The 115343-nt window shown below is 50.1% G+C and carries 103 protein-coding genes and 1 pseudogene (1 of these 104 running past the window's edge); 43 read left to right on the plus strand and 61 right to left on the minus strand.

Going from position 1 to position 115343, the window contains the following annotated elements:
* Positions 1-218 carry the start of an RNA-binding S4 domain-containing protein gene (locus L6J37_RS04615; RefSeq protein ID WP_442957001.1) on the minus strand. Its footprint begins 247 nt before the window's first position, so 218 of the gene's 465 nt are visible here — the first part of the coding sequence; it begins with the start codon at positions 216-218; its stop codon lies beyond the left edge, outside the window.
* Positions 219-431: 213 nt separating this feature from the next.
* On the opposite strand from L6J37_RS04615, the gene L6J37_RS04620 reads away from it, so the two are divergent.
* The 3 genes from L6J37_RS04620 (at position 432) to L6J37_RS04630 (ending at position 3053) form a co-directional block, all read left to right on the plus strand.
* The gene (locus L6J37_RS04620) at positions 432-1292 is read left to right on the plus strand and encodes a TPR end-of-group domain-containing protein (protein ID WP_192014867.1); all 861 of its coding nucleotides are present in this window, start codon (positions 432-434) and stop codon (positions 1290-1292) included.
* Positions 1293-1398: 106 nt separating this feature from the next.
* Entirely contained in the window at positions 1399-1857 is a 459-nt protein-coding gene (locus L6J37_RS04625) for a methylglyoxal synthase (protein WP_192014866.1), read from the plus strand.
* Between the two features lie 215 nt (positions 1858-2072).
* Complete coding sequence (locus L6J37_RS04630) at positions 2073-3053, plus strand: alcohol dehydrogenase catalytic domain-containing protein (protein ID WP_192014865.1); 981 nt, start codon at positions 2073-2075, stop codon at positions 3051-3053.
* Between the two features lie 20 nt (positions 3054-3073).
* Here the strand turns inward: L6J37_RS04630 and helD are convergent, their stop codons facing one another.
* Positions 3074-5158: a DNA helicase IV gene (helD, locus tag L6J37_RS04635; RefSeq protein WP_237794314.1), complete on the minus strand. Its 2085-nt coding sequence runs from the start codon at positions 5156-5158 to the stop codon at positions 3074-3076.
* A gap of 157 nt (positions 5159-5315) precedes the next feature.
* Between helD and yccS the strand changes: the two genes are divergently transcribed.
* Both yccS and L6J37_RS04645 read left to right on the plus strand, forming a co-directional pair.
* Positions 5316-7511 carry a YccS family putative transporter gene (gene yccS / locus L6J37_RS04640; RefSeq protein ID WP_237794316.1) on the plus strand — a complete coding sequence of 732 codons (2196 nt, stop codon included), beginning with the start codon at positions 5316-5318 and terminating at the stop codon, positions 7509-7511.
* Between the two features lie 124 nt (positions 7512-7635).
* Positions 7636-8274 (plus strand): LysE family translocator, encoded by a 639-nt coding sequence (locus L6J37_RS04645; protein ID WP_237794318.1) that lies wholly within the window; start codon positions 7636-7638, stop codon positions 8272-8274.
* A 92-nt stretch (positions 8275-8366) separates the two neighbouring features.
* Here L6J37_RS04645 and treC read toward each other — a convergent pair whose 3' ends face one another.
* The 3 genes from treC to treR all read right to left on the minus strand — a co-directional run bounded on the left by treC (position 8367) and on the right by treR (position 12717).
* Positions 8367-10049, minus strand: a complete 1683-nt coding sequence (gene treC, locus L6J37_RS04650; protein WP_237794320.1) for an alpha,alpha-phosphotrehalase — start codon at positions 10047-10049, stop codon at positions 8367-8369.
* Between the two features lie 60 nt (positions 10050-10109).
* A complete protein-coding gene (treB, locus tag L6J37_RS04655; protein ID WP_237794323.1) occupies positions 10110-11540 on the minus strand; it encodes a PTS trehalose transporter subunit IIBC in 1431 nt (476 codons plus the stop codon).
* Positions 11541-11754: 214 nt separating this feature from the next.
* Positions 11755-12717, minus strand: a complete 963-nt coding sequence (treR, locus tag L6J37_RS04660; RefSeq protein ID WP_192014859.1) for a trehalose operon repressor TreR — start codon at positions 12715-12717, stop codon at positions 11755-11757.
* Positions 12718-13021: 304 nt separating this feature from the next.
* Here treR and L6J37_RS04665 point away from each other — a divergent pair, with 304 nt between their 5' ends.
* Entirely contained in the window at positions 13022-14188 is a 1167-nt protein-coding gene (locus tag L6J37_RS04665; protein ID WP_237794325.1) for a Card1-like endonuclease domain-containing protein, read from the plus strand.
* A gap of 65 nt (positions 14189-14253) precedes the next feature.
* Here L6J37_RS04665 and udp read toward each other — a convergent pair whose 3' ends face one another.
* The 4 genes from udp to L6J37_RS04685 form a co-directional block, all read right to left on the minus strand.
* The gene (gene udp / locus L6J37_RS04670) at positions 14254-15021 is read right to left on the minus strand and encodes a uridine phosphorylase (protein WP_218384107.1); all 768 of its coding nucleotides are present in this window, start codon (positions 15019-15021) and stop codon (positions 14254-14256) included.
* Positions 15022-15390: 369 nt separating this feature from the next.
* Positions 15391-17868, minus strand: a complete 2478-nt coding sequence (locus L6J37_RS04675; protein WP_237794327.1) for a zinc/cadmium/mercury/lead-transporting ATPase — start codon at positions 17866-17868, stop codon at positions 15391-15393.
* 157 nt (positions 17869-18025) lie between these two features.
* Positions 18026-18442, minus strand: coding sequence for a CBS domain-containing protein (locus tag L6J37_RS04680; protein ID WP_192014856.1), 417 nt, complete (start codon positions 18440-18442; stop codon positions 18026-18028).
* Positions 18443-18602: 160 nt separating this feature from the next.
* Positions 18603-19922: a DUF945 family protein gene (locus L6J37_RS04685; RefSeq protein WP_237794328.1), complete on the minus strand. Its 1320-nt coding sequence runs from the start codon at positions 19920-19922 to the stop codon at positions 18603-18605.
* A gap of 169 nt (positions 19923-20091) precedes the next feature.
* On the opposite strand from L6J37_RS04685, the gene L6J37_RS04690 reads away from it, so the two are divergent.
* Positions 20092-21084 carry a 2-hydroxyacid dehydrogenase gene (locus tag L6J37_RS04690; RefSeq protein ID WP_218384114.1) on the plus strand — a complete coding sequence of 331 codons (993 nt, stop codon included), beginning with the start codon at positions 20092-20094 and terminating at the stop codon, positions 21082-21084.
* A gap of 191 nt (positions 21085-21275) precedes the next feature.
* The gene (locus tag L6J37_RS04695; RefSeq protein WP_192014853.1) at positions 21276-21824 is read left to right on the plus strand and encodes a hypothetical protein; all 549 of its coding nucleotides are present in this window, start codon (positions 21276-21278) and stop codon (positions 21822-21824) included.
* A gap of 181 nt (positions 21825-22005) precedes the next feature.
* Here the strand turns inward: L6J37_RS04695 and sucD are convergent, their stop codons facing one another.
* From sucD to sdhC, 8 genes are all read right to left on the minus strand, one after another.
* Complete coding sequence (gene sucD, locus L6J37_RS04700) at positions 22006-22878, minus strand: succinate--CoA ligase subunit alpha (protein WP_218384116.1); 873 nt, start codon at positions 22876-22878, stop codon at positions 22006-22008.
* Between the two features lie 2 nt (positions 22879-22880).
* Complete coding sequence (gene sucC / locus L6J37_RS04705) at positions 22881-24047, minus strand: ADP-forming succinate--CoA ligase subunit beta (protein ID WP_218384119.1); 1167 nt, start codon at positions 24045-24047, stop codon at positions 22881-22883.
* Positions 24048-24178: 131 nt separating this feature from the next.
* Positions 24179-25390, minus strand: a complete 1212-nt coding sequence (odhB, locus tag L6J37_RS04710) for a 2-oxoglutarate dehydrogenase complex dihydrolipoyllysine-residue succinyltransferase (protein ID WP_192014850.1) — start codon at positions 25388-25390, stop codon at positions 24179-24181.
* A 32-nt stretch (positions 25391-25422) separates the two neighbouring features.
* A complete protein-coding gene (gene sucA, locus L6J37_RS04715; protein ID WP_192014849.1) occupies positions 25423-28236 on the minus strand; it encodes a 2-oxoglutarate dehydrogenase E1 component in 2814 nt (937 codons plus the stop codon).
* A gap of 101 nt (positions 28237-28337) precedes the next feature.
* The gene (locus tag L6J37_RS04720; RefSeq protein WP_027252631.1) at positions 28338-29051 is read right to left on the minus strand and encodes a succinate dehydrogenase iron-sulfur subunit; all 714 of its coding nucleotides are present in this window, start codon (positions 29049-29051) and stop codon (positions 28338-28340) included.
* A 13-nt stretch (positions 29052-29064) separates the two neighbouring features.
* Positions 29065-30831, minus strand: a complete 1767-nt coding sequence (sdhA, locus tag L6J37_RS04725; RefSeq protein ID WP_192014848.1) for a succinate dehydrogenase flavoprotein subunit — start codon at positions 30829-30831, stop codon at positions 29065-29067.
* Positions 30832-31179, minus strand: a complete 348-nt coding sequence (gene sdhD / locus L6J37_RS04730; protein ID WP_046219395.1) for a succinate dehydrogenase, hydrophobic membrane anchor protein — start codon at positions 31177-31179, stop codon at positions 30832-30834.
* The gene (gene sdhC, locus L6J37_RS04735) at positions 31173-31553 is read right to left on the minus strand and encodes a succinate dehydrogenase cytochrome b556 subunit (protein WP_027252634.1); all 381 of its coding nucleotides are present in this window, start codon (positions 31551-31553) and stop codon (positions 31173-31175) included. Before sdhC ends, sdhD begins: the two co-directional genes overlap by 7 nt.
* A 417-nt stretch (positions 31554-31970) precedes the next feature.
* On the opposite strand from sdhC, the gene L6J37_RS04740 reads away from it, so the two are divergent.
* Positions 31971-33260 carry a citrate synthase gene (locus L6J37_RS04740; RefSeq protein WP_192014846.1) on the plus strand — a complete coding sequence of 430 codons (1290 nt, stop codon included), beginning with the start codon at positions 31971-31973 and terminating at the stop codon, positions 33258-33260.
* An 81-nt stretch (positions 33261-33341) separates the two neighbouring features.
* On the opposite strand, the gene L6J37_RS04745 is transcribed toward L6J37_RS04740, so the two are convergent.
* Complete coding sequence (locus L6J37_RS04745; RefSeq protein ID WP_237794329.1) at positions 33342-34100, minus strand: Nif3-like dinuclear metal center hexameric protein; 759 nt, start codon at positions 34098-34100, stop codon at positions 33342-33344.
* A gap of 165 nt (positions 34101-34265) precedes the next feature.
* Positions 34266-34472 (minus strand): DUF2517 family protein, encoded by a 207-nt coding sequence (locus L6J37_RS04750; RefSeq protein WP_218384123.1) that lies wholly within the window; start codon positions 34470-34472, stop codon positions 34266-34268.
* A gap of 124 nt (positions 34473-34596) precedes the next feature.
* On the opposite strand from L6J37_RS04750, the gene L6J37_RS04755 reads away from it, so the two are divergent.
* A complete protein-coding gene (locus L6J37_RS04755; RefSeq protein WP_237794330.1) occupies positions 34597-35430 on the plus strand; it encodes a DUF1853 family protein in 834 nt (277 codons plus the stop codon).
* Between the two features lie 71 nt (positions 35431-35501).
* Here L6J37_RS04755 and pgm read toward each other — a convergent pair whose 3' ends face one another.
* Complete coding sequence (gene pgm, locus L6J37_RS04760) at positions 35502-37148, minus strand: phosphoglucomutase (alpha-D-glucose-1,6-bisphosphate-dependent) (RefSeq protein ID WP_237794331.1); 1647 nt, start codon at positions 37146-37148, stop codon at positions 35502-35504.
* 41 nt (positions 37149-37189) lie between these two features.
* The gene (seqA, locus tag L6J37_RS04765; RefSeq protein WP_192014841.1) at positions 37190-37732 is read right to left on the minus strand and encodes a replication initiation negative regulator SeqA; all 543 of its coding nucleotides are present in this window, start codon (positions 37730-37732) and stop codon (positions 37190-37192) included.
* Between the two features lie 101 nt (positions 37733-37833).
* Here seqA and L6J37_RS04770 point away from each other — a divergent pair, with 101 nt between their 5' ends.
* The 3 genes from L6J37_RS04770 to fldA all read left to right on the plus strand — a co-directional run bounded on the left by L6J37_RS04770 (position 37834) and on the right by fldA (position 39638).
* Positions 37834-38613: an alpha/beta fold hydrolase gene (locus L6J37_RS04770; protein WP_237794332.1), complete on the plus strand. Its 780-nt coding sequence runs from the start codon at positions 37834-37836 to the stop codon at positions 38611-38613.
* Positions 38614-38678: 65 nt separating this feature from the next.
* A complete protein-coding gene (locus L6J37_RS04775; RefSeq protein WP_027252641.1) occupies positions 38679-38900 on the plus strand; it encodes a DUF2788 domain-containing protein in 222 nt (73 codons plus the stop codon).
* A gap of 210 nt (positions 38901-39110) precedes the next feature.
* Positions 39111-39638: a flavodoxin FldA gene (fldA, locus tag L6J37_RS04780; protein WP_192014839.1), complete on the plus strand. Its 528-nt coding sequence runs from the start codon at positions 39111-39113 to the stop codon at positions 39636-39638.
* Between the two features lie 41 nt (positions 39639-39679).
* Here fldA and L6J37_RS04785 read toward each other — a convergent pair whose 3' ends face one another.
* Complete coding sequence (locus L6J37_RS04785) at positions 39680-40198, minus strand: DUF4442 domain-containing protein (RefSeq protein ID WP_237794333.1); 519 nt, start codon at positions 40196-40198, stop codon at positions 39680-39682.
* Between the two features lie 202 nt (positions 40199-40400).
* Between L6J37_RS04785 and fur the strand changes: the two genes are divergently transcribed.
* Positions 40401-40850, plus strand: coding sequence for a ferric iron uptake transcriptional regulator (fur, locus tag L6J37_RS04790; protein ID WP_192014837.1), 450 nt, complete (start codon positions 40401-40403; stop codon positions 40848-40850).
* A gap of 81 nt (positions 40851-40931) precedes the next feature.
* Here the strand turns inward: fur and glnS are convergent, their stop codons facing one another.
* Together glnS and nagE are read right to left on the minus strand one after the other, a co-directional pair.
* Complete coding sequence (glnS, locus tag L6J37_RS04795; protein WP_237794334.1) at positions 40932-42593, minus strand: glutamine--tRNA ligase; 1662 nt, start codon at positions 42591-42593, stop codon at positions 40932-40934.
* Between the two features lie 168 nt (positions 42594-42761).
* A complete protein-coding gene (gene nagE / locus L6J37_RS04800) occupies positions 42762-44252 on the minus strand; it encodes an N-acetylglucosamine-specific PTS transporter subunit IIBC (protein WP_218384125.1) in 1491 nt (496 codons plus the stop codon).
* Positions 44253-44507: 255 nt separating this feature from the next.
* Here nagE and nagB point away from each other — a divergent pair, with 255 nt between their 5' ends.
* From nagB to asnB, 5 genes are all read left to right on the plus strand, one after another.
* Positions 44508-45308: a glucosamine-6-phosphate deaminase gene (nagB, locus tag L6J37_RS04805; RefSeq protein WP_237794336.1), complete on the plus strand. Its 801-nt coding sequence runs from the start codon at positions 44508-44510 to the stop codon at positions 45306-45308.
* A gap of 16 nt (positions 45309-45324) precedes the next feature.
* On the plus strand, positions 45325-46461 hold the full coding sequence (gene nagA, locus L6J37_RS04810) for an N-acetylglucosamine-6-phosphate deacetylase (RefSeq protein WP_218384126.1): 1137 nt from the start codon (positions 45325-45327) through the stop codon (positions 46459-46461).
* Positions 46462-46463: 2 nt separating this feature from the next.
* On the plus strand, positions 46464-47678 hold the full coding sequence (gene nagC, locus L6J37_RS04815) for a DNA-binding transcriptional regulator NagC (protein ID WP_218384128.1): 1215 nt from the start codon (positions 46464-46466) through the stop codon (positions 47676-47678).
* Positions 47679-47833: 155 nt separating this feature from the next.
* Complete coding sequence (locus L6J37_RS04820; RefSeq protein ID WP_192015054.1) at positions 47834-49420, plus strand: cation:proton antiporter family protein; 1587 nt, start codon at positions 47834-47836, stop codon at positions 49418-49420.
* A gap of 275 nt (positions 49421-49695) precedes the next feature.
* Positions 49696-51381 (plus strand): asparagine synthase B, encoded by a 1686-nt coding sequence (gene asnB, locus L6J37_RS04825; protein ID WP_192014831.1) that lies wholly within the window; start codon positions 49696-49698, stop codon positions 51379-51381.
* Positions 51382-51675: 294 nt separating this feature from the next.
* Here the strand turns inward: asnB and gnd are convergent, their stop codons facing one another.
* From gnd to htpG, 7 genes are all read right to left on the minus strand, one after another.
* Positions 51676-53124 carry a decarboxylating NADP(+)-dependent phosphogluconate dehydrogenase gene (gene gnd / locus L6J37_RS04830; RefSeq protein WP_192014830.1) on the minus strand — a complete coding sequence of 483 codons (1449 nt, stop codon included), beginning with the start codon at positions 53122-53124 and terminating at the stop codon, positions 51676-51678.
* 4 nt (positions 53125-53128) lie between these two features.
* Entirely contained in the window at positions 53129-53854 is a 726-nt protein-coding gene (pgl, locus tag L6J37_RS04835; RefSeq protein WP_192014829.1) for a 6-phosphogluconolactonase, read from the minus strand.
* A 2-nt stretch (positions 53855-53856) separates the two neighbouring features.
* Positions 53857-55356, minus strand: a complete 1500-nt coding sequence (gene zwf, locus L6J37_RS04840; protein WP_192014828.1) for a glucose-6-phosphate dehydrogenase — start codon at positions 55354-55356, stop codon at positions 53857-53859.
* Positions 55357-56009: 653 nt separating this feature from the next.
* Entirely contained in the window at positions 56010-57311 is a 1302-nt protein-coding gene (locus L6J37_RS04845; protein WP_192014827.1) for an inosine/guanosine kinase, read from the minus strand.
* Between the two features lie 121 nt (positions 57312-57432).
* Positions 57433-58401 (minus strand): ferrochelatase, encoded by a 969-nt coding sequence (hemH, locus tag L6J37_RS04850; RefSeq protein ID WP_192015053.1) that lies wholly within the window; start codon positions 58399-58401, stop codon positions 57433-57435.
* Positions 58402-58590: 189 nt separating this feature from the next.
* Positions 58591-59235: an adenylate kinase gene (gene adk, locus L6J37_RS04855; protein WP_027252658.1), complete on the minus strand. Its 645-nt coding sequence runs from the start codon at positions 59233-59235 to the stop codon at positions 58591-58593.
* A 168-nt stretch (positions 59236-59403) separates the two neighbouring features.
* Positions 59404-61302, minus strand: coding sequence for a molecular chaperone HtpG (gene htpG / locus L6J37_RS04860; protein WP_192014826.1), 1899 nt, complete (start codon positions 61300-61302; stop codon positions 59404-59406).
* 175 nt (positions 61303-61477) lie between these two features.
* Here htpG and L6J37_RS04865 point away from each other — a divergent pair, with 175 nt between their 5' ends.
* Both L6J37_RS04865 and L6J37_RS04870 read left to right on the plus strand, forming a co-directional pair.
* Positions 61478-62380, plus strand: a complete 903-nt coding sequence (locus L6J37_RS04865) for a transcriptional regulator (RefSeq protein WP_237794338.1) — start codon at positions 61478-61480, stop codon at positions 62378-62380.
* Complete coding sequence (locus L6J37_RS04870) at positions 62365-62916, plus strand: regulatory protein ToxS (protein ID WP_237794340.1); 552 nt, start codon at positions 62365-62367, stop codon at positions 62914-62916. Before L6J37_RS04865 ends, L6J37_RS04870 begins: the two co-directional genes overlap by 16 nt.
* A gap of 62 nt (positions 62917-62978) precedes the next feature.
* Here L6J37_RS04870 and recR read toward each other — a convergent pair whose 3' ends face one another.
* From recR to L6J37_RS04895, 5 genes are all read right to left on the minus strand, one after another.
* The gene (gene recR, locus L6J37_RS04875; RefSeq protein WP_027252661.1) at positions 62979-63581 is read right to left on the minus strand and encodes a recombination mediator RecR; all 603 of its coding nucleotides are present in this window, start codon (positions 63579-63581) and stop codon (positions 62979-62981) included.
* A gap of 3 nt (positions 63582-63584) precedes the next feature.
* On the minus strand, positions 63585-63914 hold the full coding sequence (locus L6J37_RS04880; protein WP_192014823.1) for a YbaB/EbfC family nucleoid-associated protein: 330 nt from the start codon (positions 63912-63914) through the stop codon (positions 63585-63587).
* 28 nt (positions 63915-63942) lie between these two features.
* On the minus strand, positions 63943-66120 hold the full coding sequence (gene dnaX / locus L6J37_RS04885) for a DNA polymerase III subunit gamma/tau (protein ID WP_237794341.1): 2178 nt from the start codon (positions 66118-66120) through the stop codon (positions 63943-63945).
* Positions 66121-66308: 188 nt separating this feature from the next.
* Entirely contained in the window at positions 66309-66869 is a 561-nt protein-coding gene (gene apt / locus L6J37_RS04890) for an adenine phosphoribosyltransferase (protein WP_218384143.1), read from the minus strand.
* A gap of 138 nt (positions 66870-67007) precedes the next feature.
* Entirely contained in the window at positions 67008-67409 is a 402-nt protein-coding gene (locus L6J37_RS04895; RefSeq protein WP_237794343.1) for a YbaN family protein, read from the minus strand.
* Positions 67410-67785: 376 nt separating this feature from the next.
* Here L6J37_RS04895 and L6J37_RS04900 point away from each other — a divergent pair, with 376 nt between their 5' ends.
* On the plus strand, positions 67786-68148 hold the full coding sequence (locus L6J37_RS04900) for a conjugal transfer protein TraR (protein ID WP_237794345.1): 363 nt from the start codon (positions 67786-67788) through the stop codon (positions 68146-68148).
* A gap of 43 nt (positions 68149-68191) precedes the next feature.
* Here the strand turns inward: L6J37_RS04900 and L6J37_RS04905 are convergent, their stop codons facing one another.
* A complete protein-coding gene (locus L6J37_RS04905; RefSeq protein WP_237794347.1) occupies positions 68192-68821 on the minus strand; it encodes a YccT family protein in 630 nt (209 codons plus the stop codon).
* Between the two features lie 92 nt (positions 68822-68913).
* Complete coding sequence (locus L6J37_RS04910) at positions 68914-69879, minus strand: porin (protein ID WP_237794348.1); 966 nt, start codon at positions 69877-69879, stop codon at positions 68914-68916.
* Between the two features lie 549 nt (positions 69880-70428).
* Between L6J37_RS04910 and dinG the strand changes: the two genes are divergently transcribed.
* From dinG to L6J37_RS04940, 6 genes are all read left to right on the plus strand, one after another.
* Entirely contained in the window at positions 70429-72519 is a 2091-nt protein-coding gene (gene dinG, locus L6J37_RS04915; protein WP_237794349.1) for an ATP-dependent DNA helicase DinG, read from the plus strand.
* Positions 72520-72526: 7 nt separating this feature from the next.
* Positions 72527-73300 carry a sulfite exporter TauE/SafE family protein gene (locus L6J37_RS04920; protein ID WP_192014816.1) on the plus strand — a complete coding sequence of 258 codons (774 nt, stop codon included), beginning with the start codon at positions 72527-72529 and terminating at the stop codon, positions 73298-73300.
* 22 nt (positions 73301-73322) lie between these two features.
* Positions 73323-73877 (plus strand): primosomal replication protein, encoded by a 555-nt coding sequence (locus L6J37_RS04925; RefSeq protein ID WP_237794350.1) that lies wholly within the window; start codon positions 73323-73325, stop codon positions 73875-73877.
* A 2-nt stretch (positions 73878-73879) separates the two neighbouring features.
* Positions 73880-74845, plus strand: a complete 966-nt coding sequence (locus L6J37_RS04930) for a histone deacetylase family protein (protein WP_237794351.1) — start codon at positions 73880-73882, stop codon at positions 74843-74845.
* Entirely contained in the window at positions 74842-75048 is a 207-nt protein-coding gene (rsmS, locus tag L6J37_RS04935; RefSeq protein WP_237794352.1) for a pleiotropic regulatory protein RsmS, read from the plus strand. The genes L6J37_RS04930 and rsmS overlap by 4 nt, the downstream gene beginning before the upstream one ends.
* 205 nt (positions 75049-75253) lie before the next feature.
* Positions 75254-76618 carry a hypothetical protein gene (locus tag L6J37_RS04940; RefSeq protein WP_237794355.1) on the plus strand — a complete coding sequence of 455 codons (1365 nt, stop codon included), beginning with the start codon at positions 75254-75256 and terminating at the stop codon, positions 76616-76618.
* A gap of 62 nt (positions 76619-76680) precedes the next feature.
* On the opposite strand, the gene L6J37_RS04945 is transcribed toward L6J37_RS04940, so the two are convergent.
* The 6 genes from L6J37_RS04945 to L6J37_RS04970 all read right to left on the minus strand — a co-directional run bounded on the left by L6J37_RS04945 (position 76681) and on the right by L6J37_RS04970 (position 84642).
* Positions 76681-76932 (minus strand): GlsB/YeaQ/YmgE family stress response membrane protein, encoded by a 252-nt coding sequence (locus L6J37_RS04945; protein ID WP_046219430.1) that lies wholly within the window; start codon positions 76930-76932, stop codon positions 76681-76683.
* Positions 76933-77117: 185 nt separating this feature from the next.
* Positions 77118-79304, minus strand: a complete 2187-nt coding sequence (locus L6J37_RS04950; RefSeq protein ID WP_237794357.1) for a carbohydrate-binding protein — start codon at positions 79302-79304, stop codon at positions 77118-77120.
* Between the two features lie 134 nt (positions 79305-79438).
* A complete protein-coding gene (locus tag L6J37_RS04955; RefSeq protein WP_192014810.1) occupies positions 79439-81049 on the minus strand; it encodes a glycoside hydrolase family 3 N-terminal domain-containing protein in 1611 nt (536 codons plus the stop codon).
* Between the two features lie 37 nt (positions 81050-81086).
* Positions 81087-82064: an ABC transporter permease gene (locus tag L6J37_RS04960; RefSeq protein ID WP_192014809.1), complete on the minus strand. Its 978-nt coding sequence runs from the start codon at positions 82062-82064 to the stop codon at positions 81087-81089.
* 16 nt (positions 82065-82080) lie between these two features.
* On the minus strand, positions 82081-83568 hold the full coding sequence (locus L6J37_RS04965) for a sugar ABC transporter ATP-binding protein (RefSeq protein ID WP_237794359.1): 1488 nt from the start codon (positions 83566-83568) through the stop codon (positions 82081-82083).
* Positions 83569-83625: 57 nt separating this feature from the next.
* The gene (locus tag L6J37_RS04970) at positions 83626-84642 is read right to left on the minus strand and encodes a substrate-binding domain-containing protein (RefSeq protein WP_192015051.1); all 1017 of its coding nucleotides are present in this window, start codon (positions 84640-84642) and stop codon (positions 83626-83628) included.
* 376 nt (positions 84643-85018) lie between these two features.
* On the opposite strand from L6J37_RS04970, the gene L6J37_RS04975 reads away from it, so the two are divergent.
* Positions 85019-85819 carry a response regulator transcription factor gene (locus tag L6J37_RS04975; RefSeq protein WP_192014807.1) on the plus strand — a complete coding sequence of 267 codons (801 nt, stop codon included), beginning with the start codon at positions 85019-85021 and terminating at the stop codon, positions 85817-85819.
* A gap of 39 nt (positions 85820-85858) precedes the next feature.
* Here L6J37_RS04975 and L6J37_RS04980 read toward each other — a convergent pair whose 3' ends face one another.
* Complete coding sequence (locus L6J37_RS04980) at positions 85859-86083, minus strand: hypothetical protein (protein ID WP_192014806.1); 225 nt, start codon at positions 86081-86083, stop codon at positions 85859-85861.
* Between the two features lie 313 nt (positions 86084-86396).
* Here L6J37_RS04980 and L6J37_RS04985 point away from each other — a divergent pair, with 313 nt between their 5' ends.
* The 6 genes from L6J37_RS04985 (at position 86397) to L6J37_RS05010 (ending at position 91902) form a co-directional block, all read left to right on the plus strand.
* Complete coding sequence (locus L6J37_RS04985) at positions 86397-86660, plus strand: hypothetical protein (RefSeq protein WP_237794361.1); 264 nt, start codon at positions 86397-86399, stop codon at positions 86658-86660.
* A gap of 206 nt (positions 86661-86866) precedes the next feature.
* Positions 86867-88057, plus strand: coding sequence for a glycine betaine/L-proline ABC transporter ATP-binding protein ProV (proV, locus tag L6J37_RS04990; protein WP_192014804.1), 1191 nt, complete (start codon positions 86867-86869; stop codon positions 88055-88057).
* Position 88058: 1 nt separating this feature from the next.
* Positions 88059-89201 (plus strand): glycine betaine/L-proline ABC transporter permease ProW, encoded by a 1143-nt coding sequence (gene proW / locus L6J37_RS04995; protein WP_192014803.1) that lies wholly within the window; start codon positions 88059-88061, stop codon positions 89199-89201.
* A gap of 10 nt (positions 89202-89211) precedes the next feature.
* Positions 89212-90228, plus strand: a complete 1017-nt coding sequence (gene proX / locus L6J37_RS05000; RefSeq protein ID WP_192014802.1) for a glycine betaine/L-proline ABC transporter substrate-binding protein ProX — start codon at positions 89212-89214, stop codon at positions 90226-90228.
* A 163-nt stretch (positions 90229-90391) separates the two neighbouring features.
* Complete coding sequence (locus L6J37_RS05005; protein WP_192014801.1) at positions 90392-90772, plus strand: DUF3302 domain-containing protein; 381 nt, start codon at positions 90392-90394, stop codon at positions 90770-90772.
* Entirely contained in the window at positions 90772-91902 is a 1131-nt protein-coding gene (locus L6J37_RS05010) for an HlyD family secretion protein (protein ID WP_192014800.1), read from the plus strand. Before L6J37_RS05005 ends, L6J37_RS05010 begins: the two co-directional genes overlap by 1 nt.
* A 36-nt stretch (positions 91903-91938) precedes the next feature.
* Here L6J37_RS05010 and rarD read toward each other — a convergent pair whose 3' ends face one another.
* The 4 genes from rarD to L6J37_RS05030 all read right to left on the minus strand — a co-directional run bounded on the left by rarD (position 91939) and on the right by L6J37_RS05030 (position 95962).
* Complete coding sequence (gene rarD, locus L6J37_RS05015; protein ID WP_237794363.1) at positions 91939-92868, minus strand: EamA family transporter RarD; 930 nt, start codon at positions 92866-92868, stop codon at positions 91939-91941.
* A gap of 103 nt (positions 92869-92971) precedes the next feature.
* Complete coding sequence (locus tag L6J37_RS05020) at positions 92972-94093, minus strand: ABC transporter permease (RefSeq protein WP_192014799.1); 1122 nt, start codon at positions 94091-94093, stop codon at positions 92972-92974.
* Positions 94093-95013: an ABC transporter ATP-binding protein gene (locus L6J37_RS05025; RefSeq protein ID WP_237794365.1), complete on the minus strand. Its 921-nt coding sequence runs from the start codon at positions 95011-95013 to the stop codon at positions 94093-94095. Before L6J37_RS05025 ends, L6J37_RS05020 begins: the two co-directional genes overlap by 1 nt.
* Complete coding sequence (locus L6J37_RS05030; RefSeq protein ID WP_442957000.1) at positions 95006-95962, minus strand: HlyD family secretion protein; 957 nt, start codon at positions 95960-95962, stop codon at positions 95006-95008. The genes L6J37_RS05025 and L6J37_RS05030 overlap by 8 nt, the downstream gene beginning before the upstream one ends.
* Positions 95963-96249: 287 nt before the next feature.
* Between L6J37_RS05030 and L6J37_RS05035 the strand changes: the two genes are divergently transcribed.
* Positions 96250-97215 (plus strand): ABC transporter substrate-binding protein, encoded by a 966-nt coding sequence (locus tag L6J37_RS05035; RefSeq protein WP_192014797.1) that lies wholly within the window; start codon positions 96250-96252, stop codon positions 97213-97215.
* Here the strand turns inward: L6J37_RS05035 and L6J37_RS05040 are convergent.
* Positions 97177-98037 carry a hypothetical protein gene (locus L6J37_RS05040; RefSeq protein ID WP_237794367.1) on the minus strand — a complete coding sequence of 287 codons (861 nt, stop codon included), beginning with the start codon at positions 98035-98037 and terminating at the stop codon, positions 97177-97179. The two genes, L6J37_RS05035 and L6J37_RS05040, sit on opposite strands and share 39 nt — an antisense overlap.
* 370 nt (positions 98038-98407) lie before the next feature.
* Between L6J37_RS05040 and L6J37_RS05045 the strand changes: the two are divergent.
* Positions 98408-98617, plus strand: a pseudogene (locus L6J37_RS05045) (IS1595 family transposase); the annotation flags it as partial.
* 22 nt (positions 98618-98639) lie between these two features.
* Here the strand turns inward: L6J37_RS05045 and ycaC are convergent.
* The gene (ycaC, locus tag L6J37_RS05050; protein ID WP_192014795.1) at positions 98640-99269 is read right to left on the minus strand and encodes an isochorismate family cysteine hydrolase YcaC; all 630 of its coding nucleotides are present in this window, start codon (positions 99267-99269) and stop codon (positions 98640-98642) included.
* Between the two features lie 158 nt (positions 99270-99427).
* Between ycaC and L6J37_RS05055 the strand changes: the two genes are divergently transcribed.
* The 3 genes from L6J37_RS05055 to L6J37_RS05065 all read left to right on the plus strand — a co-directional run bounded on the left by L6J37_RS05055 (position 99428) and on the right by L6J37_RS05065 (position 103861).
* Positions 99428-100333 carry a LysR family transcriptional regulator gene (locus L6J37_RS05055; protein WP_192014794.1) on the plus strand — a complete coding sequence of 302 codons (906 nt, stop codon included), beginning with the start codon at positions 99428-99430 and terminating at the stop codon, positions 100331-100333.
* A gap of 606 nt (positions 100334-100939) precedes the next feature.
* Positions 100940-101806 carry a hypothetical protein gene (locus tag L6J37_RS05060; RefSeq protein ID WP_218383619.1) on the plus strand — a complete coding sequence of 289 codons (867 nt, stop codon included), beginning with the start codon at positions 100940-100942 and terminating at the stop codon, positions 101804-101806.
* Between the two features lie 51 nt (positions 101807-101857).
* Positions 101858-103861 (plus strand): hypothetical protein, encoded by a 2004-nt coding sequence (locus L6J37_RS05065; RefSeq protein WP_192014792.1) that lies wholly within the window; start codon positions 101858-101860, stop codon positions 103859-103861.
* Between the two features lie 155 nt (positions 103862-104016).
* Here the strand turns inward: L6J37_RS05065 and arsB are convergent, their stop codons facing one another.
* The 4 genes from arsB to L6J37_RS05085 form a co-directional block, all read right to left on the minus strand.
* The gene (gene arsB, locus L6J37_RS05070) at positions 104017-105084 is read right to left on the minus strand and encodes an ACR3 family arsenite efflux transporter (protein ID WP_218383623.1); all 1068 of its coding nucleotides are present in this window, start codon (positions 105082-105084) and stop codon (positions 104017-104019) included.
* A gap of 19 nt (positions 105085-105103) precedes the next feature.
* Positions 105104-105823, minus strand: coding sequence for an arsenical resistance protein ArsH (arsH, locus tag L6J37_RS05075; protein WP_218383625.1), 720 nt, complete (start codon positions 105821-105823; stop codon positions 105104-105106).
* A gap of 9 nt (positions 105824-105832) precedes the next feature.
* Entirely contained in the window at positions 105833-106159 is a 327-nt protein-coding gene (locus L6J37_RS05080) for a metalloregulator ArsR/SmtB family transcription factor (RefSeq protein WP_192014789.1), read from the minus strand.
* Positions 106160-106344: 185 nt separating this feature from the next.
* Complete coding sequence (locus L6J37_RS05085; RefSeq protein ID WP_192014788.1) at positions 106345-107262, minus strand: LysR family transcriptional regulator; 918 nt, start codon at positions 107260-107262, stop codon at positions 106345-106347.
* A gap of 95 nt (positions 107263-107357) precedes the next feature.
* On the opposite strand from L6J37_RS05085, the gene L6J37_RS05090 reads away from it, so the two are divergent.
* Both L6J37_RS05090 and L6J37_RS05095 read left to right on the plus strand, forming a co-directional pair.
* A complete protein-coding gene (locus L6J37_RS05090; protein ID WP_237794368.1) occupies positions 107358-108224 on the plus strand; it encodes a pirin family protein in 867 nt (288 codons plus the stop codon).
* A 26-nt stretch (positions 108225-108250) separates the two neighbouring features.
* Positions 108251-108928, plus strand: a complete 678-nt coding sequence (locus tag L6J37_RS05095; RefSeq protein WP_192014787.1) for a hydrolase — start codon at positions 108251-108253, stop codon at positions 108926-108928.
* Positions 108929-109072: 144 nt separating this feature from the next.
* Here the strand turns inward: L6J37_RS05095 and L6J37_RS05100 are convergent, their stop codons facing one another.
* Positions 109073-109756, minus strand: a complete 684-nt coding sequence (locus L6J37_RS05100) for a glutathione S-transferase family protein (RefSeq protein ID WP_192014786.1) — start codon at positions 109754-109756, stop codon at positions 109073-109075.
* A 121-nt stretch (positions 109757-109877) separates the two neighbouring features.
* Between L6J37_RS05100 and L6J37_RS05105 the strand changes: the two genes are divergently transcribed.
* On the plus strand, positions 109878-110852 hold the full coding sequence (locus L6J37_RS05105) for a helix-turn-helix transcriptional regulator (RefSeq protein WP_237794369.1): 975 nt from the start codon (positions 109878-109880) through the stop codon (positions 110850-110852).
* 46 nt (positions 110853-110898) lie between these two features.
* Here the strand turns inward: L6J37_RS05105 and L6J37_RS05110 are convergent, their stop codons facing one another.
* The 5 genes from L6J37_RS05110 to L6J37_RS05130 form a co-directional block, all read right to left on the minus strand.
* Positions 110899-111558 carry a potassium channel family protein gene (locus L6J37_RS05110; protein ID WP_192014784.1) on the minus strand — a complete coding sequence of 220 codons (660 nt, stop codon included), beginning with the start codon at positions 111556-111558 and terminating at the stop codon, positions 110899-110901.
* Complete coding sequence (locus L6J37_RS05115) at positions 111555-112733, minus strand: low temperature requirement protein A (RefSeq protein ID WP_237794370.1); 1179 nt, start codon at positions 112731-112733, stop codon at positions 111555-111557. Before L6J37_RS05115 ends, L6J37_RS05110 begins: the two co-directional genes overlap by 4 nt.
* A gap of 68 nt (positions 112734-112801) precedes the next feature.
* On the minus strand, positions 112802-113056 hold the full coding sequence (locus L6J37_RS05120) for a hypothetical protein (RefSeq protein WP_192014783.1): 255 nt from the start codon (positions 113054-113056) through the stop codon (positions 112802-112804).
* A 27-nt stretch (positions 113057-113083) separates the two neighbouring features.
* A complete protein-coding gene (locus L6J37_RS05125; RefSeq protein WP_237794371.1) occupies positions 113084-114460 on the minus strand; it encodes an aldehyde dehydrogenase family protein in 1377 nt (458 codons plus the stop codon).
* Between the two features lie 78 nt (positions 114461-114538).
* Positions 114539-115312, minus strand: coding sequence for an SDR family oxidoreductase (locus tag L6J37_RS05130; protein WP_237794372.1), 774 nt, complete (start codon positions 115310-115312; stop codon positions 114539-114541).
* Positions 115313-115343: the final 31 nt, after the last annotated feature.

The raw sequence follows: 115343 nt of genomic DNA on the forward strand, positions 1-115343 counted from the left end.
TCACTGTTAAACTCTATGACGTCGCCGTCATAAATCTTACAGCGTTTACGCAGTTCAATTTCACCATTCACGGCGACATAGCCTTCAGAGATCGCCATTTTGGCCTCGCCACCACCTCCGACGGCATTGGCAATTTTCAGCACTTTATATAACTCGATGGGTTGAACAGAAACTTCTATCCCAAGTGCTTCAACTTCTATTTCCTGATCCTGACTCACGGTGCTCGACCTGTTATTACTGAGAATGCTGTGAGTATACCACTTTGCCTTCCCTCTCTGCGCATCATTCCTGCTTTCAATTGAGCCAGCTCTCTGAAGACACCTGCAAGTGTACCGACCACAAGGTTTTGGCCCGTTACATAGAGATAGTGAACTCAATCGGTTATGCTTGTTACAACTTTCACGTACATTCCCATTAACAAGGAAAACATTATGCTGAAACTGCTGTATGCCGCTGTCTTCTGCCTGCTCTTCGCCATACCCGCCGTGGCGCAGGGCACAGAAGAAGCGCCCCCCTACTCGGAGCAGCCAGTGTTAGATAAGCCTCTAATGGAAAGGTATATTCTTGATGAAATGAAATCGCTTCGTCAGGATCAGCAAGATCTGGAACGTCGCTTAACCCTCTCTTTTACCGATCGCGAACTGGCCGTGGCCGACAAGTCGCTCAATTATGCCAATGTGACAGTCACCTATTTTTTCTATCTGATCGCCGGTGCTGCCTCGCTCATCGCGCTGGTGGGCTGGCAATCGCTGAAAGAAATCAAGGTCAATACCAAGAAAATGGCCGAACAGCAGTTAAAAGAAATCACGGATCAGTACGAGAAGAAATTCCAGATGCTGGAGCGGGATTTAAAACGTAAAACCCGGATCATCGCGCAGAACAACAAAGAGATTGAGATTATCAATGAAGTGCATAATCTCTGGCTCAGAGCACAAAGCTCGCAAACCGCCGAGCAGCAAATGGAAGTGTACGATGAGATCCTCAAACTGCGACCGGGCGATCTGGAAGCGCTGACTCACAAAGCGGATGCGGCGATGGAAATCCGTGAGTTCCACTGGGCACTGAGTATCTGTAACCGGGTGCTGGAAGTGGATAATACCAATGCCAATGCTCTATACCAGCGAGCCTGTGCGTACGCTTGCCTGGGGGCAGAAGATCAGGCCGTGTCTGATCTTGAACGGGCCATTCAGGGCAGTGCTTTCTTACGTGAACTGGCGAAAGAAGAGAATGATTTTGAAACACTGCACGGTCACGAGCGATTTGAACAACTGATCACTCACCATAACGAGTAACTTTCTCTGCGTATTATTCTTACATGGGATATTCACTGGACAAGCGAATAACAGCAAGCTTAGTATCTGGTTATACGGAGATTATGCCGACTTAACGGAGTAACACATGCACGCCACTACCCGACAGATGCAAGCCCAAAAACACATTGCCCTGGTGGCTCACGATAACTGTAAAAGCCACTTACAGCGCTGGGTCAATGAGCATAAAAGTAAACTGGAAAATCATACCCTGTATGCCACAGGCACTACCGGGCATCTGCTTTCCAAACAAACCGGCCTGCCGATCAATTGTTTACTGAGCGGCCCTATGGGGGGCGATCAGCAGTTGGGTGCGTTGATTTGCGAAGGCAAAATCGACATGATGATTTTCTTCTGGGATCCGCTGAATGCCGTGCCCCATGACCCGGACGTAAAAGCCCTGCTCCGGATAGCCGCGGTCTGGAATATCCCGGTTGCCACCAACCGTGCCAGTGCCAATTTCATGATAGCGTCCACTATGATGGAAGAAGCGGTGTCGATAGAAATTCCGGACTATGAAGCTTACCTGGCCGAGCGCCTGTCTTAAGAAGCCCTGTATCAGCTCTCGAACTGTCGTAAAAACAACACTCAGGCAGCTCACACCCCGCTTCAACCTATCGTCCCCGCACAGACGGGGACCTCCTGCCAGACTGCGACTCAGATTTCCACATTCTTTCCCGCTTTTCCCGCCAGCAAAGCCATGCGTTTAGGTATATGCTTTAAATCAATACCAAAAACAATCTGTTACCCTCATGGTGGCTTATGAAAGCATGGACTCTGACTGAACCCAACGGACTGGACAGCCTGCAGCTGACACGTACCACCCGCCCCAAACCCGGAGCGGAAGAAATCTGTATCAAAGTGGCCGCGATGGGCCTTAACCCGATTGATTACAAGCTGGCCGACTGGGGATACGCCACCTGGCATTACCCGCAAATTGTAGGTATGGACATAGCAGGCACCGTTGAATCTGTCGGGGGGAAAGTGCGGCAGTTTAAGCCGGGGGACAGAGTGTTTACCTTTCTCGACCCGCGTCATTGCGGAGGCTTTGCTGAGTATGTCTGCTGCAAAACGGGCGCCGTCAGCCGGCTGCCTGAAAGAGTCAGTGTTGAACAGGCGGCGGCTTTACCTTCTGCCGGTTACAGTGCCTGGCTGGCTGTGTACGATAAACTCAGGCTCAAGCCGGGGCAGCGAGTTGCGATTACAGGCGCTGGCGGGGGTGTAGGCGGTTTTGCAGCCCAGTTAGCCAAACTGGCCGGGGCCACTGTGTATGCCATTGCTGCTGAAAGGCATCACGCCAGATTACTCAGCTATGGCGTCGATGCCGTCATTGATTCGGATAATGACAATGTCGCCATGAAAATCATTGAATTCACCGAAGATAAGCTGCTGCATGCTGTCATTGACTGCGTTTCTGCCCGTTCAGGCAGCATCATGAGTGCGCTGATCCGCTTCAACGGCCAGATAGTGATGGTGGCTGATCAATTCAATCAGGTCCCCTTACTGGCGACGACAAAAGCACTCAGCATGCATGAAGTGGCGCTGCATGGCACCTATGCTCACGGTGCACCCGAGGATATCCACCATCTGTCTGATATGGGGAACAGTATGAGCAACCTGATTGCCGAAGGAAAACTGGATCCCATGATAGATAAGCTGTTCTCTTTTGAGCAATTGAAGGAAGGGCTGGTGCTGCTGCACAGGCAGCAGCACAGCGGTAAACTGGTGGTGGTACTGGATTAAAATATGAGTGAAGAGCCGTATCAGCTTTTCATTTTTTTAATCTTATTATTGACCTGATACCTGTCTTCAATCAGTTCATTCACAAATGGTGAGAGGGTTTCCGGGTTGGCGCAGATCCAGACATGCTCTTTCGCCCTTGTCATCGCAACATAAAACAAACGGCGTTCTTCTGCATCGGCAATGCCTTCATTACCGCCTGACTGCAGACAAGCCAGCAGCCCCCTGTCCCGATCCTGAGCCGGAAACACACCGCGGTTCACATTGAGCACAAACACGAAATCAGCTTCGCGTCCTTTACTGGCATGGCAGGTCATGAACTGCAGGTTAAGCTGAGGCCACCGGCTCTGCCAGTCGGCCAGCTTTTCAGGTCGCTGATCATGATTGCGTCCCAGCAGTAACACGCTGGCTTCTTTTTTCACTTTAGAAGCCAGCTGTACCAGCTCCTGTTCCAGCAGATCCTGCGCCAGTAATGTCACCGCTTTTCGCTTCTGCTTTTTCACACTGGTCAGCGACTTTTTCAGTTGCTGCGGATTTTGCTGAATAAACATATTAGCCACTTCACCAATCATGTTGTTGAAACGATAGGTGGTGTCGAGTTCCATGACATGACTGGCGCCAAAACGCTGCTCAAACCCAGTGGTCAGATTGACATCGGCACCGGCAAAGCGGTATATCGCCTGCCAGTCATCCCCAACGGCATACAAACTTGGCGCTAAGTTATCTGTCACCGGTGTCTGGCAGATGGCATCGATCAGTGCCAGCCGGTGAGGCGAAATATCCTGATACTCATCCACCATGACAAAACGCCACTGCGGAATGAATTTGCCTTGTCTGACATACTCAGTGGCCGTCTGAATCATGGTGTTAAAATCAATCTGGCGATTGGCTTTCAGGTACTGGCTATACACTTTGTAACACGGCCACAGCAAGGCCAGCTCGCTTTTCATCTGAGCTTTATCACCCGTGCCCATGGCACTGTCGACCAAGGCTGACAATACGGCTTTGTTACCGCCCTGCTGGCCCATCAGTTCAATATGACGCCACACCCAGTTCAGCAAAGGTTCACTGCGTGCCTGCTCTTCAATGGAATTGTCGCCACGAAAACCCGGTATACGCCACTGGGTCAGGTGTTTCTGCCAGCGCTTGGCCGCCGTGTCGTTTTGCCACTGATCTTTAAGCAGGGCAGACAGCCACTCATTGCGGGCATGCTCATCCTGCACTAACGGCGACACACCCGGTAATTCACCTTCAACTGCCTGAATAATCTGGCAGCCCAGGCTGTGGAAAGTCGCAACCCGGATCTCCCTGCCGACTTTGTCTTTCAGGCGCTCGCTCATTTCATCCGCCGCTTTGCGGCCAAAGGCTAACATCAGAATATCGTCCGGCTGGGCTTGCTGGCTCGCCAGCAGATAACCGGCCCGGGCCACCAGCACACTGGTTTTGCCTGATCCGGCCCCGGCCAGTATCAGGTTATGGTCCTGATTCAGCAGTACGGCCTGCCGCTGAGAGTCATTAAGCGGTGACGATTCAATCCGGTCGAACCAAGACGACCACTTCTCGGTTTCTTCCTGCATCCAGGCGGCATTGGTGTCTGTCACCCATTGCGCATTATCGTCGAGCCAGGGGGATATCTGCTCAAAAGCCATGGGACGAAAAGAAGCGGCCAGCTCATCCGTCAAACCGGCCTCTGACAGCGCGTTATGCAGGGAAGATTGCAGATTCAGGTGAGCCGAGCGGCGTTTATAGCCAGGCTGGGTAATAAAGGCGTCGATGCGTGACAGCATCTGCGGCAGATGGGCATCGAGCTTTTCCACCCGCCCTTTCGCCCATTGGCGGTAAGTGTCCACCAGATGGCTGGCGAAAGCTTTACACTCCGCCCAGGGCAAGCCATGCACAGTCCAGCTTGCCGTCTGATCTGCCGAGGTCAGTTCCATCGCGCCCCACAACACCCCGCGGTGTAGCGTCACTGAACCGTCCCAGTCATCAAATGACAGGACTTCACTGTTTTGCAGGCTTTCCAGAACAACCTGTTCTTCATCCAGCTCAATACTGCAATAATCGCCCTGCACTAACCATTGTGCGAGCCAATTGGCCGTTAATCGCATTGTGTTACCTGACACCTTGATTCACTCAGCGAGAAGATTATCAAGAACTGCGCACAGACCATAGCGGTAAGCGCTTTATTTACGTAAAATTTGAGACAAAAATGCCCGCTGCTTCAATGAACAACCCTGTTTATGATCAGCTCCGACCGGATACCCGATGACAAAATTTTCTCTGCAGACCACTTTCCGACGTTACTGGGCAAAAGACCGCCTTCACCTCAGTGCCCGCGTCGCATTAGCTTTGATAGGCGCTGTCGTACCCTGCTGGTATCTGAATGCAACCACGGCTGTCACACCACTGGTGCTGGGGATCATCGCAGCCGCACTGGCGGAAACCGATGACAACCTGACAGGCAGGCTGAAAGCCCTGACAATGACCTTGCTGTGTTTCCTGATAGCCTCGCTATCGGTTGAGCTACTGTTCGATTACCCGGCGCTTTTTGCCATCGGGCTGTTCTCATCCAGCTTTGGCTTCATAATGCTGGGCGCAATGGGCACCCGGTATGCCAGCATCGCCTTTGCTTCTCTGCTGCTGGCTATCTACACCATGCTGGGTGCCGAGAGCAGCCAGAATTTATGGTTTCAGCCCGCCTTGTTGCTGAGCGGTGCCATTGGCTATGGCTTGCTATCGCTATTGTGGCAGATGCTTTGGCCGAATCAGGCAGTACAACACAGCCTGGCCAGTGTCTTTACTGCCCTGGCCGATTATCTGGATGATAAAAGCCGCTGGTTCCGCCCGGTCGACAGCCTTGATCCGCAGCAACTGCGTATTCAGGCTGCAGCCAGCAATGCCAGAGTGGTGTCGGCACTCAATCAGGCCAAACAGACGCTGCTGAACCGGGTTAAACGGGTACAACACAACCAGCGAGGCCATCGCTTTCTCAGCCTGTATTTCCATGCGCAGGATATTCACGAACGTATCAGCTCCTCTCACCAGCGCTATCAGGATCTGGCAGCGACATTTCGCCGCAGTGACATATTGTTTCGTTTTCAGGATCTGATGCAGCAGCAGGCAACGGCATGCCGTAATATCAGCAGCAGCCTGGCAATGGGCAATTACTACCGGCACAGCCTGAATAACAGTCTGGCGCTGGACGAGCTGAAAGAGTCCCTCAGCTTTCTTAAATCACAGAATAATCCCGAATGGCGCGCCTTCCTGACACAACTGGACTATCTGTTCAACAACCTTGCGACTATTGAACGTCAGCTCGCCAACCTGAATAATCCTGACGTGGCTGAAGCGCAGGAAGATACTGAACTGGCCGATTCAGAAGCCCATACTGTCTCCGGTTTATGGCTACGGGTGAAAAGCCAGCTGCATACCGACAGCCAGCTGTTTCGCCATGCGGTACGTATCGCCACGGCTTTGACGATAGGCTACGGCGTGATTCATGTGCTGGACTTACAGCACGGATACTGGATTCTGCTCACCACACTGTTTGTCTGTCAGCCTAATTTCAGCGCCACACGCCAGAAACTGACGCAGAGGATCATCGGCACGCTTGGTGGCCTGCTCGTCGGTCTGCCGCTGCTGTACCTGTTTCCCGGTCAGGAAGGCCAACTGGTCTTGATGGTACTGGCGGGGGTGGCCTTTTTCGTGCTCCGTAACCACAAATACACCCTGGCGACAGGGTTTATCACGCTGCTGGTGCTGTTTTGTTTTAATCAGCTAGGGGCCGGTTTTGCAGTGGTGCTGCCCCGTTTGGGTGATACCTTACTGGGCTGTCTGCTGGCCGTACTGGCTGTGGTCTTTATTCTGCCGGACTGGCAGTCGCGCCGTTTACATAAAATCATGGCGGCCGCGGTCACCACCAACCGCGATTATCTGGCACAGATCATCGGGCAATACCGGATCGGCAAAAAGGACAGCCTGAGCTACCGTGTTGCCCGCCGCGAAGCCCACAATACCGACGCTCAGCTCAGTACCGCCATCAGCAATATGCTGGCAGAGCCGGGCCGTTACCGGCTGGCTATTGAAGAGTGCTTTCGTTTTCTTACCTTAAATCATGCGATGCTGAACTACATCTCGACCTTAGGTGCCCACCGCACGCAGATCGATGAGCACAAAACGCACAAGTTAATTGCGCAGGCTCACAGTCAGATCCATATTCAGCTCGATACGCTGGCCCAGCAACTGGCCGACAAACAATGTGCGCCGCCGCCGGAATCAGACAGCAGCCTAGAGCAAGCACTGACAACCTGGCGGGAAGGGGATGATCAGTCAGTACGCCTGATCCTGCAGCAGTTGTTTCTTATTCAGCGCATGATGCCGGAGCTGTATTCACTGGCCAATAAACTGGCCGCCAGAACGCAGCAGGCCAGCGACATTGCGGTAGCACAGAAAACCAGATAATCAGCCCTTTTCACTGATAAAAAATCAGTCAATCACACCATCTCAGGCGTATATTTTCTTCATTTACGTCTGAGATGGTATAGAATCCCGTCCTTCTTACTTTCCTGATTCACATTCACAGACAATGATTGATTTCACTACACTGCCCTTATACCTCACCGCGGTGGTTGCCCTGTTGCTGGTACCCGGTCCGGATATGCTGCTTATCGCCAGCTCCAGCCTGAGTTATGGCAAACGCGTCGGCCTGTTTGCCAGCCTGGGCAATGCCACGTCCGGACTGGTACTGACCGTACTGGCTGCGATGGGGGTCTCTGCGCTCATCGCCATGAATCCCCTGGCACTGGAGGCACTGCGTTTTCTGGGCGGTGCGTACCTGTTAAAGATGGGCTGGGACTGTCTGCGCAGCACACCGGCTGACTCCCCCACCGTTGGCAGGCAAAATGGACTGGCCCGGGCGCTGTATCGCCGCGCTGTCGTCAGCAATCTGCTTAACCCGAAGGCCTTGATTTTCTTTGTGCTGTTTCTGCCTCAGTTTGTCTCCGGCCAGATTGAAGCCAGCTCAGGTGAGCAGATGCTGGCGCTGGGTTTACTGCTGAACATTATGGGGCTGACGTTTAATCTGCTGCTGGTCGTGCTGGCGGGCACCCTTGGACGGCCATTACTGAATAACCCGGCCTTCCGGGCTAACCAGAATAAGTTCATGGGTTGCATCTTCATCGTACTGGCCATCTGGCTGCTGCTTTCTCAGTTGCCGCAGATGTAACAAGCACCACCGCCAGAGGCGCTGGTTTAGCAATACAATGAAAAATGGCCTCCTGTTCCCAGTGAGGCCATTCCTTTATGGTGACTGCGGATTCAGGTAAATAACCAGATCCGGCTTTCAAAAGGCCGCAGCCTTCCGGTCAGGCTGATCTCACCGGCTTGCTCATCGTTATAGTTCGCCAGCAAGGTTTCCCCCCGGCTGACAGGCAGATCAGACAAACAGCTCAAATCAAACGCTACTCTGTCTGCACTGTAGTTATTCAGGCAGATCAGTACCTGACCATCGCACTGCCTGCGATACACATGCAGAGCCTGATCGTCCGGTAATAAATCCGTGTAATCGCCGTCTGCTATCACAGCGATTTTCTTACGCAATGCAATCAGCTGCCGGTAATAGTGGAACACGGAATCCGGATCGGCTACCGCCTGCTCCGCATTGATAGCCGGGAAGTTCGCAGCAACGTCAATCCAGGGGGGCCCTTGGGTAAAACCGGCATGAGGATGGCTGTCCCACTGCATCGGGGTGCGGGAATTGTCCCGCGAGCGCTCGGCCAGAATCGCCAGCGCATCCCGCTCGCTGATCCCCTGCTCCTGAGTCAGAATCCGGTACATATTGATGCTTTCCACATCACGATACTGAGCGATATCCGAGAACCCGGGATTGGTCATACCCAGCTCCTCGCCCTGATACACATAAGGGGTGCCCTGCATCATATGCAGTGACGTGGCGAGCATTTTGGCTGACAGTTCACGGTATACACCATCATCGCCGAACCGGCTCACCACCCTTGGCTGATCATGGTTACACCAGAACAAGGCGCCCCAGCCTTTGTCATGCAAACCCTGCTGCCAGTGGCTGAACAGCTGTTTCAGTGCCAGAAAATCCATCGGCGCCAGTTTCCATTTTTCGCCATTCGGATAGTCGACTTTCAGGTGATGAAAGTTAAACACCATCGACAGCTCTTTGCCGTCCTTGGCTGAATACTGTTGGCAATGTTCCAGTGTGGTCGAGGACATTTCCCCCACAGTGACCGAACCATACTGCTGAAACACATCCGCACTGATCTCCTGAAGGTATTGGTGCACTTTCGGCCCGTCGGTATAAAAACGCCGGCCGTCGCCTGAGTCGTCGTTCGGGAAGTCCTGCTGTTTGGAAATCAGATTGATGACATCCAGACGGAAACCGTCCACCCCTTTCCCGGCCCAGAAACGGATAACCTGTTTCACTTCCTCACGCACTTGCGGGTTTTCCCAGTTCAGGTCGGCCTGCTCTTTGGCAAACAGGTGCAGGTAATACTGCTGTGTCGGTTCGTGCCACTGCCAGGCATTGCCGCCAAATTTTGACTGCCAGTTATTCGGTTCGCCGCCATCCACGGCATCGTGCCAGATATAGTAATCACGATACGGGCTGTGCTTATCCGCCAGTGCCTGCTGAAACCAGATATGCTCAGTCGAGGTATGGTTCACCACTATGTCCATAATGATGCGGATTCCCCGCTGGCGGGCGGCATCCAGCAGACGGTCGAAATCTTCCATGGTGCCGAAATCCGGATTGATACTGTAGTAGTCGGAAATATCGTAACCATTATCAATCATGGGCGAGGCGTAGACAGGGGTCAGCCAGATTGCATCCACTCCCAGCGTCTGAAGGTAATCCAGACGTTGCGTAATGCCTTTAATATCGCCCGTGCCTTTGTTGCCGCTGTCGGCAAAGCTCTTGGGGTAAATTTGATAAACCGTCGCTGTTCGCCACCAGGGCTGAGCTATCTTCGTCATGTTGCTTAACCTGTACAGAAAAAACGGCAGCCGGAACACTGCCGTTGAAAGTGATTGCCGTTACGCGGCTTGTGGTTGCTGATCGAGCTTGCCTTTCGCAGCGGCACGCTTGTACATCACAATGGTCAGCACCAGCGGCACCACAATTGCCACCAGCATCGCCAGCAGATAGATCAGCCAGTACTGGGGCTGAATAGACAGAATACCCGGCAAACCACCGACCCCAATGCCGTTGGCCATCACACCGGCGGCACCGCAAATTGCTGCAGCCAGTGCTGAACCTGTCATGGCACTCAGCATAGGGAATTTATATTTGAGGTTAATCCCGTACATGGCCGGCTCTGTCACCCCCAGGTAAGCTGAAATCGCGGCGGGTACGGAAATCTCACGCTCATTTTCTTTCTTGCTGATGATGATAATGCCGACCACGGCAGATGCCTGAGCAATATTAGACAGCGCAATCAAAGGCCAGATAGGCGTTCCGCCCATGTCCTGCATCAGCTGCAAATCCACGGCGTTGGTAGTGTGGTGAATACCGGTAATTACCAGCGGGGCGTATAGGAAGCCAAATAACACGGCCCCGAGAATCGCAAAATCCCCTGTCATGGCCGCTTTCGCGACATACGCCACACCATCGCCCAGCATACGTCCGAACGGACCTATCAGGGCATGAGCCAGGACAACCGCCGTTACCAGCGAAATGAAAGGAACGATAACCAGGTACAAATAATCCGGGATAATGCGTCTGAGATTGGTTTCAATAAAGGCTAACGCAATACCGGCCAGCATGGCGGGGATCACCTGAGCCTGATAGCCCACTTTCTCAATCACAAACCAGCCGAAATCCCACACTTCCGGCACTTGCTTACCGATCAGATAAGCATTCATCAATTGTGGTGAGACCAGGGTTATCCCCAGTACTATGCCCAAAATAGGTGTGCCGCCCAGTTTTTTCACGGTTGACCAGCACACACCTACAGGCAGGAAGAAGAAAATTGCTTCACCAATCAGCCATAAAAAGGCATGCACCTGCGCCCAGAACGGGCTGATCTGGGTGAGAGTTTGGCCATCAAACATCGCAATATCGCCGATGACATTTCTGAAACCGAGGATCAGACCGCCGGTGATAATGGCAGGTAACAGGGGAACAAAGATTTCGGCCAGGTGAGAGATACCGCGCTCAAGCAAGCTCATATTCTGCCGGGCGGCGACTTTTGCCTCATCTTTACTGACCGCTTTGTCACCTAACATTGCATTGAGCTGCTTATACACCTGGTCAACTTCGGTGCCAATCACCACCTGAAATTGCCCGGCGTTAGTAAAACAACCTTTCACCATAGCAATGGCTTCCAGATCAGGCACACTCGCCGCTTTCGGGTCTTTCAATACAAAACGCAACCGGGTCAGGCAGTGGCTGACACTGACGATGTTTGCCTCGCCGCCTATTCTGGCGACCAGCTGCTCTATCTGCTGCTTATCTATTTTACTCATGCCAATATCCGTCTAAGTCGTAAGGTACACAGGGTATTGTTATTGTTTTTACATTTTTGGGAATGTTCCCAACCAACAACCCCAATGATGAACCCGATAGAAAACATTGCAAATGGGAATGTTCCCATTTTGTGTTTCAGCTCACGAAGCGTGTCATTTTATTCAGAATAGACGGTAAACGGAGGAGTATGTGCCTGAACGCTCAGGCACACAATCAGAATGGCAGACAGGAACGCTGCACCAGATGGGTGACATCCGCACTCTGGCGAAGGTGCTGTAACAGCAGATCGGCGGCGCGCTGACCCGCGTCAAAATATCCGGGATCGACACTGAAGGTGTTGGGAAACATAAACTGCAGCAAATCTGTCGCCCCGACACCAGACACCAGAACGTCGGTCCGGTTTAACTCCTGCAGTCTTTTTGCCACCCCCATCGCCAGAGTATCACTGGCACAGACAATGGCCTGGGTCTGCGTGGAAAGCACAGCGTCTGTTAATGTGTAAGCACTGTCATAACTGAGCTCGCCGGTTTGATAACAAGGCTCAATGTGCTGTTGCGCACAGGCTTCCAGATAAGCGTCCAGACGCAATTGCCCTGTTGTCCGGTCGGCAGGATCAACCCCCATATAGCTGATATGTTTGAGGCCCTTGCCAGTGAACTGAGCCATCGCCAGGGAAATCATGCCCTTGTTGTCGTAACTGACAGATGAGACAGAATCGGTATCAACAGCAATCACAACGGCACGTTGTGTAAAGCTGTCTAAAATAGCGCAATCAAACCCGGAGAAACCAAATACGATGACCCCGTCGACATTACGCTTTTCCAGCACCGCGATGTGCTCGCGGGTTTTATCGGTACAGAACTGGCTTTCCATGATAACGGCGTCATAATCAGCCGCGTAGATGACTTCCAGAATACCGCGCACCGCTTTATTTTCTGACGGCGAATCCAGCCGCGAAACAAGAATACCAATGACCCTGCTGTTACCACCACGCATTGATTGGGCTGACTTAGACGGCACATAGCCGGATTCCCGGATCACCTGCTCCACTTTTTCTCGTGTCGCCGGTTTCACTCGCGGATCGTGTGTCAGCACTCTGGAGACGGTTGATTTACCCACCCCGGCCAGTTTAGCGATATCAAGAATAGTCAGTTTTTGTGCCTGTTTTGGTGTCATAGCGCCCTCAGTTCAATACGTCCCCGGGGAAGGGCTTCAGGTTCACAGCCTGCATAAATGCTGTATTGTCACAGTCTTAGAGACAAATGCAATGCCTTTATACCGCAACATCCCCTCACACAAAAAATGCACCAAATTGACAATCCCCCAACAAAAACGGCGGAGATATCCGATACTTTCTTTAAGTGCTTGAAATAAGTTTTCCATGCACCCATATAAAATAAATACTTACTCACTTTCTGGTGTCGGCCGTTTCTGGCTTTCTGTTCTTTGCCGGTATCAGCCGAAGTACAAAAGGATAATTATGATTACTCATGTTGGCATTATCGATCAGGACCCGGTCAGGCTGATCACTTCCCTTTTAGACCACGGTGTCCCAGCCGGAAAGATGATTTTTATCGGTACAGAAGCGCAGCAAGAAACCTATGGCCGCCTGAGTTCTATACTGATACCCCGCGATATTGAGACTGAATTTTTCACCATTCCCGACTCCATCAATATTACAACCCTTCGCCAGCGACTGAATGAACTGGCAACCCGTTTGAAAGAGTCAAACAGTGAAGTTTGGTTCAATGCCAGTTGCGGCCTTCGCCACCGCCTGCTGTCTGCCTATGAGGTGTTCAGGAGCTACCAATGGCCGATTTATGTCATTGAGCCCTACAGTGATGAGATGTGCTGGCTGTATCCCGCCGGCCGGGAGCAACAGCAGGTTGAAGACCGCATCCAGCTCACCGATTACCTGACTATCTTCGGCGCGCGTGCCGAGTTGCCCGAAACAAGTGTACCGGAAGCCCTCAATCAGCAGCTCTGGGATCTGGGGCAACGCTGGGCAAGCTCAGCGCTGGAACTTGGCCCCGGGCTGGCCACTCTGAATTATCTGGCGACAACGTGTCGCAAAGAACAGAAACTGGATGTCGAGTTGAGTGACAAACAGCAGGGATACAAAGAACTGGCTCTGCTGATCAACGATCTGCAGGAAACTGGCCTGGCACACTATAACAATGGCATTCTGACGTTCAAACACGAAGAAGCCCGACGCTTTGCCAACGGTGAATGGCTGGAGAACCTGGTTCACAGTACCGTAAGAGCTATTCAAAGCAAGCTGCCTACCATACAGGATCATTCACTGGGCGTTCAGGTGTATCGTCAGATTGGCGATCGGGAAGTACGCAATGAGCTTGATGTGGCGACTGTCGTTAATAACAAGCTGCATATCATTGAGTGTAAAACCAAAGGCATGCGGGATGATGGCGACGATACCCTGTACAAACTGGAATCCCTGCGAGATTTGTTAGGTGGCCTGCAGGCACGTGCCATGCTGGTGAGTTTCCGCCCTCTTCGTCACCATGATCTGATACGGGCTGAAGATTTAGGGCTGGCGATTATCGGCCCTGAACAGCTGGGTGAGCTGGAGCAACACCTGCATACCTGGTTCAAAGCTGCCGGCGGCCAGGCCAACCGACTGCTGTGACCACTTTGGTGCGGCGAAAAAAAACCGATGCATCTGGCATCGGTTTTTTTATGTCCGGTAACTGATTACTTGTTCAGCATACGACGAGCTGCGTCAACAACAACACGGATAGCACGTGCTTCTGTTTCTTTCAGCGTCGTGTGATCAGGCGTCTCTTTTTGAGTACGGTTGATAATCACACCCGCCACACAGCCGGCACGCAGACCCGAGCTTGCACACATGGTCAGTAAGGTGGCCGATTCCATTTCAAAATTCAGCACACCCATGTCCTGCCATTCTTTCATCGAACCCTGGAAACGACGGACAACGCGGCCAGAGAACGTGTCGTAGCGCTCCTGTCCCGGATAGAAAGTATCACTGGAAGCCGTCACACCTGTGTGCACTCCTGTGTCTTCCGCATCGCACGCTTCTTTCATCGCAGTCGCCACGTCGAAATCAGCCACTGCCGGGAATTCCATTGGCGCAAAGTGCAGGCTGGCACCGTCCAGGCGCACAGAGCCAGTGGTCACTATCATGTCACCCACGTTGATATGCGGCTGAATTGCACCTGTCGTACCAACACGCAGGAAAGTACGTACACCCAGTTGAGCCAGCTCTTCAACAGCAATTGAGGTGGATGGGCCGCCGATACCGGTCGAACATACTACAACGGATTTACCATCCAGCTTTGCACGATACAGCGTGTACTCACGGGCACTGTTCAAAAACTCAGGCTCATCCATCAGGTTGGCAATTTTTTCAACGCGTGCCGGGTCACCGGGAATAATAGCAATTTCAGCGCCCTGAAGATCAGCTTTAGTAACACCCAGATGGAATACCGCGGTCTCAGACATAATTCTATCCTTCATTGTGTGGCCTGCTTTGTGGCGGCCTATTATGGGATCTTATTCAACAACTTGAACTCTCGAATACCCGCTAACCATAGCTCATCACTGCCACCATATTGGTGATTAACATCACATTAAAGGCACATGTAAATGCAACAGATTCACCAAAACAGATCATATGTCACACTATTATGCAATCTGGTTTCTTTTCCTGAAGCCATGCACTTTCACCAGACAGAAGGCATCCGTTTTGGTTTTAGCTTGAGCAATCAATGTTATATGTTGCCTTATTAAGGCTCTGCATAAAGAAAAGGCTCGAGCCAGTGCTCAAGCCTTCTGATTGTAGCTCAGCCTGAGCGCTGAACCAGCATCACATTACTTACCTGGCTTAAACCGCAGCAATCTCAGCGCATTCACAGTCACCAGCGCTGTGGCACCGCTGTCTGCCAGTACGGCAACCCAAAGCCCTGTCCAGCCCAGCAAAGTGGTGAACAGGAAGATCAACTTGAGGCCCAGGGCCAGACTGATGTTCTGACGGATATTGGCCAGCGTCATTCGCGATAAAGCAATCATGTCCGGTAATTCGTTAAGACGGTTATGGGTCAGTGCCGCATCGGCGGTTTCCAGTGCCACGTCCGTGCCGCTTCCCATTGCGATACCGACACTGGCCATTTTCATCGCCGGCGCATCATTAATGCCGTCGCCCACCATAGCCACTTTATAGTCACGGCTCCACTGAGCGACTTCAGTGACTTTATCTTCGGGCAACAGGCTGGCCCGAAAATCGACACCGACCTCAGAAGCGATTGCCTTGGCAGCCCGCAAGTTATCACCGGTTAACATCACACTGCGAATGCCTAACGTTTTGAGCCTGTCGACCGCCACCAGGGCATCCTCACGCAGATTATCCCGCCAGGCGATCAGTCCGACCGGCACGTTATCGCGTAGCACCACTACCAGGGTTTTGCCTTCATCGCTCAGGTTGTCGATGTCAGCCTGCTGGGATTGGGTTATCCGGCCGGGATCATCAAGACGATCTGTGGCGAGAAGGTGGATGACAGTACCAGCAACCACACCCTGTATCCCGCGGCCAGGCAGCGCTTTGCGGTTTTCAGCATGCGGCACCGCCAAACCCTGCTGGCGGGCTTTTTCGATCACAGCCTGCGCCAGCGGATGCAGCGATCCGGTTTCTATTGCGGCGGCTTCGCTAAGCAGCTTTGTTTCATCGCCTTGCCAGACGAGCACATCCGTTACCCGCGGTTTACCCTGGGTTAAGGTGCCTGTCTTATCGAACGCGACCACCTGCGTCTGGCCCAATTGCTCCAGTGCCGCACCGCCTTTAATCAGGGCTCCGCGACGTGCCGCTGCCGCCAGTCCCGAGGTAATAGCCGCCGGGGTTGAGATCACCAGAGCACATGGGCAGGCAATCAGCAGTAATGTCAGTCCTTTATACAGCCATTCATCCCAGGACAGGCCAAACAACACAGTCGGAACCAACACAATCAGCGTCGCCAGAGCAATCATCGCAGGGGTGTACCAGCGGCTGAAACGATCAATAAAACGTTCTATCGGTGCTTTACTGGCTTCTGCGTTTTCAATCAGGTGCAGTATACGGTCGATGGCATTTTCACCCTGTTCAGACTCGACTTTGACCCGCACCAGATGATCGGCCGACAGTGAGCCGGCAAGAATTCGCTCTCCCGCAAAGCGCTCTACAGGCACTGATTCACCGGTTAAGGCACTTTCATCAAAGCTGGCTGCCTTATCAAGCAATATGGCATCAGCGGGCAGCCGGGCACCCGGTGCCACTTCAATAACATCGCCGGGACGGAGCTGATCGGCGGCCACTTCGCGTACCTGGCCGTTGGTGTCGACACGCATCGCTGTCTCCGGCACCAACGCCATAAGGGCTTTTACCCCGCTGCGGGCACGGGCAGACGCATAGCCTTCCAGTTGTTCACCAATGAGAAACAGCAATAACACCATCGCCGCTTCAGCCGTTTCGCCCAGATAGAGCGCGCCAACAGCAGCCACACTCATCAGGGTTTCAATTGAAAACGGCGAACCGTTTTTAGCCAGTTTGATGGCTTTACCAATAATCGGGGTCAAGCCCACCAGCGTGGTGGCTGAAAAAGCAATCAACCCCAACGTGTCAGACTGAGTGGATATTAAATAAGACACTAAAACCAGGGCGGCTGTCAGCGCGAGCATGCCATAAGTCTGCATGAACCCCGGAGCAGGGACATCTTTACTCTGCTGCGGCCGACGCAATGGGAAGCCCGTTGCTTTGGCGGTGGCCTCCACCTCAGACATCATGCGCGATGACGTTCCGGCGACCACCAACTTCTCTGTGGAAAAGATCACCGATGCCTGCTCGACACCGTCGATAGCCAGAATAGCTTTTTCCAGCTTTGCAGCACAGCTCGGACAATCCATGCCCTGCACTTGCCAGCTAAAACGCGCAACGGCAGTTGGTTCAGTACTTTGCTGAGGGGCTGCACCCTTTGCCGGCGATGCCTGATGAAAGCTGTTTGGATTATCCGATTCATAGGAATGAGTAGCAGCGGAGCCTGACGGCGTCTTATGGGGGGTAATTTGCCGGATACCGGACAGGGCAGCAGCCTTATCGCCATGGGGCTGTGTTGACAATAAAACTCGCCGCCTGGCGGGGTCGCTCTCTTCACTGCCTCCTGAGTCGCACGATCCTTCACAGCAACCTGCCGTCACAGAAGCGGACACACCACCGGCAGCAGAGACAGCCATTGCACCCTGTTCGACACATACACTGCTGCCGGTACTGGCAGGCTTGATGGTATGGATGTGCGGTTTTTTATTATGGCATTGATGACACATACTGTTATTCCTTATTCAGTCAAAGTAAGCTTCTGGATAAATATAAACCTTGGAGTTACCTCCAAGGTCAAGCGATAAATACAGATCTCAATCATTGAGTGAATGGATGAATACAGAGCTCAAAAATACAGGCGCAGCAGCGCCTGTACAAACAGCATTAAACCGGGTGCTTAAAGCAATCACCAATTTGATCACTGATAGCGGAAAGCACATTGCGGCGGGTAATAATACCAACCAGTCTCCCGCCTTCCACAACCGGATACAGCTTAGGTTTTTGCCCGGACATGGTTTCAGCAAGAGTAATAATGCTGGTCTCCGGGTTGACTGTCAGCACATCCGTACGCATGACATCACCCACTGTGTGGGTATCCTGGCAGTGATAACCGACTTTCAGTAACTTCTGAATAAAATCCTGTTCAGACACAAAGCCCACCACTCTGCGGTACTCATCAACAACAGGCCCGCCAATCTGCTTGGATGACAGCATCTTGTCCAACGCTTTAGACAACGACATACCTGCTTCAAAGGTTACCGGTCGGGTATTCATATAATCTCTGACTTTAATCGACTCCATGTATCCCCCTGAAATTTTTCTTATATAACCGCAGGCAGATTCAGAGTGTGTCAATCTGAGTGCTTATCCCTGCGCCGATACCTTAAGTGTCGTCGATTTCAGCAAAATGTCTAAATTGATAGGTTCTATTTTATTCATTGCCGTTACCTATGATGCGTGCTTAAGAAAGGAGCAACATCATAAACATAGCCAGGGGTAATTGATCGCCATTACCCAGAATTACCTTATCGCCCACCAGTTTCAGAGCAATAAATGCCCTGTCTTCTTTAATCGTCAGCACACCGCTTTTAACCAGCCTGTCGGTCTGAGGTTCCAGCCCTTCAGTCCATGTCAGCAACTCGGACGGGAACTCAAAATACATATCACCATCAAGTTTGCTGGTAATTTGTGCCAGATTCTGCGACGCGCGCGCCAAGCCAGGCTGCACAGTAAGACGAACATTGCCTTTTATTGGCCCTTCCGGTGCTGCCACACTGATATCTTTCAGGTTCACGGTCAGCCCTTTGGCAACCAGCAGATCCAGCGCTAACGCCATATCCTGAACCTGAGCCGGGGATAATTCGCCGTCCAGCTGATCACCCAGCGCACTGAGCCGGGTTACCGCGTCATAATCGAGATCAGACAACAGTAAATCGACATTGAATCTCTGGTATTGCTTGCCGTCCAGACTGGTCAGAGACGCGATGCTGAACTGGTTGCTGTTTGTTAACTGGGCACTGACTGCCGGGCTATCCTCTGTCGCCGCTTTACCTTCTGACAGACTATTGAGTGACGCTACCTTAATGGTATCCAGATCCACAGACTCTTGAGTCTGATGATTGGCAAACGCCAGTTTGCTTATCTGCAGTTGCTGGTTACCAATCCAGAAACGTCCGTCCCAGCGGCCATCCCCGCCACCTGTCACACCAGATACCTGCATGCTTTCATCTGCCACAGTCTGTAATAACGCGTCTTTCAGCGCATAACTGAAAGTGCCGTTTCCATCAGCAGAGACAGTGCCGGTAAACGTCAGCGGCTCAGACTGAAAGGCATTGCCATCCTGATCGTTATAGACAAAAGGATTCAGGGTTAAATCAAGATCTGTTTTTCTTGTCAGTGCAGTGTGCGTAGTTAAGGTTAATGGCACCGCATCACTGCCCCACCAGGCTTCAACCTGAGAGGCGACCTTATCATCAACCACCAGCGTACTGTTGGAAGTAACCCCAAATACTCCATGATGAATCTCATGTGCAATATGCCATTCAGTCGGCCAGTCCTGCTCTGCGAAAATCTCTTTCCAACTGGACTTCAGCGCAATTTTCGACACAGCATGAGAGGTCAGATATCCACGATCATAGCGCTCAGTGGTGACAGAAACATAAGGGCTGTTGTATTCCCCCACAGTGTCCTGATAAATACGTTCGCCAATCTGACCGACTGCCAGAGGCCAGCACAACACCACTGCTACCGCACCTGCAACAGCTCCTATTTTTCCTAACATGTTTCTTTCCAATGATTATTTCGTAATGAATGCAATGAGTGTATTACAAACACCATCTTTGCTCTATGGATCAATGACTTTTATCACTGAGCACGGGTGATTAATCTGCTTGTCAGCCGGTGCGCACTGTGGGAAAGTGATCGCAATTTCAGATTCAAGGAGTGCAGTGATGAAAGTTGCCGTGTTCAGCGCCAAAAAATACGATCAAATTTCTTTCAATAAAAGCAATCAGCTTTTTGGCCACCAACTGAGTTTCTTCGATATTCAACTCAACCTGCAAACCGCGAAACTGGCCCACGGCTATGATGTTGTCTGCGCATTTGTGAACGACGACCTGAGCAAACCCGTGATTGAAGCTTTATCTATTCTGGGAGTGCGTGCCATTGCCATGCGCTGTGCCGGATTTGATAAAGTGGATGTGGATGCCGCCAAAATGTACGGTCTGCAAATTGTTCGGGTTCCCGCTTACTCTCCGCAAGCCATTGCAGAACATACTGTTGGGTTAATGCTGAGTCTTAACCGTAAAATTCACCGTGCATACCAACGCACACGGGATGCCAACTTTTCATTGGACGGCCTGACGGGTTTTAACTTTTATGGCAAAACCGTCGGGGTTATCGGCACCGGCCGGATAGGTATCGCCACCATGCACATCCTGAAAGGCCTGGGCATGACCATTCTGGCCCACGATCCTTATGAAAACCCGGAAGCGATAAATCTGGGGGCGACTTACACTTCGCTGGACGAGATTTACCGCCAATCGGATGTCATTACCCTGCACTGCCCGATGAGCAAAGAGAATTACCACATGTTGGACGCGCGTTCTTTTAGCAAGATGCGCGACGGTGTCATGATCATTAATACCAGCCGTGGTGAACTACTTAACTCGAAAGATGCGATTGAAGCACTCAAAAGCCAGAAAATCGGCTCACTCGGAGTGGATGTCTACGAAAATGAAAAAGATTTATTCTTTGAGGATAAGTCCAACGACATTATTCAGGATGACGTTTTTCGTCGTTTATCTTCCTGCCACAATGTGCTGTTCACCGGTCATCAGGCCTTCTTAACGGAAGAAGCGCTGGCCAACATCGCCGACACCACGCTCTCGAATCTCAATCATTTTGCGCAAGGGACAAAATCTGGCAACGAATTAATACAATAAAAATGTTCTATCCATTATTGTGATAAAATAGCTTATTAAAAATTTGTCAATGATCACAATTATGTGATTTTTGCTGCATTTTTACTCTATTGTTCCCGTAATACGGCACTTAATCTAAGGCCAACCTGTTATTGCAGGGACGAGTTGATTAAAATGCTCCAATTCATTTTTTGTTCTTTGGATGAAGATTCATGCGTAAATCGTTTATCGCTGGTGCCCTGCTTCTATCATTGGCTTCAGCAGCTCAAGCTAATTCAGCTAATACTATGAGCAACTTCAGCTACGACTATACAGAAGTGCGAATTGGCCTGAGCCCATTAACCTATGGTGCAGGTTTCAGCAAATCTATCCACCCGAATGCACATTTAACCGGTAGCATCGATTCTGAATTCGAAAGCGACTGGGATCTTGCCTTAGGTGTTGGCTTCCATGCACCTATTAACAACTGGGCTGATCTGACGGGTGAGCTTAAAGCGCGCAACATCAAGAACAAAGACGAGTTTAACGACAGCACAGGCAAAACAGGTATGGAAATCAACCTGGGTGTTCGTCAATGGTTAGGCCCGCAACTTGAAGTAGGTGCCAAGCTCGGCCACATTAACGTCCATAAAATCGAAGAAACATTCGGTTCTGTTTATGGCCGTTTCCACGCCACTGAGCTGTTTTCAATCGGCGCTGAAGGTCGTTTTAACGATGTTTACGGCGATCAACTGTTACTGACTACCCGCTTCAAATACTAAGCGGATACGTGTAATGCATTAACAAAAGCCCGGCGCAATCACGCCGGGCTTTTTTTGTTTGATGCGCCTCACTCAACAGCCAAGTAAGGCTTTACGCCTGGTAAAACTAATACACGAGCTGAGATCAAAAAAAGCCCGTCAATAACGGGCTTCTTGTTGCAGTCGTAGTCTGACTTGTCTATTACCAGCCAGTAACTTCTCTCAGTGCTTTACCGATCTCTGCCAGGCTTTTAACGGTTTTAACGCCCGCAGATTCCAGTGCTGCGAACTTATCTTCCGCAGTACCTTTACCACCAGAAATAATTGCACCGGCATGGCCCATACGCTTACCTGGAGGAGCAGTCACACCCGCAATATAAGAAACAACCGGTTTAGTGACATTCTCTTTGATAAATGCTGCTGCTTCTTCTTCCGCAGTACCACCGATTTCACCAATCATCACGATTGCTTCAGTCTCAGGGTCTTCCTGGAACAATTTCAGGATATCAATGAAGTTTGACCCTGGAATCGGGTCACCGCCAATACCTACACAAGTAGACTGGCCGAAGCCTTCATCTGTGGTTTGTTTTACTGCTTCATAAGTCAGGGTTCCTGAACGAGAAACAATACCCACTTTACCTTTCTTGTGAATATGACCAGGCATGATGCCGATCTTACATTCATCAGGCGTGATCACACCCGGGCAGTTAGGACCAATCATGCGAACACCGGTTTCTTCCAGCTTCACTTTCACGTCGATCATATCTGTTGTCGGGATACCCTCAGTGATGGTAACGATCAGTTTGATACCCGCATCAATCGCTTCCAGAATGGCATCTTTACAAAATGGTGCCGGAACGTAGATAACAGAAGCTGTTGCACCTGTTGCTTCTACGGCTTCGCGCACAGTGTTGAACACTGGCAAATCCAGGTGTGTTGTACCGCCTTTACCTGGTGACACACCGCCAACCATTTGCGTACCGTATGCTATTGCCTGCTCAGAGTGGAAAGTACCCTGACCGCCAGTGAAACCCTGGCAGATAACTTTAGTGTCTTTATTAATTAGTACAGACATTCTTATTTGCCCTCCGCAGCAGCAACAACTTTCTGAGCTGCGTCGGTTAGCGACTCAGCTGCAATGATATCCAGACCTGACTTGGCCAGTACTTCGCGACCCAGGTCAGCGTTAGTACCTTCCAGACGAACCACAACCGGTACAGTCACGCCAACTTCTTTAACCGCGCCGATGATACCTTCTGCAATCATGTCGCAACGAACGATACCACCGAAGATGTTAACCAGTACGGCTTTAACATTATCGTCAGACAGGATGATCTTGAATGCTTCTGCAACGCGCTCTTTGGTCGCACCGCCACCAACATCCAGGAAGTTTGCCGGCTTGCCGCCGTGCAGGTTTACAATGTCCATGGTACCCATGGCCAGACCCGCACCGTTCACCATACAGCCAACGTTACCGTCCAGAGCAACATAGTTCAGCTCCCATTGTGCTGCGTGTGCTTCACGTGCATCTTCCTGAGAAGCATCGTGCATATCACGCAGTTTGGGCTGGCGGTACATGGCGTTTGAATCGATGTTGATTTTACCGTCCAGGCACAGCAGGTTACCTTCACCGGTAATCACAAGCGGGTTAATCTCCAGCAGAGCCAGGTCATACTGAGCAAACATCTGGCCCAGACCCATGAAGATTTTCACAAACTGCTTGATCTGATCGCCTTTCAGGCCCAGTTTAAATGCCAGTTCACGACCCTGATAGGCCTGTGGGCCAACCAGTGGATCGATAGCCGCTTTGTGGATCAGCTCAGGGGTTTCTTCGGCAACTTTCTCAATTTCCACACCACCTTCAGTTGATGCCATGAAAACGATACGGCGAGTACCACGGTCTACAACAGCACCCAGATACAGTTCGTTTGCAATGTTAGAGGCTTCTTCAACCAGGATTTTGGTTACCGGCTGACCGTTTGCATCAGTCTGATAAGTCACCAGGTTTTTACCCAGCCACTTTTGTGCAAATTCTTTAAGGCCTTCTTTGGTGTCATGCAGTTCTACGCCGCCCGCTTTACCGCGGCCACCAGCGTGAACCTGACATTTGATGACCCACTTATCACCGCCGATTTTACCTGCTGCTTCAGCAGCCTCTTGTGGGGTATCACAAGCATAGCCTTCAGGAACTGGCAGGCCATACTCAGCAAAAAGTTGTTTTGCCTGATATTCGTGCAGATTCATTATGTTCTATCCGTTCTCTAATCCCTGTGGGACGTGTTATATCCATTGAAATACTCTTGGGTATTCCTTCGTCAATCAATCTGGCTCAACAACCGCCACCTCAGAACAGTGGCGGGTCGTTATGCGCAGTGTTACACGTCCAGAAGCAGACGTGTTGGGTCTTCAAGTAATTCTTTAACGGTTACCAGGTAGCCTACCGACTCTTTACCGTCAATCAGACGGTGGTCATAAGACAGCGCCAGGTACATCATAGGCAGGATTTCAACCTTGCCATCAACGGCCATTGGACGGTCCTGGATCTTATGCATACCCAGAATAGCGCCCTGAGGTGGGTTGATAATTGGCGTAGACATCAGCGAGCCGAATACACCACCGTTGGTGATAGTGAAGTTACCGCCAGTCAGTTCATCAACTGTCAGCTTGCCGTCACGGCCCTTGATTGCCAGTTCACGGATACCTTTTTCGATCTCAGCCAGGCTCAGTTTGTCACAATCACGCAGTACCGGGGTAACCAGACCACGAGGGGTTGATACGGCAATGCTGACATCGAAGAAGTTGTGGTAAACAACATCATCACCGTCAATAGACGCATTCACTTCCGGGAAACGCTTCAGCGCTTCAACAACCGCTTTGACATAGAAAGACATAAAGCCCAGACGAATACCATGACGCTCTTCAAAGATGCCTTGGTACTGCTTACGCAAGTCCATGATTGGCTTCATGTTCACTTCATTGAAGGTCGTCAGCATCGCTGTGCTGTTCTTCGCTTCCAGCAGACGCTCCGCAATACGCTTACGCAGACGGGTCATAGGGACACGCTTTTCACTGCGATGAGCCAGAGGAGCTTCCACTTTCGCTTCAGCAACCGGAGCTGCAGATGCAGACTTGCCATTTTTCACGAAGGCTTCTACGTCTTCACGAGTGATACGGCCACCCACACCACTACCTTTCACAGCCGATGCATCGATACCGTGCTCGCTGATAAGACGGCGTACAGCCGGGCTCAGCGCATCATTGGTCTCTTCAGCCAAAGAAGCAGTAGTACGTTTTGTTGGTGACGCTTCCGCACTGGCAGTCGTATCTTTAGTTGGTTCGCCGGCAACCGCGCCTGCTTTGATTTTACCCAGCAGCTGCTTGGTCAGCACTGTGGTACCTTCTTCCTCGAAAATAGCTTCAAGAATGCCATCTTCAGGTGCAGGTACTTCCAGCACTACTTTATCCGTTTCGATATCTACCAGAACTTCATCACGGCTTACTGCATCACCTGGTTTCTTGTGCCAGGTGGCTACGGTTGCGTCTGCTACTGATTCAGGTAAATCGGGAACCAGAATTTCGATTGTCATCTCAGTTTGTCCTTTTTGTTCCAGCTCTGGGTTTATTGTTCTGTATTCAGTGCGTCATCAATCAACGCTTTCTGTTGTTTCAAGTGTACTGACATATAACCAACGGCAGGTGAAGCTGACGCTGGGCGGCCGGCATAAGCTAGTTGCGAGCCTGCAGGCAGGGCAGCACGGAAATTATGCTGGCTGCTGTACCAGGCACCCTGGTTTTGCGGCTCTTCCTGACACCATGCGAAGTCAGTCACATGCTGATAATCAGCCAGTGCAGCTTCCACATCCTCTTTCGGGAATGGGTACAGCTGTTCAATTCGGATAATGGCGACATCCGTCTGCTCACGCTTGCGACGTTGTTCCAGCAGATCGTAATACACCTTACCTGAACACAGTACAACACGTTTCACTTGTTTCGGATCCAGCGCATCAATCTCACCGATGGCAGGCAGGAAATTACCTTCAGCCAGGTCATCCATAGTTGAAGTACACAGCGGATGACGCAGTAGTGATTTAGGCGACATGACAATCAGAGGACGACGCATCGGGCGCAGCACCTGACGACGAATCATGTGGTAAACCTGAGCCGGCGTTGAAGGAATCACAACCTGCATGTTTTGTTCAGCACACAGCTGCAGGTAACGTTCCAGACGCGCAGAGGAGTGCTCCGGGCCCTGGCCTTCATAGCCATGCGGCAGCAACATAGTCAGACCGCACATACGGCCCCACTTCTGCTCACCAGAACTGATGAACTGATCGATGACAACCTGAGCACCGTTCGCAAAATCACCGAACTGAGCTTCCCAGATTGTCAGGCCACCCGGCTCTGCCGTGGCATAGCCATATTCAAAGGCCAATACAGCTTCTTCTGACAGCACAGAGTCGAAAACCTGGAACGGACCTTGTTTGTCATGAAGGTTCGCCAAAGGCATGTATGTGCTGGCATCACCTTGATTATGCAGCACCGCATGACGATGGAAGAAAGTACCACGTCCGGAATCCTGGCCCGTAATACGGATGCGATGACCATCATCAACCAGAGTTGCATACGCCAGCGTTTCGGCCATACCCCAGTCGACACCTTTCTCACCCGCTACCATAGACTGGCGATCGTTATACAGTTTCTGTACACGGCTTTGCAGTTTGTGGCTTTCAGGATACTGACAAACACGCTGACCCAGTTCATGCAGTCGCTGACGACCAACTTTATGATCCCATTCTTTGGTCCAGTCGTGGCCCAGGTACGGAGCCCAATCCACTGAGTGCAGTTTCATCGGACGCCACTCTTTCACCACGCATTCGCCGCGGTCAAGTGCATCACGGTATTCATTGACAAGTACAGTCGCTGTTTCAGCGTCTATGCTCTTCTCGTCAACCAGAATATCTGCGTAAATCTTGCGTGGAGTTGGGTGTTTTTTGATCTTTTGGTACATCAGTGGCTGAGTCGCGCTCGGCTCATCCGCTTCGTTGTGACCATGGCGGCGGTAACAGACCAGATCAATAACCACATCACGCTTAAATTCATTGCGGTAATCCAGCGCAAGACGAGTCACAAAAGCAACCGCTTCAGGATCATCAGCATTAACGTGGAATATCGGCGACTGCACCATCTTAGCGATATCAGTACAGTACTGCGTTGAACGGGTATCCATCGGATTAGACGTAGTGAAACCAATCTGGTTGTTCACCACAATGCGTACCGTACCACCAACACGGTAACCCCGGGACTGGGACATGTTGAAGGTTTCAGCCACTACACCCTGACCCGCGATTGCTGAGTCACCGTGAATAGTGATTGGCAGTACCATGGAACCGTCTTTGTCACCCAAGCGGTCCTGACGTGCGCGAACAGAGCCGACAACAACCGGGTTAACGATTTCAAGGTGAGAGGGGTTAAAGGCAAGGGCCAGATGCACATCGCCGCCTGGTGTCGCGAAATCAGCAGAGAAGCCCTGGTGGTATTTCACATCACCGGTTCCCCATGATTCGCCATGCTTACCGGCAAATTCATCGAACAAGTCCTGAGGCTTTTTACCCAGAACGTTCACCAGCATGTTCAGTCGACCACGGTGGGCCATTCCCACCACTACTTCCCGAACACCGCTTTTTCCGGCTGCACGAATCAGCTCTTTCATCATAGGGATAAGCGCATCACCGCCTTCCAGTGAGAAACGTTTTGCCCCTGGGAATTTCGCCCCCAGATAACGCTCCAGACCTTCGGCCGCAGTCAGCTCATCCAAAAATGTCTGCTTTTCTTCCTGAGTAAACGCGCCTTTACCGACGACTGATTCCAGACGCTGCTGAATCCAGCGTTTTTCTTCGGTATCAGTAATGTGCATGTACTCAGCACCAATTGAGCCACAATAGGTGTTTTTCAATGCCTCATAGATCTCAGAAAGCTTCATTGTCTCTTTGCCTACGGCAAATGAACCGACATTGAAGCTTTGGTCAAAATCTTCCGCAGTGAGATTATGAAACGCAGGATCCAGGTCCGAAACACGTTCCTGCTGCCATAATCCCAGCGGATCCAGGTTTGCATGCTGATGACCACGGAAACGGTATGCGTTGATAAGCTGCAGTACCTTAACCTGTTTGACATCAACATCAGGATCGCTGACGTTAGCACTTAAAAAGGTCGTCTCTTTCGCTAAACGCCGGAAGTAATCACGAACACGCGAATGCGGCTGCTCAACGACAACACCATTCACAACAGGCAGTTCACTAAAAACGTGACGCCATTCTTCGTCAACTAATTCTGGGTCGCTTAGATACAACTCGTAGAGGTCTTCTACATAAGTTGCGTTGGCGCCAGCCAGATGTGAAGACTCAAGCCAAGCCTTCATAACGCCGTTCTGCATTTTTTTCCCTTAACCACTTGTTATCGCCACTTGCACCGGTTGTTACGCCGGGCTAAAAAGCCAGCAAATTGCTCTGCTGGCATATCGATAATTCTATAGATTTACACCGAACGTTTAAGCAACATAGATCGGATATTGCCGATTGCTTTCGTCGGGTTGAGTCCTTTTGGACACACGCTGACACAGTTCATGATGCTGTGGCAGCGGAACACGCTAAATGCATCATCAAGATCGGATAAGCGCTCTTCAGTTGCCGTATCACGACTGTCGATTAACCAACGGTACGCCGCCAGCAAGCCTGCAGGACCGATAAACTTGTCCGGGTTCCACCAGAATGACGGACATGAGGTCGAGCAACAGGCACACATAATGCACTCGTACAGGCCATCAAGATGCGCACGCTCTTCCGGAGACTGCAGGTTTTCCCGCGCAGGCGGGTGCTCGCTGTCATTAATCAGGAACGGCTTCACCTTGGCATAGTTGGTGTAGAACTGCTCCATATCAATGATAAGGTCACGAATGACAGGCAAACCCGGCAACGGACGAATCACGATCGTTTTCTGATTCATCAACGCCGACAGCGGGGTAATACAGGCCAGGCCGTTCTTGCCATTCATGTTGATACCATCAGAACCGCAAACACCCTCACGGCATGAACGACGGAAAGACAGCGATGGATCCTGCTCTTTCAACAGAATCAGGGCATCCAGAACCATCATGTCAGAGCCTTCAGGCACTTCCAGCGTATACCCTTTCATGTGCGGCGCGTTATCTACATCAGGGTTATAACGGTAAATCGAAAAATTCAGTTTCATGTTGTTACCTCCCTTAGTAAGTCCGCGCTTTAGGCGGGAATGCGTCACGATGTACTGGTGTCATATTTACATCACGCTTGGACATCTGCTCTGTCTCTGGGTTGTAAATAGAGTGACACAGCCAGTTAGCATCATCACGCTCTGGGAAGTCAAAACGGGCGTGAGCACCACGGCTTTCTGTACGGTAGTTAGCCGCTACTGCCGTCGCATAGGCGGTTTCCATCAGGTTATCCAGTTCCAGACACTCGATACGCTGTGTGTTGAATTCGCTGGATGTGTCATCCAAGCGTGCTTCTTTCAAACGCTCGCGGATTTCTTTCAGCTGACTCAGGCCTTCAGCCATGGCTTCGCCTTCACGGAATACTGAGAAGTTGTTTTGCATGCAAGATTGCAGATCTTTACGGATTTGTACCGGATCTTCGCCTTTTTGCGTGCTGTTCCAACGGTTCAGACGAGTCAGAGAGGCTTCAATGTCTGATTCTGTGGCCGGACGTGCTTCTGCCTGAGCCGCTAGGGTCTCACCCAGATGCAAGCCGGTCGCGCGACCAAATACAACAAGGTCAAGCAGGGAGTTACCGCCCAGGCGGTTTGCACCATGTACAGACACAGAGGCAATTTCACCACAGGCAAACAGACCCTGAACTTCTTCGTCCTGACCATTTGCGTTTTGCTTAATGGCTTGTCCGGAAACCTGAGTCGGTACACCACCCATCATATAGTGACAGGTTGGAATCACCGGAATGGGCTCTTTCACTGGATCGACGTGCGCAAAGGTACGCGACAGTTCAAGAATGCCTGGCAAACGAGATTCCAGAACATCTTTACCCAGATGATCCAGTTTCAGTTTGATGTGCGGTCCCCATGGGCCATCGCAACCGCGGCCTTCACGGATTTCCACCATCATTGAACGGGCAACAACGTCGCGGCCCGCCAGATCTTTCGCGTTGGGTGCATAGCGTTCCATGAAACGCTCACCGTCTTTGTTCAGCAGGTAGCCACCTTCACCACGACAACCTTCGGTTACCAGTACACCGGCGCCGGCAATACCGGTTGGGTGGAACTGCCACATTTCGATATCCTGCATGGGTACACCCGCACGCAATGCCATACCGACACCGTCACCGGTATTAATGTGTGCGTTAGTGGTTGACTGATAGATACGGCCTGCACCACCTGTTGCCAGGATTGTGGCCTTGGATTTGAAGTAACAGACTTCACCGGTTTCCATACACAGCGCGGTACAGCCCAAAATGGCACCGTCCTGGTTTTTCACCAGATCCAGCGCATACCACTCAGAGAAAATCGTGGTCTTATGCTTAACATTTTGCTGATACAGCGTGTGCAGTAAAGCGTGACCGGTACGGTCTGCTGCTGCGGCTGTACGCGCGGCCTGCTCGCCACCGAACTCTTTTGACTGGCCACCAAACGGGCGCTGATAAATACGACCATTATCAAAACGGGAGAAAGGCAGACCCATTTTTTCTAGTTCAATGACTGACTGCGGGCCATTTTTACACATGTATTCGATGGCATTCTGATCGCCAATATAGTCCGACCCTTTTACCGTGTCGTACATGTGCCATTCCCAGTTATCCGGATGCGAGTTACCTAACGCAACTGTGATACCGCCCTGCGCAGATACGGTGTGAGAACGGGTAGGAAACACTTTAGACAGCAAGGCACATTTCAGGCCCTGCTCAGAAATTTGTAGTGCAGCACGCATACCTGCACCACCAGCGCCGATTACTACGGCATCAAACTCTCGAACTGCAATGCTCACTTACGCACCCCACACAATAAAGAAACCAGATAACAGATAAACAAAAAGCACAGCGACAATTGCAAACATCAGACCAGCGCGTAAAAAGGCAGGTTTAATGTAGTCAGTCAGTACTTGCCACATTCCAATCCAACCGTGAATCAGAACGGAGGCCAACGCCAGCATAGTAAAGACTTTTGTGCTTAGTTTTGAAAAGAACGCTGTCCAGGTTTCAAAATTCAGCTCAGGGCCAAAAGCGAAAAAGCACACCATATAAATGGTATAAAGAGTGAGGATAATTGCGGTTGCACGAATCAGAATAAAGTCGTGAACACCATTACGTCCAATAGTTGAAACGTTGCTTACCATACCAGGCCTCCTGCAAACACAGACAGAACCGCCACAATTGCAAAACTGATTTTCGCACTTGTGGTGCCAGATTCCAGCTCTTCAAAATATCCCATATCCATGATCAGGTGACGGATACCCAAAACAATGTGATAGAAGAGTGCTGTCAGCACACCCCAGAGGATAAATTTGACAAAGAAGCTGTCAACGATGTCAGCGGCTTCAGCAAATCCTTGGGGAGAGGAAAGAGACAGGTTCAGTAGCCACAGCAGGATGGCAAGGGAAACAAATGTGATCACGCCCGATACACGGTGCAGGATTGACGAAATCGCAGTCAGCGGAAAGCGTATCGTCTGTAGGTCGAGGTTGACAGGTCTTGGCTTGTTAACTTTCACGGTCTTTGCCCACTCAGCTCCATAGAAGCGTTTTATTTTTATAAAACCTCCGGTATGCGTACGCCAAAACAAGCGCAACAAAGGCACAACAACTGTGCTACATTTACATAGCACAAGTGTATGTACAGCAAAGCAAAAGTCGTTTCAGCTAAGTAGCTAATATTACTAATAACTTTATCATTGTTTCTGGCGATGGCAGAACCAGAGACCTGCGGCCGAGTATACGCCTCGCAACAATCAATTACAAACCCCGTTACATGACCTCTAACACGGTTTGAGATATTGACCCGCTTTTACTTAAAGTTATTAACAAGCGCACACTCCCGAGAAGAGGAATTGACAACAACATGACCGAGCTGTACAAAGACGGCACATCCGATTTCGGATTAGGATTATAAAATAACAAAGGAGATTGTTATGGCAGACAAGAAAGCTACTCTTCATATTGAAGGGAAAGCACCGGTCGAACTGCCGATTCTCGGGGGCTCACTAGGTCCAGAAGTACTGGATGTTCGTAAACTCGGCGCATCTGGCTATTTCACTTTCGACCCAGGTTTCTTAGCTACTGCATCATGTGAATCTCAAATTACTTTCATTGATGGTGCGAAAGGTGTGCTGCTTCACCGTGGCTATCCAATCGACCAATTAGCTAATAACGCTGATTATTTAGAAGTCTGTTACATTCTGCTATACGGCGAAGTTCCTACCCGCGCCCAGTATGAGCAATTCCGCAAAACTGTAACCCGCCATACTATGGTGCATGAGCAAATCGCAAGCTTTTTCCACGGTTTCCGTCGCGATGCTCACCCAATGGCAGTAATGTGTGGTGTTGTCGGTGCGCTGGCAGCCTTCTACCATGATTCACTGGACATCAATAACGACGAGCACCGCGAAATCACTGCATTCCGCCTGCTGTCAAAAATGCCGACTCTGGCTTCAATGTGCTACAAGTACTCTATTGGTCAGCCGTTTATCTACCCTCGTAACGATCTGGATTACGCTGAAAACTTCCTGCACATGATGTTTGCAACACCATGTGAAGAATATGAAGTCAGCCCGGTAGTTGCTCGCGCTATGGATAAAATCTTTACCCTGCACGCCGATCATGAGCAGAATGCGTCTACCTCTACCGTACGTCTGGCAGGTTCTTCAGGTGCTAACCCGTTTGCGTGTATTGCAGCTGGTATCGCTTCGCTTTGGGGCCCAGCTCACGGTGGTGCCAATGAAGCCTGTCTGCGCATGCTTGAAGAGATTGGCAGCGTGGAGAATATCCCAGAGTTCATCGAACGCGCCAAAGACAAAGATGATCCATTCCGTCTGATGGGCTTCGGTCACCGTGTGTATAAGAACTATGACCCACGTGCAACCGTAATGCGTGAAGCTTGTCACGAAGTGCTGCAAGAGCTGAAAATCCAGGATCCACTGCTGGATGTCGCGATGGAGCTGGAACGTATTGCCCTGTCTGATGAGTACTTTGTTGAGAAGAAACTGTACCCGAACGTGGACTTCTACTCAGGTATCATTCTGAAAGCTATCGGTATCCCAATTTCTATGTTTACCGTTATCTTTGCAATGTCTCGTACTATCGGCTGGATCGCACACTGGAATGAAATGCACAGTGATCCAAACAACCGTATCGGTCGTCCGCGTCAGCTGTATACCGGTCATCAGCAACGCGATTTCCAACCGCTTCACGAGCGTGAGTGATTGATTAATAACTTGCTAACATAAAACAAAAAGGTTGAGCTGATGCTCAACCTTTTTTAATTGTTTCATCCGTTTGTTGGGTTACACCGGATTATCAATATCCACAAAGGAGACATCAAAATGATGCTCATCAGCCAGCCATTCACCCAAAGCTTCAACACCGTACCTCTCGGTCGCATGATGTCCCGCACTGAAGAAATGAATTCCCTGCTCCCGCGCCGTATGTACCGTCCGCTCTGACACCTCACCCGTAATATAGGCATCCAGACCCTGTGCAACAGCGAGATCGATAAAATCCTGACCACCGCCGGTACACCAACCCACAGTTTTGATCAGAGCAGGACCACTTTCGCCAATATGTAAGGGTTTGCGATTAAGCACCTTCTCAATACGCGCAGCGAGTTGTTCACCAGTAAGCACCGTTGGAAATTCTCCGTAAACTGCAACAGGATGCGGATTGCCAGACTCCAGGCCCCCCAGATGCTTTATGCCTAGTTGATCGGCGAGCTGAGCATTATTTCCCAGTTCCGGATGGACATCCAAAGGCAGATGATAAGCATAAAGATTAATGCCATTCTCGATCAATGCTTTAATTCGTCGGTATTTCATCCCGCGAATTTCCGAAGGTTCATTTTTCCAAAAGTAACCATGATGAACCAGCAAAGCATCGGCTTTCATTTCAATGGCTTGATCGATTAATGCCTGACAAGCAGTCACACCGGTTACAATTTTTTGTACCTCGCAGCGGCCTTCGACTTGCAGTCCATTCGGACAGTAATCTCTGATTAAGTGCGGACTCAGTAATGTATTTAACAATGATTCGAGTTTGAGGTTGTTCATGCTTGCTTCCTTTTGAGCTGTTACTGGTATTTTAACCAACTCGGGAGCAACAGAACCAGCAGGAACGAAAAAGCGGGGGCATAAAGCGAGTAAATAGCGACAAAAAATGCTGCCAAAGGCAGCATTTCATCTGTGATACCAGTAAGCTAGTCATTGACGACAGATTCAATATAGCTCTTGTGCACCTTGTTCAGAGTGCTGCAGCCAAACCGGCTTGGTACTGGTTTTCAACCAGACTTTATGCAGATAACTATAAGCACGTGATTTTACAGACGCAGGCATAAATACCATAACCGGAAAACTCAGCACGCCTGCCATCACAACGCAGGTACGGCGCACAATGATTTGTTGAGTAGATAAAGGAGTGAACATGATAGCCTCCTGAGCAACCAACTGGTCATACCTCTACACTTTAGCGTATTTTTGAAATTTTACTACTTTTTATTTTGTATTTTGTTGTTAAAAGCAAGTTAAATCCAGATTAAGACTTAATTTAATGAATAATATCAACGGAAATGTAACAAAAGAACACAGAGATAACATCAGGCATTTTCGCAATGTGCTGAACATGCCGGTGTTGACACAAGGCGTAGACTACCAGGTCAATGATGCGTGGCTGGGCAGGTTCAGAGACAGAGCAATCATCCCGGCGAAAGCGCAGTACGAAGGTAACCAAAGACTCGGTTTTTATTACCAGTGGCTGTGGCAGCAACTCATCAGTCACCACCCCGATTTTGACCTTGTAGGAGAAGAGATACAGTTGCACGAAGCAAAGCGCACGCTGGGGGCCATTGATTTTCTGGTGTTTAATAAACAATCTAAGCAATTAGAACACTGGGAAGTGGCCATTAAGTTTTATCTGGCTTATCAACAGCAATGGCTGGGGCCAAACTCAGCGGATAACCTGGATAATAAAATCAATAAAATGGTTCAGCACCAATTAGCAATGACTCAGCATCAGGCTTACAAAGATCAGTATGCCAGATCGCTGGGTCAGCCTTCCTGTCAGCGACTGATTGTACAGGGGAGACTTTTCGATCACTTCCGGAATGAAGAGTCAGGTTCCGCCTTGCCCATCAATCCTGATGTTAATAAAGGGCTTTGGTGTTTCCAGAGTCAGGCAGAAGAATTATCGTTAAAAATCCTCACCAAGAGAGACTGGCTAACCCCCCCCTGCTATTCATCAATGTCAGCTCTGATGGCATCTTCGGCTATCACGGTTCCGACTCAGGGTATTGCTGATGACAATCAGGTCTGGTTCATTGTTCCTGACCACTGGCCACTACACAACCGAGACAAGCACAAGCATTATCGGCAGCCGGTTTCGTGACCGTTCAGAAGCCAATCAATGGGCAATAAAAAACCCGCAGCAAAGGCTACGGGTTGTCAAACGGAGATGGCTTACAGACCCGCGTTCGAAAAGACATTACTGACAATCTTCTGCGCTTCATCTTCTATCTGGCGAAGATGCGCTTCGCCTTTGAAGCTTTCACAGTAGATCTTGTAAATCTCTTCAGTACCTGAGGGCCGCGCCGTGAACCAGCCATTCTCAGTGGTAATTTTCAACCCACCGATTGCAGCACCATTACCTGGCGCATGGGTCAGACGGGCCGTAATGGTATCACCAGCTAAGGTGTCAGCCTTCACCATTTCAGGAGACAGTTTGGTCAACACGGCTTTTTGCGCGCTGTTTGCTACGGCCTGCAATCGGCTGTAACAGCACTCACCATGCTTTTCGGTTAAGGTCTGATAATACTGTTGCGGATTCATACCTGTCACCGCAGTGATTTCTGCCGCTAACAGGCAGAGTAAAATACCGTCTTTATCGGTTGACCAGGGTGTACCATCCTTGCGCAAAAAGGATGCACCCGCACTTTCTTCACCGCCAAAGCCAAGCTCACCACTGTACAGGCCATCAACAAACCATTTGAAACCCACTGGTACTTCACACAGTTCACGTCCCAGATCAGCCACAACGCGGTCAATGATCGCACTGGAAACCAGTGTTTTGCCCACGGCCACCTTGTCATTCCAGTCAGGACGATGACGGTACAAATAGTCGATGCAGACCGCAAGGAAATGGTTAGGATTCATCAGACCGTCCGGCGTCACAATCCCGTGACGGTCAAAATCAGGGTCATTACCAAAGGCCAGATCATAACTGTCTTTATGCGCCAGCAAGCCAGCCATCGCATAAGGTGACGAGCAATCCATCCGCACCACGCCATCTTTATCCAGGCTCATAAAGCGGAACGTCGGATCCACAGACTCATCAACCAGTGTTAGATCCAGGTTATAGTGACGCCCTATCTCGCGCCAGTATTCGATCCCGGATCCACCCAGAGGATCGACCGCCAGCTTCAGCTTAGCTTTTTGAATCGCGGCTATGTCGATGACATTAACAAGATCAGCCACATATGGCTTAACTAAATCCTGCTCCGTCACACATTGGCTGGACAAAGCCTCAGAAACGCTCACCCGCTTCACTGACGCTAAGCCTTCGGCAATCAACTGGTTAGCCCGGTTTTCAATAGCTGTAGTAATTGCCCCTTCAGCCGGCCCACCATGAGGCGGGTTATATTTAATGCCGCCATCCTGCGGAGGATTGTGTGAAGGCGTGATCACTATGCCGTCGGCCTTCTCAGCATGACAGAGGTTAAATGTCAGAATGGCATGAGAAATACCCGGCGTGGGTGTGTAACCCTGCTCCGCCTGCAGTACCACATTTACGCCATTGGCCACCAACACTTGCAGGGCAGAAAGCAGCGCCGGTTCAGATAAGGCGTGCGTATCCTTCCCTAAAAACAGCGGTCCGGTAACACCTTGCTCACGGCGAACATCGGCAACAGCCTGAGCGATTGCCCAGATATGATGTTGATTGAAGGTTCCCTTATCGGCACAGCCACGATGGCCTGAGGTACCGAACGCTACACGCTGGGCAACATTAGAATGATCGGGGTCAATCAAAAAATAATTGGCCACAAGAGCCGGAATGTTATGCATGTCTTCTTGCCGGGCTTGCAGCCCGGCACGAGGATGGATCGCCATCAACATATCCTTGTACGTCAATAAAGCCGCATCAGCGACAATTAAATTTCACCGCAAACTTTTTCTACAATATCTTGTGTGAACTGCATTTTTTGCATCAGCTGTTCAATCATCTGACGTTTACGGTCGGTATTTGTATTGGTGATCACCCAAAAAGGCGTTTCAGGAATGGCTTTCGGTTTAGTCGTCTTGCCGCTGTTCAACAGTTTTTCTTCACTGTCAGCGAAATAAATGCGGGTTCGACCTTTAATCGCCGTCGCATCGGTGAAAGCCTGAGGATCGATACGATAGAGCGTAGACAGCACCAGCATAAAACGGCCAATGGCCCTTTCCTGACCAGCAAACTCATCAGAAATCAGCAGCGAGCGCATGGCTTTGACCCTGTCTTCCGACTGTGGCAAGTTGCCTGCATCTTTGCTAACCACAATGCCTTGCGCAGCTTTAGGGCGTGCTGGCATGACAGGTTGACTATTGGAGTCCTCCAGCAATAAACGACGCAGAATATCTGACGCGCTTTCACCAATGTGCCGGGTCTGGCTGGCAATATAACGATATAGCTCTTCGTCTACCTCAATAGTTTTCATCGTAGTGTTCATTATCGTTCCGTTAAAAAATCACCGTGAGATTATAACGTGAAGCGAAGGTATACTCTACGGCAAAGCGTTAACAACAAGAGAAATAGTCTGTGAATCTTCATTATCAAATACAGGGTCAAGGCCAGACGGTCGTTCTTATTCATGGCTTATTTGGCAGTGCGGACAACCTCGGCCTGCTCGCCAGAGTGCTCAAAGAACAGTATCAAGTCATTAGTCTTGATCTGCGCAACCATGGCCGTTCTCCGCATAGTGAGCACTTCACTTATTCAGAAATGGCACAAGATGTGGTTGATGTGATCAATCAACTCGAGATCCAAGATTTCAGTGTGATTGGTCATTCCATGGGCGGCAAAGTGGCAATGGCAATGACCGAACTGGCTGGAGAGCGGATCGAAAATCTGATTGTGCTCGACATGGCACCAGTGGCTTATCAGGTCCACCGCCACCAAAATGTGTTCGCCGGTCTTAAAGCTGTCAACCAACAAACAGTCACCAGCCGGAAAGAGGCTGAGCAGCTTTTATCGCAGCATGTTATGGAGCCCGGTGTACGCCAGTTCCTGCTCAAGTCTCTGTATAAAGAGCAAGAATCTTTTCATTGGCGGTTCAATGTCAATGCTCTCATCAATAACTACAGCACCATCATGGGCTGGTCAGCTGTATCGCCCTTCTCTGGCCGAACATTATTCATTAAAGGTCAGGATTCAGAATACATTCTGGCAGAGCACCGCGAACACATTGCCAGCCAGTTCCCGCACGCCAAGGCCCATATGGTAGCGAATACCGGCCACTGGCTTCATGCCGAGAAACCTGACACGGTAAACCGTATCATTCTCAGTTTTTTAGAGAAGGATACACAGCCTAACAATTAACACGCACTGCTCACTGTGCTATAGTGCGCGCCGGATGCAAGTCTGCTCTTGCGAAGGAGAAACAGATGTTATACGAGCACATGGACCTGCTGGAGTCAGTCGGACTTGATTTATTGTTCGCGGCCATCTTCTTTTTCATTGGTATGGCGATCAAAGATGTCCTCAAGCAAGGCAATGTGCCTCCATTTGGTCGAAAAATCGTCTGGCTGGTCTTGTTTTTAGGGTGCTTTGGATTCATATCGAAAGGTGTGATTCAGATGACAATGGAAGGCGTAGGGATAGGATAATATCCGCTAACGCCTGCTAGCTGGCTCAGAAAGCGTAATGAGAAGACTAATTATAAAGGTTTTTCTCCCTTAACTGACGCCAGAGTCATCGACAAATGTTATTATCAGGCATTCAGTCAGCGCTAGAATTAACTGGCAGCCTGTTCAATTTATGTAAATCGCCAGCCTGTCTGTTGGCGGTCAACAACTAAAACACGGGTAATCTCTACTATGGCGAGTGTAGGACTCTTCTTTGGTAGCGACACTGGTAACACAGAAGCCGTCGCTAAAATGATCCAAAAGCAACTGGGTAAAAATCTGGTTGAAGTCAAAGACATTGCTAAAAGCAGCAAAGAAGACATTGAAAATTTCGACCTGTTACTACTGGGTATCCCGACCTGGTATTACGGCGAAGCACAGTGCGATTGGGACGATTTCTTCCCTGAACTGGAAGGCATTGATTTCGAAAACAAGCTGGTCGCTATTTTTGGCTGTGGTGATCAGGAAGATTACGCTGAGTATTTCTGCGACGCCATGGGCACAGTGCGTGACATCGTTGAAGGCCGCGGCGCCATCATCGTCGGCCACTTTCCAACAGAAAGCTATGAGTTTGAAGCATCAAAAGCATTGGTAGACGACGGACATTTTGTTGGGCTGTGTATCGATGAAGACCGTCAGCCTGAGCTGACTGACGAGCGCGTCGAGAAATGGGTTAAGCAAATTTACGAAGAAATGTGTCTGGCCGAGCTGGCTGACTGATCTTACCGCTAGGTTGTTAAAAACGCGCCGAGGCGCGTTTTTTATTGCTCACTGACACACTCACTCGAACAGTTTTCACCTTCTTCAAGCTCTGCATTCCGGTACTGTGGTTTCTTACGTACATAAAGCACGCGCTTCACTTGGGCAACTACCTCACCTTTGCTATCAGCAACATTGACGACAAATTCAGGAAAATATTTATCTCCGCCGGCAGTGGATCGCTTTATATCCTCAATACACTGATCTGAGATAGTGAACACCGCTTTCAAATCTGTCTGGCCAGGCTTAAGAAAGTTCACTTCGGCCTGTTTATCCCAGACAAAATACTCTTTCCCGAGGATACCCATCAGCATCAAGGCATAAACAGGGTCGGTCAGTGAAAAAATACTGCCACCATACTGGGTCCTGTTGGCATTCTTATTCCACCATCTCAACTTCAGGCAAATTTCCACATGCCGGAAATCTTCACTGATGTGCAGGATTCGAATGCCAGCCCCCCAGAAAGGTGGCCAGATATTGAGCGCAAATTTTACGATACCGGGCTTATAGAACTTATTCACACCAACGCGTCCTTATGATCTGGTACGATGAGTATAGTATGCCTTTTTAACATTTATATCAGGCGAATAAAAGTCACAACTTTCCTAGACCCATTAAGCATTAAGGTTTATTGTTGTGCTGTCGTCACTTATAATGAACAGATATGAGAAAGACTACCGTAACCTTCCATTTTCCTGTTACGGCTAGCCAAAGGAAACTCGAATGTCAGATAACAACCAAGCACTTAAACAAGCAGGATTAAAAGTCACACTTCCGCGTCTGAAAATTTTGGAAGTACTTCAGAATCCTGAGTGCCAACATATCAGTGCCGAAGATTTATACAAAAAGTTGATCGATATTGGTGAAGAGATTGGCCTGGCCACTGTTTACCGAGTGCTGAACCAATTTGATGATGCAGGAATTGTCACCCGTCACCATTTTGAAGGTGGCAAGTCGGTATTCGAACTGTCTACCCAGCACCACCACGATCATCTGGTTTGCCTGGACTGTGGTAAAGTCATTGAATTCTCTGACGATATCATTGAAGATCGTCAGAAGCAGGTCGCCGAACGCTATAACATACGTCTGACCAACCACAGCCTTTATCTGTATGGTCACTGCACTGCCGGTGATTGTAATAAAGATGAAAGCCTGCACAACGAAAATAAATAATCACGCTTACATCGATAAAAAAACCAGCCATATGGCTGGTTTTTTTAGATCAGGCAACAATCAAATCACAATCTGAGTCCATCAGTCTGCAATTTTTGCCCATGAATCACGCAGACCCACAGTTCGGTTGAACACTAAGTGCTCAGCCGATGAATCTTTGTTATCCGCACAGAAATAGCCCATACGTTCAAACTGGAATGCATGCTCAGGCGCAGCTGCTGCCAGGCTCGGCTCGACAAAACCATTCATCACGATCAGTGAATCCGGGTTAATCGTCGAAGCAAAGTCCTCTGCTGCACCCGGGTTAGGTACAGTGAACAAACGATCATACAGGCGAATTTCAGCAGGCAGTGCCTTTTCTGCTGACACCCAGTGAATCACGCCTTTCACTTTGCGGCCATCTTCAGGATTTTTACCCAGCGTATCAACATCATAGGTACAGAAAATAGTGGTAATCTTACCGTCGGCATCTTTCTCAACCCGCTCAGCTTTAATGACATACGCACCACGTAAGCGTACTTCTTTACCCAAGACTAAACGCTTGTACTTCTTATTGCCTTCTTCACGGAAATCTTCACGTTCAATGTACAGATCACGGCTGAATGGCACTTCACGCTCACCCATTTCGGGTTTATTAGGATGATTACCCACGGTGAGAATTTCTGTATCACCAAAGTTTTCGATCACTAACTTCACCGGATCCAACACGGCCATGGCCCGAGGTGCGTTCTCGTTCAAATCGTCACGGATACACGATTCAAGAGAGCTCATCTCAATGGTATTGTCCTGCTTGGTGACACCAATACGCTGACAAAACTCACGAATAGAAGCAGCCGTAAAGCCACGTCGACGTAAGCCCGAAATTGTCGGCATGCGAGGATCATCCCAGCCTGAAACCAGCTGTTCAGTCACCAGCTGGTTCAGCTTGCGCTTGGACATGACTGTATATTCCAGGTTCAGGCGGCTGAATTCATACTGACGAGGTTGAGACTCAATAGTAATGTTATCCAGCACCCAATCGTACAGACGACGGTTGTCCTGGAATTCCAGGGTACACAGCGAGTGCGTAATACCTTCCAGCGCATCAGAGATACAGTGGGTGAAATCGTACATCGGATAGATGCACCACTTATCACCTGTCTGATGGTGAGTTGCGAAGCGTACGCGGTACAGCACAGGATCACGCATAACCATAAACGGCGATGCCATATCAATCTTGGCCCGAAGCGACATTTTGCCTTCTTCGACTTCGCCATTTTTCATTTTCTCGAACTGCGCCAGATTCTCGGCCACAGGACGGTCACGATAGGGGCTTGGTTTACCCGGCTCAGTCAGCGTGCCGCGATACTCACGCATTTCTTCTGGTGTGAGTTCATCAACATACGCCAGGCCTTTGCTGATCAGTTCCAAAGCGTAGCCATACAGCTGATCGAAGTAGTTAGATGAGTAGCAAATCTCACCGCTCCACTCAAAGCCCAGCCAGTTTACGTCTTTCTTAATCGACTCTACGTATTCGATGTCTTCTTTTTCTGGGTTTGTGTCATCAAAACGCAGATTACATTGTCCCTGGTAATCCTGAGCAATACCAAAGTTCAGGCAGATAGACTTCGCATGGCCGATATGCAGGTAACCATTCGGCTCAGGCGGAAAACGTGTGTGGACGCTGGTGTGCTTACCACTGGCTAAATCCGCATCAATAATCTGGCGGATAAAATTGCTTGGACGAGCTTCAGATTCACTCATCAATTACACCTCGTGCGCTAAAAGGATCTTCGAACCTGTTATGATCCACAAATACAGGTCATGACTCAACAATTAGTGTGCATTGAATCATGATTAGGGCAAAAAAAAGCCGACCCTGACGGGCCGGCCTCACTTTCAGTTATCTTTCGCTATCAGATTAACTGTCTATTATGGCAGTTTGACTGCAGACAGGTCTTCTGACGCCGGGATTTTCTTCATCTCACCGGCAACGATCTCAGCCAGTGGGCCAAGAATAACTTGCAGGTTATTTGAACCTAATTTCACAACACCCATAGCACCCAGTGCTTTCAGTGTTTTCTCGTCAGCCAGACTGCTGTCTTTCAGTGTCAGGCGCAGACGAGTGATACAGGCATCAATATTTTCCAGGTTGCCGTGACCACCCAGGGCTTTCAGATATTGTTTTGCCAGCTCACCAGTTTCCTGAGAACCAGAAGCCAGCACTTCATCTGAATCAGTATCTTCACGACCCGGTGTTTTAAGATTGAACTTCACGATAGCGAAACGGAAGATCGCATAGTAAATCGCAAAGAATACCAGGCCCTGAACAATCAGCATGTACCATTGAGTTGCCAGCGGGTTTTTCGATTGCAGTACCATATCAACCATACCGGCAGAGAAACCGAAGCCGGAAATCCACTGCATGCTGGCTGCGATATATACAGAGATACCGGTCAGAACGGCGTGAACCACATACAGTGCTGGCGCCAGGAACATGAAGGCAAATTCCAGAGGCTCAGTAACACCTGTGAAGAATGAAGCGAAGGCAGCGGCAATCATGATAGACGCGACTTTCTCTTTGTTCTCAGGTTTAGCTGTGTGATACATAGCCAGTGCCGCACCAGGCAGACCGAACATCATAATAGGGAAGAAGCCACCCATGTAGATACCTGTCTGACCAGGTACAGCTACACCGTCAGCAATAGACTTAGCGCCACCAAGGAAGTTCGGCAAGTCATTAATACCCGCAACATCGAACCAGAATACTGAGTTCAGTGCATGGTGCAGACCAACAGGGATCAGCAGGCGGTTGAAGAAGGCGTACAGACCCGCACCTACATCACCCAGGCCCTGGATACCTTCACCGAAGTGAACCAGACCGCCGTAGACGTGAGGCCATACGTACATCAGGACAAAGGCCAGGAAGATACCGGCAATGGATGTCAGGATAGGCACCAGACGTTTGCCACTGAAGAAAGCCAGTGCCTTGTGCAGTTCAACCGTTGAGTAACGGTTATACAGCTCAGCCGAGACGATACCTACCAGAATACCGACGAACTGGTTTTCAATTTTACCGAATGCCGCAGGAACAGCACTTGGGTCGATACCCTGAATTTGAGCAACGGCCGCTGGAGAACAAAGAGTGGTGACAACAAGATAGCCAACGAAACCGGAAAGTGCTGCTGCACCATCTTTATCTTTTGACATACCGTATGCGACACCGACAGCAAACAGTACAGACATGTTGTCGATAATCGCGCCACCGGCTTTGATCAGGAAAGCTGCCAGTGCACTGTTGGCACCCCAGCCGTTCGGATCAATCCAGTAACCTATACCCATGAGTATTGCGGCGGCAGGCAACGTGGCGACCGGCACCATCAAAGCCTTACCTACTTTCTGAAAATATCCAAGAATATTCACCCTTAGTTCCCCCTATGGTTTTCTTAGATGCGGTTGAGATAACTTATTTTAGCTACCCGATTAAGTAAGTTGCAGTGTATGCCTTTAATTTCGCCCCGCAAATTAAAACCTTATCATTTGTGATCCTAATCACCAGCATTTGGCGGGTTTGAGCGATTTTGCTAGCCCGGTCATAAAACTTATTTTATTATTCGAAAGAAAGGCGATATACCGCTAAAATTCTCAAGTATTCTTTTCTAGCAACGAGGTGTTACCGTGAGACTTATCCCACTGAACAACGCGAACGAAGTTGGTTTGTGGTCAGCACGCTATATTGTTGATCGTATTAACAAATTTAAACCAACCGCAGACCGTCCATTCGTACTAGGTCTGCCCACAGGCGGTACTCCTCTGACCACCTACAAACGTCTGATTGAGCTTTATAATGCAGGCGAAGTAAGTTTCAGACATGTGGTGACATTCAACATGGATGAGTACGTTGGCCTATCCTCAGACCATCCGGAGTCCTACCGCAGCTTCATGTTTAACCACTTCTTTAACCACATTGATATTCAGGAAGAAAATATCAATCTGCTGAACGGTAACACGGACGATCACCAGGCAGAATGTAAGCGTTATGAAGATAAGATTAAATCATTCGGCAAGATCCATCTATTCATGGGTGGTGTTGGCAACGACGGGCACATTGCGTTTAATGAGCCGGCTTCTTCACTGGCCTCCCGTACACGTATCAAAACCCTGACCGAAGATACCCGCATCGCCAATTCCCGATTCTTTGATGGTGATATCACACAAGTGCCTAAATACGCACTGACTATCGGGGTTGGCACACTGCTGGACGCGGAAGAAGTGATGATACTGGTGACAGGCCATAACAAAGCCCAGGCACTTGAAGCTGCTGTAGAGGGTTGTGTGAACCATTTGTGGACTGTCTCTGCGCTGCAATTGCATCCGAAATCACTGATTGTGTGCGATGCCCCTGCCACACAGGAACTGAAAGTGAAAACCGTTCGCTATTTCCAGGAACTGGAAGCAGAAAACATCAAACACCTTTAACTGATAGGAAGTGTTCATGTACGCGCTGACCAACTGCCGCATTTTTACAGGTAGCGATGTGCTGGATAACCACGCTGTTATTATTGACGGAGTGAACATTCACGCTGTATGTCCTGAGGCAGAGCTACCTGCCGATATGCCCACTCAGGATCTTGACGGAGCAAACCTGTCTCCAGGCTTCATCGACCTTCAGCTTAATGGCTGTGGTGGAGTGATGTTTAATGACGAAATCACTGCAGACACCATACAGACCATGCATCTGGCAAACCTGAAATCAGGTTGTACGAGTTTTTTGCCCACGCTCATCACCTCTTCTGATGAGGATATGAAAGCTGCGATCGCTGCAGCGCGTGATTACGAAAAGCACTACCAACACCAGTCTCTGGGTTTGCATCTGGAAGGCCCCTATCTCAATGTCATGAAGAAAGGCATCCACAGTGTCGAGCATATCCGGCGCTCAGATGAGGCCATGATCGCTACACTTTGCGAGAACGCTGACATCATCACCAAGGTGACACTGGCACCGGAGCAAACCCCGGCAGAGCACATTGAGCGACTCGCAGAGGCTGGCATTGTCGTGTCCGCAGGACACACCAATGCGACCTATGCAGAGGCACGAAAAGGGTTTGCCGCCGGCGTTACTTTTGCCACCCATCTGTTCAATGCCATGACACCCATTGCTGGCCGCGAGCCTGGTATGGTGGGTGCCATCTATGATACGCCTGAGGTATACACAGGTATCATCGCCGATGGCTTTCATGTCGACTACGCCAATATTCGCATAGCCCACAGAATTAAAAAGGAAAAATTAATTCTGGTTACAGATGCAACAGCACCGGCAGGAGCAGACATAGATCACTTTATTTTTGTCGGTAAGAAAGTATATTACCGCGATGGCAAGTGTGTTGATGAAAATGGCACACTCGGCGGTTCAGCCCTGACAATGATTGAAGCTGTTCAAAACAGTGTTGAACATGTAGGTATTGCCCTGGACGAAGCGATTCGCATGGCCACCCTTTACCCTGCCCGTGCCATAGGTATGGATAAGACACTGGGGGCTATCAAAAAAGGCATGGTGGCTAACCTGGCAGTTTTTGATCGTGATTTCCGTGTCCGGGCGACAGTGGTTAACGGAAAATACGAGCAAACATAACTATGAATGGCGGACAAATCGGTAATGTCGACCTGGTAAAACAGCTGAATAGTGCAGCGGTTTACCGACTCATTGACTTGCAAGGCCCAATTTCTCGCATACAAGTGGCAGACGTAAGTCAATTAGCCCCGGCCAGCGTGACCAAAATAACCCGCCAATTGCTGGAACGCGGCCTCATTAAAGAGGTCGCACAGCAGGCTTCAACCGGTGGCCGACGAGCCATCTCGCTGACAACAGAAGCAGCTCCCTTTCACTCTGTCGCTGTCCGTCTGGGCCGCGATTATATCGAACTGACCCTGTACGATTTAGGTGGTAAGAGTCTGGCTGGCACAGCTCATCACTTTCCCTACTCAAATCAACAAGAACTGGTTGATGGCTTACTTGAGCATATCAGGCAGTTTATCGGTGCCAATCAGACCATTCTGAGAGAGCTGATTGCTTTTGGCATTACCCTTCCAGGCCTGATTGACCCGGAAAAAGGCATTGTCGAGTACATGCCCAACATCTCGGTCGACTCTCTGGCTCTTGCAGATATCATTACTGATAAATATGGCGTTTCCTGCTTTGTCGGTAACGATATCCGCGGGCTGGCATTAGCTGAGCATTATTTTGGCGCCAGCCAGGACTGCCGCGACTCCATTCTGGTCAGTGTCCACCGTGGGACAGGAGCAGGCATTATCGTCAATGGCCAGGTATTTCTTGGTTATAACCGCAACGTCGGTGAAATCGGCCATATTCAGATTGACCCACTCGGTGATAAATGCCAGTGCGGTAACTTTGGCTGTCTGGAAACTGTTGCCGCCGATCCGGCGATTATTCGCCATGTTAAAGCGCTCCTGGCACAAGGTTACCCAAGCAGCCTGCAAAAACTCGAAGATGTCACTATGCCTGCTATCTGCGAGGCAGCCAATCAGGGTGATGAGCTGGCAACCCAGGCCTTAGTCAAAGTGGGCTACCAGCTAGGTAAAGCCCTGGCGATGACAATTAACCTGTTCAACCCACAGAAAATCGTTGTGGCAGGGAATATCACCTTAGCCAAGGACATTATCTTTCCCGCAATCCGCCGATGTGTTGAAACCCAATCACTGTCAACCTTCCACCAGTCGTTACCTATCGTTGAGTCTCAACTCTATACGCAGCCGACTATTGGTGCATTTTCCATGATCAAACGTGCCATGCTAAATGGCGTTCTGCTGCAGCGCCTGCTGGAAGATTAATTCTACGCCGGGAACCCCTTCCCGGCTGACCTCTCAAAAACCCTGTTTTTTGTAGGGCATGTATCGCCACAGACATGCCCTGTGCTATATTCCCCCATCAATGCAACTAATTGAAATACCAACGCTTATCAATAGTCTGGAAATCACATTTCATGATGGATCTGATTTACATTATCGCCGCGTTTCTCGCCGGCTATCTGGCACTGCGTGCCAAGCTCCCGCCACTAGTTGGATTTTTATTGGCAGGATTTACTTTAAATTCATTCGGTTACGCCTCCACACCTGTTATTGATACACTTGCTGATCTGGGCGTAACCCTTCTGCTTTTTTGCATCGGGCTAAAGCTTGATGTCAGAACCCTGCTACAAAAAGAGGTGTGGGCCGGCGCCACAATACATAACCTGCTCACTACCCTTATCTTTACGCTGGCACTGTTCGGTTTAAAGCAGCTCGGTTTAGGTATCTTTAGCGAGCTAGAGCTAACACAGCTCGCTTTGCTGGGCTTTGCCCTCTCTTTTTCCAGCACAGTATTTGCCATCAAGGCGCTGCAGGAAAAAGGGGAGCTGAACGCAACCTACGGCACTATCGCCATAGGTATTCTCGTCATGCAGGATATTTTCGCGGTTATATTTCTTACGGCATCAACCGGAAAGCTACCAGAGATCACCGCACTGGCCTTATTCGCATTGCCCCTGCTGCGTCCCTCATTGTTTAAGATTATGGATAAAGCCGGTCATGGTGAAATGCTGGTACTGTACGGCATTTTCCTGGCGCTTGTCGCCGGTGCCGGTTTGTTCACTTTTGTTGGCATGAAAGCCGATCTCGGCGCACTGATAATGGGAATGATGCTGGCGGCCCATCCTAAATCCTCTGAGCTGTCCAAATCACTGTTTAACCTCAAAGAGCTTCTGCTGGTTTTCTTCTTCCTCAACATTGGCCTGGCCGAGCCTGCAACGTGGACAGGCTTCTGGCTCGCGATATTGCTGCTGGCCTTATTGCCGTTAAAAGGTTTACTTTACTACCTGGTTTTCCATTGCTTCCATTTTCGGGTACGTACTTCGCTTCTCGGCACTTTAACACTCTTTAACTACAGCGAATTTGGACTGATTGTCGCAGGGCTCGCCTACAGCCTGGGCTGGTTACCGGGAGATTTTCTTGTCGCTATCGCTATCGCCGTGTCGCTCTCTTTCCTGTTATCAGCGCCGCTGAACAGTTTCAGCCATCGTATCTATATGGAAAGTACCCGCTGGCTTAAAGAATTTGAGCCGGACAAGCTCAACAGCAATGACAGGCTGATTGACTTAGGCAATAAACAGATCCTTATTCTGGGCATGGGTCGAATTGGTACCGGAGCTTATGAAGAAATGATCCGCCGCTTTGGTCCGCAAGTCGTCGGTATTGAAAACCGGGAAGAATCTGTGGAAGAACATGCCAAAGAAGGCCGCCACGTCATTCTCGGTGATGCGACCGACCCAGACTTCTGGGCCCGGGTGGTCTCTCGCCATCAGACGCGGTTAATACTACTGGCCATGCCGCACAGCCAGGCAAATGCGTTCGCTCTCGAGCAAATCAGGCAACTTGGCTATAAAGGAAAGATTGCCGCTATCGCCCGCTACGAAGATGAAGAAGCGACCTTAAGAGAGCTGGGCGTCGATGCCGCTTTTAATATCTATCGTGAAGCTGGCAACGGTTTTGCTCGCCATGTCTGCGAGTCGGTGACTACCGACATCAAATCCTTTTAATTGACCCCAAGATTACTGCACGGCAGCGAAAGTTGCCGTTCAGTATTTGGTCCAAAAACCTCCTGATTTAAGATTTCATTCGGTTAAACTCAATTTAATTAAATAATATTCACCAAAGGTGAGTTTATTACATTGATATGGGATTTTTAGTTGCTTTTGTTTGTTGAATACGCAATTTTAACAATCAGAACGAAACAAAAGCTCAGGGATAAAATAATAAACCCTTTTTTAATCGCTTTGTTTCCCAAGTTTAACTTTATGTTGGAGTAGTCAGTATGTGCTCAGTATTCGGGATTTTAGATATAAAAAGTGACCCATCTGCCCTGCGTGAAACCGCGTTGGCAATGTCAAAGAAAATGCGTCACCGTGGTCCAGACTGGTCTGGCATCTATTCGTCAGACAAGGCCATTCTTGTTCATGAGCGTCTGGCCATTGTTGACCTGAACAGCGGCGAGCAGCCACTGTACAACACAGACAAAACCCATGTACTGGCCGTCAATGGCGAAATCTACAACCACAAAGACCTACGTGCTGAACTGGCTGCCGACTACCCGTTTCAGACTGAATCTGACTGCGAAATTATTCTGGCGCTTTACAAAGAGAAAGGCCCTGAATTACTCGACTACCTGAACGGTATCTTCGGATTTATTCTGTATGACGAAGAGCAGGATGCTTACCTGATTGGTCGTGACCACATTGGCATCATCCCTCTCTATCATGGTCATGATGAGCACGGCAACTACTATGTAGCGTCAGAAATGAAAGCTTTGGTGCCAGTGTGTAAAACCATCAGCGAATTCCCTCCGGGTCATTACCTGTGGAGCAAGAAAGGCGAACCGGCTCAGGCACCTGTACGCTATTACAAACGCGACTGGATGGAGTATGACGCGGTTCGTGATGCGAAAACAGACAAAGACAAACTGAAAAAAGCGCTGGAAAACGCAGTGAAGCGCCAGCTGATGACAGACGTGCCTTACGGTGTTCTGCTGTCGGGTGGTCTGGATTCCTCGGTGATTTCAGCAATTACCAAGCAGTTTGCCTCCCGCCGTATTGAAGATGACGAAAAATCTGATGCCTGGTGGCCAACACTGCACTCTTTTGCCGTTGGTCTGGAAGGCGCACCGGATCTGAAAGCCGCGAAAAAAGTGGCCGATCATATCGGCACGGTACACCACGAACTGACTTATACGGTTCAGGAAGGCCTCGACGCGATTCGTGATGTGATTTATCACATTGAGACCTACGATGTCACAACGATTCGCGCCTCCACACCTATGTATCTGATGTCACGTAAAATCCGCGCCATGGGTATCAAAATGGTACTGTCTGGCGAAGGGGCTGATGAAGTCTTCGGGGGTTACCTGTATTTCCACAAAGCGCCTAACACGCAGGAATTCCATGAAGAGACAGTGCGTAAGCTGCTGGCTCTGAACATGTTCGACTGTGCACGTGCCAACAAATCCATGGCGGCCTGGGGGATTGAAGCGCGTGTGCCATTCCTGGATAAAGAGTTCCTGGAAGTCGCTATGAGCATCAACCCGCAGGATAAGATGTGCGGCAACGGCAAAATGGAAAAGCACATTATCCGTGAGTGCTTTGGTGACATGCTGCCTGAATCTGTGGCATGGCGTCAGAAAGAGCAGTTCTCTGACGGTGTTGGTTACAACTGGATCGACACGCTGAAAGAAGTCGCCGCAGAGAAAGTGACGGATCAGCAGCTGGAAACTGCCCGTTTCCGCTTCCCTTACAACACACCAACCTCCAAAGAAGCCTACGTCTATCGTGAAATCTTTGAAGAGTTGTTCCCGCTGGAAGATGCCGCTAAATGTGTGCCGGGTGGCCCGTCTATCGCCTGCTCCAGTGCCAAAGCCATTGAATGGGATGAGAGCTTTAAAAACAGTGCTGACCCATCTGGTCGTGCGGTTGCTGCCGTCCACAACGAAGCCTATCAGAAGGCTTAATTACCGAGCGTTACTCCATCCAAGAGCGCGTCCGCCTTTGCCTGCCTTATCTCCGCACGCAAAGGCAACAAAAAGGGGCCAGGAAGGCCCCTTTCCCCTTTTTATCACCCGCACGTCCCCCGTCAGATCATGTCTGTCCACACTGTATCTGTTACAACGGTGCCCACAAGCTAACAGCGGCATGACGGCCTGATGCGCAGGCAGCAAAGCGCTGAAAGCTGGATAGCACAAATAAAAAAGGAGCCAAAGGCTCCTTTTTTATTTGTCGATTAACCGTAGAACAGCGTGCTACGATTATACGTCGTAGGTTGTGGAGGCAGTATCGCCACCAGTGCCCGTCCAGTTAGTATGGAAATACTGACCGCGTGGCTGGTCGATACGCTCATAGGTGTGCGCACCAAAGTAGTCACGCTGTGCCTGAATCATATTTGCCGGCAGACGCGCAGTGGTGTAGCCATCCAGGAAGGTCAGTGCAGATGTCAGACACGGCATTGGCAGACCAATTTCCAGTGACTTAGCTGCCACTTTACGCCATGCTTTCATGCCGTTTTCCAGGATTGCTTTGAAGTATGGATCCGAGCCCAGGAACGCCAGTGAAGGATCCGCTTCAAATGCATCACGAATGTTGCCCAGGAAAGCTGAACGAATGATACAGCCACCGCGCCACATCAGAGCAACGTTACCGTAGTTCAGATTCCAGCCATTGTCGTCAGACGCCTGACGCATCAGCATAAAGCCTTGTGCATAAGAGATAATCTTAGAGGCCAGCAGTGCGTGACGTACTGCGTCCAGCCACTCTGCTTTGTCGCCTTCAACAGCTTCGACTGTTTTGCCAAACAGCTTCTCTGCCTCTTCACGCTGACCTTTCAGCGAAGACAGGCAGCGGGCAAACACAGATTCAGTGATCAGTGTCAGCGGAATGCCCATGTCCAGCGCATTGATGCCTGTCCATTTACCCGTGCCTTTCTGGCCGGCCGAGTCCATGATTTTCTCAACCAGTGGCTCACCATCTTCATCACGGTAGGCCAGAATATCAGCAGTGATTTCGATCAGGTAGCTGTTCAGCTCAGTCTCATTCCAGTCACGGAACGTCTGTTCCATTTCTTCGTGGGTCATACCCAGACCGGTTTTCATGAAGTGATACGCTTCGCTGATCAGCTGCATATCACCGTATTCGATACCGTTGTGAACCATTTTTACAAAGTGACCGGCACCTGACTCGCCAACCCAGTCGCAGCAAGGCTCGCCCTGCTCAGTTTTAGCCGCAATCGCCTGGAAAATCGGCTTCACGAATGGCCATGCTTCCGCATCGCCACCAGGCATGATAGAAGGTCCGAAACGTGCGCCTTCTTCACCACCGGAGACACCCGCACCGATGAAACGCAGACCTTTGTCTTTCAGGTAATCCACACGGCGGATGCTGTCTGGGTAGTTAGAGTTACCACCATCAATAATGATGTCGCCTTTGTCCAGCAGCGGGATCAGTTGCTCGATAAAACTGTCGACCACATCACCGGCACGTACCATCAGCATGATTTTGCGAGGGGCTTCCAGCTTGTCTACCAGCTCCTGCAGGCTGTAAGCGCCCTGAATCTTAGTGCCTTTAGCCGGGCCATTCAGAAATTCGTCGACTTTGGCAGCTGTACGGTTATGCGCAACGACCTTAAAACCGTGGTCATCCATGTTCAGGATCAGGTTCTGGCCCATAACGGCAAGGCCGATTACACCAATATCACCTTTCATTTATTTATTCTCCAATCGCTAACTTACTGGCTGCTAGTGCATCCAAATACCATTCGGTCTTACCCTGGCGAGCCTGAATTTTGGCGGCCGGGTAAGGCAGGCTATCGGCTGGCTGAGAGTGGATTTCTGCCACAATCTCGGTTTTACCCGCACCGATAACCAGATAAGAAATTCGTTTTGCCGCTTCCAGCAGACGGGCTGATTTGCTGACACGCAACTGACCGCTTTGCGGATGAGGCGCAACCAGGCTTAAACCGGGTTCATCATAGTCAGTCTGTCCCGGGAAAAGAGACGCAGTATGACCATCGTCGCCGACACCCAGTAAAATCCAGTCAAAAACAGGTAATCCGTTTTCAGCCGGAATCACCGCTGCCATTTCTTCAGCGAAACGCTTGGCTTCGGCCTGAGGCTGATCTTCACCACGGATGCGGTGGATATTGGCTACCGGGATTGCAACGTGATCAAACAACAGAGCCTGGGCACATCCATAGTTACTTTCTGCATCATCCGGTGCAACGCAACGCTCGTCGCCCCACCAGAAATGCAGATTCTGCCAGTTAACACCTTCGGCATACGGTGCCTGGGCCAAAGCGGCAAACAACTGTTTAGGTGTGCTACCACCTGACAGCGAAATATGCACAGGCTTATCTTGCTGGCTGATAGCCATCATGTCGTCAGCCAGGCTCTTAACCACGGCTTGCGCATCAGCATGAATTTTAAGATCAGTCATAATTATAACTCGCAGTATTCGGTATCAGTCAGGTTTGAACACGGGAAGCGCCACTGGCGATTATCTCTGGCCAGCAGTTCATCGGCTTCTTTCGGCCCCCAGGTACCACAAGCATAACCAAACAGGGCATGCGGATCCTGATTGAATGACAGAATCGGCTGAACATAACGCCAGCAAGCCTCAACCGCATCGCTTCGTGCAAACAAGGTTGAGTCACCGGCCATGGCATCCAGCAGCAAACGCTCGTAGGCTGTCAGCACATTGCTGTCAACCAGTTCGTCATAACGGAAATCCATCGCCACTTCCTGGGTTTTGAATCCTGCGCCCGGACGTTTCAGAGCAAAGTTCATCAAAATGCCTTCATCAGGCTGGATACGCAGAACCAGCTTGTTATCGGGCGCATCTTTACCAAATACAGGGTGCGGCGTTTTCTTGAAGTGAATAACCACTTCGGTGACACGCGTTGGCAGACGTTTACCGGTTCGGATGTAAAACGGTACACCGTTCCAGCGCCAGTTATTGATAAAGGCTTTCAGGCCGACATAAGTTTCGGTACGGGAATCTTCAGCAACGCCTGGCTCTTCACGATAACCGGCAAGCTCTTTACCACGTAATTCAGAGGCTGTGTATTGCCCCAGAACCAGGTTCTTACGCAAGTCTTCTTCAGACAGTGGCTGCAGGCTATTGAGCACTTTGGCCACTTCATCACGCATTACGTTGCCATTGATAGCCGATGGCGGCTCCATAGCAACCATGGCCAAAACCTGCAGCAGATGGTTCTGTAGCATGTCGCGAACCGCACCTGCGTTTTCGTAATAGCCACCGCGTTCTTCCACACCCAGGAATTCCGCTGCGGTAATCTCAACGTAGTCTATAAAGTTACGGTTCCACAATGGCTCAAACATACCGTTAGCAAAGCGAAATACCAGCAGGTTCTGAACCGTTTCTTTGCCCAGGTAATGGTCAATACGGAAAATCTGGCTTTCTTTGAAGTGCTTGTGCAGTTTCTTATCCAGTTCCTGAGCGGTTTCCAAATCGTAGCCAAACGGCTTCTCGATGATCAGTCGTTTCCAGCCGGTGCTTTCATCATTCAGACCATGGGCAGCCAGACTGGCCGGGATCACATCATATAAGCTGGGGGGAGTGGCGAGATAGAATAGAGTGTTACGAGGAGCAACAGACTGAGTGGCTTTTTCTTCCAGTCGCTGTTGCAACTTACCATAGTCATCACAATCTAACGTGTTGATGGCCTGATATCCAACATGCTGACAAAATGCAGCCAACTTCTCGGGATCCGTCTTCTCGGTTTTGACCAGAGAAGCCCGGACTTTTTCTCTGTATTCCTCATCACTGTTTGCAGTACGGCTTACGCCAAGGATAGAGAAATCAGAAGGTAGCATCTGATTAACATACAGATGATACAGCGCTGGGATAAGCTTACGATACGTTAAATCGCCTGAGGCACCAAAAATAACAATATCGCTGTTTTCAGGTATGACCATGTTCTTTATCTTTCCCTAACAGGTATACAAGTTTGACGGGTCTAATTCCGGCAAAGCATAACATTCAGAACGACAATGTGCTGATGTCCTGGCCTCTCAATTTGATAGGTTATACCTATCAAAAAGTGGGGTTCCCCAAGATGGAGCACACTATATCTGCATTTGTCACAAAGTTACATCCCGCTAATTCTATCAACTGACATAAAAACTGAAACATGAAGGCCGGATAAAATATCTCACTGCCCGCCCATTTTCAGGTAGCCACCTTAGCTTTGTCGAATGACTTGAGCTGAAATTACATGAAAAGCATAAAAAAACGCCGCGAAGTTGAGCAAAAATCAAAATCTAAATATTTTACCTTCTGAAAAAAAATCATGGCAAGCAGGCCAATACTGCACACTTTTCGCGTCGCGTCTTTAGTGCAAAATCATCCTCACCGGCCAGTTTTCATCACGACATGCTGAGCGCCTTATTTGGTAGGCTTTCTGAAAGTAATTAACAAAACCTATCAAACGAAATCGTTTGCCTGAATATAACCGTGACTCTACACCCAGAATCATGCCGATCTTACCAAGGCTGAAAAACAAAAAACCGCCAAAATGGCGGTTTTTTACAAACATGAAAGCCTGTGCTTTTCATCGGAATCGGGGATATCAACGTTCCCAATACGCCTCTTCCAGACTGTCTTCCCGCTCGGGTAATCCTCGTGACAAACGCGGAGAGTGCTGAGCCAGCACTTCGTAACTGACGCGATTCGAATACAGGCAGATTTGAGAAAACGATGAATAGGCCAGGAAATCGTAGCTGTGCTTACTGGATTTCGGCACGTTTTCTTTATGGTAACGGTTCGCTGCCATATCGTGCAGTAGCGCGGACAGTGCGCCGTCCCCGGCACCATTGGTATTTTTAATGCGCTCCGGCCCACCCATATAAGGGGCAATGTGCGAATAAACCCGAAGAGGCGTTTCGCAATCGGCTTTGGTCATCGGACGACTAAACTCGTAGCGGTTAAACTCAGGAATCTCACCAGGCAGCAGCGGCAGACTGGTCGTTCGCTTAGTGCTCTCTTCCGTATAACCTGCTGTGTACAAACCTACAGGACCCGCGGTACACAACACAAAATCAACCCAATCCAGGGCTTTATCAGAAGCCAGTAATGGATCGGAAAATCCTGTCAGTGCTTCGGCTTCGTCTTCATTCATAGCAACAACCGTGACATGCTCACGCAGGAAATCGCGCCACCATTGCGGATCATCCGCAATCACAAACTTGGTACCCAATGTCAGTACAACCGGCACATCGTATTTCTTGGCATACTGAATGGCACGCATGGTGGCTTCCGGCATTGGATCGCCCTCTTTGCAACGCACCAGGTATGCCGTCAGCACCAGCGCAGAAGCACGCTCAAAGATCGACTCCGGAATGCTGTCTGGTTCCAGCTGGTTCATCCGGCCTTCGTTAATGGCAAACGTCCGCTCACCATCAGGCGTGATCAAGGCGAAGCAGCGGCCAATCGGCCCGTTCACCGGCTGAAGGTTATTCAGATCCATACGGCTGGATGTATTGACCAGGTACCGGTATGCATAACTGCCAATCTGGATATCCTGGCTCATCACGCCCAGAAGCACGGATTTATCATCCGCCAGTACCGAATAGTTGTGCAGCGTATTTCCTATCGTTCCACCCGCGAACTCATGACGAATCAGGTCTTTTTCTTTCAATTCACGATAAAGTGCTTCTGCTGCCTCTTCGGCGATAACCAAAGAGTGTCCTTTGCTCAGCGCATAGCGACTCAGAAACTCATCATCGACACACGCTTCAATATCCACCAGCGTTTGGTCTATGCCAACGACATGCGTACGCGCAAGCGGTTTGCTGCTGGCCTGAGTCAGAAGCGGATCTCGGGCATGGACGGGAAAATAGTGTTTTGATTTACGTTGACCAGGAAATTTCATGATATCGCGCTGCCGGGTAGAAAAAACTTGCGGATGATATCACAAAATATAGTTCAGTGAAGAAATGGCCCAAACAATAAGTGCGAGCCAGATCATGATATATGTAGAAGTTAAGAAAAGGTTACCAGCCCTGGGTATGCTGCCGGATCAGGGTTTCCATCATAGCAATATGGGTGCTGTTATCATTGAGGCAGGGGATCAGGTTGAAGGTTTCACCTCCGGCATTGATAAAGGCATCTTTACAGCCCTCTGCGATTTCTTCGATGGTTTCCAGACAATCGACTGAAAACGCAGGACAAATCACATCCAGCCGTTTAACCCCTTTTTTTGCCAGTTCAATAATCGTTGGCTCGGTATAGGGCTTCAGCCATTCTTCACGACCAAAAATTGACTGATAGCTCATGCTCATCTTTTCTCTTGGCATCGCCAGCGCTTCCGCCAGAAGTGCCGTTGTCTGGTTACAGTGCTCGGGATAAGGATCGCCCAGATCAGCGTAACGTTTTGGAATTCCATGGTACGAGCACAACAAGTAGTCAGGCTCTCCATGCTCGGCCCAGACATTAGTGACCGATTCAGCAAGCGCCGAAATATAGCCAGGGTGGTCCTGGTACTGATTGATAAACCTGAGCTCTGGCAGATAATCTGTTTGTTGAAGGCTGCGCGCCACTTTATCAAACACAGCAGCGGTAGTCGTGCGCGAATACTGTGGATAGAGCGGTAAGACAATCACCTTTCGGCAACCCTGATCATTGAGCATCGACAAGGCTGACTGAATACTGGGGTTACCGTACGTCATACCGAGTGCAACCGGTATGTTCAGCCTTTCTTCCAGCGCGTCGCGTTGTCGCTGCGAATAGACCATCAGCGGCGAGCCTTCCTCAAGCCAAATCGACTGATACAGTTTCGCAACCTTAGGAGAACGGATAGGAAGAATTGCCCCGTACAACGCCGGTCGCCATAGCCATTTAGACAGATCGACAACACGGGGGTCACTCAAAAATTCACCCAGAAAACGCTTTACAGCCGCTGGGGTTGCTTCATCCGGTGTACCCAGATTGACCAAGAGTACGCCAATGCCTTTATTCTCCATCATCACCTGCAGTTCATCTTGTTATTCAATGACAGTGATAGTGTACCATTAAGCGGTTGATTTGCCCTGGGTATCGCAGTCTTCAGCATAAAAAAAGCGGAAGGCTGTTAACCTCCCGCTTTTTGACCATACAGTCTGCTAACCCGATTCGGTTAATCGCATTGACTGTGGAACATCACTGATATTCGATTAAGCTAAAGCTTTTGCCAGCTCTGCACTGACATCAGCCACTGGCTGTGTACCATCAATTTTGATGTAGGTAGTGTTGCCAGCATCTGCTTCTTTGCTGTAATAGCTGATCAGCGGAGCAGTTTGATTATGGTATACACCCAGACGTGCACGAACTGTTTCTTCTTTGTCATCTTCACGGATAACCAGTTCTTCGCCAGTGACGTCATCTTTACCTTCCACTTTCGGCGGATTGTAAACGGCATGATAAGTACGGCCTGACGCCAAATGTACACGGCGGCCCGCCATACGTTCGACAATTACGCTGTCTGGAACGTCAAATTCAATGACGTAATCCACTGCCACGCCAACTTCTTTCAGGCCATCAGCCTGAGGAATAGTGCGTGGGAAACCGTCCAGCAGGAAGCCTTTTGCACAGTCGTCTTCAGCAATACGCTCTTTGACCAGACCCAGAATAATATCGTCAGACACCAACTGACCTGCGTCAATCACGGCTTTCGCTTGTTTACCCAGCTCAGTACCCGCTTTGATTGCCGCACGCAGCATATCACCCGTCGAAATCTGAGGAATACCAAATTTCTCCATGATGAATTGTGCCTGTGTGCCTTTACCTGCACCTGGAGCGCCCAGAAGAATGATGCGCATCTTGATCCCCTTTTCTAGTAATTAGCCGGAGTTTTTGGAAAGTCAGAAAAATACACTGATTAGACCATACTCGCAAGTCCGCGTCCCTGGAAGCTAAACGATTACATTCTTTATCAGCATACTCTTTGAAGCAAAACGGGCGCAGATTGCCTCTGCGCCCGTGGTTTATTATGGCTGCGCCAACAGTTTATTGACTGCCGCCAGGAACTGGGATGGATCTTCCATCGAACCCCGTTCAGCAAGCATCGCCTGCCCCAGTAACATCTCAACCCAGCGGCCAAATGCATCTTCGTCTGCTTCATCGGCCATACGATTCACTACCGGGTGTTTCGGATTCAGCTCAAAAATGTACTTCACTTCCGGCGCTTCGTGACCAGCCGCAGCCAGCAGTTTCGCCATCTGTGTTCCCATTTCATTTTCATCCGTCACCACCACAGCCGGTGTATCCTGCAGCTTGAACGTTGCCCGGACATCTTGCACACGATCACCCAAATAGGCTTTGGTGCGCTCGATAACCGAAGCAAATTCTTCTTTTGTCTGCTGCTGCGCTTCTTTCTCTTCTTCGTTTTCAAACTTAGAAAGATCCAGACCGGCCTTGGTAATTGACTGGAACGGCTTACCGTCAAATTCCGGCAGATGACCCATCAGCCATTCATCAATGCGGTCGTGCATAAGCACCACTTCCAGGCCTTTGGCACGGAACTGCTCCAGGTGCGGGCTGTTTTTCGCCGCCTTGAAACTGTCTGCGGTAATATAATAAATCTTTTCCTGACCTTCTTTCATCCGGCTGACGTAATCTGCCAGAGAAACGCTTTGTTCAGACGTATCGTTATGGGTTGAACTGAAACGCAGCAACCCGGCAATTTTCTCGCGGTTGGCAAAATCTTCCGCCACACCTTCTTTCAGCACTTGGCCGAACTCTTGCCAGAACGATGCATACTCATCTTTCTTCGCCAGTTTTTCCAGCATGGACAAGGCACGCTTGGTACAGGCTTTGCGCAGCGCCTGAGTCACCTTGTTGTCCTGCAGAATTTCACGGGACACATTTAACGGCAGATCATTCGAGTCAATCAGACCGCGCATAAAGCGCAGGTACATCGGCATGAACTGCTCGGCATCGTCCATGATAAACACACGCTGAACATACAGTTTCAGGCCGTGCTTGCTGTCGCGGTTATACAGGTCAAACGGCGCTTTGGACGGAATATACAGCAGACTGGTGTAGTCTTGCTGGCCTTCCACACGGTTATGGCTCCAGCTCAGTGGCTCAGCAAAGTCATGGGAGACGTGTTTGTAGAATTCTTTGTACTCATCATCTGAAATATCAGATTTACTGCGGGTCCATAACGCCTGTGCTTTATTGACCTGCTCCCACTTTTTACCGGTCTCCTTGCCTTCCTCATCGTGCTCAGCCGTTTCCATCAGCACAGGAATGCCAATGTGGTCTGAATATTTACTGATGATATTGCGCAGGCGGTACTCGCTGAGGAATTCTTTTTCTTCTTCACGCAAATGAAGAATGATCTCGGTACCACGGCCTGTTTTCTCGATGTCCTCAACCGTATAGTCGCCTTCACCGGTTGAGTGCCAGCTTACCGCCTGCTCGACGGCCGCACCGGCGGCACGGGTCTTGACAGTCACTGCATCGGCAACAATAAACGAAGAATAGAAGCCGACGCCAAACTGACCAATCAACTGAGAATCTTTGCTCTGATCTTCACTCAGCTTCGAGAAAAAGTCTTTAGTACCGGACTTGGCAATAGTCCCCAGGTGCTCGATCACCTCATCGCGGGTCATACCGATACCATTGTCACTGATAGTGACAGTGCCCGCTTTTTCATCAAACGACAAACGCACTGCCAGCTCGCCATCGTTTTCATACAGCTCAGGAGATGAAAGGGCACGAAACCTCAGTTTGTCAGCCGCATCAGAAGCATTGGAAATCAGCTCCCGTAAAAATATCTCTTTATTTGAGTACAATGAGTGGATCATTAAGTGAAGCAATTGCTTCACTTCTGACTGAAAACCACGTGTTTCTTTATTTTTCTCTAAAGTTTGCTCGCTCATTTGAACTCCGTAATCCAGGTTTACCTCATTACTGATACCTAGATATGGTCAGTTCAACTTAAATCAAGCCTTAGCGTGAAAAAATCTAAGATTGCCCTCAAGTCAGCATCTTAGCTATTCAATGAATGATCGGACGACTATTATATACGAGTCACAAGTCACCAAAAGGCTGGTAATGGATCATACGCATTGTAAATTTCTGATTGGCAACAGATTTACTTTCTCCCCCCAACACAATAGCCTGGCTGACAATCTTCAGCCGGAAGAAACCATTTATTTAGGTATCAATGAAAGCCGGGCATTGCATTTGCTGCTGGATGAACCGGGCACCATAATCTCCCGTCAGCGTATGCATGATTTTATCTGGCGCGAGCAAGGGTTTGAGGTGGATGACTCGAGCCTGACTCAATCGATTTCAACCTTGCGTAAGTACCTGCAGGACTCAACCCGCTCGCCAGCCTTTATCAAGACGATACCCAAGCGCGGTTATCAGATGATAGCCAGTGTCGATCGTATTGACGCAGCCCCTGCCCCTCCAGCCGATATCCCCAATGGTGTACAGACTGATAACAATGATGGCTTCATTGATTCGCCCAAACCATTTCCGGTATCTGCAAGCCTGGCTGAGGATGCACCTGACACAACGTGTATACAGCCAGCGACACAGATAACGCACGCCCCGGCAACACGCCGGTTTTTCCAGCCCAGGTACATGTTCAGCGCCCTGGCAACCTTCATACTGTGTATTGTATTACCACTCTGGGCATACCTGGCACCCCCACCTTCATCGAGCGCCTTCTATAAAGCCTTTATGATCAATGATATTCCCGTGCTGATCCCCAGTGAGGTTGAGGTTACCGGGGAATGGCGTCCACTCATCAGGCAATGTGTCTCCGCCCATATGCTGAGCAGTGACCACAAGCCGTCAGCGGCTCCGGCCAAAATCATTGTCACAGGCGGGGCACATAATCAGCTGTGGATTAATCTGATTTATACGCCGGCTGATTACCGGAAAAATATGACACTGACGATAGTGACACTTGACAGAGAAAGGGATCTGCCATGTTCAGTACACTAACCCAGCCGGGCAAAACGCACAGATATTACTTGTTTATCATCATTGCATTAACAAGCCTGGTGACCCTGGGCAGCCTTTACTATTTCTTCAGCAGTGACCATAAGATTTCCCGTTTTCTTACTTCGTATAACTGGCAGTCTTACGCGGTCACAGATGTGGCTTCAACAGAGGTGCCCGGGCTCGAAATTCTTAAAAAGGTTATTGAAACCAGCCATATTGTCTATATGCCTAACCAGTCATATTCCCGGGTAACCCGGGTGACTCTGATTAATGAGGAGCAGGGCCAGCTTCACCTGACGATTACTGAATATGGCCGGTGGGAAGTCAGTGGTGGTTATCTGCAGATTCGGCCGACGCACTTTAATGAGCTGAAAACAGGTAATGAAAGCGCATTCAGCAACAAGCAGATTACCGCTATCAACCAGTATTTTCAGCTCAATGCGGAACAAAGTAACCGGATTGATATCATGAGTGAAAAAGCCGTGCTGTTAACCGGACTGAATACCCGATCTCAGGTGCTGAACGCCAACCTTTAACGAAAAAAACCGACGGTAATCGTCGGTTATTCATAACAGGTCAAGAATATGGCAAAGCGGCTTTAATACAGTTTCTGCCGGCCTGCCAGAGAATGCGACAGTGTTGTCCCATCCACCAGCTCCAGCTCACCACCCACAGGTACACCATGTGCAATCCGGGTCGCAGGTACCTGATAAGCCTGACAAAGCTCGGCAATGAAATGCGCAGTAGCCTCACCTTCAACCGTGGGATTGGTGGCCAGGATCAGCTCGGCAATGTGTTCATTTTGCAAACGGTATTCCAGCACATCTAACCCGATATCGCTCGGACCGATGCCATCTAATGGCGACAGGTGTCCCATCAGAACAAAATATCGGCCTGAAAACTGACCTGTCGCTTCAACGGCCATAATATCTGCCGGACTTTCCACCACACAAATCTGGCCATTTTCCAGACGACGGGGATTTTCGCAGATAGCACACACGTCTTCTTCAGTGAAGGTACGGCAATCGCGGCAATGGCCGATTTCGGTCATGGCTTTCCCCAGCACATCAGCCAACTGCAACCCACCCTGACGGTTGCGTTGCAACAGGCTGAAAGCCATACGCTGCGCTGATTTTGGCCCAACACCGGGCAGGCAGCGCAGCGCGTCCATCAACTGCTCAAGTAACGGACTGGTACGCATTGATTAGAATGGCATCTTGAAGCCAGCAGGCAAGTTCATGCCGCCGGTAACACTGGCCATTTTTTCTTTCTGCGCTTCTTCAATACGACGTGCCGCATCGTTAAAAGCAGCCGCAATCAGATCTTCCAGCATTTCTTTATCGTCTTCCATCAAGCTGTCATCCAGCTCAACACGACGAACGCTGTGACCGCCGGTCAGGGTTACTTTTACCATGCCGGCACCCGCTTCACCTGTCACTTCCATGTTGGCGATTTCTTCCTGCATTTGCTGCATACGCTCTTGCATCTGCTGCGCCTGCTTCATCATGTTCGCCATACCACCTTTACCAAACATATCTTCTCTCTCTATCGGTCTGGTTAATTTATAAGGGTCTTACGCTCTCTTCATCAAGTACAGCACTGAATCGCTGACAGATGAAAGTCACGTGAGGATCCTGCTGCAGACTTGTCTTAGCCTGATCCAGTTTCTGTTGATAAATGTATTCCCGCCATTCCAGGGGAGTACGTCCATTATCACCAGGCTTGATGTGTAATTCTATCTCTTGTCCCAGTATCTCAGCCAGTGCTGTGCTTAACTGAGCCCTGGCTTTTTGTGTATCCAGATGCTGCTGAGACGGACGCAGATACAAAGTCAGGTCACTACCCTGCTGCTCCATCGCAGAATTTAATGCTAATTGCTGTACCAAACGATCGGTATTTAACCGGGTCACCAGTTCTGACCAACTATCCTGCTTTGCCGCTTCACTGACAAGCAGTTCCGCCATTTCAGGTGTTTTTTCGTGCTCCAGCGCTTGCTTCAGATCGGTGGGCGCGATCGCCTCCGGCAATTGCGTGTCAGGCTCGGGCTGACTCGTCGGCTGCCACTGATAATCCTCAGCTTTGGCTGGCTCAACTGGCTGTTGCTGAGCGACCGGCGACACGTGATTTGCGCCTGCTGGCTGAGAACGGCGACCAGCATGCTGGCTCGTGATCCGTTCCAGCACACTGGAAGCAGGTTTCTTCACCGACGCCGGCTCAGTCTTTTTGGGCTCGGCAGCTTCCTGGCCTCGCCGGCTCTGGCTGCGCAAGCGATTTCTTGCCGCCAGTAGCCCGGACGCCGGTGATGCAGCCTGTGTCATTGCCGCTGACTGCGGCGGGTTGTGCTCAGCCGGCTGCGCTTGCATTACAGGCCGAGGTGCCGTTTGCGGCTCAGGGGCATGATCAGGCGCCATTGCTGGCTCACGAACTGATGCAGGATCGTGAACTGTTGCAGGATCGTGAACTGTTGCTGTCTCGGAAGCCGCTACAGGCTGCGAAGGTGAGTCACCTTCAGATACAGGCCTTACCGCTTCTGACTGCACTGCCGGTCGAACCGCTGAAGTGTCCGGAGGTGCAGTTCTTGGCTGAGATGCAGCCGGACGACCAGCTGGTACTGATGCCGGTACAGGAACCGCCTGAGGAGTTAATGCGCCCGCCGCGACAGGACGGAATGCCAGCATACGCAACAGCACCATTTCCAGTCCTGTACGGCCATCCGGTGCCAAAGGTAAATCCTGCCGGCCCTGCAATGCGATCTGGTAGTGCAGCTGCACATCCTGCGGCGACATTGATTTGGCCAGCAGAACGATTCTGTCGGCATCAGGTGCGGACAGATCCAGCGCGGCAGGTAACACCTGATACATAGCCACACGATGAAGCTGCGCGGCTAATTCACTCAGCAGGCTATCCCACTCCACACCAACAGTGGCCAGCTCTGCCAGGCAAGCCATTGCAGGCTCGACCTGGCCCTGAGCCATTGCTTCCAGCAGATACAGCGCCTGCTCTGTATTGAGCGTACCGAGCATAGCCGCAACTGAGTCTGACTGTACCTGGCCGTTACCCAGAGCAATCGCCTGATCGGTGAGGCTGAGTGCATCTCGCATGCTGCCTTCTGCAGCACGTGCCAGCAGACTCAGCGCTTTGCTGTCGAAGGTGACACTTTCTTCGGTCAGGACATGGCTCAGCTGTTGCTGTATCTGGGCATTATCCAGATGTTTGAGGTGAAACTGCAGGCAACGGGACAGAATCGTGGCGGGCAGTTTTTGAGGATCTGTGGTCGCCAAAATGAATTTTACGTGCTCTGGCGGCTCTTCCAGCGTTTTCAGCAAGGCGTTAAAACTGTGACGAGACAGCATATGCACTTCATCGATCAAATAGATCTTGAAGCGCCCTCGCGCCGGTTTGTACTGTACGTTATCCAGCAGTTCCCGGGTATCTTCGACCTTTGTTCTGGAGGCGGCATCTATTTCCAGCAGATCAACAAAACGTCCCTGCTCAATTTCCAGACAAGTATGGCACTTGCCACAGGGGGATGCTGTGATGCCCTGTTCACAGTTGAGCCCTTTGGCAAACAGGCGGGCAATGGTTGTTTTCCCCACGCCACGGGTACCACTGAACAGGTAAGCATGATGAAGTCGGTTATGTGTCAGCGCATTGGTCAGGGCTGTCAGGACATGGGATTGGCCTACCACATCATCAAAACGATGCGGCCGCCATTTCCGAGCCAGAACCTGGTAACTCATGGTGATAAATCCTACAGAATCCGATCAATCAGTGACGGTGATCCGCCAGACTGAATCCAGTCGACCATGCTAGCACAGGGAGTGAAAAGGCGCGAGAGAACTCAAGGGGATGTTTCCTTTCCAGATTGTTACTGACAACATTTTAACCTGAAAATCCACATCCCCCAGATTTAAACAGAACGGGGCAATCAATGACCGTCAAAGTCGCAGATACTAAAGACATTGAGGCCAATATTACGCAACCGCTGCTGACCACCAATCTCAGGCAGGTTAATGACAAAAGCCGCATCTTCCACAATACCGCCCAAACGGCGAACCAGTTTCGTGGTAGCTTCAATGGTGCCGCCGGTTGCCAGCAGATCATCGACCAGCAATACTTTATCGCCTTCAACAATGGCATCTACATGGATTTCCAGCGTGTCCTGGCCATATTCAAGCTCATAACTTTCGCTGATCACATTGCGCGGTAATTTACCCGGCTTGCGTACCGGCACAAAACCGACACCCAGCGCCAGCGCCAGCGGGGCACCAAACAGAAACCCCCGAGCCTCGGTCCCAACGACCTTTGTTATCCCTTTGTCACTGAACTGCTGAAGCAAAACTTGCATCGTTGCACCGTACGCGGCCGGGTCTTCCATCAGGCTGGTAACATCGCGAAACAGTATGCCTGGCTTAGGATAATCCGGAATCGTTTTGATGCTGTTTTTGATCAAACTGAAATCGTCTTGGACAAGGGTATCTTGGCTCATAGTCTTTTCCACCGGCTGCATAATTACAGCAGTTTGTTTAGGTATTTGACGCCTGTTATCAGGCAGTTTAGGCGCAAATAGTAGTGATTTTTACGGTAAGGGGCAACTTTCACTCTGAAATGTAAGAGCTCACAGGGGTTAACGGCTTTCACCACGTCCGGAACATTGCGTTTCCCTGACAGGTAAACGGTTAAACCAAATCAGCAGAACGATAGCAATTACAAACAGTAAAACTTTGACCCAAGAGACAGGCACGATGAAGATAGATAAAGCGAAACTGAGGGTTATGGTCAGATTGGCACGCCGTTTGACTGCCCGGCTGATGGCATGATGCTGATGCCAGTTATCCAGTACGGGACCCAGCTTAGGATGACTGTGTAACCAGGCGTGTATTCTGGGGGAGCCACGCATGAAACAGGCGCTGGCTAACAATAAAAAGACAGTGGTAGGTAAAAGAGGAAGGAAAATGCCCAACACGCCTAAGATTACGAAACACCAGCCGGAAACCAGCAACAGGGTTCGCCAGATCAGTTGTTTCACATTCCCTCTCTTTTACTTTCAGCCTGTTTCAGGCTTTCCGCTACTGACGGATTAATTGCTCAGAATACCCAGCCAGGTCAGGCTTGCAGGTAATGTCGGCAGCAGCATAGCAATCAGAAAACCGATAAAGTAATTAAGATTATACGGTTCTTTGAAATCATGTTCCATTGTATCTTCCTTTTCCAAAATTTAACGTACTGAAAAATAGAAAAAAGTGGCAAAGTGGCCACATAAAAACAGCAAGGAACTATAAAGCATTCTATTGACAACAAAAACCGACAAAAAGAAGGGTTATTCTGCTGTTGCTTTGACATAAGTCAGTATTGGCGTGACGTTTAGGCATACACTGTGACTCAGTTTACCTAGGAGTCTCTCTATGAATAGTGATTACCTGCAACAGCAGTCCACTCGACTGGAGCAAGAATATGAGGCACTTTCAGTGGAACTCTATTCAGCGCTGAATGCTATTCGTGCTGACAGCACAGAAAAAAAACAGCCCGAAAAAACCATCAATGAATTGCTGACGCTGGCAACGCATAGCACCGAACCGGCACTGGGACGCAAAGCACGGCGCCTGGAAGCCATTGATGCCGCATTATGTGCAATACGGTTAGATTTGTACGGCATTTGTACCGACTGCGAAGAGCCGATTGATACAACCACCCTTGAGCAGGACCCCGCGCAGCCCCGCTGCCATCAGTGCCAGTCACACAGTAAATACCACCATCAGCGCTCATAACCTGCCCTCACCTGATAGTGGTATTGTCCCTAGCGTTTCGCCTTTATGGCTGGTTAGCCATCCATGCCTTGAAGGCGGCTTTCTCTTCGGGTTTCGCTTTGCTGTACCACAACTTAAGCTGCGCCAGCGAATCACCGGTAATTTCCACTTTGCCGTCTTGCCCGACTTCCACAGCCGCTTGCTGCAAATCAACGGCATAACCCTGCTCAAAGGTGATAGCGTGCTGCCGGTTGTACTCAGACACCAAGGCTTCCATATCACTGAATGCCGCGACGCCATCGCCCTGCAATTCAACAAAAGGTAAAACACGCTTGCTGCCATCGGCCAGCACCAGCGTCCATTCAGGGCCACGCTGGAAATAAGCCTGAGCCTGACTGAGAGCAACCATGGCAGGCAGTTCAATACGGGCATCCTGCGCCGGCATAGTTAACTCAAATAAATAAGGCCGGGTAGTATAAATGGTGTTCTTGCTGCCGTTTTTCAGTTCGGCATCGTAGCGCAAGACTACCTGATGCTTACCCGCAGGCAGCTCTACCTCTGTCGCACGTGACCACAGCGATGTGCTCACTTCTTTACCATCTACCACCAACAACTCAATACCATTGCTTACCGACAGGGTTGCTGCCTGCACATGCGTCGCCAGCAGCGATGCAAATAAAAGAATTTTTTTCATAGCCAATCAGTCTTGTTATCTTGTTCACCAAAACAAAAAGCCGCCCAAACGGCGGCTTTTGCAATATCTGTTGTATCAGGTAAGAACCGTTCTTAGAACAGTACTTCCATACCCGCTACGTAGCCCAGGTCGTAATCAGTGTTGTCACCGTCAGCCCAACCCAGTTCAGCATACAGCTTCACGTTGCTGTGCAGTTGGTGAGTCACGTTACCGTAAACGTTGTCAATTGTTTCACCATCAGAGTCAGCACGAACATAGCCCAATGCGAAGGTATTTTTACCCATGGTGTATGAACCTGCTGCTTCGATAAGGTCTACATCACCAGAGGCATTAGTTATGCCGTCAGTCACTTCAACATTACCGTAAGAACCAGCAAATGCGAATGCGCCAAATACATATTCAGCTTCGATGTTGTAACCGTCAACTTCGTTACCAATACCAGCTGGGTTCAGGTCAGCATTTTTCACATCATCAGAGGTGTAGTAATAGCCACGAACGTCCAGACCGGCAAAACGGGCACCCAGACGTGCATCAGTGATACCACCGTTGTCGTTCGCATTCACATCGTGAGAAGCGCCGAAGTAGAACTGGCCGTTGTCATAAACGTACTTAACCACTTCACTGCCCTGAGTTTTACCCAGATCCAGCTGCTCCAGACCCATTTCGTAGTCTTTGCCGATACCTGCGTCATCAGAAATCAGGTACTGACGACCGAAAGTTAGCGTACCGAAATCAGCGCCCTGGAAACCAGCATACAACTCGTCATTGAAGAAATCTTTAGTGTTACCGTTCTCATCTGTGTTAGACAGATCAAAGCTCAGACCTGCAACCACGTTCAGATTAGTGTTCACTGGGATAGTGGTGTTCAGCGTGATGTCACCATCATCCAGACGGATGCTTGGATCAGAATCTACATTGTCAGCCACAATCTTTTGGATGAACTGAACTTCAGCAGAACCAGACAAGTCGACGATAACGCCGTCTTGGTCCAGCAGGTTTACAGAAGCGTTTGCAGAGCCTGCAGCCAGTACAGATAGTGCAATTAGCGTTTTTTTCATGATATCCACTGCCTTTTCTTATGGATGGAATTCCTATTTCCAGAATCCCTATTGTTTTTTTATATCCCTTCCCGGCAGCCTGTGTTCGGTTCAGAAAACCTGACCATGCAAAACCATGCCGGGATGGCGTAACTTGCGGAACTCATCCTGACAGAGAAATTATTACCATGTCAAATTCTCACTGTGTAACAACAAATTTTTCATACAACCTTAATTTTCAATAACTTAAGACGTTTATTTAGCAGAAACTTAACAAAGATACACTTAGCACACGCAATTTAATGGTTACTTAATAGCGTCAAATAAAAGAATTTACAGCCATAAAAGCATTCAAATACAAATAAATTCAGAATATTAAACTTCACAACAAACAATTTTAAGATAATTGAATTAATCAAGTAGTTAACAGCACACCATTCAACTGGGGTTCAATCTTATTTCGTGAGGAGAATCCCATTTCAAGTTAAAAATGCGCGAGGATCAGCGAGAAGCTCCACGGCCAGAGCTTCGTGTTATAATGACGGCCCCAATCCAGATTAAGTTTCAATCATGCTTCACAACCAGATAAAAAGTGATATTAAACAGTGCTATACCAACCTGAGTGCACAACTTGAGCATTTTATACCCCGTCGTGCGCAAAACTATCTGGTTGCTGAAATCGCTAAAACGCTATCGGGGGAATACCATGATAAACAGCGAATGCTGGTTGCGGAGGCGGGCACGGGCATCGGCAAGTCCCTGTCGTATCTGATTGGCTGTATCCCGTTTGCACTGTTCAATAACAAAAAAGTACTGATCGCGACGGCAACCGTTGCCTTGCAAGAGCAGCTGGTTCATAAGGATTTACCGCTTTTCAGGCAAATTTTTCCGAAAGAATTTAGTTTTATTCTGGCAAAGGGCCGTCAGCGTTACTGTTGCAGTCATCGTCTTGAAACCAGCTGTGCCGGTCAGGATGACAGTCAGCTGGCGCTCTGGCAGGAGAAACCGAAAAAGTCTGACCTCAGTATGCTTAAACGCATGCTTGCCGCCTGGCAACAGGGAAAGTGGGATGGCGACAGAGACAGCTGGCCGACTGTGGTGCCGGATCGCGTCTGGCAGCAAATCGTATCGGATAAGCACAGTTGTAATTCCGGCATGGCCAAACATCGGAGCTGCCCTTTTGCGAAAGCCAGAGAGCACATGGATAAAGCCGATGTGATTATTGCCAACCATGCGCTGCTGATGGCCGATCTGGAATTAGGCGGCGGCATTATATTGTCAGAGCCTGAACACACCATTTATGCGATTGACGAAGCGCACCACCTGCCACAAGTGGCAAGGGACTTCTCTGCCGCGGCAGCCAGCCTGAAAGGTGCCAGTAACTGGCTGGAAAAGCTCAATCAGTCGGTCAGTAAGCTGGCTGATCTGGCTGATGTCCAAAAGGCCGGCCGTTTTCAAAATACGCTGCAGGAATCTATCCAGCACTTAGTGCCGACGTTACGCCAGCTGGCCGGTCAGGTCGATCCAGCGGTATTCAGCAAAGACGGCAGTTACCGTTTTCCACACGGCGAACTGCCTTCCTGGCTGACAGAAGAGGCTCAGGGATGCCGGGATGCCAGCAAAAAAGCCAGGCAATCTCTGGCAAAAATGCATGACATGATCACTGAACGTCTGAAAGATGACGAAGTACCGGCACGTAGCGCAGAACCGGCTTTGGCAGAATCTGGCCACTATCTGCAGCGGCTTGAAAATCTGGAGAAAGTCTGGTCGCTCATGGCACAGCCCATCAAAGATCAGGGCGCTCCGTTAGCGCGCTGGCTGGAAAAAAATCCGGAACAGGACGGGGATTTTATCGTTCAGGTGTCACCGCTGGAAATCGGCTATCGACTCGATCAGCTTTTGTGGAGCCGGGCAGCAGGTTCCATTTTAGTGTCGGCGACACTCAGGGCTCTGAATCAATTCAGCTACTTCTGTCGTCAGGCCGGTATCAGCGAAACGGAGGGGACACGCTTTCTTGCCCTCGCCTCGCCGTTTGATTACCAGAATAACGGCCGGTTGGTGATCCCGCAGATGAAATGTGAGCCGCAGGCAGAGCAGTTCACTGACTTACTGATAGAAACCCTGCCTGAGTATTTTGAAGGGGAGACCGCCAGCCTGGTGCTGTTTTCTTCCTACTGGCAAATGAACAAGGTCGCGGAAGCCTTAAAGCCGCTTTGTCAAAAAAACAGCTGGGAACTGCTGGTACAGGGAGAAGAGTCACGTACAATCCTCCTGGATAAACACAAGAGCAATTGCGAACAAGGAAAAGCCAGCATTCTGTTCGGCACCGGCAGCTTTTCCGAAGGCCTCGATTTACCCGGGCATCTTCTGAGAAATCTGGTGATCACAAAAATACCGTTTGCGGTGCCTACCTCACCGGTTGAAGAAGCGCATGCGGAATACATTGAAAGTCGGGGTGGTAATCCCTTTTTACAGATTGCCGTACCGGAAGCCAGTAAGAAGCTGATCCAGTCTGCAGGCCGACTGCTGCGCAAAGAGCAGGATTTTGGTAGAGTTGTGCTGCTCGACAGACGGATCATCACACGGCGCTACGGCAAAGCACTGCTCGATTCCTTGCCGCCATTTAAGCGCGTAATTGAACACACCATCAAAGAAAAATGAATAATTAATGATTGAAATGATAGATCCGGGCATGTGGCTCATTCTCGGTCTGGTAGCCCTGGCTGCCGGATTTATTGATGCGGTCGCCGGCGGCGGCGGCATGCTGACAGTCCCGGCCTTGTTGTCGTTAGGATTGCCACCGCACATCGCATTAGGGACCAATAAACTGGCGGCGACTTTTGCCTCCTCTACCGCCGCGCTGACCTACTATAAAAAGCAGTTGTTTTCCCCGGCTTTCTGGAAAGCCTCATTTGTCGCGACCCTGATTGGCGCCGTGACAGGTACGCTGGTTGTTAACATCATCAGTACTGGCTGGCTGGAGAAAGTGCTCCCGCTGATCATTCTTGCAGCGGCAATTTATACGATCTGGCATCCGCACCCCAAAGCCGACAGTCACAAGCTGCCTGAACCCAACGCCAGTCTGAAACGTAAACAGTGGCTGCAGGGCACAGGGCTGGGTTTTTATGACGGCTTGGCCGGACCGGGAACCGGCGCGTTCTGGACGGTGTCGAGCATGGCGCTCTATAAGCTGGACATTTTGCTGGCATCCGGCCTGGCCAAAGCCATGAACTTCACCAGTAACCTGACCTCACTGATAACCTTTGCCATACTGGGTCATATCAATGTTGCCCTCGGGCTGACCATGGGCGTCTGCCTGATGCTCGGCGCCTATATTGGCGCACACTCTGCCATTCGCTTTGGCAGTCAGTTCATTCGCCCGGTATTTGTGACCGTGGTGGTTATCCTGGCCATCCGGCTGGCCTGGCAAGCCTGGTTATAAACAGGTAAGAGGAAAAACAGCTATGACAAACGACCTTCATCGCCTTTCTGATCTGGTCGACAAGCTGCTCTCTCCTGCCGAAGCACTGGATCATCAGCGCAGAGAAAGCAGTAAACCCCTTTTTGACAAACAATTATTTCACGGCCAGTCGCGCCTGCTGGTTCCCTGTATTCGCGAGATTCAGCAAGAGATTGCGGCACTGAAAAGCGAGCAGGCATCAGGCCGGTTACACGCCACCAGAGCCAGTTATGTCTGCGAAAAAATTCTGGCTCAGATCCAGGCAGTACAGCGGGAAATGGCCACCAAACAGATTCGTGAGTCCGAGCCGAAATACCAGGTCAAACAACGTAAAAGCCTGCACGAGCTGTACGATGAACTGGCACAGCATCAGGACTGGGAAAGGCGGCTTACCGCTATGGTGAAAGATAAGGCGTTTGCGCTGGAGCAGGCACCGCAGGCCAGTTCACGCCAGCCTTTGCAACAACAACTGCTCGCGCTGGAAGGCCGGCTTGCCCGCTGCCAGCAGGCAATGACACGCCTTGAAAAGGCGATCCTCCAGCTTGAGCGTAAAGGGTAACTATGCTGCCACTTGTCTATCATCCTGTGTACTCTGAGCTGGTTCTGCCAGCAAAGCACAGATACCCTATTACCAAATATCAGCGCTTGTTCCTGCACCTTACTCAGGAAAAACAGATTGAGACATGGGCCGATGTGGCTTTTTTCCAGCCGGAAGCTGTCACGCCCGACGCCCTCAAAACGCTGCATCAGGCCGACTATATTGACAGCCTGATAAACAACACTTTACCGGCAGCAAAAATGCGCCGTATCGGCTTTCCCTGGAGTCCGCAGCTGATAGAGCGGACCCTGACATCGGCAGGCGGAACCAGAATGACTGTGGATTTGGCCTGTCAGTACGGTATCAGTCTGCATTTAAGTGGCGGTTATCATCATGCACACTATGACTTCGGCAGCGGTTTCTGTCTGGTCAATGATCTGGCGTTTGCGGCCCGGCATGCCCTGACGCTGCCTGGTATTGATAAAGTCATGATCATTGACTGCGATGTCCACCAGGGTGACGGCACCGCCACCTTGCTGGCCGATGACGACAACATCCTGACCTTTTCTGTCCACTGCGACAAAAACTTTCCGGCGCGCAAACCTGACTCTGACATTGATTTAGCCTTACCGCGCGAAACCGGCACCGATGAATATTTATCGGCCTTTAAGGCTGTGCTGACACTGGCGCTGGCACAGCACCGGCCTGATCTGGTGATCTATGATGCAGGGGTGGATATCCACCAGCACGATGCACTCGGCTATTTTAACGTCACCACTGAGGGTATTTTTCAGCGGGATCATTTTGTCATCAGCCAGTGCCACGATAACAACATCCCGCTTGCCGCTGTGGTAGGAGGCGGATACCGTGACGATCACCAGCAATTGGTTAATATCCATGCCCAGCTCTTCTGGGCAGCGCTGGCTGTCCATCAACCCGATAAACAAATCACTGCGCCAGCTGGCACTGTCGACTTTCAGGATGCATGATGAACAAAAAACAACAGCAACAGTCAACCGGACAACACACAGTGAAACATTCGCTCACCGACGCCCCGAAAGAGGTTCAGCTGGCAGTGGATTTGATCTATCTGTTGGAAACCAACAAGGTTGAGCCCGAACTGGCACTGGCCGCGCTGGAAATAGTAAAAACCGATCTGCAGGCGAAGTTGCAGCGAAAAAGCGATGAGTAAGCTTACCCGTCAAAATAATGACGAAACATTAAATTAAACCCGTCGTTTAATGATCCCGCTTTTTATTTATCCTAAAACGTAATATATCAATTCAGATTCATTCTGTTCTTCTCTAAGATATCTGCTCAGATTGATAAAAATAATGAATCAGCCAGTATCAGAACGGATGCCTGATGATGGTTTGCTTTTCCAGGGATAATTAAGAATGACCAAACTATGCAACCTGTCTATTGTTAATGGACTGAAACTCACCAGTATTGCCAGCCTGCTGCTATTAACCGGCTGCGCCTCAGACTCGGCATCTGTTGCCAGCCCAAAAACTGAAACCAATGCCAGCGCTACCAGCCTTGAGCCATTAAAAGACATACAAGCAAAGATCAAAGCCGCCGAACAAACTTTTGCGCAAAACCAGGCGCTCAGCTGGTTTGCAACTGACAGTATGGATGAAGCCAGACAAGCACTGGATGAGGCCCTGGATTACTTCAGTGAATATGGCTTGGATTCAGATAAAGCGAACGACAGTATCGGGATTTTCACCTCAACAACCTACCTGCAGGCCACACAGGAAGCCTTAATCCAGTTCAATCAGCATATTGAATCCGCCAATCACACGCGTGCTGAAGCCACGAAAATACTAAGTGAAGCGTTCAGTAATCGCACTGAGTTAAACAGCATCAGTGCTGCTGCTTATTTCCCTCAGGCAATGGCACAAGCAGAAAAAGAACTGAAAAAGCTCGTTGATTACATCGCTGATAATAACAATGACAAAGCCATTAACGGTCAGGCGGATTTATTGCGAAAACAACGTGCTTTAGAAGTGGATACCGTGACGACCATTTATCTGGCTGACAGCCAGAAAGAGCTCAAACGCCTCCAGGCCGAACAAGCCGGACAACATGCCCCCGAAACACTGAGACATGCCGAGACGACGCTCAAAGCAACAGAAGCTTTCATTACCGCAGAACCTCGCGCGAAAGACGCTATTCAGGAAAAAGCGGACGCAACAGCTTTTGCACTGGCACACGCCAGACATATCGCGCATGTTGTTAAACAGCTCAAAGCCATGAAAACCAGTGATTACGAGCGCCACATTCTGAGCTATGAAAACATTCTGCTGGCGTTCAGTCAGGAGCTGGGGACGGAAGATCTGCGTAATCAGCCCATTTCAGAGCAGGGCAAAACACTGGTGTCCGCTATTCGTGACACGCTGAATGAACAAGGTGATGAAGCCAGACACTTAGCAGAAGCCAAAAACAAACTGGCAGAGCAAACTCAACGCGGTGATGAACTGGCAGTCTCACTGGTGGCAGCAAAACAGCAGATTGCAGCACTTCAAAGCCAGCATGCAGTAGAAAAAAACCTGTTGATACAACAAATTGCCCAATTGACCGTCAATAACCTGCCGGCAGAAAAAACGGCCCAGTCGCCACCATCTCCGGCCACCGCTGTTCAGCCCATTCAGCCGGTAAAACACGCTGAAACCTCGCCACAGCTGCCCAGTGACAACTCTTCCACTACCTCCGGCGAACTTGTTTCGCCTGCGGTACAACAGGATCAGCCCGCCGCATAATCCTTCAGGATTGACGGGTAAGCCGCTCAGTATGAGCGGCTTACCCGCAACGAGATGATCGGCTAAGAGCGAATGAACTTGTTATAAACAAGCAAGACAATAAACGCCCCTAAGGTCGCGGTGATCAGGCTGCCAATATTCACCCCAGTAACCGGCCCCAGGCCAATTAAGCTGCCTACCCAGCCCCCGACAAAAGCACCGACAATCCCCAGAGCCATAGTCACAATCCAGCCCCCGCCGTCTTTACCCGGCATCAGCCATTTGGCCAGTGCACCTGCTATCAGGCCCAGAATAATCCAGGAAAAAATACCCATTTTTCACTCCTCTCGTCGGAATTCACTATGTTCAAAAGAAGCTTAGCTGAGTTTACGAGATATGATGTATTGGAATTAATGCAGATTAAAAAGCGATCCTTTCATAAAATAAAAACCCGATAATCGCTTACCGGGTTTTTTCGTTAGTCTCTCAAGGAATACGTTTATTTGTTATCAATGACCGATCAGTTACAAGGACCAATCAATGCCCAAGGGCCACCCTGATCAGGCTGATTGCCATCCGTCCACCATTTGGCTTCATAAATATTGCCTTCATAGATCGCCTGCTGGCCTGCGGTATAAATCTGTCCATTAACCCAAGGGGCAGGGCAAGATGAACCCGGCTCAAAGCTCACGACCAGAGTCTGATTTGCCGTCACAGCTGTGAAGGTGTAACTGCTGCTCACAGGCTGAGCGACACCATTAACAGTCACTGAACTGACGGTATAACCGCTGTCTGGTACAAAGTTGACAGTAAAGTCATCACCACCTTTAGCAGACAGCACACCGGATGCATCAGGAGCAGGTGAAATTGTACCACCGCTGCCACTGACACTTGCGCTGATATCAAAGTAAACAGGGATATCAATGGTCGCCTCTGTATAACTGCCAGTGAAACCGGCGAAATTGCTGGCAGACAGCGCAGTCACATCCGTATTGTTGAGTACCAAACGCTTCTGATTTCCCTGAGCAAATGGATCCAGTAACGTTATTACAGTGTTTGCGCCTTCCTGAGTCAGCTTCACTGCACTGAACGGAATCGCTTCATTGCTGGGCGTAGTGATGACAGTTTTCGCCGCATCAAAACTATTTACAACCAGCTCAACATTCCAGCCCCAGGTAACACTATTGATTGGCACAATGTAGCCCAGACGGTCATAACCTCCTGTCACATTAACAAACATATACGGGGTTAGATCAGCCAGGGTCAGTCCCACCAGCTCGTAAGAGGCATAAATACCGCCATCTTCGGCCTGAGGCCCGATAACGACAGAGCTTGTTGTCTCAAAAGCTTTCAGGTGCTTAAAGCCGATACCCGCTGTACCTTCAATCTTATCAACCGCCGGATCAAACCCGGTAACCACTTGCTTGCCTGAGTTCCAGGCCAGCGCATAGACATCCGATTTAACAATAACCTGCTCTGTATTGGCCTGGACATCTGAGGCATTAACTCCGGTTAAGATCACTGTCTGTCCGGAAAATTGCAGCTCAGTGCCACCAGCAACCGACGACACGACCAAACCAGCCAATGGATCCGCAGCTTGCCAGCCGCGCAGCACGATAATGTCATCACCAACGGTAAAATCGTTCACTGTAGTGACCGCACCCGTTTGCTCATTCAGCAGAATCTGATCTTTACCGCCACCGGTAATCACAGTGTCATTACCTTCACCGGCAGTCAGCACTTCATCGTAAGGTGAACCCTCAATGACATCGTTCCCCGGGGTATCAAAAATTGTGTTATAACCGCCGAACTTATGCACATATTTGGTAATACACGTTCCCAGCTCGTCACAGGTAATCTGATCATTGGTCAGTAATGCGGCAGTCCCCCAGGCGCCACGTAAGTGGGCTGCAGCCAGAATACCGGACATTGTTGCCTGAACCTGAATCGGATTGCCGTCATCGTCTGTACCCGGCCAGCTTTTTGCCAGAGCCTGTCCCCAGCTCATGTTCGCGTCATCAAGTAACTTGCTGATCACTTTCACGTTAAAGTGCATTGCATCACGCATCACCAATTCTTGCTTTTCTGGCAGACGTAAATCAGCCAGAGAGTTCACACCATTTTTACCGACAAATGTGCCTTCCCAGCGGTTATTATCTGTCACATAAACCTGATTGCCCCCTGAACCTTCGATTTCTGCTAAGGCTTCGGTTTTACAGCCAATCCAGGTTGAATCAGGGACAAACATATAGAAACTGTCGTAGTCAGTACCATCAATGTTTACCACATTAGGGCTGTAATAACCGGCATCAATCAGCACCGCCTCACCTAACTGATAACCGATGAATCCCCATGCATTCATGGAGTTATACTGCATCTGCCGGAACATTTCCGGATCGTTGGGTGTGTTCGGGTTATAAATATTATCAATACCCAGTTTGGTAAAGAACTGGCTGATAGTCGTTGGCTCAGAGATCATCACACCTGTAGAGCAATCACGCACCAACCGGCCTGGTTCTGTCACTTGCGCATAGGTATACACTGGATTATCAAGGTTCTGGGCATAAAAATCTGCCAGAGCAGGATTAATCCCCGACTCAAAATCACGCAGTGAATCCAGAAACCCCTGAATTCCGCTTGCTTGTGCCTGTCCACTGAGTGCTGACGCCACCAGCAAAGTGACGAGTCCATATTTCGTGTTCAACATATTTTCCCTTTCTACTTTTCCTACGAGGCAAAACCTCTCCCGAATCTCCTAATCGCAAAGCGCTAGGAGGCCACCCCGCTGGCGCACGCCAGCAGGAAACTTAATATGTGTAAATTCGATTAGACAGTGAGCAGTCAGCTCACCCGGCTAACAGCACAGCCGTGTCCGGCTGCGTGATCACCCGCCAATACCCTGGCTGCAGCGGCAGCACTTTCAGGGCGGGAAGAGTGAGCACAGAGGTAGTGAGAGACGGTGGGATAACGCAGCAAGTCATAAGGGCTGCGCAGCGCCACAACGATCAGATTACTGAAGTCCTGACTGAGTTGCTGCACCAGTTGCTGAGCCTGCGTCTGGTCAAAGTCTTCACCGGGTAGCGGATGATTTTCTGTGACCACCACCAGGTAACCATCACTACAGTTGTCAGGGAGCTGTTCGACACTGACTTCCTGCCACACGGCTTCCGTCTGGCGCAGGGTTTGAATGAAAGCCTCATAAGCAGGCTGAGACTGGTTAGGGCCAATCCCTCTGGGATTCATCAGGTTATGATAGCTGGCATCTGGCGTGGCATTGACAACATACAGCTTCTGACCACTGATATCTAAGCCGCCACGCACCCAGGTCACTGCCGATTCTGCGGCCTGCCTGGCCACTATCTGGCCGGCTGGCATAGAGACTTTGTGAAATAACGGCATGGGCAACAGCTTATCCAGTTTAAAGCGCACCACTTTTTGTAATGCCTCATCAATCACTTGTTCTGGAAGTTCGCCAGATTTCACGGCATCTATCACACCGTGAATCATCGCCAGTTGCTTATCCAGATACGCCTCTGAGTGATCATAGTGCTCTTCAGAGAGCATGATCATGGTAATCCCTGCCTGCATCGCTCTGACAGCAGCCTCGACCGGCGTATAATGATGCTGGATAGCGCCCATGTTCATGCTGTCGGAAATAATAATGCCTTCAAATCCCATATCCTTGCGCAGCACCTGCTGCAAGATAATTGATGACAATGTCGCCGGGTATGTGTCGTCGAGCTGCGGATAAAGAATGTGGCTGGTCATCACCAGATCCACGCCGGCATTGATCGCCGCCTGAAACGGCGCCAGATCGTTGGCTTTCAGCTCGTCGTAAGATTTACCGACGCGGGGGATATCTCTGTGGGTGTCCCCTTGCGTATCACCATGGCCGGGAAAATGCTTGGCGCAGGCTGTTATTTCGCCTTGGTGTAATCCGCGAACCGCGGCGGCAGAATGCGCGCTGACTTTCTTCGGCTGATCGCCAAACGAACGGGTGTCAATAATCGGCGATTCAGGATTAAAATTCACATCACAGCAGGGGCCAAGGATGCAGTTAAAGCCGGCATAGCGCATTTCATCACCGATCACTTTATACATACGCTCCGTCCCCGCCACCGCATCCGGTACCCCCAGAGCCAGATTGCCCGGCCCTGTTGTCGACTCTCCCACCAGGACACCCCAGGCACCTTCCTGATCCACTCCCAGTAACAAAGGTAAGCGATGATGGTGCTTGACGATAACATCCAGAGACTGATTCAGCTGATGCGCTTCGGTAAAGGTTTCCGCGTTGTCCTGACTTAAGTAACAGCCGCCCAGGTTATACTCTGCCACCATCTGGCGCGCCGCCTCGGCAGATTTGCCGGGAAACGCCAGAATAAACAGCTGGCCAACTTTTTCCTTGAGCGTCCAGCTGGCAATCAGCTCTGCCACTTTTGTGTCTTCAGCCATGTTTCTCTCCCTATCATCCTTAATAAAAATCAAATCATTATTTCTTACGTAACTGACGTATCTGGCCCATAGTGAAAGTCACCGCCACGATCACAATAATGCCGCGCAGGATCAGCTGCTGATCGACATTCAGGCCCATCAGAATCAAGCCGTTGTTCACCATTCCCATAATGAGCGCCCCGATCACAGAGCCGATAACCGTCCCTTTACCACCAAACAAGTTGGTGCCGCCTATGATCACGGCAGCAATCACCAGCATCAGGTCGTTCTCACCTAAGGTGTAACGGGCACTGTAAAGGCGGCCTGAATACAAGATACCGGCCAGTGCCGCAAGAAAGCCGTTCAGCATCAGCACATACAGCTTGATACGGTTGACGTTGATCCCCGAATACATGGCAGAGACTTTATTACCGCCGGTCGCCAGTACATGTTTACCAAAAGTGGTATTACGCAGCACAAAGGCGCCGATGACGGTGACGATAATGGTCCAGATAAACAGGATGGAAAACGGGCCTATGTCGCCGGAGCCAAAGATGAAGGTATAGGTATCATTATCAATCGGAATCGACTGCAACGATGTAGACCAGCGGGCAATACCGGTAATAATGCCTGTAGTACCTAACGTGACCAGGAAAGATGGAATACCCACCTGAGTAACAAAAACCCCGTTCACAAAACCTATCATGGTGCCCACCATCAGAGCGGCAGACATTGCGAGCAAAATACTGTCGGTTTCCTGCAGTGTCAGGGCTGACACTATGGCGGCCAGGGCAACCGTGGCACCAAAGGACAGGTCAATCTCGGCGGCACTCAGCACAAAAGTCATCCCCACAGCCATGATCGCGATAGTCGCAGTCTGGCGGGCAATGTTCATCAGGTTCATCGAGGTCAGAAATCCTTTGTCATGCAGCATCACCGAAAAGAAAATGAAGATGCCGATAAAGACAAAGTAAATGATGTAATCGCGCCAGTTAATACGGCTTGTACGTGGCGGCTGAAGTGTTTTCTCGTTCATTCGCAATTCCTTATCCTTACTGCACTGCTGCCAGCAATGCTTCTTCCGTCATACGCTGGCCACTGAAATGGCGAACGATACGCCCCTTATTGACCACATAAATTACATCGCAGAAACTGCCAACTTCGGCATATTCACTGGACACAAAAATCACGCCATTACCCTGAGCGACATACTGATTCACAATTTTCATGATTTCGTATTTCGCATTGATATCAATGCCGAAGGTCGGATCATCAAGCAGCAGCACTTTAGCGTCTGTAGACAGGCATTTGCCAATCACCACTTTCTGCTGATTACCGCCGGACAAAAAACGTACCGGCTGAGACACGCCAGTGGTCTTCACACCCAGCCTTTTAATGGTCTCTTCCACCATTGACTGGCCTTTGGCTTTATCCAGCACCATAGATCGTGAAATCCGGTCAAACGACGCCATCAATACGTTGTCTTCGACAGAAAAATCCAGCACCAGCCCCTGCGAACGGCGCTCTTCCGGCACCATGTTGATCCCGTTTTCTATCGCCTGCCGGGGGGAGTGAATGTTCACTGCCCGGCCGTTCACCCGCACTTCGCCGCTCTGTATCGGCGTTAAGCCATAAATGGCTTCCAGAATTTCCGTTCTTCCGCTGCCCAGTAACCCTGCCAGGCCTACCACCTGGCCCGGCATCACCTTAAGCGATACCGCATCAAGATCGCAGGTCGTGACATTGCACAACTCTAATAAAGGCACTGTCTCTGATGTGGATGTCGCCGGGCGGTCCCAGATAAAATCCGTGTCGGTTTTACTGCCCAGCATGGCTTCGACCAAGGCATCAACTGAGGTGTCAGCCGTTTGGGTTTCCAGTACGGTATAGCCATCCCGCAGCACAGTGACCGCATCACAGATACGCATAATGTCACTCATGTAATGCGTAATGTAGATAATTGAAATACCTCTGCTTTTGAGGTTTCTTATCACAGTGAACAGTGCATTGATTTCATTATTCGACAGTGAAGCCGTTGGCTCGTCCAGCACCAGAATACGGGCATCCATTGCCATGGCTTTGGCAATCTCAATAAACTGCTGCTCGCCGACACTTAAGGTCTCAATTTTTTGTCTGGGATCGATATCCACGCCCAAGGTTGCCAGAATTGGCTCAGCCTGGCGTACCCGCTCACGGTTGGAGATCAGCGCAGAGCGCTGGTTTGAGTGAGTCAGAAAAATATTGTCTGCCACACTCAGGCTGGGGATCAGACTGAGATCCTGATAGACCATAGCGATCCCTTTCGCTTGCGCGTCTTTCGGGGTGGCGAAATGGCTCTCTTCGCCAAAGAGACGGATTTCACCGCCATCGCGCTGATGAAAACCATTGATCAGTTTGACCAGGGTCGATTTACCCGCCCCGTTCTGACCAACCAGGGCATGTACTTCTCCGGCTTTCAGGGTGAAATTGACCTCTTTCAGCACCGGATTACCATCAAAGCCTTTCTTAAGGCGACGGGCTTCAATTGCATTCACTTCCATTGAATACCTCTTCATAACGGTATGCCGACAGCAAGCTGGCATACCTGCAAACCGAATTTAATTACCCAGTGCTTTTCGCACAGAAGCCGGTGCTTCGCGGCGTAACGCCTGCTGCCAGGCATCAGCCAGATTTTCGCGGGTCACAGCACTGGCACTGACAGTGACAAAAGGTGGCGTGTATTCACCCAGTTTTGCCAGAGCGCCCATACGCGCCAGTGTCTGACCCAGGTCATAGGGCAAATCGGTGACGATACCGGCAACGTTTCGGCCTTTGGCCATATCCAGCGCATTGGCAGCGCCGAGATCCATGGTCACGACTTTGATATCTTTACGTCCCGCGGCGCGCGTTGCCGCGACTACACCTTCGGCAATGCTGTCCCAGGGAGCATAAATGGCGGTCATGTCCGGGTACTGGGTGATCAGTGCCGAGGCAACCACCTCACCGTCATTCGCATTGGCAATACCGCGCTTTGCCACAATCTCAATATCCGGGTAATTTTTCTGCAGATTGGTCAGTACCGCCTGATCACGCTGGTTGGTAACGTAATAATTGGCTTCGTGATAAATAAACCCGACTTTGCCTTTATTACCCACCGCCTTTGCTAGCATATCGGCTGCCAGTTTACCCATCTGGAACAAGTCATCCGTCACAATACCGGCATAATCTTTGCCATGTTCAAAACCACTGGGTAAATTACTGATCAGCACCAGTTTGCTGCCCTGCTGTACCGCAGGTTTAAACGCCGCGGCGCCAGACACAGGGTCGACCACCAGCGCAATCAGAATGTCAGGCTTCATGGCCATAGTGGTTTCGACATCGGTTTTTTGCTTATTGGCATCAAATTCCGCATCGGTCACGGCCACCACATCAATATTGAGTTCAGCAAACATGTCTTTCGCGCCATCAATCAGCGCATTAGACCAGTCTGATGTGCTGTGCATCAGAATCGCTGCAGTGTAATCCTTGGTTTTAATCGCATTTTCCTGTGATGCATTTAAAGTCACATCAGTATAAGACGTTGCTGTTTCTCCGTTTGGTCCTTGTGTTGAAGTCACTTCCGCCATTGAAGGCATGGCCACTGCCAATAGAGCAGTGAAACCTAAGGTTTGGCATGCCTGAGCTATTTTTTTCAATTTCATTCCCTGTCCCACCTGTGATTTGAGTATTACATGAGTATTAATATAGGTGTTTTTTAGGTATTTAATGAGATCAAGATCTCGACACATTGTTTTTACATAGTGATAACAATCACAATAACAGCTGAAAAACAACGAACTCCTCATTGACCAGACAAATAACACAAGTTAGATACGTAATAACACGAGATAAAACACCTACCAAACACCTACAAACAAAAAAGCAAGGTGATTGATAGGTAAAAGCTGGGTATCATGGCAGGGTAATACTGGCCAAGGCCGCGGTCAGTAGAAAACGAGGTAATCAGGAAACATGAGTCAGCACACCGCCAATCAAAACAGCAGTGCAGCCAAAGTGACTGCCGGCATTTATCAACAGCTTCTGGCGCACCACGACATCTACTTCATTGCATTTGATCAGCATGAGCAGGTGATTGCCAGTAACTACCCGGTTGCGACGCTCACTCTGAAGCAGTTGGATGATCTTGTTTTTCTGGTCGGCCCGGCCAATATTGCGCAGATCAGATCAGTGCTGTTGCAGCAAACCGAACAGTGCCGGTTTTCTGTCGCCAATCTGGCCTTCGAGACGCTGTGTCTGCAAGATGGTAATGCGCCTGCTGTCTATTGCCTGCACATCAAAGCCAAGGACGATAATACAGCTGAGCCTAAACTGTCTGCCATTGAGCAGGATTATAAAATCATCAACGAACTTGCCAGCTCCCTGAGTTTCCTCACTACGGCATCGGAGAATCACCTGCCTGAGCATTTACAGCAGGAAGTACGCAATACCCATTTACCGGAAGTGGAAGCCCGCCTGAAACAGGTGCAGGATCCCGGGCTGAAAATGTGCCTTGAGATTGTGAAATCCAATATGGAAAGCCTGCTGAACGATGTACCGGGGATGAATAGCCGTTTGCTGGAGGTGCTGACCCCGTCAGAACTGCAGGTTGCAGAATTCATCCGAGGCGGGATGTCGAGTAAAGAAATTGCGAGTACCCTGAATGTGGCGCGCAAGACAGTGGAAAACCACAGAAACAGCTTACGCAATAAACTGGGTATTACTAACAGAGGGGTAAATCTCAGGAATTACCTGTTAAGCCTGGAAAAGAAATAAGCATCCCTGATATAGCGTTGTCTGTGTCAAACGTCTGACTTAACACCCGTTAGCAGTACGCAGGCGTTTCGGCCACTCAGCCGTACCGGACGACAACATAACAATCTTCCCTTCCCGTGCTTCACCCGAATGATGGGAAAGCACACTACCCAGCAGCGGTTCGACTTTCATAGGACTGCGAGAAGCTGGAATCATATCGATTAAACGGGAGAACTCTTCAAATCCCATCGGTTCCAGATGATTGGCTCGAATTTTCATGTTCATTGCGCTTCTTCACTCCTTTCCTTGGCGGTCATCATCGCAACAAAATATGACAATAATAAATCTCAATGTGACATTTATGTTAAACGTTAATTCCCTGTAAGAAATTGACATATCCCTCAATAAACTGGACGTACCTCTTATATCACCACGAGCAAGGTCACAAATATTGAAGATAGAAAACATAACTAAAATCAATGTATCAACTAATAGCGACTGAAAAGACGTAAAGATGAGATGATGATTTTTATGTCTTAAGTCTGTTTTAAGTTTCCCTTTCTAAGGTGTGCATACATACCTTCAGGGGAACTTTGCGATGAATCGGCATAATTCTAACAAATTAACCTTGGTGCATATTGATAAAGATCATCCTTTACGTGAGAAAACAGAATCTTATGTTGCCTCCCTAAGCACAATTTGTCATCTGATGGGACTGGGCATGTCCATCATCCGCAACATCGCTGAACTGGCTGAACTGGCTGAACTGCATGGCGGCTCTATTTCACTGGAACCACAATCTTCGGCAGGCAAAAACGGTTTCCAGGTCACCTTCCCGCTCAAAACCGGCCACATTCAATAGTGGCCTAACCATATAAGCTGACTATCTGGTCGACGACGCTATCTCCACCTATTCATCTGATTAAAAAACAAAAAAACAAACCAACGCACGTCACAATCACACAAGCTGAGCCAAATTAAACCCTACCCGCTTAAAATCAGCTGCCATAATTACTTAGATAGCAAAACGTTTTATCTGTAAGGATTGTATAGCGGATACCCTCATTTATGACTGTCAAAATGGAAGTGAAGAATCTCTACAAAGTGTTTGGCAGTGCCCCTGAAAGGGCGTTTCCATTACTGGAACAGGGGTTAGATAAGGATGCCATTTTTGAAAAAACCGGCCTGACTGTCGGCGTCAAAGATGCCACTCTCACCATTAACCAAGGCGAAATTTTCGTGATCATGGGCCTCTCCGGCTCAGGAAAATCGACTCTGGTTCGCCTGCTTAACCGCCTCATCGAGCCCACCAGCGGTCAGGTACTGCTTGATAACAAAGACATCGCCAACATTTCAGAGGATGAGTTGCGTACTGTGCGGCGGAACAATATCAGCATGGTGTTTCAATCATTTGCTCTCATGCCCCATATGACGGTTATTGATAATACCGCCTTCGGCCTGGATCTCGCGGGGGTCGACAAAGACACCCGTTACGATACGGCACTCCAGGCGCTGACACGGGTTGGGCTGGAAGCATATGCTGCCTCATACCCTGACGAGTTGTCAGGCGGTATGAAGCAAAGGGTCGGTCTGGCAAGAGCGCTGGCCAATGACCCGGACATCCTGTTGATGGATGAGGCTTTTTCTGCCCTTGATCCGCTGATCCGCACCGAAATGCAAGATGAGCTTATCCGCCTGCAAAATGATGACAAACGCACTGTGGTTTTTATTTCTCACGACCTGGATGAAGCCATGCGGATTGGCGATCGGATTGCCATTATGCAGAACGGTGAAGTGATTCAGATTGGCACACCGGATGAAATCCTCCATCACCCGGCCAATGACTATGTGCGCTCTTTCTTTAAGGGCGTAGATGTTACCAATGTCTTTACGGCCAAAGACATCGCTCGCAAACACCAGGTCACTGTGATTAAAAAGGGGGAAACGGACGGCCCGCGTGCCGCATTGCAACTGCTCAATGATAATGACAGAGAGTTCGGCATTGTGGTCGACCGCCGTAACCTGTATGTCGGACTGGTGTCAACAGACACACTGCAAACGGCCAGCAAAGCAGATCAGACCCTGACTCAGGCTCTGCTGGTCGATACCGTGACTTTCCTGCCTGAAACCCCTGTAGGTGAGCTGATAGGTCGGGTGGCCGACCTGCCCTACGGTGTGCCTGTTGTCGATGAAAACCAGGTTTATCATGGTGTTATTACCAAAGCACGCCTGTTACAGACGCTAGACCGGGAGGCCTGATATGAGCCAGGAAAATCACCCAGAATCATCCGCACCGGTGACGAACAGTCCCTCATCCGTACCGGCCTCACAAGACCCCTGGTCCAGCACAGATACCAGCAATACCGACCCCTGGGGCAATTCAGCCACTTCGACACCCAATTCCGGCTCCGACTGGCTCAATACCACAGATACAACGCCCGTTGACCCGTCCATCGATTGGATCCATCCGTTCCAGGATGCCCTGATCCCCTTCGACCAATGGGTCGAAGACGGCATCAACTGGCTGGTTGTCAATTTCCGGCCCGCCTTTCAGGCTATCAGTGTGCCGATTGATTACATCCTCACAGCCTTCCAGGCAACACTGCAGAGCACACCGGCACTCCTGATGATTTTTCTGATCATGATCCTGGCCTGGCAGATTGCCGGCCTGCGCATGGGGATTGCCAGTGTGATCTCGATGCTGCTGATAGGGGCTATCGGAGCCTGGGATCAGGCGATGGTCACGCTGGCGCTGGTTCTGACATCCGTTTTCTTTTGTCTGCTGATTGGCTTACCAACCGGTATCTGGCTGGCACGGAGTGAAAAATCGGCCAGAATTGTCAGGCCTATTCTTGATGCGATGCAAACAACGCCCGCTTTCGTCTATCTCGTGCCTATAGTGATGTTATTTGGTATCGGGAATGTCCCTGGTGTCGTCGTAACCATCATCTTTGCCCTGCCTCCGATTATCCGGCTAACGATTCTGGGGATCCGCCAGGTGCCTGAGGAACTGATTGAAGCCGCCCACTCTTTTGGCGCGAACCCGAAACAAATGCTCTATAAGGTTCAGTTGCCGCTGGCCATGCCCACCATTATGGCCGGGGTAAACCAAACCCTGATGCTGGCACTGTCTATGGTGGTGATTGCCTCCATGATAGCCGTTGGCGGACTGGGCCAGATGGTGCTGCGCGGTATCGGCCGTCTGGATATGGGGCTGGCCGCCATTGGCGGGCTGGGTATTGTCATTCTGGCTATCCTGCTCGACCGGCTGACACAGGCAATGGGAGCGTCCGAGCGCGGCCGATCTTACCGTCACTGGTATGAACACGGCCCTATCGGGTTCATTTATCGCCGGTTCAAAAAAGACCAGGCTCCGCATCTGACAACACATTCACAACCCTGAGGAGAAGACAATGACAAGGTCCTGGAAGTCACTTTCCCTGAGCACGGCATTATTTGCCGGCGCCTTTTCTTTCCCTGCCATAGCAGCAGATTTACCCGGTGAAGGCGTTACCGTACAGCCAGTACAAAGTACAGTGGCGGAAGAAACCTTCCAGACACTGATCGTCAATAAAGCACTGGAGGCACTGGGTTACGACGTCCGGCCCACTAAAGAGGTGGACTATAATGTAGGCTACACTTCGATTGCCAATGGCGATGCCACTTTCCTGGCCGTGAACTGGGCACCCCTTCATAAAGACAAATTCATCCAATCAGGCGGAGACAATAAATTCTACCGCAAAGGCTATTACATCACCGGAGCCGCTCAGGGCTATCTGATTGATAAAAAAACCGCCGATAAATACGGCATCACCAATATCAGCCAGCTGAAAGACCCTGAGCTGGCAAAGCTGTTTGATGCCAACGGAAACGGCAAAGCCGATCTGACCGGCTGTAACCCAGGCTGGGGATGTGAAGGGGTGATCGAACACCAACTGGATGCCTACGGGCTGCGTGACACAGTCACCCATAACCAGGGTAATTACGCCGCCATCATTGCCGATACCATCTCCCGCTACCGCAATGGCTCACCCATTCTGTACTACACTTGGACCCCTTACTGGGTCAGCGGTGTGCTGGTTCCGGGTAAAGATGTGGTATGGCTGGAAGTGCCGTTCTCGTCATTACCGGGCGAGCGGGCAAAAGTGGATACCGCCCTGCCTAACGGTAAAAACTACGGCTTTGAAATGAACAGCATGCGCATTGTTGCCAACAAACAGTTTGCTGAAGACAATCCGGCTGCGGCCAAACTGTTTGAAATCATGACACTGAATATCAATGACGTCAGTGCTCAGAATATGCGTATGAGTCAGGGCCAGAATTCCCAGAAAGACATAGAAAACCATGTTAACGGCTGGATTCAGTCGCACCAGCAAGTATTTGACAACTGGATTAGCCAGGCAAAAAAAGCCGCTGATGATGCATCTTAATAGCTGAACTATGCAATTAATCTGATAGTATATTTGTCAGGCCAGCCTCTCGTGCTGGCCTGATGAAATCTGTATTAAACCTGAAAGACAAAAACCTCATAATTGCTAAGTGTATTTATTAGCTATATTCTTAATATCATGGTTAAAATTTGACGGTAAATATATGTTCTTGGATTATTTTGCATTGGGTTTACTTATTTTTGTAGCCCTTGTTTTGTTTTACGGCATTATAGCGATTCACGATATTCCTTATGAGATCGCCAAAGAGCGAGAGCACCCTCATCAGGATGCTATTCATTATGCGGGCTGGGTAAGCCTGTTCACATTACATGCTCTGTGGCCATTTTTATGGATATGGGCAACCCTGTGGCGTAAAGAAAGAGGCTGGGGGTTCAAACAGGTTCATGATGAACAAGTATTGCTTCAGACCCAGTTAACCAAAATGGAAATGCAACTCCAGCTACTGCAATCCGAACTTACCGCGTTAAAACAACAACGACAGCCAATGAATAACAGCAATAATAACAGCGAGGGTAATCAATAATGGAAACGTTACTGGTCCTCTCTTACGCGGCCATCTGTATTTTTATCTTCAAAGTTTTCCGGATTCCGTTAAATAAGTGGACAGTGCCGACTGCCGTACTTGGCGGTATCATCCTTGTCGGCGCTCTGGTCCTGTTCATGAACTATAACCACCCCCATACCAGCCTGGGCGGTGAATATTTCGTCTCCACACCTATCATGCCGAACGTGCGCGGTAAGGTCATTGAAGTGCCTGTCACCCCGAATTCCCCGCTGGATGAAGGTGATATTCTATTCAAAATTGATCCCACGCCTTTTCAGGCGGAAGTTGACAGGCTGGAAGCCCAGCTTGCAGAAACCCGACAAAATGTACTTGGGCAGGAAGCCAGCTACAAAGCGGCAATGGCAACCCGCATCAAAGCGCAGGCAGAACGCGATCGCACCTATCAGCAGTACCAACGTTATGCGACAGGGTATAAACGCGGCGCTTTCACCAAAGCCGATGTTGATAACCGTGAGCAATTCTACCGCAGCGCCGAAGCGGCACTGGAAGCCGCGCAAGCTGATGAGCGCCGGGCAAAGCTGGCTTACGAGTCTAACATTAATGGCCAGAATACAGCTGTTGCTCAGATTCAAGCGCAGCTGGTCAAAGCCCAGTTTAACCTGGATTCCACTATCGTTCGTGCGCCTACAGATGGCTTTGTGACTCAGGTGTTGTTACGCCCGGGCATGATGGCTGTGCCATTGCCACTGCGCCCAGTGATGACCTTTATCAATACCAACGATGACTTCATCATAGGTGCGTTTCGTCAGAACTCGCTGTTGCGCCTCAAACCCGGCTTTGAAGCCGATATCATTTTCCGTGCCATTCCGGGGAAAACGTTTAAAGCCGAAGTCATTGATGTATTACCGGCCATTGGTGAAGGTCAGGCGCAAGCACAAGGAACGCTGATTGGCACCGATATGCTAATGCGCCAGGGCCGGCCGCTGGTCAGGTTCAAAATGATTGACGATCTCAGTGAGTACCAACTGCCTTTAGGGGCCAATATGGAAATTGCCGTGTATTCAGATCACGCACACCACCTGGCAGTTATGCGTAAGATATTAATTCGCATGAAGAGCTGGCAGAACTACCTGTATCTGGATCATTAATCTTCCCCCAGCATGCCTGCTATGCGCAGGCATGCTTCACTCTTCTGCCTTTACTGCCAACCGAATCTGCTTCTGGGTCACTATCTGACGCACACAATCCAAGATCAGAAAGAGTACTGCCACCCAGATAAAGAGGTAGGTCGGCCACTCTCCGTCGGCAATGCTTTCCCCGAGTACCAAAGACACCACCACCAGCAATACCGGTTCCACATAGCTCAATAATCCGAACAGGCTGAAGCTCAGCAGTTTACTCGCCACAATGTAGCTGCCAACCGCAAAAGCACTGATGACACCCAGCCCCATAATGAGCCAGCTAAGATGAGGGTGCTGGGCAAAAACGCTCAGGCTTTCATGCTCAAAAAATAACCACCAGATGGCCGGTGGGATCATGATGGCCATATCAAACCACAGGCCGCCCAGACTGTCTGTACCGAGTTTACGCCGCAGCATAAAATAGCCGGGATAACCTATCGCCACCACCAGCGTTTCCCAATACAAACCTCCCGAAAGCCAAAGCTTATGAGCAACACCGACTGCAGCAAAGAGAACCGCAATTTTTTGCAGCCCGCTCAGTCTGTCCTGATAAACGAAACGGCCCAGCACCACCATCACCAGCGGCATCATGAAATAGCCCAGAGAAACCGGCAGAGCACGGCCATTGATCGGCGCCCACATGAACAGCCAGAACTGCAAACCCAGCAGAAAAGCCGACAGTGGCAAGCCCAGCCATAAGCCAGGTCGCTGGCGGATTTCAGTCACAATAGCCATCACCTGTGGCCATTCTTTGCTAAACAGCAGAAAAGCGGTGAGAAACGGTAAGGTCAGTAACAGCCGCCAGCTAAAGATAGCTTCGCCATTCAGAGGATGCAGCAGGGTCGAGTAGTAATACAGCGCCCCGAACAGACACGACGACATCACTGACAGAAAAACGCCTTTTCCCACATTACCCCCTGACATCCGATCCATTTGGCGACAACCTTAAACGCACAGGATGATATCAGCCCGTTGTCGCCAATGGCGATATAAATTTCCGTCAGGGATGCAGGACGTTGAGAGGATGGGAGCCGGGTCAGTCCAGCGTTTTCTTAAATCGCCAGGAAGCCAGCAGCAACCCGAGCAAGGTAAAACCCAGCAGCCAAAGTGCATCTTTCCACAGCACAGCCACATCGGCGCCGCGCAGCACTATACCCCGTATCATGCGCATAAAATGGGTAGCAGGCAGAATTTCTGCAATCCATTGGGCAGCCACGGGCATACCTTCATACGGGAACATAAAGCCGGATAACAAAATAGAAGGCAGCAGAATGAACACTGTCATCTGCATGGCTTGCAGTTGAGTCTGGGCAATTGTCGAGATCACCAGCCCCAGAGTCAGGCTGGCAGCAATAAATAGCAAGGTGCCCAACAGAATCTGGCTGACCGGGCCATTAATAGGCACCGCAAAAATGTAATGACCCAGCCCAAGAATAATCACCACCTGAATCAGACCAATAACGATATAAGGAGCAATTTTTGCCAGCATAAGTTCAAGGGAATGCACAGGTGTGGTGATCAGCAACTCCAGATTCCCCCTTTCCCGTTCACGGACTATCGCCGCAGAGGTGAACAGTATCATGGTCATGGTGAGTATTACGCCGAGTAAACCCGGCACAATATTCACCGCCGTTCGCCGCTCCGGGTTGAAGTACAGCGCGACTTCAAAGGTCGGTGTCATCACACTCGACTGCTGCGCTTTGTAATCCGAGACCAGATGATCGACCGGCATATTCTGTAATTGCAGTAAAGCAGAACTGACCATAGTATCTGAGCCATCCACCAGCCATTGCCCGGCTTTTCTGTGCTGTGCCAATCGTTGATCCAGATCCCTCGGCAGAACAAGCACACCGCGTACCGTCCCGGCAGTAATGGCTTGTTCACCTTCTCTGGGCGTGGCGTAAGTAGCAACCACAGTGACCACCTGAGTGGCTTTAACCGCTTCGGTGATCACCCTGCCATACTGAGACTGGCTTTGATCCACAATCGCCACGGGAATATTGCGCACATCCGTATTGATGGCAAAGCCAAACAACAACAGCTGTATCAGAGGGATCATCACTACCATGCCAAAGGTAATTCTGTCGCGGGACAACTGGCGAAATTCTTTCACCAGAATTGCTTTCATTCTGATAAGACTGGAGGTGATAACATTCATTACCTGCTCCCTGTGCTGGTCACAAAAACGTCTTCCAGACTGGGGCGAACCACATCCAGCTCAGCCTGAGCCAGTGCCGGCACCTGACGTTTCAGCCAGGCCACGGGGTCAGATTCTTCTGCGCGCACCAAGACCCGCAGACGAATACCTAACTGCGCTGCAGACACCACGGCCGGAATGGCCAGCAAACTGTCTTTAATCTGCCTGAGTCCCGGTGCCTGAATTTCAACCACACTGACCCCCATCTGCTTCATCAGGGTATCAGGCGGGCCGTCTGCCTTTATTTCACCGGCTTCCATAATCGCCAGCCCGTGACAGCGCTCAGCTTCGTCCATGTAATGAGTCGTCACCAGAATGGTGGTGCCAGCGTCAGACAAGTCAAAAAGCTGCTCCCAGAAATCACGCCGCGACTGGGGATCCACCGCGGAGGTCGGTTCGTCCAGAAACAGTAAATCGGGCTTGTGCATCACAGCCGCCGCAAGGGCGAGCCGCTGTTTCTGCCCGCCACTCATGCTGCCAACCCGTTGTTTCATCAATTCATTGAGGTTATAAATGCTGCCGAGCTCTGCCACCCTGGGTTTCAGCTCTCTGCCTGGTAAACCATAAATCTGACCAACAAACTGCAGGTTTTCTTTGACTGACAGATCCTCATACAAAGAAAATTTCTGCGTCATGTAGCCAATTTTCATCCGTAGCGCTTCCGCCTGTTCAGGAATACGCAGGCCAAGCACTTCAATCGTTCCCTCACTGGGGCTCAGCAGTCCGGTTAACATACGCAGCGTTGTGGATTTGCCACAGCCATTCGGCCCCAGAAAGCCGTAGATGTTGCCCTTGGGTACTTGCAGGTTCAGCTTGTTCACTGCGGTAAAATCGCCGAACCGCCGCGTCAACCCTGTTGCCTTGATAGCAAGATCACTCAAGGGGCATCTCCACTTGGACAGGTACGCCGGCTGGCAAGGTCTCGGCATCCGACAAATCGAACTCAGCCAGATAAACCAACCGCGCCCTGTCGTCTTCATTCAGCGCGTAGTAAGGAGTAAAGGCCGGCTCTGTCGCAATCCAGCGCAAAGTGCCTTCATAAGGCTCTGAAACGCCATCGACATACACCTTTGCCACGCTGCCGGGCTGCAATGCAACTCGGTATGGTTCAGGGACATACACTCTGGCATAAGGCTGGCTGTCAGCCAGAATGACGGCAACAACGGCGCTCATGGGCACTCGCTCGCCCAGATTATACGGCAGGCTGTCCAAAATACCGTCGCGAGTCGCCAAGACAGTGAGGTCATTAAAAATCCGCTGCTGCAGCGCCACATTGGCTGTTGCCGCTTCCAGTTCCGCCTGCGCCTGCTGAATGTCTTCAATTCTTTCGCCCCGGGTCAGCTTGGTAAAATTCTCCCGCGCCTCAGCCACTTGCGCCCGAGCACTGTCACGCTCAGCTTTTGCGGTATCCCGCTCGGCCACACTGATCAGTTTCTGCCGCACCAGGCTCTCTCTGCGCAGATAGGTTTTTTCAGCATCGGTCAAACGGGCATTCGCCTGTTCAAGCTGCGCCTTAGCCGCCGCAATATCTTCCACCCGCTCACCGTTAGTGAGCCGAAGCAGATAAGCCGCCGCTCTGGCCTGCTCGGCTTTAACCTGCGCCAGAATAGCGGCCTGGCGGGTCGTGTCCAGCCTGACCAGCACCATTCCGGCTTTCACTGACTGACCTTCGGCTACCGGCATGTCGCGGATGATTTCATTTGCCGTCGCCGTCAACGTAATACGATCGCGCTCCAGAGTGCCCAGTGCCAGAGAAGACGGACGATTGTCGCACCCAGCCAGTAACAAGAGAGTCAGCACCATAAATTGCAATGACCCAACAGATTTCATTTAGCGCCACTCCAAGACAGGCTGTAAGGTAAACCTAGTTAAGATAAGGTGAAATTCAATGTGTTAGCACAAGCATGCCGTAATTTCATACTCATTACTGCTGCATATTTCTCACTTCGCGACAGATGAGGAATATGCCCAACAGGCATTGATCATGGTCCAATACTGACGGCCAGCTCATCACTCCCCCTTGTACTGCCAACAAAAGCCATTAGAATGTCGCGCAATGAAATGCACTTCATTATCAAGTAAAAGTAAAATTTTTCTCTGACTTTTAAGGGAGTACCATGTCACTGTTGGGATATTTACGCTGGATAACCTTTTCTCTTTTCCTTTTCACCAGCCCCACAGCTTTTTCCACTACCATCACCGACAGTCTTGGGAACCCGTTTACCCTGGACGCACCACCCCAACGCATTATCACACTGGAGTATGCCTTCGCTGATGCACTGGCAGCTATTGATATCAGCCCCGTGGGGATTGCCGATGATAATGATCCGCTCAATCTGCATCCTGCGGTATTGGCGAAGCTGGAGGGATGGGTATCCGTCGGTGGCAGAGCGACGCCCGATCTTGAACAGATCGCGGCGCTGAAACCGGATTTGATTATCGCCGATGTTAACCGGCATCAGGCGATTTATGCCACGCTCAGCCAGATTGCCCCGACGGTACTGCTGGCATCCCGCGGTGAAACCTACCAGGAGAACCTTGACGTTGCCCTGAAGATTGGCGACATCGCAGGCCATCCTGATGTCATGCAGGCACGGCTTCTGCAACACAAAGATACTATGCAGGGTGCGGCGAACGCACTCAGCCGCTTTCACGGTAAGAGCGTGCTTTTCGCTGTGGCGTCCGAAAATGGCTTATACGCTTATTCCGGGGCCGCCTACCCTGGCGGCGTATTGAAAGCCCTCAAGCTAACGGTGCCCGAGAAAGTCGGCGAAGAAGACAGAGCACTGAGACAGCTGACTTTTGACGATATCGCAAGCATGGATCCCGACATTCTGCTATCCGGCAACATGGAACCTGGCAGTATTCTAGAACAGTGGCAGCAACGGCCTGCCTGGCAATCGCTGAAGGCCGTTTCCAGCGGGCAGCTCATCGGTGTCGACGGTAATCACTGGGCCAGCTGCCGGGGTATGCTGGCTTCTGAAGCCATGGCAGACAACCTGCAGCAAGCCTTAACTATGACTCCAGAGCCACAATCCAACGTCTTACCAGTTGAGTGGGATCTCAGTATAGAGCCGGAATAATACATTCTCGTCCCAAGGCAGGATCGGCGCTTTACCCTGGACACGGTAAGGCGTCAGGTTATAGCGGGTGTATGACACCGAGACATTCAGGCTGTTCATAACGGGATGGAGAATCGGGTAATGGATCGCCAGAAAGAGTTGGTTTTCCAGCCAGTTATCCTGATCTCGCCACTGCTGCCAGTAGCCTTCCCAGCTAAATGTATTCTTTACAGAGCGCCGAAAAAACAGCTTCCAGGCTAATGCGTCACTGCTGCGTTTCAGTGCTTCCCGGCTATAGCCTCTGGTTTCAGGGACATCGTCATCGAACTCCAGCCCGTAGTAGCCGGCGCCAAGTGCCAGCCCGACAGCGTCAGCCTGGCGCTGATAATTCACTACAATCCCCAATTGTGCCTGCAGAGCTTCTTCCACGCCGAACACCGTATTCTGAAGCCAGCTGACACCCGTCTGCCAGCCAAGTGTTATGCCAGAATCATCCAGGTTAACCAGAGGTTGGGATAGCGAGCCGCCCGCCATAGTCCAGAAAGGGTCATGATCAGGATCCAGATGATCACTATCGTTATCATAATAAGCAATAATACTGGCTTGCCCGGCCAGACTGTCGGCATTGGAATAGAACAGGCCGAGGCCAAGATTCCCCCCTGGGGTATCCGAGTCTGCCTCGGGTACCCAGGTATCATGCCCCCCGATCGAGGTGGTTGTATGCCAAGCCGCATGATTCGCAGGCGAAACAAAGCATACCGACACCAAGACCAATCCAGCCAACTTAACACTGACACGACACCCGATACCTGTCATTACAAGACTACACTCAACCCAGCTCATTACTGACAGCTTAGTTTGCTCTTGTTGACTGGGTAGTAATAAATGCACTATGTCCAACAGCCTGGACAATTATTAGACTAATGCTCTGATTTCGTGTTCCGTAGCATTATCGAAGATCTGAGAAATTGTAACAGCCAAGCAGATAAAATCATTGAATCACATTTCATCACTGAGCGAACCCACACCCCAATATTATTCTAAATATTGAGGTGCGGATACTCAGTCAATTATTGTTTAACCGCTGTCATCAGTGGTCGCTTCCACGAGCCATTGAGTACAACTTCCTCAGGTATATATAATCGTAAAATAGCGTAAAATGATTATCACTGGTGCTGGAGAAAACGGCGTGGTTCTGATTTAGTTAAAGTAACTTAACGCAATGATTATTAACACAAAAAAGTCAGCGCATGGCACTTGTAACGCTATCGACAAGTATTTCCCACGCTATCTTTCTGAGTTCTGTTTTAAATTCAATCGGTATTTTTATTTAGAAAAGACGCTCGAACAGCTGATCTATTCAAGTATTCAAACACCACCGATGCCCCAGTGCCTACTTAGGCTAGCTGAGGCTCGGCGGTAATCAATAAATATTAATAAAACACTCACTTTTTACCCTCAGTCAGGGTATTAAAGCTCGTGATCAGATTGCGGTAATCCGGGATATGATTTGAAAATAATGCGCCGAGTCCTTCAATGTCATTTCGCCAGTCACGGTGAAGCTCGCAGGCTAACCCGAACCAGGTCATTAACTGCGCGCCCGACTGAGACATACGATCCCAGGCAGAATGGCGGGTCACTTCGTTGAAAGTTCCGGAAGCATCGGTGACGACGAAGACATCGAAACCTTCTTCAATCGCTGACAATGCCGGGAATGCAACACAGACTTCAGTCACTACACCCGCAATAATAAGCTGTTTTTTACCGGTCGATTTAACCGCTTTCACAAAGTCTTCATTATCCCAGGCATTGATTTGCCCCGGCCGGGCGATATACGGCGCATCCGGAAATTGCTCTTTCAGTTCAGGAACGAGAGGACCATTAGGACCCGTTTCAAAACTGGTTGTCAGAATCGTTGGCAGCCCGAAATATTTTGCTAAATCACCGACTGCCAACACATTATTTTTGAATTTATCAGGGTCTATATCCCGAACCAGTGACAAAAGGCCGGTCTGGTGATCCACCAGCAACACTGCTGCATTATTTTTATCAAGCCGAACATATTGTTTACTCATGGTTTTCTCCTTCCCCGTTCTGTGAGTGCCATACACTTTTCACGAACTGCCATGAACGGTGGCCGATGACAGCATCGTATAAAAGTAGATACTGCTCGCAGGGAAGAGTAGGGTGCTAAAATGAGTATCAGTGTCCTATTTTCAGAACAATGTATACGATGCACGATCTGAACGATCTCTACTATTTTGTTCAAGCTGTAGATCATGGAGGATTTACTCACGCCGGTAAGGCGTTGGGTATCCCAAAATCCAAGCTCAGCCGCCGCATTGCTAACTTAGAAGACAAGCTCGGTGTCCGGCTCATTCAACGTACCACACGCCAGTTTATAATGACGGAAATCGGCCGTGCTTATTATGAACATTGTAAAGCCATGCTGGTAGAAGCGGAGGCGGCGCAAGAGGTCATTGAGACAACCCGGGCTGAGCCGCGAGGTGTTATTCGTATAACTTGTCCGGTTGCATTGTTACATCAGCACATCGGACTGATGCTGGCTGATTTCATGGCCATGTATCCGCAGATTACCATCCATCTGGAAGCCACTAACCGCCGGGTTGATGTGGTCAAAGAAGCCATCGATATCGCCATCCGTGTCCGGCCACCCCCAATCCAGGACAGTGAGCTTGTTATGCGTATCTTAGCGGTGCGAGGTCAGTGTCTGGTGGCGAGCCCGGATCTGATTCGACAACTCAACCCGCCTGTCACCCCGCATGATCTGACTACCCTGCCCAGTCTCGGGCTGAGTAGTCAGCAGAAGGTTTTCACCTGGAAGCTGTTTAGTTCGGATCAATCTGAAATCACAGTGCAGCATACTCCCCGCTTTATCACGACCGATATGATTGCCTTACGTACTGCAGCTTTAGCTGGTGTGGGTATCGTTCAGCTCCCATTACTTATGGTGCAAAAGCAACTTAAACAGGGCCTGCTCGTCAGAGTGGTGCCTGATTGGTCTCCTCACCAGGAAATTATTCATGCCATATTCCCAACCCGGCGCGGATTATTACCTTCTGTTCGCACGCTCATTAACTATCTTGCACAAAGGTTCAATACCATCGATGAAGAATAATGGTTGCTTTGCTCTCACGGTAAAATGCCGTTAGCATCCATGATATCAGTCAAGGGCTATTATCAACCCTTCGTGTCTGACTTATACACGTCAGCTTACCCCTTCATATAACATCGAATTAAATCTTTCACCTTTTCTCCGCCAAAGCATTAGATATTACTAAAGTATAATAAAAGAATTAATAAAATTGTTGTTAACCGAAAGCTTATAAAAACCCAACACCAACCGCCTTTCGTAGCATTCATTACAAATAATTAACGGCAACCCGTTTTGCTCACATTAACAACGTCCAGATAAAGACGGCGCTCGAACGAAAATTAGATGGACTTTATTTTTTCATTTTGATAATTTCAATAAAAGAATAAAAAAACAGTGAATAATACACCACAAGGAACAGCAAAACAGAAAACTCTTTATTAGCTTCCAGCCCATATACAAACATGAAAAATGTTCCTTTTATTTTCACAAAGAAGATTAATTAGAAAACCACAACATTAGATAATAATAAATTAGCAAAAACGTACTTTTAAAAGGTATCCATCACGTTCGTGTATTCCAGAAAAACCTCAAGACGCGTTAACACTCCTATTATATAAGGAAACCTTTATGGCCAAATTTAAGCAATTAGCGCTCATCGCTTTACCCTTATTCAGCCTGACTCCAGTTGCTCACGCCTCATTGTACGCCGACTGTATTGCCTCCGGTGAGGCACTTGTCGACGCCAGGTTCGGAGGCTCCTATACCAAAGATGTGGATGATTCTTCTCAGGATCTGGCCTCTTCTACCATTAAAGGTTATCTGAACGTGCAAGGCCGCAGCAACTGCCTGCGTGTTGAAGGTATTGCCGGTATTGATGGCAAATTACTGAATAATGATATTCAGGTGGCGTCTGTCACCGCAGGTGCCACAGCAACCAATGCAGCGCAATTCGGCGTTGATGGTCGCGTCAATGTGATGGGTACCGATATCCTTTCTCAGGAATACACCATGTCCGCAGAAGAAGGGCCATCGCTGAAGAAAGACCTGCCGATTCTGCCCATTCCGGATCTTGGCCTGTATGCGGGTATCCCGCTGGGACCTGTCATTCTGGATGTTGGTGTCGGCGTAAGGACCAAGCTCAACGTGGCACTGGAAGCAGGCTACGACAATCTAGCACTGACCGCCAAAGCCGTGCCCAGCGCCGATGTGACAGGATTCACTGAAGCCTCCGCCCGCATTTTGCTGAATAAAATCTCTCTCGGTGGTGAAGTGTCTATTATCTCGGATGATCTGGCCTTTGAAGCCTATGGTCGCTGGGATGCGCCGCAAAATGGTTTTGCGTTTGGTTACGGCATTACCAATACCGCCAATCTGGCCGGTGGCAATATTTACGGTTCGGTGAACGATAAGTACAAATTGACCATCTATGAATGGCCTGGCTACACCTTTGAGAAAACATTAGCGCAAGGAAGCACTTTCCTGCCCGTTCAGTAATCTCAGCGCCCTTCCTCCCCGCATCCACAGTGCGGGGAGCATCTCTGTGTCATGAGTCAATATTCTATGAAGAACAAATTACTTTTTATCCTGCTGCTGGTCAGCTGCGTAGCCGCAGGTGCCGCGCTGTTTCGTCTCTCAGAATCGCCCGCTTCCGCCGTACCTGACCATGAATCCGATTCTGCCTTAGTCCAGCCACCCGCCACGCAAACAAGCACGAACAGCAATACGCCGGCTTTTCAGCACACTGGCATGCCGTCTTCACACAGTGACAACACCGCCTCTGAGGCATTTGCTAAACAAGTCTTTGCGCTGCAATACAGTGCCGATATCGCTTTTTCGGCCCCTGGCACCACAGTTGAGCAAACGATCCGTTTTGATATTACCGGTGAAATGTTCCAGTACCGGCAATTCCAGGATGATCTCATCTACAAGCTGATAAGAATACCGTCGCCGGACATCACTGCCGTCGTCAATCAGCAGGCCAATCCCGAGATAGTGGCGGCAATTCGTCAGCAGGTGCAGCAAGGGATAGAGTTCATCAGCTCCGCTGAAGGTGAGATCCTGGAAGTCTATCTGACACAGCCTCATCCGTCGCTGAAATCCATGGAGACGATCGCCTTCATGATGCAACACATTATTCCGGAAACGCTCAGCGGCAACGCGCAATGGCAACGCTCAGAAAAGGATTACAACGGCGAGTTCACCGCATTCTACAGCCTGCAGCCGGACACCACGCCGACGCCGGCAACCGACAGCTACACCTTATTCAAACGCCGTGAACTGGACAAAGCCGTCTATGACCAAGCCCGTGGATTGGCTCAGGCCCGCGGACTGGCAAACACACTCAAGCCTGTCTACTCCTTCAGCCATCAGGCTCGCTGGGATCAGCAAGACAGAATGCTGCAATCGTTGTCTGTGGATGAAAGCGTCCAGCATCTGCTCAACGACCAGGCGCTGGCAAGCAATAACAACCGCTTGGTGCTTAACCTGACGTCATGGTCTCAGAGCATCAGTCAGGCTGAACTAGCCCTGATCCAACAGGTTCAATCGCAGCGTCAGATCGAGTTAACCGCCGCTGAGGTGTTTCTCTCCACCGGGGGCAAAGCCAGTCAGGGGGCCGGCGCTCAGAAAGCAGCGAGTGCTGAGCAACAAAAGTCAGATCAGACAACTCAGGGTATCAACACCTCAGCGGAAGAGGCTTATCAGGAAATTAAAGACCTTTATGATGCCATGCTGTCGCTGGATGGTCTGGAAAGGGTTAAAGCCGAAAGCCAGCTGAGCGCCCTGCTGCAGAACTTTGCCCGCGCCTATCCCGGCGATCTGGATCTGCTGACCGATGATCTGGCGAAATTTGGTACTCATGAACCGGGGTTCAGCCTGTATCTGAGTGCACTGAGTACAGTGGCCAGCCGCGCTTCGCAGGAAGCAATGCTAACCACGCTGAATACCAGGATGAATGAGAATCAGGCGGCGGCCTCAATCATGGCGTCGCTGGCGCTGTCGCCGCAGGGCAATACACAAACCTTTGAACGCTTCTCCAATATGGTCGGCAACAGCCCATTGGCGGCGTCGATGCCAGCCAATGTCGATCTGGCCAAAAGCGCCATGGTTCAGCGTATGGGTGTGGAAGACAGCACCACAGCCAACGCTTATGTCTCTGATCAATTGCGGGAACTCAGATCTGCGCCCGATACCTCGGCGACCCTTCATCATCTAACAGTGCTGGGAAATATGGGGCAATACCTGAGCTTCGGAGATTTGCACACTTATACCGAGCAATCCAATACCGACATTCGCCAGCGGGCTACCCATGCCTTGCGGTTTGTCCCCGGCTCGGATGCCACCGACTATTTGTTGCAGACGCTCAAAGATGACACGAATGTCACCACCCGCGAAGTGGCCGCCAATTCTCTCAGTTATCGCGCGCTGGACAACACGACTCTGGAGCAACTCCGACAGCAGATTGAGACTGAATCCAGCCAGCAGATCAAAGACAGATTGCAGGACATAGTCGATAAAAATGCACAAGAAACGAGTGAAATAGCTCAGTAGATCCCAGTATCAGCAGCCCTCGATTTCAGTCGCTCTCGGTATCAACCAGAGAGCAACTGAACCGTACCTTTTGCGTGTAGTGGCAAAAAACACACTTTTCTGCGCCACTACACGCAGCAGGCTGGACGGGATTTCATGGCGTGCTAGATACGCAACTAAGCCGGATAATACTTACGCTTCATTTTCAGCGCGACATTCACCAAGGCAATCAAAACCGGTACTTCCACCAATGGGCCAATTACACCGACAAAAGCCTGATCGGAATTCAGGCCAAAAACCGCAATCGACACCGCAATAGCCAGCTCAAAATTGTTGCCTGATGAGGTAAAAGCAATCGAGGTATTCTGATCGTAAGGCAAGCCCATTTTTTTGCCGATAAAGAAACTGGCAAAAAACATGATCAAGAAATAAATCACCAGCGGTATCGCTACCTGTACGACATCCATTGGCAGCTCAATGATCATTTCGCCTTTCAGGCTGAACATCAGCACTATGGTCGCCAGCAAAGCAATTAAGGTGATCGGCGAAATGCGCGGGATAAAGACCTGGTTGTACCAATCCTCGCCCTTGGCAGCGACCAGCCATTTGCGGCTCAGAAAGCCCGCAAGGAAAGGTATGCCAAGATAAATCAATACACTCTCAGCGATGTCGATAATGGTAATATCAACCGCAAATCCCTGCAGCCCGAACATGGGTGGCAGTACCGTAATAAACAGCCAGGCCATCAAGCTATAAGTGAAAATCTGGAACACGCTGTTCAGGGCAACCAGGGTCGCCCCGTACTCTTTGTTGCCGCCACTGATATCATTCCATACCAGCACCATAGCAATGCAACGTGCCAGACCAATCAAAATCAGCCCAACCATGTATCCCGGCTGATCACGCAGGAAAATCACCGCGAGTGAAAACATCAGAATCGGGCCGATAATCCAGTTCATGATCAGCGACAGGGTGATGGCACGCTTATCCCGGGTCACCTCACCCAGCAAGCTGTAGTTCACCTTCGCCAACGGCGGGTACATCATCAGAATCAAGCCAATCGCCAGCGGAATATTGGTGCTTCCCACTGACATCGACTCATTCCATTGCGCCACCTCAGGAAAAGCCACCCCCAGGCCGACACCTGCCGCCATGGCTAAAAAAATCCAGACGGTTAAATACCTGTCCAGAAAACGCATTTTATGGGATACAGCCACATCCGCGCAGGCTTGTGTATTTGTCATGCTAGATTCTCTATCTCAATTAGATGCTTCGCTGATTAACACGTTCAGATAACTTTTCAGCACTCTCTACACGCTCAGAATAGCGGTCAACAAGCCAATTCTTATTGTCGCGGAGCAATAAGGTAAACTTAAATAATTCTTCCACCACATCGACGATGCGCCGATAGTAGGCGGACGGTTTCATTCTGCCATCCTCTTCAAACTCCATGTATGCCTTCGCCACCGAAGACTGGTTGGGAATCGTAAACATCCGCATCCATCGGCCCAAAATGCGCATCTGGTTTACCGCGTTAAACGACTGGGAGCCTCCTGAAACCTGCATCACTGCAAGCGTTTTACCTTGTGTTGGCCTGACGGAGCCAATACTCAGCGGTATCCAGTCGATTTGGCTTTTCATAATGCTTGTCATCGCACCGTGCCGCTCCGGTGAGCACCATACCTGGCCTTCCGACCACATCATTAACTCCCGCAGTTCTGCCACCTTAGGATGAGACACCTCGCAGGTATCAGGCTGAGGCAGGCCAGCAGGATTAAAAATGCGTACTTCCGCGCCCATGGCGGTGAGCAACCGAGCAGATTCCTCTATCACTAAGCGGCTATAGGATCGCTCGCGGAGTGAGCCGTACAGCAGCAGAATTCGCGGTGGGTGCGTGGCATACTGACGGCAAAGCATATCGGTCTCCGGAATGTGAAATTCATCCGTTTCTATATTTGGCAACAGTTCTGGCACCTCAGGCATAATAACCTCCTAAAAATCACATAGGTTTGCAGAAAGCGAATGCAGTTCTGCCGTAATCAGCGCTTGATTGTTTTTCAGTGTGTGGTTCAAAACCTCCTGCATCCATACAGGGAGTTCGTCATTCAGCCGGTAATACACCCACTTGCCACGACGTTGATCGCTGACCAGACCATTCTTCCGGAGTTCAGCCAGATGGCGAGACACTTTAGGCTGGCTCAGATCCAGCGAAGACATCAGGTCGCACACACATAACTCGCCCTTAGACATCAGCAATAACAATGATTTAAGCCGAGTTTCCTCGGCCAGTGATTTGTAAAACGTTAATGCGTCACACATGGCTCTATCATATATGAAATTTCGAATATGATGAGGTTATTGGGTTACGGCCCGCAAGTCAATACTGTTTGAGGTGCTAGCAAGGAGCAGTACTTTCCTCTGCTTGCATTAGGTAAGAAAGCCGATGGGCGGCAACTCTCATGTCTGTAGCCGGGTAAGCTCGTTGTCCGCCATCAATGCAAATATTACCCTTCAGCCATCGATGACCGACTGATACCACCGAGCCTTTTCTCCAACAGCTCTGAAGCTAAATCAATGAAATACCTCAGCTTTGGTGGCATAAATTGTTGTCGGGGATAAACAATATGAATCGGATCAGCCTTTGCGTGCCATTCAGGTAGAATACGCACTAACTTGCCTGCATGACCCGTATTTTCATACAAATACGTCGGTAATAACGCAATGCCCTCGCCGGCAATCGCCATGGCATGCATGAGCCCGACATCATTCACCACGACGGTACCGGGCATAGGGACAGTGACGCTGTTGCTCTGGTTGTACAGTGTCCAGGATGCTTTACCTAATGCGCTGAATTGCAGGCACGAGTAATGACGAAGATCCTGAGGGTTTTCGGGGGGGTCAATTGTTTCTAAAAATGCCGGACTCGCAAAGGGTGCCCAGCATGCCGTTCCGACTTTTTTTGCTACTAAGGTTGAGTCGGCCAGCGATCCCGTCCTGATCGCAACGTCAATACCTTCTGCAATCAGATCGACATACCGGTTCATTAAGACCAATTCCAGGGTGACTTTCGGGCAATGCTGCCTCATTGTCGAAATGATCTCAGACAGAATATGATCACCGAGATCGGCCGGTGCCGTAATACACAAGCGACCCGCCGGTTCCGCCACCGACTCCACGACTGCCGATTCTGCATCAAGGATATGATGCAGCCCTTTCGCGGCATGCTTAAAGTAAATTTCCCCCGCCTCGGTTAATTGCAATTTTCGGGTTGTGCGTTGCAACAGTGTCACGCCGAGCCGCTTTTCAAGCCGCGCAACACGCGTACTGATGGTTGATGTCGGCGAGCCAATCAGCCTTGCTGCTGCACTAAAGCTTCCGGATTCAACAACCTTCACGAAGACTGCGGTTTCATTAAAGTCCATTGTTCATCTCATTGAAAAGTGTTTTTGAATTTTACTACCTAATAAAAGAGCTGAGTATCAACTACATTAAGATTCATGCAATCTTGAGGAGTTGAATGATGAAAAAGCTTTCGTTTATTAAAAAAAGTAACGGTAATCATTGGGTCGGAGATGGTTTTCCGGTACGGGGTATTTTTTCTTATGCCGATATTGCACAAGAAATGTCGCCATTTTTATTAATGGACTACGCCGGACCCGCTTATTTTCCACCCACAACAAACAAACTGGGTGTGGGCCAGCATCCGCATCGCGGTTTTGAGACCGTCACCATCGTTTATGACGGCGGCGTATCACACCGTGACTCTTCCGGTGCCGGTGGCACGATCGAGCCTGGTGATGTTCAGTGGATGACTGCCGCTTCAGGGATCATCCATGAAGAATATCATAGCCCGGCGTTTGCTCAGTCTGGCGGGGCCTTCGAAATGGTCCAGCTGTGGGTGAACTTACCGGCAAAAGATAAGATGACATCGCCTTCCTATCAGGGAATTACCAACGCGGAGATACCTGAAGCCTCTCTGCCAGACGATGCCGGTATCGCTCGCATCATTGCCGGTTCCTATGAACACACTACCGGGCCAGCCAGCACATTTACCCCGATGAATGTTTGGGATTTGCGTTTAAAAGCCAATCATCACATTTCCTTTCAACTGCCGGAAGGACATACCACTGCGCTTTTCATTCTGAAAGGTAAGGTCAAGATTGAGGACAAACATCTTGTTCATGAAGCTGAACTCGCAGTCATGGAACGTGAAGGAGACGTTTTTAGCTTCAGTGTAGAAGAAGAGACAACTGCGCTGTTACTGAATGGCGCGCCATTAAACGAGCCTGTTGTCGGTCACGGCCCTTTTGTAATGAACACCCGTGAAGAAATTTCACAGGCAATCTTTGATTACAACAACGGCCAATTTGGAAAAATCAGCTAAATAAAGCACTTACTGAGGAATTAATAATGAGCTCTCCAGCTAATTTCGGAAATACAAAACCAACAATCGATCCCGCCGATAGCGTAATGCTACTGATTGATCACCAAAGTGGTCTGTTCCAAACCGTCGGTGACATGCCTATGCCAGAACTACGCCAACGGGCTGCTGCCTTAGCGAAAATGGCTACTTTGTCAGAGCTTCCTGTCATTACAACAGCGTCCGTACCTCAGGGGCCTAATGGTCCGTTGATTCCAGAGATACATGAAAACGCTCCGCATGCTCAATATGTGGCGAGAAAAGGTGAAATTAATGCATGGGACAACCCTGACTTTGTCAATGCTGTAAAAGCAACAGGGCGAAAAACACTCATTATTGCCGGCACGATTACCAGTGTATGTATGGCATTTCCCGCTATCAGTGCTGTCTACGATGGCTATAAGGTTTTTGCGGTTGTGGATGCCTCGGGCACCTACTCGAAAATGGCCCAAGAGATCACACTTGCTAGAGTGGTACAAGCTGGTGTGGTTCCTATGGATACCGCCGCTGTTGCATCTGAGCTACAAGGCACCTGGAATCGTGAAGATGCGATGGAATGGGCGGCAATTTATACCAAGATTTTCCCGGCCTACCAACTCCTGATTGAGAGCTATGGTAAAGCGCAAGATGTTGTGAAAAATAATGAAACGTTAGACTCACAACGATAACGTCTCCTTTCAAGGTGATGATTCTGTACAAGACATCGCGTTGAAAAAGAGGGGGCATTCATGCCCCTGCGGTGTATGGCTGGCTCTGATGAATGCCATCTGAGCCAGCCATTTTTTGGTGTCCGCACGATGGGCAGAAAACCGCTACCTGCGTGCGAATTCCCCTGCTTCCAGTATTTTTAAACGCCCGGCTTCATGATCAGCCGCCAGTTTAGTATCCAGATCTTTGGCATATGTAAAGCAAGGCCGTGCAGTGACCCGCGCCAGGTACTGAGTAATCACAGGATCTGGCTCAACCGATCCAAATGCCGTGCAATATTTCAGTGCTGTTGCCCATAACAGATCAGCCGCCGTAAAACGCTCTCCCAGCAAATAAGGGCCTGCCCTGAGTTGCTCAATGAGTATCCCGAGCACAGTGTCGTAGTCTCCGTAAGGGCTGACCTTTTGCTCATTGGGCACCCACCCCATGGCTTTGTCGCAAACAGCGGGTTCAAAGCAGGCGGAGTAATAGAGCATCCAACGCAAATAGGGACCACGCAGCGGATCGCTCAGGCCGGGAGCCAGGCCGCCGGAGGAAAATAAGTCAGCCAGATACAGATAGATTGCTACCTGATCAGTAATCAAGGCACCGTCATCAAGTAAAGCCGGTACCTTCCCCAGCGGGTTAATCGCCAGATAGGCCGGTTGTCTGTTCTCCTCCACCAGCATATTCAGCACATTCAGTTTAAAAGGCACATTCAGCTCGTTAAGCAGGATCAGAACGCTGGACGAGCGCGTATGCGGTGAATGGAAGAATACCAGTTCGTTACCAAGTGCTTTATCGGACATTGTTATTTCCTGTTGTTGTTATCAGTCCGGGTCACTATATTGGCCATACCTGTCAGATTTTGTCAGGTTTATAAACGATCCTGACTCTTTCTGATTTCTTTCTTTAACGGTGGAAAAGCTGATGCGCGCCAGTCGACTCCTGACCATTCTGATGACCCTGCAATCCCGCGAGCAAGTCAGTGCAGCAGAGCTCGCCCGCGACTGTCAGGTTTCTGTCCGCAGTATCTACCGCGACATCGACAGCCTGAGTGCGCTGGGTATCCCTGTATACAGCGAACAGGGCGTCAATGGGGGTTACCGGTTGCTGGAAGGCTACCGAACACAGCTCAATGGTTTCTCAAAACAGGAAATCGAAACACTTTTCATGCTCGGTTTGTCCGGCCCGATGCAGGAACTGGGACTCGCGCCCGCCATGTCGGAAGCCAGACTGAAGTTACTGGCTGCCATTCCGGTCAGTCTCCGCACTCACGCCGAACGATTTCAGTCCAGTTTTCTACTGGATACCCCAGGCTGGTTTACAGAAAAGGAAACCGTTGGCGACCTGCCGCAGCTGTTCAACGCAATCTGGCAGAAAAACCAGATCAAGTTTGATTATCAAAGCTGGCGTGGCAGCAGCCAGCGGGTCGTGAATCCGCTGGGTATGGTGTTAAAGGCTGGCACCTGGTATTTGGTGGCTCAGTCTCAGATGCAGGTCAAAACTTACCGGGTTGCCCGCATTCAGGATCTGAGTATCCTGAATCACTCTTTTGAATCACCGGTGCCCTTTGACTTATCCGCATACTGGCAGCAAAGCACCCGCCAGATGGAAACTGAACTCTACCCCTACACAGCAGAGATCAAACTCACCGCCAAAGGGCTCAAGATGTTACATAGCCTGAGTCCCCCTTATGTCCGGCAACACACACAAATTACTCACACAGATAATACGGGCTGGACAAGCGTCACCTTACCCTCAGGCAAAACCGAACAGGCGGTGGTGGAAATGCTGAGATTCGGACCGGAAGTTCAGGTTATCCAGCCTGAAGCGTTGCGCCAGGCAATGAAAGACGTCATAGAAGTGATGGGGCAATATTATGACGAGTCACGCACTGAATGACTGGAATCACCCGTAATTTGCCTCACCAGATAGCGCATCACTGACCTTATCTTCTGCCTGACGCGTACAGCCCGACCAGTCTGGACAGCAAGATCACGGTATAAAGCACACCGATGACGGCTTCGAGCGATGCAACAGCCTGAGCATAAAATCCCACTGGCGTTATATCACCATATCCCAGGGTAGTCAGCGTGATATAACTGTAATACACCATCTGCTGCCAGTTGATTATTGCGCCAGAGCTCACGATAAACGAACCGGGAGCAACCCATTCAATCAGTGCAAAAATGGCGGCAAACCCTGAGCCAATCACAAGATATAAAGAGGTCGCTGAAAGTACCACATCGGCCATCACGGTACGGGCGCGAAATGTATACAATGCCAGTACCACGACCATCGCGAGATGATAGACAATTGAAGTGAGAAAAACAGCCAGCGCCGCTGACTGGCTCGGAAGGTAAGAATTGTTCAAACCCGCCATCAGAACGGCCAGACCACTTACAGCGACAAAGCCCCGCAACCAGACATCGCCGGTTAGCGCCCATGTCGCAGCAACGAAAATAACAGCGTAAAAACAATAAAACACGGCAGGCCATATCCCGCCTGCCACCGACAGCGGATAGGTCAGGTTGTGCAAAAGGATGGCGCATAGCAGGGTCAGGTTGACGGCCACACCCCGAGTTGCAGCCAGCGGTTGCCCCGTCATGCCCGATTGCCCTCCCCCCCGAATCGGGCAAGTGATAAGAGAATGCCCAACACACCAGTGCCGAGCCAGAGCCCCAGCCAATGGAAAGAAAAGGCCAGCCAGCTCCAGAGGACAAGCGCTACAACAGCAATCAGGTAAGCAAACGGCATTTTCTTCGCTATGGTCCGGCGAAACATAGCGCTGCCGAACAGAAAAATCGACGGGCCGGCAGCAGCCGCCGTCACAACCGGCAGATGGACCGGCTCCAGGGGGTGATCGACAATGAGTTCAATCGCAACCGCTGTCACTATTGCACCACCCACCATAATGCCATGCGCATAAGCCAGACTGGCTCTGGCTAGCTTAGTATGATCAGCTTCCTGCAGAAAACGATGCTCCCCCGCTTCCGTCAGGTGCACAAAATATATCCACCACAGCGTGACAATCAGAAAAAAGCCCACAGTAGCCGCAGCCAGCGTGTCAGCCTGCAGCGCATTTCCCACTAACAACCCACCCAACAATAGGATGGATTCACCCAATGCAATAATGAACACCTGCTGATTCCGCTCCAGCAGATGTAATCCGCGCAACGGCCAGCTTTCCATTGGCGTCGCCCCTTTACCGGGCAACCAGAACCCCACGTATGGAGCGGCGTAGTCAATCACCACAGCCAGCATCCAGCATCCTAATCGGAGTTCAGGCAGCCAAACGCCTGCCATCCAGAAAAGGCCGGATATTCCACTCCAGGCACCAAGCTGAGCGTAGTTCTGCCCCATCCTTTCGCCCCGGAAAACAAGCGCCATATATCCGGCACGGGTCAAGGCCATCACCACGTAAGCACCGGCAAAGAGCCCAGCCCTTGAAGAAAACGCCAGAGGCATAGCAATCGCCATCAGCAATGCACAGGCCATCAGCACAACCATCAGCATCCGGCCGCGGGCGTGATCCGGATCCAGCCAGTTAGTGGCCCATGCGGTATAGTTCCAGGACCACCATACCGCGGCAAACAGCGTTAAAGCCTCCAGTGCCCCCAGCCAGGAACTGTGTGCCAGCAAGAAGTGCGAGAGCTGAATAATCGTGAACACATACACCAAATCGAAAAACAACTCGATATTGGTCACATGGGGATGCTCGTCTGTCGCCAACTGGCGCAACGCGACTTTTGGAGCAAGCTTAAGAATCATGGACTGTATCATCTGCCTTCCCGGAAAATACCTCATCTCAGTGCCTTTCACCTGAGCCAGTGAACGGCACAGGCAATCACTTATCCGCGATGCTTTGCCAACAGCCAGGCAATGACGGCCGGTATGGCAAATACCACAGCAAAAATAGGCAATTCCTCTGCCAGGCTGTATCCCGCATCAACAACCCCCACCCAGAGATTCACAGCGGCACAAATCAGCCAGGCCAGCAGAAACGGTTTCAGAAATCGTGCAAAAGGCTGCCCGGTGAACCAGGACACCACAAAGAACAGTCCGAGTAGCAGCAAGCCCCCGCCAATGACATAGATCGTATGCATTCAATGCTCCTGTTTCTGGCTCTTCTTTCAGGAAAAGGGATCCAGCATCGCATCAATGTCTTTACCCTGATACGGCGGATAAACGTCGACACTGATGTCTGCTGGTGACAGCAACAAAGATTTAGCATTGCTCAGTGCATCAAATCCCGCCTTGCCGTAGTATTTTCCCATCCCAGACGAACCCACACCGCCAAAGGGTAAAGCGCCAATCCAACAGTGCAGGTTGACCAGATTCACACAACCGCCACCAAACGAGAGTGAGTGCAGAAATCGCTCAATGGTGGCCTCATCACGGCTGAAAATATAAGCGGCAAGCGGTTTTTCAAAGGTTTTCAACCGAGTGATTACGTCTTGTATATCACTATAGCGGAGTATGGGCAGCACAGGTCCGAAGACCTCCTGCTGCATAGCAGGATCCGTCCAGTCAGACGGGTACAGTAAGGTCGGTTCGACATAGCAGGCAGAGACATCAGCACGCCCCCCCAATACGGTCTTCTCCGGCACTATGTATGAAGCCACCCTGGCCGTATCCTTTTCACTGATCATTCTTGCAAAGTCGGGACTTTGTGACGGATCGGCACCATACATTCGGGTCACCGAAGCGGACAGTTTTTCAACAAAAGCATCCGCAACAGACGTATGCACACAAACAAAACCGGGAGCAATACACCATTGCCCCGATATCGCATTGTGCCCCCATGCAATGGCATCAGCTGCACGGTCAAGATCCGCTGTTTCATCAACCACTGTCGGATTTTGTCCTCCCAGCTCCAGAATAACTGGCGTCAAATGTTCTGCGGCAGCTCGCATCACGACTTTGCCCACCGACGCGCTGCCGGTAAAGAAAATGAAATCAAAAGGTAATTCAAGCAGAGCTGAAATTTCCTGACGGCCACCAGTGACAACAGCAACATCTTCAGGTGCAAAGTACTGCGGGATCAACTCGGCAAATAATGCCGCAGTTGCGGGGGTGGTATTTGCTGGTTTCAGAATAACAGGATTCCCAGCAGCCAATGCAGCAACAGCCGGATCAAGCAGCAAGAGTATCGGTGCATTGAACGGGCCAACCACCAAGGTGACACCGTAAGGCTCCTTCCGTACCTCACCACGCAAGCCACGTTTTGCTAGTCCGTCGGGTATCATCACCGCTTCCGGCGCCATCAGCAGATCGAGATTGTCCCGGTAAAATGCAATGTTGCCCATAGGCACAGTGATCTCGAATAACTGTTCAAAAGGCGGTTTTCCGAAGTCTTGATGAAGCGCAGCACACCACCGTTTCTGGTGATCAAGCAACATGCGCTCCATTCGGGCCAACTGATCTAGCCTCCAGTCCCGCGATTTCGTCCGGTCTGTCATAAATGCCGCTTTCTGGCGATCAAAAACGGCTTGAAATGCGTGGCTCATATGACGCCTCCTCACAGGTGTCCCGGCCAGATAAACAGCGGGCTTGATTTTCCGAGCTTGCCCGCTGCCGGTCATGGTTTATTTCGTGGTATAGCCACCATTGACCAAAATCGTCTGACCTGTCATCCACCACCCGTCTGAGACCATGAATACGATCCAGGGAGCAATATCTTCGATATCAGTCAGACCGGTTTTTGAGAATGGCGAAAGTGCCGCAGCCGTTTTATGATATTCAACCGCTTCTTTCTCTTCTGCCGGATAAAAGAAAGGCGTATCCATCGGGCCAGGACCAATCGCCGTTACTGAAATTCCTCTCGCCCCAAACTCTTTCGACGCCGAGCGGGTAAAGTGCTCGACAGGAGCTTTCAAACCTTCATAAGCCGCATAGAAAGGCGTATAAGCACCAAGCAGTGACGTGACAATCGTGCAGATTTTGCCGTTATCGTTCACATGATTTCCTGCTTCTTTAAGGAAGAAAAAGGCCGTTTTCACATTGACTGCGCAAGATTGATCAAAGACAGCTTCAGTTACCTCCATGATCGGTTGTTTCACAACCATACCTACAGTATTAATTGCAATGTCAGGTCGCCCCACAGAAGCAACAACATCGTTGAACAGTTTCTCCATTGCCGCCGCCTTGGTTAAATCGGCCTGAAACGCGACAGCTTCGGCGCCGGTAGCCCGGACGGCCGCAACGGTTTCCTCGGCAGCAGCTTGGGTCGCATCGCTGTTATAGTGAATAGCCACAGCTTTCGCGCCTTGCCGGGCAAATTCGCGAGCCAGTAATCCTCCCAGGTTTTTCGCCCCGCCCGCAATCAGCACAACTTTACCTTCAATACTATGTCTAGACATGCTCTCTCTCCCTATATCCATTTTCATAACA

Source organism: Photobacterium sp. WH77, assembly GCF_022014395.1.
Classification (GTDB): Bacteria; Pseudomonadota; Gammaproteobacteria; order Enterobacterales; family Vibrionaceae; genus Photobacterium; species Photobacterium arenosum.

Excerpts from the sequence above, each read along its gene's own strand:
- L6J37_RS04950 (WP_237794357.1), bottom strand. The coding sequence starts at position 79,304 with ATGTTGAACACGAAATATGGACTCGTCACTTTGCTGGTGGCGTCAGCA.
- L6J37_RS04960 (WP_192014809.1), bottom strand. The coding sequence starts at position 82,064 with ATGAACGAGAAAACACTTCAGCCGCCACGTACAAGCCGTATTAACTGG.
- fur (WP_192014837.1), top strand. The coding sequence starts at position 40,401 with ATGTCAGATAACAACCAAGCACTTAAACAAGCAGGATTAAAAGTCACA.
- L6J37_RS05005 (WP_192014801.1), top strand. The coding sequence starts at position 90,392 with ATGTTCTTGGATTATTTTGCATTGGGTTTACTTATTTTTGTAGCCCTT.
- apt (WP_218384143.1), bottom strand. The coding sequence starts at position 66,869 with ATGAGCCAAGATACCCTTGTCCAAGACGATTTCAGTTTGATCAAAAAC.
- L6J37_RS04940 (WP_237794355.1), top strand. The coding sequence starts at position 75,254 with ATGACCAAACTATGCAACCTGTCTATTGTTAATGGACTGAAACTCACC.
- adk (WP_027252658.1), bottom strand. The coding sequence starts at position 59,235 with ATGCGCATCATTCTTCTGGGCGCTCCAGGTGCAGGTAAAGGCACACAG.
- L6J37_RS05130 (WP_237794372.1), bottom strand. The coding sequence starts at position 115,312 with ATGTCTAGACATAGTATTGAAGGTAAAGTTGTGCTGATTGCGGGCGGG.
- sucC (WP_218384119.1), bottom strand. The coding sequence starts at position 24,047 with ATGAATCTGCACGAATATCAGGCAAAACAACTTTTTGCTGAGTATGGC.
- L6J37_RS05110 (WP_192014784.1), bottom strand. The coding sequence starts at position 111,558 with ATGACGGGGCAACCGCTGGCTGCAACTCGGGGTGTGGCCGTCAACCTG.
- L6J37_RS04620 (WP_192014867.1), top strand. The coding sequence starts at position 432 with ATGCTGAAACTGCTGTATGCCGCTGTCTTCTGCCTGCTCTTCGCCATA.
- L6J37_RS04690 (WP_218384114.1), top strand. The coding sequence starts at position 20,092 with ATGAAAGTTGCCGTGTTCAGCGCCAAAAAATACGATCAAATTTCTTTC.
- L6J37_RS04900 (WP_237794345.1), top strand. The coding sequence starts at position 67,786 with ATGAATAGTGATTACCTGCAACAGCAGTCCACTCGACTGGAGCAAGAA.
- L6J37_RS04985 (WP_237794361.1), top strand. The coding sequence starts at position 86,397 with ATGAATCGGCATAATTCTAACAAATTAACCTTGGTGCATATTGATAAA.
- sucA (WP_192014849.1), bottom strand. The coding sequence starts at position 28,236 with ATGCAGAACGGCGTTATGAAGGCTTGGCTTGAGTCTTCACATCTGGCT.
- L6J37_RS04645 (WP_237794318.1), top strand. The coding sequence starts at position 7,636 with ATGATTGATTTCACTACACTGCCCTTATACCTCACCGCGGTGGTTGCC.
- L6J37_RS04880 (WP_192014823.1), bottom strand. The coding sequence starts at position 63,914 with ATGTTTGGTAAAGGTGGTATGGCGAACATGATGAAGCAGGCGCAGCAG.
- L6J37_RS04720 (WP_027252631.1), bottom strand. The coding sequence starts at position 29,051 with ATGAAACTGAATTTTTCGATTTACCGTTATAACCCTGATGTAGATAAC.
- nagA (WP_218384126.1), top strand. The coding sequence starts at position 45,325 with ATGTACGCGCTGACCAACTGCCGCATTTTTACAGGTAGCGATGTGCTG.
- L6J37_RS04675 (WP_237794327.1), bottom strand. The coding sequence starts at position 17,868 with ATGTGTCATCAATGCCATAATAAAAAACCGCACATCCATACCATCAAG.
- L6J37_RS05035 (WP_192014797.1), top strand. The coding sequence starts at position 96,250 with ATGTCACTGTTGGGATATTTACGCTGGATAACCTTTTCTCTTTTCCTT.
- L6J37_RS04630 (WP_192014865.1), top strand. The coding sequence starts at position 2,073 with ATGAAAGCATGGACTCTGACTGAACCCAACGGACTGGACAGCCTGCAG.
- udp (WP_218384107.1), bottom strand. The coding sequence starts at position 15,021 with ATGTCTGAGACCGCGGTATTCCATCTGGGTGTTACTAAAGCTGATCTT.
- L6J37_RS05125 (WP_237794371.1), bottom strand. The coding sequence starts at position 114,460 with ATGAGCCACGCATTTCAAGCCGTTTTTGATCGCCAGAAAGCGGCATTT.
- zwf (WP_192014828.1), bottom strand. The coding sequence starts at position 55,356 with ATGGTCATACCTGAAAACAGCGATATTGTTATTTTTGGTGCCTCAGGC.
- L6J37_RS04695 (WP_192014853.1), top strand. The coding sequence starts at position 21,276 with ATGCGTAAATCGTTTATCGCTGGTGCCCTGCTTCTATCATTGGCTTCA.
- L6J37_RS04945 (WP_046219430.1), bottom strand. The coding sequence starts at position 76,932 with ATGGGTATTTTTTCCTGGATTATTCTGGGCCTGATAGCAGGTGCACTG.
- arsB (WP_218383623.1), bottom strand. The coding sequence starts at position 105,084 with ATGACAAATACACAAGCCTGCGCGGATGTGGCTGTATCCCATAAAATG.
- L6J37_RS05100 (WP_192014786.1), bottom strand. The coding sequence starts at position 109,756 with ATGTCCGATAAAGCACTTGGTAACGAACTGGTATTCTTCCATTCACCG.
- L6J37_RS05090 (WP_237794368.1), top strand. The coding sequence starts at position 107,358 with ATGATGAAAAAGCTTTCGTTTATTAAAAAAAGTAACGGTAATCATTGG.
- L6J37_RS05060 (WP_218383619.1), top strand. The coding sequence starts at position 100,940 with ATGGCCAAATTTAAGCAATTAGCGCTCATCGCTTTACCCTTATTCAGC.
- L6J37_RS04920 (WP_192014816.1), top strand. The coding sequence starts at position 72,527 with ATGATTGAAATGATAGATCCGGGCATGTGGCTCATTCTCGGTCTGGTA.
- pgm (WP_237794331.1), bottom strand. The coding sequence starts at position 37,148 with ATGGCGATCCATCCTCGTGCCGGGCTGCAAGCCCGGCAAGAAGACATG.
- proX (WP_192014802.1), top strand. The coding sequence starts at position 89,212 with ATGACAAGGTCCTGGAAGTCACTTTCCCTGAGCACGGCATTATTTGCC.
- L6J37_RS04905 (WP_237794347.1), bottom strand. The coding sequence starts at position 68,821 with ATGAAAAAAATTCTTTTATTTGCATCGCTGCTGGCGACGCATGTGCAG.
- asnB (WP_192014831.1), top strand. The coding sequence starts at position 49,696 with ATGTGCTCAGTATTCGGGATTTTAGATATAAAAAGTGACCCATCTGCC.
- L6J37_RS04685 (WP_237794328.1), bottom strand. The coding sequence starts at position 19,922 with ATGTTAGGAAAAATAGGAGCTGTTGCAGGTGCGGTAGCAGTGGTGTTG.
- L6J37_RS04755 (WP_237794330.1), top strand. The coding sequence starts at position 34,597 with ATGAATAATATCAACGGAAATGTAACAAAAGAACACAGAGATAACATC.
- sdhD (WP_046219395.1), bottom strand. The coding sequence starts at position 31,179 with ATGGTAAGCAACGTTTCAACTATTGGACGTAATGGTGTTCACGACTTT.
- L6J37_RS05065 (WP_192014792.1), top strand. The coding sequence starts at position 101,858 with ATGAGTCAATATTCTATGAAGAACAAATTACTTTTTATCCTGCTGCTG.
- L6J37_RS04845 (WP_192014827.1), bottom strand. The coding sequence starts at position 57,311 with ATGAAATTTCCTGGTCAACGTAAATCAAAACACTATTTTCCCGTCCAT.
- L6J37_RS04745 (WP_237794329.1), bottom strand. The coding sequence starts at position 34,100 with ATGAACAACCTCAAACTCGAATCATTGTTAAATACATTACTGAGTCCG.
- recR (WP_027252661.1), bottom strand. The coding sequence starts at position 63,581 with ATGCGTACCAGTCCGTTACTTGAGCAGTTGATGGACGCGCTGCGCTGC.
- treB (WP_237794323.1), bottom strand. The coding sequence starts at position 11,540 with ATGAGTAAAATAGATAAGCAGCAGATAGAGCAGCTGGTCGCCAGAATA.
- L6J37_RS04930 (WP_237794351.1), top strand. The coding sequence starts at position 73,880 with ATGCTGCCACTTGTCTATCATCCTGTGTACTCTGAGCTGGTTCTGCCA.
- L6J37_RS04980 (WP_192014806.1), bottom strand. The coding sequence starts at position 86,083 with ATGAACATGAAAATTCGAGCCAATCATCTGGAACCGATGGGATTTGAA.
- helD (WP_237794314.1), bottom strand. The coding sequence starts at position 5,158 with ATGCGATTAACGGCCAATTGGCTCGCACAATGGTTAGTGCAGGGCGAT.
- L6J37_RS05020 (WP_192014799.1), bottom strand. The coding sequence starts at position 94,093 with ATGAATGTTATCACCTCCAGTCTTATCAGAATGAAAGCAATTCTGGTG.
- treC (WP_237794320.1), bottom strand. The coding sequence starts at position 10,049 with ATGACGAAGATAGCTCAGCCCTGGTGGCGAACAGCGACGGTTTATCAA.
- L6J37_RS04665 (WP_237794325.1), top strand. The coding sequence starts at position 13,022 with ATGATTACTCATGTTGGCATTATCGATCAGGACCCGGTCAGGCTGATC.
- rsmS (WP_237794352.1), top strand. The coding sequence starts at position 74,842 with ATGATGAACAAAAAACAACAGCAACAGTCAACCGGACAACACACAGTG.
- L6J37_RS04680 (WP_192014856.1), bottom strand. The coding sequence starts at position 18,442 with ATGGAGTCGATTAAAGTCAGAGATTATATGAATACCCGACCGGTAACC.
- htpG (WP_192014826.1), bottom strand. The coding sequence starts at position 61,302 with ATGAGCGAGCAAACTTTAGAGAAAAATAAAGAAACACGTGGTTTTCAG.
- L6J37_RS05040 (WP_237794367.1), bottom strand. The coding sequence starts at position 98,037 with ATGAGCTGGGTTGAGTGTAGTCTTGTAATGACAGGTATCGGGTGTCGT.
- hemH (WP_192015053.1), bottom strand. The coding sequence starts at position 58,401 with ATGGAGAATAAAGGCATTGGCGTACTCTTGGTCAATCTGGGTACACCG.
- odhB (WP_192014850.1), bottom strand. The coding sequence starts at position 25,390 with ATGACAATCGAAATTCTGGTTCCCGATTTACCTGAATCAGTAGCAGAC.
- L6J37_RS05055 (WP_192014794.1), top strand. The coding sequence starts at position 99,428 with ATGCACGATCTGAACGATCTCTACTATTTTGTTCAAGCTGTAGATCAT.
- sucD (WP_218384116.1), bottom strand. The coding sequence starts at position 22,878 with ATGTCTGTACTAATTAATAAAGACACTAAAGTTATCTGCCAGGGTTTC.
- fldA (WP_192014839.1), top strand. The coding sequence starts at position 39,111 with ATGGCGAGTGTAGGACTCTTCTTTGGTAGCGACACTGGTAACACAGAA.
- L6J37_RS04865 (WP_237794338.1), top strand. The coding sequence starts at position 61,478 with ATGGATCATACGCATTGTAAATTTCTGATTGGCAACAGATTTACTTTC.
- L6J37_RS04955 (WP_192014810.1), bottom strand. The coding sequence starts at position 81,049 with ATGGCTGAAGACACAAAAGTGGCAGAGCTGATTGCCAGCTGGACGCTC.
- yccS (WP_237794316.1), top strand. The coding sequence starts at position 5,316 with ATGACAAAATTTTCTCTGCAGACCACTTTCCGACGTTACTGGGCAAAA.
- glnS (WP_237794334.1), bottom strand. The coding sequence starts at position 42,593 with ATGAGTGAATCTGAAGCTCGTCCAAGCAATTTTATCCGCCAGATTATT.
- seqA (WP_192014841.1), bottom strand. The coding sequence starts at position 37,732 with ATGAAAACTATTGAGGTAGACGAAGAGCTATATCGTTATATTGCCAGC.
- arsH (WP_218383625.1), bottom strand. The coding sequence starts at position 105,823 with ATGCCTGAGGTGCCAGAACTGTTGCCAAATATAGAAACGGATGAATTT.
- L6J37_RS04925 (WP_237794350.1), top strand. The coding sequence starts at position 73,323 with ATGACAAACGACCTTCATCGCCTTTCTGATCTGGTCGACAAGCTGCTC.
- pgl (WP_192014829.1), bottom strand. The coding sequence starts at position 53,854 with ATGACTGATCTTAAAATTCATGCTGATGCGCAAGCCGTGGTTAAGAGC.
- L6J37_RS04970 (WP_192015051.1), bottom strand. The coding sequence starts at position 84,642 with ATGCCTTCAATGGCGGAAGTGACTTCAACACAAGGACCAAACGGAGAA.
- proV (WP_192014804.1), top strand. The coding sequence starts at position 86,867 with ATGACTGTCAAAATGGAAGTGAAGAATCTCTACAAAGTGTTTGGCAGT.
- L6J37_RS05120 (WP_192014783.1), bottom strand. The coding sequence starts at position 113,056 with ATGCATACGATCTATGTCATTGGCGGGGGCTTGCTGCTACTCGGACTG.
- L6J37_RS04975 (WP_192014807.1), top strand. The coding sequence starts at position 85,019 with ATGAGTCAGCACACCGCCAATCAAAACAGCAGTGCAGCCAAAGTGACT.
- dinG (WP_237794349.1), top strand. The coding sequence starts at position 70,429 with ATGCTTCACAACCAGATAAAAAGTGATATTAAACAGTGCTATACCAAC.
- L6J37_RS05115 (WP_237794370.1), bottom strand. The coding sequence starts at position 112,733 with ATGATACAGTCCATGATTCTTAAGCTTGCTCCAAAAGTCGCGTTGCGC.
- ycaC (WP_192014795.1), bottom strand. The coding sequence starts at position 99,269 with ATGAGTAAACAATATGTTCGGCTTGATAAAAATAATGCAGCAGTGTTG.
- proW (WP_192014803.1), top strand. The coding sequence starts at position 88,059 with ATGAGCCAGGAAAATCACCCAGAATCATCCGCACCGGTGACGAACAGT.
- L6J37_RS04775 (WP_027252641.1), top strand. The coding sequence starts at position 38,679 with ATGTTATACGAGCACATGGACCTGCTGGAGTCAGTCGGACTTGATTTA.
- dnaX (WP_237794341.1), bottom strand. The coding sequence starts at position 66,120 with ATGAGTTACCAGGTTCTGGCTCGGAAATGGCGGCCGCATCGTTTTGAT.
- L6J37_RS04820 (WP_192015054.1), top strand. The coding sequence starts at position 47,834 with ATGGATCTGATTTACATTATCGCCGCGTTTCTCGCCGGCTATCTGGCA.
- L6J37_RS04750 (WP_218384123.1), bottom strand. The coding sequence starts at position 34,472 with ATGTTCACTCCTTTATCTACTCAACAAATCATTGTGCGCCGTACCTGC.
- rarD (WP_237794363.1), bottom strand. The coding sequence starts at position 92,868 with ATGGATCGGATGTCAGGGGGTAATGTGGGAAAAGGCGTTTTTCTGTCA.
- gnd (WP_192014830.1), bottom strand. The coding sequence starts at position 53,124 with ATGAAAGGTGATATTGGTGTAATCGGCCTTGCCGTTATGGGCCAGAAC.
- nagC (WP_218384128.1), top strand. The coding sequence starts at position 46,464 with ATGAATGGCGGACAAATCGGTAATGTCGACCTGGTAAAACAGCTGAAT.
- L6J37_RS05105 (WP_237794369.1), top strand. The coding sequence starts at position 109,878 with ATGCGCGCCAGTCGACTCCTGACCATTCTGATGACCCTGCAATCCCGC.
- L6J37_RS04870 (WP_237794340.1), top strand. The coding sequence starts at position 62,365 with ATGTTCAGTACACTAACCCAGCCGGGCAAAACGCACAGATATTACTTG.
- L6J37_RS05085 (WP_192014788.1), bottom strand. The coding sequence starts at position 107,262 with ATGGACTTTAATGAAACCGCAGTCTTCGTGAAGGTTGTTGAATCCGGA.
- L6J37_RS04740 (WP_192014846.1), top strand. The coding sequence starts at position 31,971 with ATGGCAGACAAGAAAGCTACTCTTCATATTGAAGGGAAAGCACCGGTC.
- L6J37_RS05080 (WP_192014789.1), bottom strand. The coding sequence starts at position 106,159 with ATGTGTGACGCATTAACGTTTTACAAATCACTGGCCGAGGAAACTCGG.
- L6J37_RS05095 (WP_192014787.1), top strand. The coding sequence starts at position 108,251 with ATGAGCTCTCCAGCTAATTTCGGAAATACAAAACCAACAATCGATCCC.
- treR (WP_192014859.1), bottom strand. The coding sequence starts at position 12,717 with ATGACACCAAAACAGGCACAAAAACTGACTATTCTTGATATCGCTAAA.
- L6J37_RS04910 (WP_237794348.1), bottom strand. The coding sequence starts at position 69,879 with ATGAAAAAAACGCTAATTGCACTATCTGTACTGGCTGCAGGCTCTGCA.
- L6J37_RS04625 (WP_192014866.1), top strand. The coding sequence starts at position 1,399 with ATGCACGCCACTACCCGACAGATGCAAGCCCAAAAACACATTGCCCTG.
- L6J37_RS05030 (WP_442957000.1), bottom strand. The coding sequence starts at position 95,962 with ATGAAATCTGTTGGGTCATTGCAATTTATGGTGCTGACTCTCTTGTTA.
- L6J37_RS04965 (WP_237794359.1), bottom strand. The coding sequence starts at position 83,568 with ATGGAAGTGAATGCAATTGAAGCCCGTCGCCTTAAGAAAGGCTTTGAT.
- L6J37_RS05010 (WP_192014800.1), top strand. The coding sequence starts at position 90,772 with ATGGAAACGTTACTGGTCCTCTCTTACGCGGCCATCTGTATTTTTATC.